The sequence below is a fragment of the Parabacteroides sp. merdae-related_45_40 genome (assembly GCF_001915675.1).
Map to the genome: position 1 here is coordinate 1 of NZ_MNQY01000047.1, position 115,343 is coordinate 115,343.

Annotated in this window: 100 protein-coding genes, 7 tRNA genes and 2 pseudogenes; 61 read left to right on the forward strand and 48 right to left on the reverse strand. The window is 45.5% G+C overall.

Annotation, left to right across the window (positions count from 1 at the left end):
• From BHV83_RS06575 to BHV83_RS06610, 8 genes and pseudogenes are all read left to right on the forward strand, one after another.
• The coding region (locus BHV83_RS06575) for a DUF3871 family protein (RefSeq protein ID WP_286756967.1) at positions 1-550 on the forward strand (550 nt) is incomplete at its 5' end.
• Positions 551-666: 116 nt separating this feature from the next.
• The gene (locus BHV83_RS06580) at positions 667-957 is read left to right on the forward strand and encodes a type II toxin-antitoxin system Phd/YefM family antitoxin (RefSeq protein ID WP_048928142.1); all 291 of its coding nucleotides are present in this window, start codon (positions 667-669) and stop codon (positions 955-957) included.
• Positions 945-1,181, forward strand: coding sequence for a Txe/YoeB family addiction module toxin (locus BHV83_RS06585; RefSeq protein WP_286756973.1), 237 nt, complete (start codon positions 945-947; stop codon positions 1,179-1,181). The genes BHV83_RS06580 and BHV83_RS06585 overlap by 13 nt, the downstream gene beginning before the upstream one ends.
• A 68-nt stretch (positions 1,182-1,249) precedes the next feature.
• Positions 1,250-1,525, forward strand: a complete 276-nt coding sequence (locus BHV83_RS06590) for a hypothetical protein (protein ID WP_081024193.1) — start codon at positions 1,250-1,252, stop codon at positions 1,523-1,525.
• An 89-nt stretch (positions 1,526-1,614) separates the two neighbouring features.
• Positions 1,615-2,289 (forward strand): annotated as a pseudogene (locus BHV83_RS06595) (recombinase family protein).
• 1,097 nt (positions 2,290-3,386) lie between these two features.
• A complete protein-coding gene (locus BHV83_RS06600; RefSeq protein WP_122144012.1) occupies positions 3,387-3,830 on the forward strand; it encodes a hypothetical protein in 444 nt (147 codons plus the stop codon).
• A 758-nt stretch (positions 3,831-4,588) separates the two neighbouring features.
• A complete protein-coding gene (locus BHV83_RS06605) occupies positions 4,589-5,002 on the forward strand; it encodes a lipocalin-like domain-containing protein (protein WP_122144009.1) in 414 nt (137 codons plus the stop codon).
• Positions 5,003-6,117: 1,115 nt separating this feature from the next.
• Complete coding sequence (locus BHV83_RS06610) at positions 6,118-6,558, forward strand: DoxX family protein (RefSeq protein WP_005867918.1); 441 nt, start codon at positions 6,118-6,120, stop codon at positions 6,556-6,558.
• Positions 6,559-6,627: 69 nt separating this feature from the next.
• Here BHV83_RS06610 and BHV83_RS06615 read toward each other — a convergent pair.
• From BHV83_RS06615 to BHV83_RS06625, 3 genes are all read right to left on the reverse strand, one after another.
• Positions 6,628-6,702, reverse strand: a tRNA-Val gene (locus BHV83_RS06615).
• Between the two features lie 32 nt (positions 6,703-6,734).
• Positions 6,735-6,809, reverse strand: a tRNA-Val gene (locus BHV83_RS06620).
• 33 nt (positions 6,810-6,842) lie between these two features.
• A tRNA-Val gene (locus tag BHV83_RS06625) sits at positions 6,843-6,917 on the reverse strand.
• Between the two features lie 235 nt (positions 6,918-7,152).
• Here BHV83_RS06625 and purB point away from each other — a divergent pair.
• The 3 genes from purB to asnS are packed head-to-tail and all read left to right on the forward strand — an operon-like array spanning position 7,153 to position 11,465.
• Positions 7,153-8,496: an adenylosuccinate lyase gene (purB, locus tag BHV83_RS06630; RefSeq protein WP_005867921.1), complete on the forward strand. Its 1,344-nt coding sequence runs from the start codon at positions 7,153-7,155 to the stop codon at positions 8,494-8,496.
• A gap of 59 nt (positions 8,497-8,555) precedes the next feature.
• Positions 8,556-10,043, forward strand: coding sequence for a pseudouridine synthase (locus BHV83_RS06635; protein ID WP_048928149.1), 1,488 nt, complete (start codon positions 8,556-8,558; stop codon positions 10,041-10,043).
• A gap of 15 nt (positions 10,044-10,058) precedes the next feature.
• Positions 10,059-11,465, forward strand: coding sequence for an asparagine--tRNA ligase (asnS, locus tag BHV83_RS06640; RefSeq protein ID WP_286756984.1), 1,407 nt, complete (start codon positions 10,059-10,061; stop codon positions 11,463-11,465).
• An 83-nt stretch (positions 11,466-11,548) separates the two neighbouring features.
• Here asnS and BHV83_RS06645 read toward each other — a convergent pair whose 3' ends face one another.
• Positions 11,549-12,019 (reverse strand): Lrp/AsnC family transcriptional regulator, encoded by a 471-nt coding sequence (locus tag BHV83_RS06645; RefSeq protein ID WP_005858930.1) that lies wholly within the window; start codon positions 12,017-12,019, stop codon positions 11,549-11,551.
• Positions 12,020-12,163: 144 nt separating this feature from the next.
• Here BHV83_RS06645 and BHV83_RS06650 point away from each other — a divergent pair, with 144 nt between their 5' ends.
• Positions 12,164-12,712, forward strand: coding sequence for a GNAT family N-acetyltransferase (locus BHV83_RS06650; protein ID WP_122369037.1), 549 nt, complete (start codon positions 12,164-12,166; stop codon positions 12,710-12,712).
• A gap of 56 nt (positions 12,713-12,768) precedes the next feature.
• On the opposite strand, the gene BHV83_RS06655 is transcribed toward BHV83_RS06650, so the two are convergent.
• From BHV83_RS06655 to BHV83_RS06690, 8 genes are all read right to left on the reverse strand, one after another.
• Positions 12,769-13,236 (reverse strand): ExbD/TolR family protein, encoded by a 468-nt coding sequence (locus tag BHV83_RS06655; RefSeq protein ID WP_005867927.1) that lies wholly within the window; start codon positions 13,234-13,236, stop codon positions 12,769-12,771.
• The gene (locus tag BHV83_RS06660; protein ID WP_005858924.1) at positions 13,236-13,826 is read right to left on the reverse strand and encodes an ExbD/TolR family protein; all 591 of its coding nucleotides are present in this window, start codon (positions 13,824-13,826) and stop codon (positions 13,236-13,238) included. The genes BHV83_RS06655 and BHV83_RS06660 overlap by 1 nt, the downstream gene beginning before the upstream one ends.
• 32 nt (positions 13,827-13,858) lie before the next feature.
• Complete coding sequence (locus BHV83_RS06665) at positions 13,859-14,332, reverse strand: hypothetical protein (RefSeq protein ID WP_005867928.1); 474 nt, start codon at positions 14,330-14,332, stop codon at positions 13,859-13,861.
• Positions 14,333-14,341: 9 nt separating this feature from the next.
• On the reverse strand, positions 14,342-15,076 hold the full coding sequence (locus tag BHV83_RS06670) for a MotA/TolQ/ExbB proton channel family protein (RefSeq protein ID WP_005867929.1): 735 nt from the start codon (positions 15,074-15,076) through the stop codon (positions 14,342-14,344).
• An 80-nt stretch (positions 15,077-15,156) separates the two neighbouring features.
• Positions 15,157-15,244, reverse strand: a tRNA-Ser gene (locus BHV83_RS06675).
• Positions 15,245-15,391: 147 nt separating this feature from the next.
• Positions 15,392-16,177, reverse strand: coding sequence for a TatD family hydrolase (locus BHV83_RS06680; protein WP_048928151.1), 786 nt, complete (start codon positions 16,175-16,177; stop codon positions 15,392-15,394).
• A gap of 3 nt (positions 16,178-16,180) precedes the next feature.
• Positions 16,181-17,155, reverse strand: coding sequence for a polyprenyl synthetase family protein (locus BHV83_RS06685; protein WP_122297578.1), 975 nt, complete (start codon positions 17,153-17,155; stop codon positions 16,181-16,183).
• Positions 17,156-17,235: 80 nt separating this feature from the next.
• Positions 17,236-17,928 (reverse strand): energy transducer TonB, encoded by a 693-nt coding sequence (locus BHV83_RS06690; protein WP_048928203.1) that lies wholly within the window; start codon positions 17,926-17,928, stop codon positions 17,236-17,238.
• 207 nt (positions 17,929-18,135) lie between these two features.
• Between BHV83_RS06690 and porQ the strand changes: the two genes are divergently transcribed.
• The 6 genes from porQ to BHV83_RS06720 all read left to right on the forward strand — a co-directional run bounded on the left by porQ (position 18,136) and on the right by BHV83_RS06720 (position 25,300).
• Entirely contained in the window at positions 18,136-19,146 is a 1,011-nt protein-coding gene (gene porQ, locus BHV83_RS06695; protein WP_008772632.1) for a type IX secretion system protein PorQ, read from the forward strand.
• A 20-nt stretch (positions 19,147-19,166) separates the two neighbouring features.
• Positions 19,167-19,856: a (d)CMP kinase gene (gene cmk / locus BHV83_RS06700; RefSeq protein WP_005867936.1), complete on the forward strand. Its 690-nt coding sequence runs from the start codon at positions 19,167-19,169 to the stop codon at positions 19,854-19,856.
• 184 nt (positions 19,857-20,040) lie between these two features.
• The gene (locus tag BHV83_RS06705; RefSeq protein WP_286757012.1) at positions 20,041-20,913 is read left to right on the forward strand and encodes a 4-hydroxy-3-methylbut-2-enyl diphosphate reductase; all 873 of its coding nucleotides are present in this window, start codon (positions 20,041-20,043) and stop codon (positions 20,911-20,913) included.
• 97 nt (positions 20,914-21,010) lie between these two features.
• Complete coding sequence (gene pfkA, locus BHV83_RS06710) at positions 21,011-21,991, forward strand: 6-phosphofructokinase (protein WP_005858904.1); 981 nt, start codon at positions 21,011-21,013, stop codon at positions 21,989-21,991.
• 81 nt (positions 21,992-22,072) lie between these two features.
• Positions 22,073-23,824 (forward strand): DUF6057 family protein, encoded by a 1,752-nt coding sequence (locus tag BHV83_RS06715; protein WP_195320114.1) that lies wholly within the window; start codon positions 22,073-22,075, stop codon positions 23,822-23,824.
• Positions 23,825-23,827: 3 nt separating this feature from the next.
• On the forward strand, positions 23,828-25,300 hold the full coding sequence (locus BHV83_RS06720; protein ID WP_286757017.1) for a TolB family protein: 1,473 nt from the start codon (positions 23,828-23,830) through the stop codon (positions 25,298-25,300).
• Positions 25,301-25,343: 43 nt separating this feature from the next.
• Here BHV83_RS06720 and meaB read toward each other — a convergent pair whose 3' ends face one another.
• The 6 genes from meaB to BHV83_RS06750 form a co-directional block, all read right to left on the reverse strand.
• On the reverse strand, positions 25,344-26,441 hold the full coding sequence (gene meaB / locus BHV83_RS06725; protein ID WP_005867941.1) for a methylmalonyl Co-A mutase-associated GTPase MeaB: 1,098 nt from the start codon (positions 26,439-26,441) through the stop codon (positions 25,344-25,346).
• Between the two features lie 12 nt (positions 26,442-26,453).
• Positions 26,454-27,563 (reverse strand): DUF1573 domain-containing protein, encoded by a 1,110-nt coding sequence (locus BHV83_RS06730; protein ID WP_196009454.1) that lies wholly within the window; start codon positions 27,561-27,563, stop codon positions 26,454-26,456.
• Positions 27,564-27,590: 27 nt separating this feature from the next.
• Positions 27,591-27,968: a DUF1573 domain-containing protein gene (locus BHV83_RS06735; RefSeq protein ID WP_005858893.1), complete on the reverse strand. Its 378-nt coding sequence runs from the start codon at positions 27,966-27,968 to the stop codon at positions 27,591-27,593.
• 192 nt (positions 27,969-28,160) lie between these two features.
• Positions 28,161-33,842, reverse strand: coding sequence for an alpha-2-macroglobulin family protein (locus BHV83_RS06740; protein ID WP_022193214.1), 5,682 nt, complete (start codon positions 33,840-33,842; stop codon positions 28,161-28,163).
• Positions 33,843-33,929: 87 nt separating this feature from the next.
• A complete protein-coding gene (locus BHV83_RS06745; RefSeq protein ID WP_005858889.1) occupies positions 33,930-34,427 on the reverse strand; it encodes a dihydrofolate reductase in 498 nt (165 codons plus the stop codon).
• A 75-nt stretch (positions 34,428-34,502) separates the two neighbouring features.
• Positions 34,503-35,297, reverse strand: a complete 795-nt coding sequence (locus tag BHV83_RS06750; protein WP_022193213.1) for a thymidylate synthase — start codon at positions 35,295-35,297, stop codon at positions 34,503-34,505.
• A gap of 393 nt (positions 35,298-35,690) precedes the next feature.
• Here BHV83_RS06750 and BHV83_RS06755 point away from each other — a divergent pair, with 393 nt between their 5' ends.
• Both BHV83_RS06755 and BHV83_RS06760 read left to right on the forward strand, forming a co-directional pair.
• Positions 35,691-36,839, forward strand: a complete 1,149-nt coding sequence (locus BHV83_RS06755; RefSeq protein WP_022193212.1) for an aldose epimerase family protein — start codon at positions 35,691-35,693, stop codon at positions 36,837-36,839.
• A 538-nt stretch (positions 36,840-37,377) separates the two neighbouring features.
• Positions 37,378-37,746 carry a hypothetical protein gene (locus BHV83_RS06760; protein WP_005858880.1) on the forward strand — a complete coding sequence of 123 codons (369 nt, stop codon included), beginning with the start codon at positions 37,378-37,380 and terminating at the stop codon, positions 37,744-37,746.
• On the opposite strand, the gene porE is transcribed toward BHV83_RS06760, so the two are convergent.
• On the reverse strand, positions 37,738-39,714 hold the full coding sequence (gene porE, locus BHV83_RS06765; protein WP_022193211.1) for a PorE family type IX secretion system protein: 1,977 nt from the start codon (positions 39,712-39,714) through the stop codon (positions 37,738-37,740). The two genes, BHV83_RS06760 and porE, sit on opposite strands and share 9 nt — an antisense overlap.
• Positions 39,715-39,774: 60 nt before the next feature.
• Positions 39,775-40,989 carry an S-adenosylmethionine:tRNA ribosyltransferase-isomerase gene (locus BHV83_RS06770; protein WP_022193210.1) on the reverse strand — a complete coding sequence of 405 codons (1,215 nt, stop codon included), beginning with the start codon at positions 40,987-40,989 and terminating at the stop codon, positions 39,775-39,777.
• Positions 40,990-41,113: 124 nt separating this feature from the next.
• Between BHV83_RS06770 and BHV83_RS06775 the strand changes: the two genes are divergently transcribed.
• Genes BHV83_RS06775 through BHV83_RS06785 form a run of 3 tightly spaced genes read left to right on the forward strand, consistent with a single transcriptional unit; the run spans position 41,114 to position 44,815 of the window.
• Positions 41,114-42,196: a DUF2027 domain-containing protein gene (locus tag BHV83_RS06775; protein ID WP_286757027.1), complete on the forward strand. Its 1,083-nt coding sequence runs from the start codon at positions 41,114-41,116 to the stop codon at positions 42,194-42,196.
• Positions 42,186-42,659: a CYTH domain-containing protein gene (locus BHV83_RS06780; protein ID WP_286757029.1), complete on the forward strand. Its 474-nt coding sequence runs from the start codon at positions 42,186-42,188 to the stop codon at positions 42,657-42,659. The genes BHV83_RS06775 and BHV83_RS06780 overlap by 11 nt, the downstream gene beginning before the upstream one ends.
• Positions 42,656-44,815, forward strand: a complete 2,160-nt coding sequence (locus BHV83_RS06785; RefSeq protein ID WP_286757031.1) for a S46 family peptidase — start codon at positions 42,656-42,658, stop codon at positions 44,813-44,815. The genes BHV83_RS06780 and BHV83_RS06785 overlap by 4 nt, the downstream gene beginning before the upstream one ends.
• A gap of 161 nt (positions 44,816-44,976) precedes the next feature.
• On the opposite strand, the gene BHV83_RS06790 is transcribed toward BHV83_RS06785, so the two are convergent.
• The 3 genes from BHV83_RS06790 to hemW form a co-directional block, all read right to left on the reverse strand.
• A complete protein-coding gene (locus tag BHV83_RS06790) occupies positions 44,977-45,144 on the reverse strand; it encodes a DUF8506 family protein (RefSeq protein WP_005858864.1) in 168 nt (55 codons plus the stop codon).
• Positions 45,137-45,736, reverse strand: a complete 600-nt coding sequence (locus BHV83_RS06795) for an ATPase (protein ID WP_005858862.1) — start codon at positions 45,734-45,736, stop codon at positions 45,137-45,139. The genes BHV83_RS06790 and BHV83_RS06795 overlap by 8 nt, the downstream gene beginning before the upstream one ends.
• A 117-nt stretch (positions 45,737-45,853) precedes the next feature.
• The gene (gene hemW, locus BHV83_RS06800; RefSeq protein WP_122369046.1) at positions 45,854-46,981 is read right to left on the reverse strand and encodes a radical SAM family heme chaperone HemW; all 1,128 of its coding nucleotides are present in this window, start codon (positions 46,979-46,981) and stop codon (positions 45,854-45,856) included.
• 190 nt (positions 46,982-47,171) lie between these two features.
• Between hemW and fusA2 the strand changes: the two genes are divergently transcribed.
• From fusA2 to BHV83_RS06815, 3 genes are all read left to right on the forward strand, one after another.
• Positions 47,172-49,328 carry an elongation factor G2 gene (fusA2, locus tag BHV83_RS06805; protein WP_005868471.1) on the forward strand — a complete coding sequence of 719 codons (2,157 nt, stop codon included), beginning with the start codon at positions 47,172-47,174 and terminating at the stop codon, positions 49,326-49,328.
• A gap of 159 nt (positions 49,329-49,487) precedes the next feature.
• A complete protein-coding gene (locus BHV83_RS06810; RefSeq protein ID WP_005868472.1) occupies positions 49,488-50,258 on the forward strand; it encodes a UDP-2,3-diacylglucosamine diphosphatase in 771 nt (256 codons plus the stop codon).
• The gene (locus tag BHV83_RS06815; protein ID WP_005868473.1) at positions 50,255-51,409 is read left to right on the forward strand and encodes a glycosyltransferase family protein; all 1,155 of its coding nucleotides are present in this window, start codon (positions 50,255-50,257) and stop codon (positions 51,407-51,409) included. Before BHV83_RS06810 ends, BHV83_RS06815 begins: the two co-directional genes overlap by 4 nt.
• Positions 51,410-51,490: 81 nt before the next feature.
• Here BHV83_RS06815 and BHV83_RS06820 read toward each other — a convergent pair whose 3' ends face one another.
• Complete coding sequence (locus tag BHV83_RS06820; protein ID WP_048928161.1) at positions 51,491-52,771, reverse strand: O-acetylhomoserine aminocarboxypropyltransferase/cysteine synthase family protein; 1,281 nt, start codon at positions 52,769-52,771, stop codon at positions 51,491-51,493.
• A gap of 70 nt (positions 52,772-52,841) precedes the next feature.
• The gene (locus BHV83_RS06825; protein WP_286757040.1) at positions 52,842-54,170 is read right to left on the reverse strand and encodes an MATE family efflux transporter; all 1,329 of its coding nucleotides are present in this window, start codon (positions 54,168-54,170) and stop codon (positions 52,842-52,844) included.
• Between the two features lie 74 nt (positions 54,171-54,244).
• On the opposite strand from BHV83_RS06825, the gene BHV83_RS06830 reads away from it, so the two are divergent.
• Positions 54,245-55,132: a TIM barrel protein gene (locus BHV83_RS06830; protein ID WP_008772604.1), complete on the forward strand. Its 888-nt coding sequence runs from the start codon at positions 54,245-54,247 to the stop codon at positions 55,130-55,132.
• 107 nt (positions 55,133-55,239) lie between these two features.
• Here the strand turns inward: BHV83_RS06830 and BHV83_RS06835 are convergent, their stop codons facing one another.
• Together BHV83_RS06835 and BHV83_RS06840 are read right to left on the reverse strand one after the other, a co-directional pair.
• Complete coding sequence (locus tag BHV83_RS06835) at positions 55,240-57,432, reverse strand: glutamine synthetase III family protein (RefSeq protein WP_008779365.1); 2,193 nt, start codon at positions 57,430-57,432, stop codon at positions 55,240-55,242.
• A gap of 145 nt (positions 57,433-57,577) precedes the next feature.
• A complete protein-coding gene (locus tag BHV83_RS06840) occupies positions 57,578-59,782 on the reverse strand; it encodes a sodium-translocating pyrophosphatase (RefSeq protein WP_121773322.1) in 2,205 nt (734 codons plus the stop codon).
• 165 nt (positions 59,783-59,947) lie between these two features.
• On the opposite strand from BHV83_RS06840, the gene BHV83_RS06845 reads away from it, so the two are divergent.
• Entirely contained in the window at positions 59,948-60,784 is an 837-nt protein-coding gene (locus BHV83_RS06845; protein ID WP_005868483.1) for a patatin-like phospholipase family protein, read from the forward strand.
• Positions 60,785-60,843: 59 nt separating this feature from the next.
• Positions 60,844-62,547: an alpha-amylase family glycosyl hydrolase gene (locus tag BHV83_RS06850; protein ID WP_008777935.1), complete on the forward strand. Its 1,704-nt coding sequence runs from the start codon at positions 60,844-60,846 to the stop codon at positions 62,545-62,547.
• 161 nt (positions 62,548-62,708) lie between these two features.
• Here the strand turns inward: BHV83_RS06850 and BHV83_RS06855 are convergent.
• The 3 genes and pseudogenes from BHV83_RS06855 to BHV83_RS21835 all read right to left on the reverse strand — a co-directional run.
• A pseudogene (locus BHV83_RS06855) lies at positions 62,709-62,882 on the reverse strand (inorganic phosphate transporter); the annotation flags it as partial.
• A gap of 53 nt (positions 62,883-62,935) precedes the next feature.
• Positions 62,936-63,583: a DedA family protein gene (locus tag BHV83_RS06860; RefSeq protein ID WP_121961217.1), complete on the reverse strand. Its 648-nt coding sequence runs from the start codon at positions 63,581-63,583 to the stop codon at positions 62,936-62,938.
• A gap of 169 nt (positions 63,584-63,752) precedes the next feature.
• Positions 63,753-64,169 carry a DUF8440 family protein gene (locus BHV83_RS21835; protein ID WP_005868488.1) on the reverse strand — a complete coding sequence of 139 codons (417 nt, stop codon included), beginning with the start codon at positions 64,167-64,169 and terminating at the stop codon, positions 63,753-63,755.
• Positions 64,170-64,281: 112 nt separating this feature from the next.
• Here BHV83_RS21835 and BHV83_RS06865 point away from each other — a divergent pair, with 112 nt between their 5' ends.
• Positions 64,282-65,223, forward strand: coding sequence for a ribose-phosphate pyrophosphokinase (locus tag BHV83_RS06865; protein ID WP_008772599.1), 942 nt, complete (start codon positions 64,282-64,284; stop codon positions 65,221-65,223).
• Between the two features lie 80 nt (positions 65,224-65,303).
• Here the strand turns inward: BHV83_RS06865 and mnmA are convergent, their stop codons facing one another.
• Positions 65,304-66,380 (reverse strand): tRNA 2-thiouridine(34) synthase MnmA, encoded by a 1,077-nt coding sequence (gene mnmA, locus BHV83_RS06870; RefSeq protein WP_005868490.1) that lies wholly within the window; start codon positions 66,378-66,380, stop codon positions 65,304-65,306.
• Between the two features lie 169 nt (positions 66,381-66,549).
• Between mnmA and BHV83_RS06875 the strand changes: the two genes are divergently transcribed.
• The 13 genes from BHV83_RS06875 to BHV83_RS06935 all read left to right on the forward strand — a co-directional run bounded on the left by BHV83_RS06875 (position 66,550) and on the right by BHV83_RS06935 (position 78,925).
• Entirely contained in the window at positions 66,550-68,610 is a 2,061-nt protein-coding gene (locus tag BHV83_RS06875) for a dipeptidyl-peptidase 3 family protein (RefSeq protein WP_195205799.1), read from the forward strand.
• 3 nt (positions 68,611-68,613) lie between these two features.
• Complete coding sequence (locus BHV83_RS06880; RefSeq protein WP_286757049.1) at positions 68,614-69,309, forward strand: DNA alkylation repair protein; 696 nt, start codon at positions 68,614-68,616, stop codon at positions 69,307-69,309.
• 55 nt (positions 69,310-69,364) lie between these two features.
• A complete protein-coding gene (locus BHV83_RS06885) occupies positions 69,365-69,820 on the forward strand; it encodes a Fur family transcriptional regulator (protein WP_286757051.1) in 456 nt (151 codons plus the stop codon).
• 33 nt (positions 69,821-69,853) lie between these two features.
• Entirely contained in the window at positions 69,854-71,125 is a 1,272-nt protein-coding gene (locus BHV83_RS06890) for an adenylosuccinate synthase (RefSeq protein WP_036651340.1), read from the forward strand.
• Between the two features lie 120 nt (positions 71,126-71,245).
• A complete protein-coding gene (locus tag BHV83_RS06895) occupies positions 71,246-71,932 on the forward strand; it encodes a zinc metallopeptidase (protein WP_005868492.1) in 687 nt (228 codons plus the stop codon).
• A 175-nt stretch (positions 71,933-72,107) separates the two neighbouring features.
• Positions 72,108-73,463, forward strand: coding sequence for a histidine--tRNA ligase (hisS, locus tag BHV83_RS06900; protein ID WP_005868495.1), 1,356 nt, complete (start codon positions 72,108-72,110; stop codon positions 73,461-73,463).
• A 134-nt stretch (positions 73,464-73,597) separates the two neighbouring features.
• Complete coding sequence (locus BHV83_RS06905; protein WP_005868497.1) at positions 73,598-75,028, forward strand: glycoside hydrolase family 30 protein; 1,431 nt, start codon at positions 73,598-73,600, stop codon at positions 75,026-75,028.
• A 188-nt stretch (positions 75,029-75,216) separates the two neighbouring features.
• Positions 75,217-75,486, forward strand: coding sequence for a co-chaperone GroES (locus BHV83_RS06910; RefSeq protein ID WP_005858788.1), 270 nt, complete (start codon positions 75,217-75,219; stop codon positions 75,484-75,486).
• Between the two features lie 41 nt (positions 75,487-75,527).
• On the forward strand, positions 75,528-77,168 hold the full coding sequence (gene groL / locus BHV83_RS06915) for a chaperonin GroEL (protein WP_005858786.1): 1,641 nt from the start codon (positions 75,528-75,530) through the stop codon (positions 77,166-77,168).
• Between the two features lie 143 nt (positions 77,169-77,311).
• Positions 77,312-77,395 (forward strand) — tRNA-Leu (locus BHV83_RS06920).
• An 18-nt stretch (positions 77,396-77,413) separates the two neighbouring features.
• Entirely contained in the window at positions 77,414-77,965 is a 552-nt protein-coding gene (locus tag BHV83_RS06925) for an RNA polymerase sigma factor (RefSeq protein WP_008777938.1), read from the forward strand.
• A gap of 47 nt (positions 77,966-78,012) precedes the next feature.
• The gene (locus BHV83_RS06930) at positions 78,013-78,405 is read left to right on the forward strand and encodes a hypothetical protein (RefSeq protein ID WP_286757059.1); all 393 of its coding nucleotides are present in this window, start codon (positions 78,013-78,015) and stop codon (positions 78,403-78,405) included.
• A gap of 46 nt (positions 78,406-78,451) precedes the next feature.
• Positions 78,452-78,925, forward strand: coding sequence for a hypothetical protein (locus BHV83_RS06935; RefSeq protein WP_005858783.1), 474 nt, complete (start codon positions 78,452-78,454; stop codon positions 78,923-78,925).
• A gap of 110 nt (positions 78,926-79,035) precedes the next feature.
• Here BHV83_RS06935 and mazG read toward each other — a convergent pair whose 3' ends face one another.
• The 3 genes from mazG to BHV83_RS06950 all read right to left on the reverse strand — a co-directional run bounded on the left by mazG (position 79,036) and on the right by BHV83_RS06950 (position 82,915).
• Positions 79,036-79,821, reverse strand: a complete 786-nt coding sequence (mazG, locus tag BHV83_RS06940) for a nucleoside triphosphate pyrophosphohydrolase (RefSeq protein ID WP_122143983.1) — start codon at positions 79,819-79,821, stop codon at positions 79,036-79,038.
• Between the two features lie 70 nt (positions 79,822-79,891).
• Positions 79,892-81,979: a protein-disulfide reductase DsbD family protein gene (locus BHV83_RS06945; protein WP_122143982.1), complete on the reverse strand. Its 2,088-nt coding sequence runs from the start codon at positions 81,977-81,979 to the stop codon at positions 79,892-79,894.
• Positions 81,980-82,000: 21 nt separating this feature from the next.
• Entirely contained in the window at positions 82,001-82,915 is a 915-nt protein-coding gene (locus BHV83_RS06950; protein ID WP_122143981.1) for an RluA family pseudouridine synthase, read from the reverse strand.
• Positions 82,916-83,282: 367 nt separating this feature from the next.
• Here BHV83_RS06950 and BHV83_RS06955 point away from each other — a divergent pair, with 367 nt between their 5' ends.
• The 8 genes from BHV83_RS06955 to BHV83_RS06990 all read left to right on the forward strand — a co-directional run bounded on the left by BHV83_RS06955 (position 83,283) and on the right by BHV83_RS06990 (position 92,256).
• Entirely contained in the window at positions 83,283-85,904 is a 2,622-nt protein-coding gene (locus BHV83_RS06955) for a valine--tRNA ligase (protein ID WP_286757064.1), read from the forward strand.
• 185 nt (positions 85,905-86,089) lie between these two features.
• Positions 86,090-88,060 carry a sensor histidine kinase gene (locus BHV83_RS06960; protein WP_005858773.1) on the forward strand — a complete coding sequence of 657 codons (1,971 nt, stop codon included), beginning with the start codon at positions 86,090-86,092 and terminating at the stop codon, positions 88,058-88,060.
• Positions 88,061-88,094: 34 nt separating this feature from the next.
• Entirely contained in the window at positions 88,095-88,946 is an 852-nt protein-coding gene (locus tag BHV83_RS06965; RefSeq protein WP_005858771.1) for a sugar phosphate isomerase/epimerase family protein, read from the forward strand.
• Positions 88,947-88,984: 38 nt separating this feature from the next.
• Positions 88,985-90,019: a DUF6340 family protein gene (locus BHV83_RS06970; RefSeq protein WP_036618298.1), complete on the forward strand. Its 1,035-nt coding sequence runs from the start codon at positions 88,985-88,987 to the stop codon at positions 90,017-90,019.
• A gap of 62 nt (positions 90,020-90,081) precedes the next feature.
• Complete coding sequence (locus tag BHV83_RS06975; RefSeq protein WP_008772585.1) at positions 90,082-90,543, forward strand: hypothetical protein; 462 nt, start codon at positions 90,082-90,084, stop codon at positions 90,541-90,543.
• Positions 90,544-90,582: 39 nt separating this feature from the next.
• Positions 90,583-90,655, forward strand: a tRNA-Thr gene (locus BHV83_RS06980).
• Positions 90,656-91,616: 961 nt separating this feature from the next.
• On the forward strand, positions 91,617-91,784 hold the full coding sequence (locus tag BHV83_RS06985) for a hypothetical protein (RefSeq protein ID WP_008772584.1): 168 nt from the start codon (positions 91,617-91,619) through the stop codon (positions 91,782-91,784).
• A gap of 46 nt (positions 91,785-91,830) precedes the next feature.
• Positions 91,831-92,256, forward strand: a complete 426-nt coding sequence (locus BHV83_RS06990; RefSeq protein ID WP_036618286.1) for a DUF5053 domain-containing protein — start codon at positions 91,831-91,833, stop codon at positions 92,254-92,256.
• A 449-nt stretch (positions 92,257-92,705) separates the two neighbouring features.
• Here BHV83_RS06990 and BHV83_RS06995 read toward each other — a convergent pair.
• Positions 92,706-92,779, reverse strand: a tRNA-Ala gene (locus BHV83_RS06995).
• An 86-nt stretch (positions 92,780-92,865) separates the two neighbouring features.
• On the opposite strand from BHV83_RS06995, the gene BHV83_RS07000 reads away from it, so the two are divergent.
• Positions 92,866-93,180 carry a DUF4286 family protein gene (locus BHV83_RS07000; protein ID WP_005868538.1) on the forward strand — a complete coding sequence of 105 codons (315 nt, stop codon included), beginning with the start codon at positions 92,866-92,868 and terminating at the stop codon, positions 93,178-93,180.
• Positions 93,177-93,734 carry a crossover junction endodeoxyribonuclease RuvC gene (ruvC, locus tag BHV83_RS07005; RefSeq protein WP_286757074.1) on the forward strand — a complete coding sequence of 186 codons (558 nt, stop codon included), beginning with the start codon at positions 93,177-93,179 and terminating at the stop codon, positions 93,732-93,734. The genes BHV83_RS07000 and ruvC overlap by 4 nt, the downstream gene beginning before the upstream one ends.
• A 98-nt stretch (positions 93,735-93,832) precedes the next feature.
• Here the strand turns inward: ruvC and gdhA are convergent, their stop codons facing one another.
• Positions 93,833-95,167: an NADP-specific glutamate dehydrogenase gene (gene gdhA, locus BHV83_RS07010; RefSeq protein ID WP_005868539.1), complete on the reverse strand. Its 1,335-nt coding sequence runs from the start codon at positions 95,165-95,167 to the stop codon at positions 93,833-93,835.
• A gap of 195 nt (positions 95,168-95,362) precedes the next feature.
• Here gdhA and BHV83_RS07015 point away from each other — a divergent pair, with 195 nt between their 5' ends.
• Positions 95,363-98,317 (forward strand): PEP/pyruvate-binding domain-containing protein, encoded by a 2,955-nt coding sequence (locus BHV83_RS07015; RefSeq protein WP_286757077.1) that lies wholly within the window; start codon positions 95,363-95,365, stop codon positions 98,315-98,317.
• Between the two features lie 80 nt (positions 98,318-98,397).
• On the opposite strand, the gene BHV83_RS07020 is transcribed toward BHV83_RS07015, so the two are convergent.
• The 6 genes from BHV83_RS07020 to BHV83_RS07045 all read right to left on the reverse strand — a co-directional run bounded on the left by BHV83_RS07020 (position 98,398) and on the right by BHV83_RS07045 (position 103,883).
• Positions 98,398-99,429, reverse strand: a complete 1,032-nt coding sequence (locus BHV83_RS07020; RefSeq protein WP_012056179.1) for an endonuclease/exonuclease/phosphatase family protein — start codon at positions 99,427-99,429, stop codon at positions 98,398-98,400.
• A gap of 15 nt (positions 99,430-99,444) precedes the next feature.
• Positions 99,445-100,182, reverse strand: a complete 738-nt coding sequence (locus BHV83_RS07025) for a nucleotidyltransferase family protein (RefSeq protein WP_005858756.1) — start codon at positions 100,180-100,182, stop codon at positions 99,445-99,447.
• Positions 100,179-101,609 carry a RapZ C-terminal domain-containing protein gene (locus BHV83_RS07030; RefSeq protein ID WP_258990502.1) on the reverse strand — a complete coding sequence of 477 codons (1,431 nt, stop codon included), beginning with the start codon at positions 101,607-101,609 and terminating at the stop codon, positions 100,179-100,181. The genes BHV83_RS07025 and BHV83_RS07030 overlap by 4 nt, the downstream gene beginning before the upstream one ends.
• A 188-nt stretch (positions 101,610-101,797) precedes the next feature.
• Positions 101,798-103,132, reverse strand: coding sequence for an NADP-specific glutamate dehydrogenase (locus tag BHV83_RS07035; RefSeq protein ID WP_005858752.1), 1,335 nt, complete (start codon positions 103,130-103,132; stop codon positions 101,798-101,800).
• 165 nt (positions 103,133-103,297) lie between these two features.
• Positions 103,298-103,480: a hypothetical protein gene (locus BHV83_RS07040; RefSeq protein ID WP_005868546.1), complete on the reverse strand. Its 183-nt coding sequence runs from the start codon at positions 103,478-103,480 to the stop codon at positions 103,298-103,300.
• Between the two features lie 13 nt (positions 103,481-103,493).
• Positions 103,494-103,883, reverse strand: coding sequence for a putative signal transducing protein (locus BHV83_RS07045; protein WP_227713739.1), 390 nt, complete (start codon positions 103,881-103,883; stop codon positions 103,494-103,496).
• 86 nt (positions 103,884-103,969) lie between these two features.
• Between BHV83_RS07045 and BHV83_RS07050 the strand changes: the two genes are divergently transcribed.
• From BHV83_RS07050 to BHV83_RS07065, 4 genes are all read left to right on the forward strand, one after another.
• Positions 103,970-104,902, forward strand: coding sequence for a tyrosine-type recombinase/integrase (locus BHV83_RS07050; protein ID WP_005858747.1), 933 nt, complete (start codon positions 103,970-103,972; stop codon positions 104,900-104,902).
• 507 nt (positions 104,903-105,409) lie between these two features.
• A complete protein-coding gene (gene nusG / locus BHV83_RS07055) occupies positions 105,410-106,474 on the forward strand; it encodes a transcription termination/antitermination protein NusG (RefSeq protein ID WP_286757085.1) in 1,065 nt (354 codons plus the stop codon).
• An 11-nt stretch (positions 106,475-106,485) separates the two neighbouring features.
• Positions 106,486-106,866, forward strand: a complete 381-nt coding sequence (locus tag BHV83_RS07060; protein WP_005868553.1) for a hypothetical protein — start codon at positions 106,486-106,488, stop codon at positions 106,864-106,866.
• A 16-nt stretch (positions 106,867-106,882) separates the two neighbouring features.
• A complete protein-coding gene (locus tag BHV83_RS07065; protein ID WP_012056183.1) occupies positions 106,883-108,823 on the forward strand; it encodes a polysaccharide biosynthesis protein in 1,941 nt (646 codons plus the stop codon).
• On the opposite strand, the gene BHV83_RS07070 is transcribed toward BHV83_RS07065, so the two are convergent.
• The 6 genes from BHV83_RS07070 to BHV83_RS07095 form a co-directional block, all read right to left on the reverse strand.
• Positions 108,797-108,904, reverse strand: a complete 108-nt coding sequence (locus BHV83_RS07070) for a smalltalk protein (RefSeq protein WP_022193190.1) — start codon at positions 108,902-108,904, stop codon at positions 108,797-108,799. The genes BHV83_RS07065 and BHV83_RS07070 overlap by 27 nt on opposite strands.
• Before the next feature lie 66 nt (positions 108,905-108,970).
• Positions 108,971-109,462: an HU family DNA-binding protein gene (locus tag BHV83_RS07075; protein WP_005868556.1), complete on the reverse strand. Its 492-nt coding sequence runs from the start codon at positions 109,460-109,462 to the stop codon at positions 108,971-108,973.
• Between the two features lie 120 nt (positions 109,463-109,582).
• The gene (locus BHV83_RS07080) at positions 109,583-110,008 is read right to left on the reverse strand and encodes a D-Ala-D-Ala carboxypeptidase family metallohydrolase (protein WP_008779379.1); all 426 of its coding nucleotides are present in this window, start codon (positions 110,006-110,008) and stop codon (positions 109,583-109,585) included.
• A 101-nt stretch (positions 110,009-110,109) separates the two neighbouring features.
• Positions 110,110-110,304 (reverse strand): DUF4248 domain-containing protein, encoded by a 195-nt coding sequence (locus tag BHV83_RS07085; RefSeq protein WP_005868558.1) that lies wholly within the window; start codon positions 110,302-110,304, stop codon positions 110,110-110,112.
• Positions 110,305-110,389: 85 nt separating this feature from the next.
• On the reverse strand, positions 110,390-112,180 hold the full coding sequence (locus BHV83_RS07090; RefSeq protein WP_122246334.1) for a DUF3987 domain-containing protein: 1,791 nt from the start codon (positions 112,178-112,180) through the stop codon (positions 110,390-110,392).
• A complete protein-coding gene (locus BHV83_RS07095) occupies positions 112,177-112,719 on the reverse strand; it encodes a BT4734/BF3469 family protein (protein ID WP_195392977.1) in 543 nt (180 codons plus the stop codon). Before BHV83_RS07095 ends, BHV83_RS07090 begins: the two co-directional genes overlap by 4 nt.
• Positions 112,720-112,828: 109 nt before the next feature.
• Between BHV83_RS07095 and BHV83_RS07100 the strand changes: the two genes are divergently transcribed.
• From BHV83_RS07100 to BHV83_RS21715, 3 genes are all read left to right on the forward strand, one after another.
• Positions 112,829-113,029 (forward strand): hypothetical protein, encoded by a 201-nt coding sequence (locus BHV83_RS07100; RefSeq protein ID WP_005868570.1) that lies wholly within the window; start codon positions 112,829-112,831, stop codon positions 113,027-113,029.
• Between the two features lie 147 nt (positions 113,030-113,176).
• Positions 113,177-114,748: a PD-(D/E)XK nuclease domain-containing ATP-binding protein gene (locus BHV83_RS07105; protein ID WP_217772970.1), complete on the forward strand. Its 1,572-nt coding sequence runs from the start codon at positions 113,177-113,179 to the stop codon at positions 114,746-114,748.
• A 238-nt stretch (positions 114,749-114,986) separates the two neighbouring features.
• Complete coding sequence (locus tag BHV83_RS21715) at positions 114,987-115,148, forward strand: ribonuclease HepT family protein (RefSeq protein WP_334257881.1); 162 nt, start codon at positions 114,987-114,989, stop codon at positions 115,146-115,148.
• Positions 115,149-115,343: the final 195 nt, after the last annotated feature.

Here is a 115,343-nt window from a genome sequence, read left to right on the forward strand (position 1 = left end):
CTTCAACAGAGAGAACCTATATTCACGTAAGACAGTGGAAAGGTTCAGCATTGGAATTGGATTCAAGAACCTTGTTTGCTGTAACCTCTGTCTGTTCACAGACGGATTGAAGAACGATATTAGGGTTAGTGATACGACCCAGCTATTCAATGAAGCGTTAGAGTTGTTCCAGCAGTACAACCCAAGTCGCCACCTTCAACTCATGCGTGAATTTGGTAATCATTCACTTACACAGCACCAATTCGCACAGATATTGGGTAAAATGCGATTATATCAAAGTCTACCTTCTATCAACCAGCGTAAACTTCCACCCATGTTAATGACGGATAGTCAGATTAACCAAGTGGCAAGGGCTTATGTGAATGATGAAAATTTCTACGGATATGGCAGGGAATTATCGATGTGGCGGTTCTACAACTTACTTACAGGAAGTAACAAATCAAGCTATATTGATACTTATTTGGACAGAGCGTTAAACGCTACTGATATTGCACAAGGCATAACATCAGCACTGCAAGGTGATGATGCTTATAGATGGTTTATTGATTGAGAGAGGAAGGGGCATCTATTTACTTAGGTGTCCTTCCTTTTGTCTAATAATTAACTAATTAAACTTGCAAGTACGTAAATAAGTACATATATTTGCAGTAAATAAAAGGAGGACTTATGAGAACAGCTAATTATACTGATTTAAGAGCAAATCTTAAAGGTTATATTGACTCTGTAATTGATGATTGTGAAACTGTAATCGTCAACCGTGGTAAGGGAAGCGGAGTAGTGATGATTTCCCTTGATGAATACAATTCATTAAAGGAGACAGAATATATCATGTCGTCACCTGACACAATGGGCGCTATTCGTAAAGGAGAGGAAGATATTAAGAATGGTAATGCCATCGCCCAGAATGAAGGAGAAAGCATTGATGATTTCTTAAATCGGGTAGCATGTACAGAATAATATTGTCAGACCAAGCACGTAAGGATTATCAATACTTCTTACGAAGTGGCAATACAGCTATCATAGATAAAATTAAAGCTTTATTGAATGATATAGCTGAACACCCTTATGCTGGGATTGGAAAACCTGAACCTCTTAAATATGAGTTGGCAGGTAAATGGTCAAGACGGATTAATTCAGAGCACCGTCTCATTTACTCTGTACCACTACATACAATTTACTAATTGAAAGGGCATCTATTAAGTTAGGTGTCCTTTCTTTATATCTACTAACTATTTAAAGATTACATCTTATGAATACCAAAGACATTGATAATGCGATTAATCACATTATATCATTACAGGAAAAGCTATCCACCTGTGAGAACAATCTCCAATACATCAAGCGGTTGCAAGCATTGAAATACTGGCTGCATAAGTTTGACAGTTTATTGGATAGAACCAGCAGACTAAATGGTGAATATGCAGCGATACATGAAAGTTACTTCCATGCCTGTGCTGGATTTTCATTCTATGACAGGGTTTATCATTCCATCTTATCATACCAATATGGAGATAGACCGTTCTAATTCAGTTGGGCATCCTCATTTGGGTGTCCAACTTACATAAGCTGAACGAACATTCAGCGTTTGTAACCCACTATTAATAAATGTAAATTATGAAGACATACATAGCATATTTAAGGCAATCCACCATGAAGCAACAGCTATCAGGTTTAGGTGTGGAAGCCCAAAGAGAAATCATACATAACCATGTAAAGAATAAACCCATACTTGCTGAATACATTGAAACGGAGAGCGGCAAGAAGTCTAACAGACCTCAACTTCTCGCAGCTTTGGCAATGTGCAGGAAGACTAACTCTGTTCTGATTGTCGCTAAACTGGATAGGTTGTCAAGGAACGTAGCATTTACATCTAAACTTCTGGAATCAGATGTTGAGATTGTCTTCTGTGACTTTCCACAAGCTAATAGGCTAATTCTACATATTATATCATCCATCGCAGAATACGAAGCGGGGTTAATTAGTCAGAGAACCAAGTAATCATTACAGGCTAAGAAAGCAAGAGGAATCAAGTTAGGAAAGTCTGATAACTTGATGAACAAGTTTGAGCAAGCTATCTACAATAGCTCCCGTACCAATAAGGCTAAAGCTGAAAACAATCCCAATAATATGAGGGCAATCGCATTGCTACGGTCACTGTCAATGCAGGGTAAGTCACTCTCTGAAATGACTGACTTGTTGAATGAGCAAGGCTTCGTAACATCTAAGGGCTGCCAATTCCAGATAACCCAAGTTAAGAGGTTACTTGTCAGAGTAGGGTTAATATCGTGAAATCACTTTGAAAGGTAGGACAAATCCAGAGCAAGGTTAGCTTTATATACCCCAATCTAAGTTTGTCCTACCCTAAATTTCAAACGGAGAAGTAAGCATCTACACCTTATATATATGGTACATCTAAAATATTAAGTTGAGAAGCATCTAAAATCAATTCTTCACAGTTTGGCATTTCAGCCCTATACTATATAGTCAACACCAACAATATGTTGACATGATGATGAAAATTCAAGGCGGGTATGGAAGTTGAGAATTTGACTCTTATATGGGGAGAGTAAGATTTCATACCTGTCCCAGATATATGACTTTAGGCTTATCTCTGATTTTTAATGAACAATAGTTCTTGCCAATTCAAACGATTTAGTAACTTTGCATTGTAATCCTTCACTCCTAAAGCGTTAGGTCACTGAACGGAGGACATTATAAGTTAACAGAGCGTACTGAAATTAACCCATTGTGAAACTGGACATTTCTATGATTGGAGTTAATGAGCAAGAGCGCTCACGTCAATGTTATATACCTATCTCATAAGGTAGTCTATATATCGTTTGGCGTGGGCTATTGTTTATTATCCAATCAGGGCAGTCCAGAACTCTTAGAAATAAGAGTGCCTCACAATGGTAATATTCAATAGTTTCCACGCCTTCTTTGTGTTTAATAGCTTACTGAAGGGAACAGGTAAGTAACTTTAAATTTAACCTTATGGGGTTGTTCACACTAGTAGACAGGATTTCCTTACTCCGTGATTGTAGAGCCATTATGAAGCTGATGGTGAAATTGCAAAGGTGTCCTAAGCCAGACAAGGCGGAACTGTGTCTTGAAGTAGAAAGAAGGTTACAGACCTTATCAAGTAAAGGGGCTAAGATGCCAGATGCGGCATTTACTATTATCATACCTATTCAAGGCAGGGATAATAACCTATTTTCTTTCATGCAAGTGGTGAAGGAAGAACTATATTCATTCAAGAATTAACAATTAGTCAAAGTTAAACAGACGTGGCAACAATTAAATGTTGTAGTTCCTCACGTTCTTACATTTAATAGCTTACCAGAGGGAATAGGTGAGCATGATTTTAATATCTAAAAAGAAATATTATGTTTGAATACTACTACATTACAATCGTAAAAGAGAACGCGAAGCTAGCTATTAAGATGAAGATTTTGACATATCAAGGAGAAAGATATGTAGAGACCTCACGTTTAAGACCTAATTTACCCAACATCAACCAAGAGGCAGCTACTACAATAAGTGAATTTTATAATGACATTGATTTCCAAGTTGCAAGAATTAACTCCCAAGATTGGGCATTGGATGCTACTAGCTTTGATGATGCATTATATCATGCGATAGATAATCACATTAGAATACATAATCGTTTATTTGTTAACGACTTATTAGCATATATAGATGTTAATTTTCATATCTTAGAAGCTTGCAACGCCTTTAATGAAGAGCAATTAAGAAACATATACTCTATTAGAAAAAATAAAGCTACAAATAAATACTTAAAATACATAATACATACGATTGATAAATAATAAATGTTCAAAACACCTTATACATATCAACAATGTTTATCCACATATCTTATATGGATAGCATCCTGCATAGATAAAGAACAGAAGGATTACTATCAAGAGTGTACAAGTTTTGAAATTTGGTACGATAGGCATAGGGGAAATAGAATTCAGATAATCTTCTTTAAGAACCATGAAGATTATCTTTATATACTGGAACATTCAACATTTGCATGGAGAGTTGACGTACACTATCAATTCTGTAGAATATATCGTTATCCTTTAGGATGTACGAGAGAACAAATTATTGATATAATAATTAAAGCGATTATCAATATTTACAAGAACGGAGATATCCCTAAAACAATATAAATTAATTAATAATATACAATGAATAATTTAGATTTATTCTGGAATTGGTTCAATGCAGACTGTGAAGACATGGGCATTCAATATACCCAGACGGAGCAACAGACCAATAATAATATCTTGATAAAGATAGTACCTACAACAATGTCAAGTGGTTTATATCAGCTCAATCTATTTCTTAAAAGTGATAGAGTTCCATTTGCAGTTAAATGCTATGGGCATCACGAGTACATTGAATCTTTACTAAATACAACATCTACATTTAGACGATATTATGGAATTCCTATACTTTCTATCACGGTAGATTCCGATGAATATCCAAGAGAACTAACTATTACTTTTTAGACTGGTGAATTAACGACAGTTGAAATTAAGTAAATTATAGATACATATAATTAAAATTTAAAAGAATGAGAACATTTAGAATTTTAGCAGCCCTTATGATGGCTGTTGTGTGTGTGGGTCTATCATCTTGTAGCAAGGATGATGATGAGAAAATTGGTTCAACGGATAATATAGTTGGAGTTTGGACTATCACTTCTGATGAAGGATGGGAACTTCATGAGGGTGAAAAAGATGAATGGAAAGATGAAGATTCAGACCACTTTCTTAAGTTTTATAAAGATGGTACTGGAACTCATGCGGATGACCAAGAGTTTAATCCGTTCACATGGTACATAGACAATAATATTTTGACTCTCAATCCTACAACATCATATTATGATGAAGAGGTTTGGACTATAAAATCATTAAATGCTAATACATTAGTACTTGAAATGTCTGGTACAGACTTCTACAACAAACTGACTTGTAAAAAGAAATAAAGTTTAGACATTACAAAGAAGGCTGCATTGATTACTCTTTGCAGCCTTTCTTAATTAATCTCACACAAACATCTTAGGTTGAGAGCTAATCAGATATACTAATTGACTAACTGATTAATTACTACAAATTTAGTCAATTCAAAGTAGTCCACCAAACTAAATATCATACGATATTAAGCTAAATCAGACTGTCTGACAGAGGATTAGATTGAAGACATAGAATTGAACCAACCGGTGTGAAGTGGGCTGTTAATGGCTAAATGGCATGAGGTGCAGAATTACTAAATATTAGTTCATATATGGGATGAATGGATTTCATACCTCTTTAAAGAATTGTGTTTGAGAGAACTCTTATGCAGTTTCTTATACTCTCTCTTCACTATTACAGTAATACAGACCAAAGATTAATACACTATGCAAGATTTCACAACCAGACTTGAAGATACTTCTTACGAATTAATGCTATTTACATATGACACGATCTGAATTACCTAACAATTCACTCAAGACAGATTCTCTAACCCCTAATGCTCCGTTTCATTATGTCGTAGCTGGAAGCCAAGGTATTATGTTAGCAGCAGCTACAATGCTACTCCTATATATCATTATAGTTGTGGTAGGATTGATATGTGGTTTGGGATGGGGAAGTTTACTCTTGCCAATTCTTGTTTACCATCTACTATTAGGTATCGCTGTGGCTGCGTTATGGACTTATAATAAGCTCATTTCATAGTGTGTGAATTAGAGTATCCTACATATTAATCTCTACTTGTACAGTCTAATTTACATTGGTTGATTTCGTTATGAGTGGAATATTTAGTAAATTTGCATCATAGTTCAATGTTGACCTATAGTTGACCTCTGAACTTATATAGAGATAATTAAAGTGTTGATAACAAGGTAGCTTAGTGAATGGAGCGTCAGATTCCGGTTCTGAAGGTCGTGGGTTTGAGTCCCACCCGGGTCACGAAGGAAAGGAAGTCTCTTTGATTGAAAAATCAAGGGGGCTTTTTTAGTTTAGCCCCGATTATAAACGGATATTTACTGAACTAACCCTAACTTGATTTTGTTTTATAATCAAAAAGACAGAATGATAAGATTAAAAACAGAAGAGTATGTCAGTAATTTACAAATTTCTTTTTCCAATGAAGCCGGATGGAACGGCTATTTCATTACTATTGTTGGCGCTTCGTTTGCTTTTCGGTGGATTACTATTATCTCATGGGATGCAAAAGTGGACAAATTTCGATAGTATGTCGGCCTCATTTCCTGATCCGTTAGGTGTAGGGCATTCAATATCTTTGGGCCTTGCGATATTTGGGGAGCTTGCTTGTTCCATCGGTTTTATATTCGGGGCCCTTTATCGGCTTGCGATGATCCCCATGATTTTTACCATGGGAATGGCTTTTTTCGTCATCCATGGGAATGACCCATTTTCTTTGAAAGAGTTAGCATTCATTTATTTGGTGGTTTTTATCCTGATGTATATAACGGGACCCGGAAAATTCTCGTTAGATCGTCTGATAGCTGTTCCTCTGTCTCGAAAGCAGAAGTAAGCGTGAATGTGCGGTTGAGGATAAATAAAAAATTCTGTTAATCATTAGATTAACAGACTCTATTTTCTGTGGGCGTTGACGGATTCGAACCGCCGACCCTCTGCTTGTAAGGCAGATGCTCTGAACCAGCTGAGCTAAACGCCCGAAGTTCTTTCGGTATAATAATAAATTAAAAGTGGGCGTTGACGGATTCGAACCGCCGACCCTCTGCTTGTAAGGCAGATGCTCTGAACCAGCTGAGCTAAACGCCCGAAAATCTTTCGGTGAAATAATAAATTTAAAGGTGGGCGTTGACGGATTCGAACCGCCGACCCTCTGCTTGTAAGGCAGATGCTCTGAACCAGCTGAGCTAAACGCCCTTTAAACTTATTTTTCGTTCGCTTTATCTCTCTAAAGCGCTGCAAAGATACGGCTTTTTTTATTACCACCAAACTTTTTGACGAAAAAATGTGGATGAATATGAATTTTGTTTGGATGTGGCTACGTAAGTGTCTGATGGTCCTAAAAACGGGGCATTTAGTTAAAAATAACGATTGCTTACCTTATTATTCAATGGAAAAGACTTAACTTTGCGACTCTATATTAATAATGTATATGGTATTATCGACACTGACTGCTATTTCGCCCGTGGATGGGCGATACAGGAATAAGGCTGAGAATCTGGCGGCTTATTTTTCAGAATACGCACTTATCAAGTATAGGGTGCGAGTTGAGATCGAGTATTTTATTACTCTATCTGAGTTTCTTCCGCAATTAAGCGAGTTAAATGCGGCGGAAGTAAAAAAGGGGCTCCGGAAGATTTATCAGGAGTTTACGGAGGAGGACGCTTTACGAGTGAAGGAGATCGAGAGCGTGACAAACCACGATGTGAAAGCGGTGGAGTACTTTATTAAGGAAAAAACAAATCATTTCCTTGCGGAGAAATACCACGAGTTTATTCATTTTGGATTGACTTCTCAGGATATTAATAACACATCTGTGCCTTTATCGATCAAGGATGCTTTGCAAGAGGTGTATTATCCGGGTTTGGAAGAGGTGATTGGCGCCTTGAAAAAATACGCCGAGGAATGGATGGATATCCCGATGTTGGCTAAGACACATGGGCAACCGGCATCTCCGACTCGTTTGGGTAAGGAGGTGATGGTCTTTGTTTACCGTTTAGAGCAACAGTTGGCATTGTTAAAGGCCGTTCCTATCTCCGCTAAATTCGGTGGCGCTACAGGAAACTTCAATGCGCATCATGTAGCGTATCCGGAATATGATTGGAGGGCATTCGGTAATAAGTTCGTTAGTGAGGTGTTAGGCTTGAAACGTGAGGAGTGGACTACCCAGATCTCTAATTATGATAATCTGGCAGCGATCTTCGATGGCTTGAAGCGTATCAATACGATCTTGATCGACTTGAATCGTGACTTCTGGCAATATATCTCCATGGAGTATTTCAAGCAAAAGATCAAGGCGGGTGAGATCGGTTCGTCTGCTATGCCACATAAGGTGAACCCGATTGATTTCGAGAACGCTGAGGGTAATCTAGGGATCGCTAACGCTATTTTAGAGCATTTGGCTACGAAATTGCCGGTATCTCGTTTACAAAGAGACTTGACGGATTCTACCGTGTTGAGAAACGTAGGCGTGCCTTTGGCACATATAGAAATTGCCTTCAAGAGCTTAACAAAAGGCTTGGGTAAATTGTTATTGAACGAGAGCGCCCTAAGTAGGGATTTGAATAATTGCTGGGCAGTGGTAGCCGAGGGTATCCAGACGGTCTTACGCCGTGAGGGTTATCCGAAGCCTTACGAGGCATTAAAAGCTTTGACACGTACGAACCAGACTGTTACGGAGCAATCTATCAAGGAGTTTATCGAAACCTTGAATGTTAGCGACCGGATTAAAGATGAATTAAGGGCTATAACGCCTCATAATTATACAGGAATTTAGTGATAATACAGGTAGCCGTGAGGCTACCAAGTTTTTAACCATTGTTTAATTTATAACAAATGAGTACAGAAGAAAGAGATGAATCTCAACCGCGTCCAAAAAAAGTGATACCAAGTATCAGACGGGAAAACACAGACCAAGAAGGTGAAAGAAGACCTTACAATCAGGGTTATAATAAACCTGAGGGTAGCTATGAACGTAGACCGTATCGGTCTTATGGAGAAAATAACCGTCCTTCATACGGGGATCGTCCGAGCCGTCCGCGTTCTTACGATAATAACCGTGAAGGCGGGTATGGCAACAACCGTGAGGGGGGCTATGGTAATAGTCGTCCATCTTATGGCAACAATCGCGAAGGTGGGTATGGAAATAATCGCCCGTCTTATGGCAACAACCGTGAAGGTGGCTACAACAGCGGCCGCTCGTCTTATGGAAATAACCGCCCGTCATATGGGAATGGAGGAGGGCAATACAATCGTCCGTCTCGTCCTAATTATGATGGACCGGCAAAGGCTTATTCCGCTAGTCCTTCCGGAGAGGGAATGTCTGCGGATGGTATGAAGAAAAGAAGACCTAGAGTAGGTGATACCCGGGTTGATTACAATGATTCACGTTCAAGCGGCGGGGACGGTTACGCACCCAGACGTTCGTATGGTAACGATAACTCTTATGGCGGTAATCGTCAAGGGGGTGGTGGATATGGAAATAATCGCCGTCCTTCTTACAATAATAATCGCCGTCCCGGTGGAGGAGGTGGCTTCCAAAGATCGCAGGGATACAACGTTCGTCCGAAACAGATCAAGTATAAGGAAGTCTTGGCGGATCCAAACGAACCGATTCGTTTGAACAAATTCTTATCTAACGCTGGTGTTTGTTCTCGTCGTGAGGCTGATGAGTTTATCCAGAAAGGAGCTGTTAAGGTAAACGATGTCGTGGTAACGGAATTGGGTACTAAGATTACTCGTCAAGATGTTGTTACATTTAACGAGAAGCCGGTTCAGATCGAGAGCAAAGTATATATTGTATTAAACAAGCCGAAGAATTGCGTAACGACTTCTGATGATCCTCAAGAACGCCTGACGGTAATGGATTTGGTGAAGAACGCCTGCCAAGAACGTATTTATCCGGTAGGCCGTTTGGACCGAAATACGACAGGAGTCTTGTTGTTGACGAACGATGGTGATTTAGCTTCTAAATTGACTCACCCATCTTTCAAGAAGAAGAAGATCTACCATGTGTGGTTGGATAAGAACGTGGCTATCGAGGATATGGAGAAAATCGCCAACGGCCTTGAGCTTGAGGATGGAGAGATCCATGCGGACGCTATCAGCTATGCTAGCGAGGACGATAAGAGCCAAGTGGGTATAGAGATCCATTCCGGCCGTAACCGTATCGTGCGCCGTATTTTCGAATCGTTGGGATATCATGTGACGAAATTGGATCGTGTTTATTTCGCCGGTTTGACTAAGAAGAACTTAGGCCGCGGTAAATGGCGTTACTTAAATGAAAGGGAAGTGAACGCTCTTAGGATGGGAGCTTTCGAATAACAAAAAACGATACAGATGGAAACAATTAAACGAACAAAAATTGTAGACGTGCTGAAAAGCGACGCTTTCGGTACTACCGTGAATGTGAAAGGATGGGTACGTACCCGCCGTGGTAGCAAACAGGTGAATTTTATCGCCTTGAATGACGGTTCTACAATTAATAATGTTCAGATCGTTGTGGATGTAGATAAATTGGGTGATGAGTTCTTGAAACCGATTACCACGGGAGCTAGTATCAGCGTAAATGGTATCTTGACACAATCTCAAGGTAAGGGGCAAAATGTGGAGATACAGGCTACCGAGATTGAGATCTTCGGTACGGCTGATCCAGCTACTTATCCATTGCAGAAAAAAGGACACTCCATGGAGTTTTTGCGTGAGATCGCTCATTTGCGTCCTCGTACGAATACATTTGGAGCGGTATTCCGTATTCGTCATAATATGGCTTACGCTATCCATAAGTTTTTCCATGATAGAGGCTTTTTCTATTTCCATACGCCGATCATCACGGCTTCCGACTGTGAGGGTGCCGGACAGATGTTCCAAGTTACTACCAAGAATTTGTACGACTTGAAAAAGGATGAGAACGGCTCTATCATTTATGAGGACGACTTCTTCGGCAAGCAGGCTAGCTTGACGGTTTCCGGACAGTTGGAGGGAGAGTTGGCTGCTACAGCCTTGGGACAGATTTATACGTTTGGCCCTACGTTCCGTGCGGAGAACTCAAATACGCCTCGTCATTTGGCGGAATTCTGGATGATTGAGCCGGAAGTCGCTTTTAATGATATCACGGACAATATGGAGTTGGCCGAGGAGTTCATTAAATATTGCGTACAATGGGCGTTGGATAACTGTATGGAGGATATCAAGTTCTTGAACGATATGTTCGATAAGGAATTGATCGCTCGTCTGGAAGGGGTCTTGAAAGACTCATTCGTTCGCTTGCCGTACACTGAAGGAATCAAGATATTGGAAGAGGCTGTCGCTAAAGGACATAAATTTGAGTTCCCTGTTTATTGGGGTGTAGATTTGGCTTCCGAGCACGAACGTTTCTTAGTGGAGGATCACTTCAAACGTCCTGTAATTTTAACGGATTACCCGAAAGAGATCAAGGCTTTTTATATGAAGCAAAACGAGGATGGAAAGACGGTACGTGCGATGGACGTATTATTCCCGAAGATCGGAGAGATCATCGGCGGTTCCGAGCGTGAGGCTGCCTATGATAAGCTAATGAGTCGTATTGACGAATTGGGCATCCCGATGAAGGATATGTGGTGGTACTTAGATACTCGCCGTTTTGGTACGGTGCCTCACTCTGGTTTCGGTTTGGGCTTTGAGCGTCTTTTGTTGTTCGTTACGGGTATGGGAAATATCCGTGACGTGATACCTTTCCCGCGTACACCGAATAACGCTGAGTTCTAATAGCGCTTAGTGATCATGATAAAAAGGGTTCGTAACCGGTTTCAACCGGATTACGGACCCTTTTCTTATATAGCTTCCTTTGTTTAATCGTCGTCCAGATCAATAGGAATTTGCCTTTTGAATGCCTCCTTAAAGGATATAAGCGATTCGGTGCGAGCCAAGCCCAATGGTTGAAGCTTGTTGTGGATGATGCTTAGCAAATGCTGGTTGTTCTTTGCGTATATTTTTATAAACAGGTCGTATTGCCCCGTTGTATAATGGCATTCCACGACTTCCGGTATCTGCAACAGCGCTTCGGTAACGCTTGGAAATTGTCCGGGAGACTTTAGGAATAACCCCATATATGCGCAAGTTTCATACCCAACTTTTGTGTTATCCACGATGAATTCTGAACCTTTGATAACCCCTAAATTAGTCAGCTTTTGTATGCGTTGATGAATAGCCGCTCCGGATACGTTACATTCCCTCGCTACTTCCAAAAATGGCATACGCGCATTGCCGATGATTAGTTTAAGTATCTTCTCGTCCAGTTCATCTAGTTGATGATGTGCCATATATTCAGTATATTTGTATTACTGTTAGATTATATCTTTCATATTTAATACAAATATAATGATAATCTTATAATCATCTAAAGATTATGGTAGATTATTTTGATTTTGTAAGCATTCTTTATTCAATTATTAAGTATTTTTTTTATGAGCGAAGATCATGTAATAATTAGTAAGCCTGTCCGGGAGATAGCCGATCCTTTATTGGATCTAGTAGAGAAAACATATACTAGTTCTTTCCCTGAGGAAGAACGTCGTGATTTCTCTTTGGTACGTAAGCTTTTGGAGGAAGATAGCCGCTTCGAGATGTATGCCTTGCTACGGGATGGTATTTATGTCGGTTTCATTACCGGATGGCAATTTGAGGGTTTTGTTTATGCGGAGCATTTCGCGATCGACGAGTCCGCTCGTAACGGAGGAATCGGAGCGAAAGCAATGACAAGTTTTTTAGCTCTCCACGAAGATCCGGTTGTCTTAGAGGTAGAGATGCCGACAGAGGAGATGAGTAAACGTAGAATCGGTTTTTATGAACGTCTGGGGTTTGTCTTGGATCACCATGTATATTTCCAACCTCCCTATCGTAAGGGAGAGGCATTTTTAGAAATGCGTTTGATGACTCATGGGGAACTTGATCTTGAGCAATCTTTTGAGCGAGTTAAGACCATTATTCACCAAAACGTTTATGGAGTGGAATAAAAAAGGGGCGGGAAATAAATCCCGCCCCTTTTTATAATGCTATATCTGAATAATTATTACTCTACACGTTGTGCTGCGGAATAACTAATCTTCAATGCGTATGCCTCACGAAGAGCCTGCTTGATATCGGTGATCGTTCCCATCTTGGTCTCTTTATCAGCCTTGATAGAAACTGTCATAAACGGCTGGTCCTCTTCTTTCATACTGGACTTTTCTTGTGCGATATAATCCTGAATTTCCGAAGTCTCTGCAAAAGCGTCATTCAACTGGATACGAGTCTCAGAACCCATCTTCGCTCTCAAATCTCTAGTCGGCTTACCTACATAGATAAATGTAACCAAAGATTTCTTCTCCAATTTTTGAAGCTCTGTAGCTTGTGGAGCATGGAACTCTACTTTCAATGTTACCTCACGCATAGATGTTACCATCATGATGAAGAACAAGAAAGCGAACACCAAGTCAGGTAATGATGATGTATTCAATTCGGGCATTTCACGACCGCCCGCTTTACTAAACTTTCCCATTACTTTTTACCTCCATAATTTTTAGGTTCAGCTTCTGATATCTTTTGCGGATAAATCTGCTGTACAGCTTTTTGTTGTTCTTCGTCCAAATCAGCGAAATTCTTCCCGAATTTTTCCTTAGAAACCTTATTTCTCAATTCGTTATAAGCAGCCGCGATTTCATTCTGCACATCGATATAAGCTTGGTATTCGGTACCACGGTCATTCTGTAAAGAAATTACGTGGTTCTTCGTTACCATCATCTTTCCGAAGAATGGAACATCAGCCTCAACACGTTCAGGCTTATGTTCGTCATTGTAAGGATTATCAATGAACTCTTTGATTCTTTCTTTCAATTGCTTGATATCGACAAATTGATCACCACAGAGAATCTGGTTATTACTGTTGATCAATACAACCAACAAGTTTCTCTTTTTGATGTCAACATCGGTATCGTTCTTCTGATCTTTAGGTACAGGGGGCGGCAAACGTCTTGCCAAACCTTTATCTGTATCCATTGATGTAGTAATAAGGAAGAAGATAAGCAACATGAAAGCGATATCGGCCGAAGAAGAACCATTGATACCCGGTGTCTTTCTTTTCTTACCCATTTCTTTCTTGTTTTATCAGTTCGTTATTACTATTATTTACCCATGATTCTCTTTACAGAACCCCAAACTACACATGCTACGATCAGAACCAAAAGTACGATTGTAGACATGATCCACATGTCTGTGATCTTTAACCAACCCGGAGTATTGTAAACTTGAGAGTCTGCGTTCAAGCCTGCTAAAGGAGTCGCGTCACCCATTGTATAGGTGATGAACAATACGGCTACGAAACAAACTAATACTACCAAAGACATGATAGCTGATTTAGCGTTAGTCTTCAGCAAAGTCAAGAATTGCCAAACCGCAAACAATACTGTACTGATGATTGTCACGAAGAACAATACAGAAGTCCAGTTAATCAATAACCCTGTATAGATGGGTTCTTTCATTTCTGCGGCAGGGTCAACGACTCCACCCGCATAAAACATACCCAGCACAATGATACTGATAATAGAACTTATCAGTAAAGTCCAACTGGATATTTTTCTTATTTTAGTAACTGCCATAATTCGTTATTATTTTTTGAATTTGACGTTGTATTTGATAACCAAGTCAAGCAAAGAGATAGAAGCATCTTCCATCTGGTTCAAAATAGCCTCCAATTTGCTTAACAAATAGTTATAGAATACCTGAAGAATCAAGGCTACGATCAAACCACCTACAGTAGTAATCAAGGCCACTTTCATACCACCTGCTACAACCGTCGGGCTGATATCACCAACTTGCTCGATTTTATCGAACGCCATGATCATACCTACTACAGTACCCAAGAATCCCAAAGACGGAGCCATTGCGATAAACAATGTGATCCAAGACATATTCTTTTCCAAAAGACCGCCTTGAACACCACCGTAAGAAACGATAGATTTCTCTACAACGTCAATACCTTGGTCAATTCTCATCAATCCTTGGTAAGCGATAGAAGCGATAGGGCCTCTTGTGTCGCGAGCGATAGCTTTAGCGCCTTCAACATCACCTTTGTCTAAAGCATCCTCAATACCTTTCAACAGTTTGCTGGAGTTTGTCTCAGCCAAGTTTAAGTAGATAATTCTCTCTAAGCAGAATGCCAAACCGAAAATCAAAGCGATAGCGACCAAACTCATGAAGTCGGCACCACCTTCGATAAACTTTGTCTTTAATGCTTGATACATACCTCCTTCAATTGCTGGAGCCGCATCCTGTGCGAATGCTACGGTAGAAGTTCCAAGGGCACATAAACCCAAGAATGCTTTTGCAAATAACTTTTTCATTGTGTGTTTAATTTTTAAGATTAATAATTCTCTTATTTGTTTTTATTTTATTGTTAATTAATTCATGGTATTCTCCACTGCGGAGAGAGCGGGATTCGAACCCGCGAAACCCTTTAGGGGTTTACACGCTTTCCAGGCGTGCCTCTTCAACCACTCGAGCATCTCTCCAATTATTCGCCTAGCTTCTTCTAAAACGACCGCAAAATACGAAAAAATTCCCATATGCAATCTTTTCAGTGCACAAATCTATAGTTTTTGCTTGACATATACACAATATCCGCAAAATAAATTTTGACTTCATTCGAAAAAAAGTGTCTATATGGGTTTATTTAGGCTTTTAAACAATTCTAATGTGTTTTTTCGAGTAGCGTTTACGGTTTCCTCTAGCGTGAGGCCGAATGTTTCCGCCACTTTCTCGGCCGTCTTCCATATGTAAGTAGGCTCATTCCGTCTACCTCTGTAGGGGACTGGTGAAAGATAGGGGGCATCTGTTTCCAAGAGTATCTTTTCAAGATCCGTTTGCCGGATGACTTCGGACAGTTTTGAATTTTTAAAGGTGACAACCCCGTTTATCCCGATCTTGAAGGTGGGCAGTTTCTTTATTTCTTCCAGCTCTTCCGTTGTGCCGGTAAAACTATGAAATACGCCCTTAAGTCTTTCCGCTCCGACTTTATGTATGCATTCCAGAACTTCCGGATATGCGTCACGGGTATGGATGGCTACGGGCAGGTTCAGATCGATGCTCCAACGCAGTTGTTCCTCGAAAACGATTTGTTGCTCCTTCAAATAAGTCTTATCCCAATATAGATCGATCCCGATTTCACCGATACCGCAATAAGTACGTTTAGATAGATAGGATTCCGTTTGTTTTAGGATATCGATATAATTGCTATCCACACTGGTCGGATGCAATCCCATCATAGGGAAAGCGAACTCTGGGTATCGATCGCATAAATCGTGCATTCTGTCAATCGTCGTCAGGTCTACGTTTGGCAGAAGCAGGGTGTCGATACCTGAGTCTTTTGCTTTTTGAGCCAGTTCGTCTTGCTCCGGATCGAAATCCTCCAGATATAAATGGCAATGTGTGTCTATTAAGCTCATGGATTAGGATTGTCTATGCATTAAATGATCACAAACCTCTTTTAGGATCGTTAATTTTTCGGGGGCGACTTGTAAAGCGTTTAAGTTCTCTACGGATGCGTCGTAATAGGCTTGGATTTTATTTTCTGTTAATTGTTTTAGCTGCAATTCGTTGTAGATAGAGGTGAATGCCTGTATCTTTTGAGCCGGGTCGAATTCTTTTTTATCCATCCAGCTACGGAGAGTTTCCACTTGTTCTTTATTGGCCAGTCTGAGAGCGTTGATCAATAAGAATGTTTTCTTGTTGCAAAGGATATCGCCGCCAATGTTTTTCCCGAAAGTGGCGGTGTCACCATATACATCTAGTAAATCATCTTGCAGTTGAAACGCTAGACCTATATTGATACCAAACGCATATAAGTTGCTTGCGTCTTCCTGTGAGGCACCTCCGAGTAGGGCACCCGTCTTAAGGGAGCAGGCCAGTAGTACGGCTGTCTTTAGCCGGATCATCTCGATGTATTCTTCCTCGCTTACATCCATGCGAGACTCGAATTCCATGTCGAATTGTTGGCCGCCACATATTTCCGCCGCGGTTTGCGTAAATAAATCCAACACTTGTTTGAGGTGGCCGTGTTCCGTTGATCCGATTAATTGATAAGCCGCTATTAGCATCGCGTCTCCGGAAAGAATCGCCGTATTGGCATTCCATACCTTGTGTACGGTAGGTTTGTTCCTTCTTTTATCAGCTTCATCCATCAGGTCGTCGTGCAGCAAGGTGAAGTTATGGAAAACTTCCAGACCTAAAGCGGGCTTGATCGCATTCTCTATACTATTATTATATATATTACATGCCATCAACGTTAACGCTGGACGTATTCTTTTTCCTCCGAGGGACAAGATGTACTCTATCGGCTCGTATAAGCTCTTGGGAGGATTGGTGAATTGTAGTTGAGAGATCTCGCTCTCTATTCTTTGAAGTATATTCTCGAATGCTAACATAGCTGTATCAATTAATGGAGTTATGAAATAAAAAAAGGCTGCGAAAATAAAGCAGCCTTTTTGATATGTTTAATGTTATACTATTGCAATCTGAACGTGATAGGCACAGTATACTTAACACGTACTGGTTTACCTCTCTGCTTACCCGGAGTCCATTTAGGCATGGTACCGATCACACGAAGAGCCTCTTTATCCAATGATGGGTCTACACCACGTAATACCTCAGCGTCTACTACTGATCCGTCTCGGTTAACCACGAATGCGCAGATTACACGACCTTGGATACCGTTTTCCTGTGCGATTACCGGATACTTGATTGATTTAGCGATAAACTTCAGCAATTCTGCGTCTCCACCGGGGAACTTCGGCATTTCTTCTACAACTGTAAAGATCTGTTGTGCGGACTCTTCTTCCTCTTCTACAACTGCGGGGGGAGTATAAACAGCCTCCTGCGCTGAGGTTTGGTCATCCTCTGATGATAAGATATCCTGCTGTTCCAATTCAACGTCATCTTCAACAACGTTCAAAACCTCGGTTACAACTGGTGCTGGAGGTGGTGGAGGTGGAGGAGGCGTATTCTCCGGTCTCGTGATTTCCACTTCTTCCTCAGCGATGATGTCTGCTACACCCTCGCTAGCCTGAACGACCATTACATCGCGGGTGCTCCATTCGAAGCCCACGAACAAGACAGCTAAGCCCACTACAAATCCCATAAGGATGCTTAGGGTCTTACCTTTCTCAAGGTCCGCTTTCGGTGATTTTTTAATTTCCATACGTTTATAATAATTTATAAGTGTTTTTCACTTCTGCAAAAATACAAATTATTTCATATATCAAACAAAAATGAGAGCGATTATATACCTTTTTGGCATTTTTCCCGTTTCTGTTAATGTGAAATCCGTATTTCTGAGATTTGCGGGTGTAAAGTAAAAACATTTTTCCGAATTAATGTATCTTTGAACGATTTTTTGCATGAAAATATGAGAAATAAACTATTTATACTGATTTTATTCGTTGTTACACTGTCTGTCTCAGCGCAAAACGGGAGCGAGGCGTATACTTTCTTACGTTTTCCGACCTCGACCCGGGCTAACGCCTTGGGTGGGCATACCGTGGCGTTGGTAGAAAGAGATCCTTCACTTATTTTCCATAATCCGGCGTTGCTAGGCGCGGAGATGGATGGGATGATCAACTTGAATTATATGAATTACATCTCGGATATCAACGTAGGGAGTGCCTTGTTCACGAAAGCGCATGGCGAGAAAGGGGCTTGGGGCGTAGGCGCTACGTTTATAAGCTATGGCGATATCCAGGAGGTGTTGCCGGATAATGTCGTGACCGGGGCGAGCCTGTCGGCGAAAGATATCAGCGTGAATGGTTTCTACTCCCGCGACTTGAGCGAGCGTTGGCGGGGTGGATTGTCGTTGAAGTTTTTGTATTCGGGGCTGGCTGATTATACCTCTATCGGTTTATGCGTGGATGCGGGATTGAGTTATTATAATTCGGATAAGGGCTTTTCCTTTGGTTTCGCCTTGAAGAATATCGGCGCGCAACTGAAAGCTTACGAGGATGAGCGACAAAAGATGCCTTGGGATATCCAGATGGGTATCACGCAGAAAATGGCGCATGCCCCGATTCGTTTTTCTTTGACGGCCCAATACTTGAACCGTTGGAAGTTCGATTATATCGATAATACGGATAAAGAGTATGACGGGGATTCTTTCGTTAAGACGTTGGCGAAGCATTTTATCATCGGCGTGGATTTTATCCCGTCCGAGAACTTTTGGGTAGGCGTAGGATTCAATCCGAAGGTCAATATGGATATGAAGTTGAAAGGCGGGGGAAGTTTCTCCGGCTTCTCGGCTGGCGCAGGCGTAAGGATCAAGATGTTTGACGTGGGCTTCTCGCTGGCGAAATATCATCCGTCCGCCATGTCGATGATGATTAGCGTATCTACGACCTTGGCCGATTTTAAGAAGGTGACAGAATAAACCTATACATTAGTATATATATGAAGAAAATAGTTATCGCTATAGACGGCCACTCTTCCAGTGGCAAAAGTACCATGGCAAAAGATCTTGCCAAGGAGATCGGATATACGTATATCGATACGGGTGCCATGTATCGGGCCGTGACTTTGTATTGCATCCAGCATGGATTTTTTGAGGGAGAGAAGATTAAGGAGGAAGAGCTGAAGGCTTCTATCCATGATATCGATATTTCATTTCGTTTGAATGCGGAGACCGGCCGGCCAGATACCTATTTGAACGGTGTGAATGTAGAGAAAGAGATTCGTGGTATGGAAGTGGCGGATAAAGTGAGTCCGGTAGCCACTCTAGGCTTTGTGCGCCGTGCGTTGGTCGCTAAGCAACAAGAGATGGGGAAGGCGAAAGGCATCGTGATGGATGGCCGTGATATCGGTACGGTCGTATTCCCGGACGCGGAGTTGAAGCTTTTCGTGACGGCCTCGCCGGAGGTACGTGCCAAGCGCCGGGTGGATGAGCTGGAGGCGAAGGGGATCCCCGCTTCTTACGAGGAAGTGCTGGAGAATGTGAAGAAGCGGGATTATATAGATTCAACTCGGGAAGAAAGTCCTTTGAGACAGGCGGATGATGCCTTGGTGCTGGATAATTCCCATATGACCTTGGACGAGCAAAAGGCTTGGTTGCTGGAACAATATCATAAAGCGATCGGTTCATAAACGAGTGCTTGGAGTTTCCTATAAAGAAAACTTTTGTCTCTGGGAATGAAAACTGTAGTTTCGTTACTAGGAAACAAAAGTTTCACACCGAGAAAACTCTAGTTTTGTTGTGAAGAAACTTTAGTTTCTTGTGATTGAAAATTAAGAAAACTGTAAGTGCTTGTTTGTTAATGATATTATAGATATGATAGAAGTCGAGATAGATAAAGATTCCGGATTCTGTTTTGGGGTTGTCACCGCCATAGAGAGCGCTGAGCGGGAGCTGGGAAATACGGATACGCTGTATTGCCTAGGCGATATCGTTCATAACAGTTTGGAGGTGGAGCGGTTGGAGCATATGGGGCTGCATACGATCGACCATGAGGGACTTTCAAGGTTGAGAGACCGGAAGGTGTTGCTCCGGGCGCATGGCGAGCCACCTTCTACCTATTCTTTGGCGAAGCGAAACAATATCACGATTATAGACGCTACTTGCCCGGTTGTCTTGCGTTTGCAGCGCAAGATCCATAAATGTTATCAAGAGACCCGGGCGAATAACACCCAGTTGGTTATCTATGGAAAGAAAGGCCATGCGGAGGTGAATGGCTTGGTGGGCCAGACGGAAGGTACGGCGATTGTTATCGAGAAAATAGAAGACCTCGATCGTCTGGACTTTACCCGTGCGATCAGTCTGTTTTCCCAAACCACGAAGTCCTTGGATGGATTCAAGGCGGTAGTGGCGGAGATCAAGCAGCGGATGGCGGAAGGGGTGGAGTTTAATTATTACGATACGATTTGCCGTCAGGTGGCGAATCGTCTTCCGAATATAAAAGCGTTCGCCTCCAGCCACGATTGGGTCTATTTTGTGGCCGGTCGTAAAAGTTCCAATGGAAAGATGCTGTTCGAGGAGTGCCGGAAAGCGAACCCGAATACGCTTTTTATTTCCGAGGTATCAGAGATTACCGAGCCTTTGCCCGAGGGCGTGCGCCGGGTCGGGGTTTGCGGCGCTACATCCACTCCCAAGTGGTTGATGGAGGAAGTGGCGGTCCGGATCAAGGAACTGAATGCTTCGGAATGATATTTTGATTAAGATTACGTGAACTTTCCGGGAGAAAGACAGAAGGATAACTAAATATTTACTACTTTTGCCGGAGAACATTAAAATCAATGACGCTATGTCTACAGTAAAGTGTGTTGGTATTTTAACGTCCGGAGGTGATGCCCCGGGAATGAATGCCGCTATTCGTGCGGTAACACGTTCCGCTATTTATAACGGAATGAGAGTGAAAGGTATTTACCGTGGTTACAAAGGGTTGATCCTAGATGAGATTGAAGAGTTTAAGACACAAAATGTCAGTAATATAATTCAACGCGGTGGAACAATTCTTAAGACCGCCCGTTGCGTGGAGTTCAAGACTCCCGAGGGACGAAAACAGGCCTATGATAAGTTGCAAGAGCATGGGATCGATGCCTTGATCGCTATCGGTGGTGACGGAACGTTGACGGGAGCGCGTATTTTCGCTCAGGAGTTTAATTTCCCGATCGTAGGATTGCCGGGTACGATTGATAATGACTTGTATGGCACGGATACGACGATCGGTTATGATACGGCCTTGAACACGATCATGGAATGCGTGGATAAGATCCGTGATACGGCTACCTCGCATGATCGTCTGTTCTTTGTGGAGGTTATGGGGCGCGACGCGGGTTTCTTGGCGTTGAACGGAGCGATCGCTTCTGGCGCCGAAGCCGCTATTATCCCGGAAATCTCCTTGGAGAAAGACCAATTGGCCGAGATGATCGAGAATGGATTCCGTAAGTCCAAGAACAGTAGTATCGTATTGGTTGCCGAAAGTGAGGTAACCGGTGGCGCTATGGGTGTCGCTGAGCGTGTGAAGAAGGAATATCCGCAGTTCGACGTGCGTGTCTCTATTTTAGGTCACTTGCAGCGTGGTGGTTCTCCTACGGCACAAGACCGGATCTTGGCGACTCGTATGGGTGTGGCCGCGATCGATGCCTTGTTGGATGATCAACGTAACGTGATGATGGGTATCCAGAACGACCAGATCGTTTATGTACCGTTCTCTAAAGCGATCAAGAATGATAAGCCTATTAACCGGGATTTGTTGAACACGCTCCGTGTTTCTTCAATCTAAATGAGGCATATATTTATACGAATAGGAACCCGGATGTAGCGATTGCGTACATCCGGGTTTTTATTTGAAGAACCTGATATCATGAAGAAGTATAGCGGCGTGGCCTTGAATGTAATCGTATTTGTCTTTCTGTTTATCTTCTTGAGGATATTCAGTGAGTACCACTTTTACTGTGTCGAGCAGAACCAGTTATTCCAGTTGACTCCCATTTTTATTATCGATAAGTTAATGCAACCGGGAGGTTTAGCGATGGTTCTTTCTGGTTGTTTGGTGCAGTTCTTCATTCTCCCGAATGTGGGAGCTATGATAACGGCGGCCCTGCTGACAGGCCTAGGGGCCTTGTTCTGGGCGATCTTGAGGCGGATCGATCCGCGAAGCCATGGTATTTTATGGGCTTGGCTTCCCGTCCTATCCTTGTTGTTTGTGCAATGGGATTTTAATTACAGGTTTCAAGGAACGGTAGCCTTCGGTATGATGCTGCTTGCTTTATATCTCGTTTTAGGGATAAGGAATTTCATACCTCGTTTGATAGCAAGTCTGTTTGCCTCCCTGTTACTCTTTGGGTTGGCCGGGCCGGTCTCTTTGTTGTTTGCCTTGTCCATGATGGGATACGAGGCCATGAGCCGGACGCCCCGTTGGTATTATTCCGCGATTTTACCGATGATCGTGTTGATCTTGGGTGAATTATGTGTGCGTTACTCGGTGATCGGAGAATACCGCTTTGTCTTTTTACCGGATAGTTATTATTATTTCCGTTTGGTGCCGGATAAGGTAATTTATTTCTCATGGATCGCTTTCTATGCGGCGCTGGTTGTAACCTGCCTCTGTAAAAACAAGGAATCATGGGCTGGTAAAAAGCGTCTAGCGCTGGGAATCTCCCAATTCATTATCTTAGGGCTTATCTTCTGGAAAGGCTTCGATCTATATGGCGAACAGAAATCATACCGCTTGAAGATGATGGACTATTTTACCCGGACAGAGCAATGGGACCGGATCTTGGTATCATGCAAGGAGCCGACCACTAATCAACTCTATTTATGTTACCAAAATATGGCTTTGGCTCGGAAAGGTATTCTGGCGGATGAGGCGTTTAAGTACACGCAGCACGGGCCTCGTGGATTAATGGTGGCATGGAATAAATCGACTACCATATCCGCCTTGCTGAGTGATGTTTATTTTACGATGGGAAATGTCGCCGCGGCTCAAGAGATGGCTTTCGAAAGTAATATTGGTGCCTTATGTGATGGAAATCCCCGCATGACGCAACGTTTGGTACAAACGAACTTGATTTATGGAGCCTATCCGGTCGCGGAGAAATATATCGCTGTCTTAGAGAATACTTTCTATTATAAGGATTGGGCCAAAGCGCAGCGGAAATTCCTGTATAATGATGAGGCGGTCGAGACAGATCCTCTATTGGGGAATATGCGCAGGAACCTGCTAGCTGAGAATCATCTGATCCAGATGGATGGATTCGACACGGACTTGATTCGCTTGGCGGAGCAGAATCCTTCCAATAAAGCCGCTTTCCACTATGCCGGCGTATTCTATCTTTTAGCAAAAGATGTGACGCGCTTTAAGACGTTGGTGGAAACCTATTACGGAACGGATTTACTCCCTTCTTTACCGGTCTCTTTTCAAGAGGCGGTCATCATCCTATCGGAGAAAGATCCGGATTACTGGAAACGTTTCGGTGTCTCGGAATCTATCGTAGGGCGATTCACCGATTATAAGAGGCAAGTGCTCGCTGGGCGGAATAATAGTAATGCGCTGCCCGGTTTGATGTATCGCTCTTATGGCGATACGTATTGGTATTATTATATGTTTAAATAGGAGATGAGAAAAATGTATATAATAAGATGTATATGTCTGTGGATGATTCTGGGCTTGATGGCTTGTTCCGGTCCGGTACGTATACAGAAGAATCTGGAAGTCAAGCCGGAGATCTTTCCGGATTATGCGGATGTGACAATCCCGCCGAATATAGCTCCCTTGAATTTTAAGCTGAAAGACGCTTGCGCTGAGGCCCGTGCCATTCTCGAATGTGGCCCGGAGAAATTAGAGATCAAGACCGGGAAAGACGCTTGTTTCGTGATCCCGGCCTCCGGTTGGAAAAGGCTGTTGCGTGCCGCTTCCGGGAATCATCTGAATGTAACCGTACAAGCCTTCGTGAATGATGAATGGATTGCGTATGCCCCCTTCATCATCAAGGTGGCGAAGGAGCCGGTCGATGGTTGGTTGGCTTATCGTTTAATCGAACCGGGCTATGAGTTGTGGAACCGTATGGGTATCTATCAACGTAACTTGGAAAATTATACGGAGAACGCGATCATCGAAAATAAGATGAGCGGCAATAACTGTATGAACTGCCATTCTTTCTGTATGCAGAATCCGGAGAAAATGCTTTTCCATATGCGTGAGACCTACTCTTGTACCTTATTGATCGATGGAGATAGGGTGGAGAAGCTGAATACGAAGACCGATCAGACCCTTTCTCCACTGGTCTATCCTTCTTGGCATCCTTCCGGAAAATATGTCGCTTTCTCTGTGAATAAAACCAAGCAAGCGTTTCATATGAACGATAGGAATCGGGTGGAGGTATTCGACTCGGCTTCGGATGTGGTCGTCTATGATACGCAAAAGCATGAGATCGTGACTTCTCCGCTGTTGTCTTCAGAGGGAGCGTTCGAGACTTTCCCTACATTTTCCCCGGATGGAAATACGCTCTATTTCTGTTCGGCTAAAGCCCGTACGATGCCCAAGGAATACGATCAAGTGAGATACGATCTATGCTCAGTCTCGTTCGATCCCGCTACACGCCGTTTCGGGACGGTAGTCGATACTTTATATAAGGCATCGGAGATCGATAAAAGCGTTTCTTTTCCCCGGGTTTCCCCGGATGGAAAGTATTTGCTCTATACCTTGTCCGGTTATGGGAATTTCTCTATTTGGCATAAGGATGCCGATTTGTACATGATTGATTTATCGACTCTGCGAAGTTATCCATTGGAGGCGGCGAATAGCGACGATGTGGAAAGCTATCATTCATGGAGTAGCGATAGCCGTTGGATCGTGTTTAGCAGCCGTCGGATGGATGGTTTGTATACAAGACTGTTTATCGCTTATATCGATGAGAAAGGACAGGCTTGCAAACCTTTCCTGTTACCCCAGAAGGATACGGATTTTTATTTTCGCTTTATGAAATCCTACAATATACCTGAATTCATCACAGGAGAGGTAAAGAGACAAGGACGCACGTTGGCCGTGAAAGCGAAAGAAGATAAAGGATTTGATGTAAGGTTCAAGTGAAAAAGAGTGTCGCATGATCCGATCGTGCGACATTCTTATTCTTTTATTTCGTAGCGATATGATCCAAGAATAAATCAATCATTCGTTTGGCTGCCACGAACGAGCTGATCTCGTTGTTCAAGACTTGCTTCTCTGTTTGTTCCAGCATGCCTTCTACCGCCGGGTTATGGTAGAACTTATCTCGCAGCGTGTCGTTGATGCTTTCGTACATCCAGTATTTAGCTTGCTCGTTACGTTTATAGTTGAAGTAGCCATTCTTTTTGGTGAACTCCATATACTCTCCGACCATATCCCATATTTCCTTGATACCTATGTTGTAATAACCGGAATAAGTCAATACTTTCGGGAACCAACCTGATTCCGAAGGTGGGAAAAGATGCAAAGCGTTCCGGAACTGAGCGGCGGCGAGATTCGCCTTATCGATATTGTCTCCATCCGCTTTATTGATAATAATACCGTCCGCCATTTCCATGATACCTCGCTTGATACCCTGCAATTCATCGCCGGTACCGGCAAGTTGGATCAATAGAAAGAAGTCCACCATAGAATGTACGGCCGTCTCGCTTTGTCCAACACCCACGGTCTCTACGAATACGGTGTCGAAACCGGCGGCCTCGCATAATACGATCGTCTCACGGGTCTTACGGGCGACCCCCCCTAAGGAGCCTGCGGATGGTGAAGGACGGATAAAGGCGTTTTTCTCTCTCGACAAGGCCTCCATACGAGTCTTATCTCCTAGGATACTACCTTTCGAGCGTTCGCTACTCGGGTCGATCGCTAGTACGGCAAGCTTACGCCCTTGGTTGATCAAGTGCATGCCGAAAGAGTCGATAGAGGTACTCTTTCCCGCTCCGGGAACACCCGTAATACCGATACGGACCGATTTTCCGGCGAAAGGCAAACATTTCTCGATAATCTCCTGCGCCACCTGCTGGTGCTCATGCTTAGAGCTTTCCACCAAGGTAACCGCTTGACTGAGTATCGTGATATTCCCTTTTAAGATACCTTCCACGAATTCGGAAGGCGTATATACCTTGCGTTGGGCACGCTTTTTTATATAAGGATTTACGGTAGGGACATCCGCAATGCCCTTATTCACTTTCAATCCCTTGTACTGATCATCGTTTTCTGGATGTTCCATATTAATAATTCATTATTTATATGCGGTGACCTTGATCAAGCGAATAGGCCCGTTCGGGTCGTTGCATACGACATTAATAAGTGCTTCAAGTTTTGTCTTTATCTCTTTCGGTCGCAAGGTTACTTTGAAAGTAGCGGTCGCTCCCGGTTTAAGTTCTTTCTTGCCGCCGGACAAATCGACACGCTCATCATCACAAGTGACGCTGTAGATCGTGAGCGGAGTCTTTCCGGCATTCGTAATCTCAAATGTACCCGATACCTTACCTCCGATCAACGGAACGATGCTTTTCTTGTTCGGTAGCTTGCCGAATTCCAGTAAAGTGCCGGATAATTCCGCTATCGGGGCTTGGGCTTTATCCGCAGCGGATAGTTTGCTGAAATTATCGATCACGTTGGCGGAGATCTGGATCTCTCCGGATACTTCCTTCTTTCCGGCGTTCTGTACCATGACCGGCAAAAGCGTAGAGACTCGTCCTTTTCGCTTCAAGACCTTGGCATCCATAAGGATCGTAATGGCACCGACCTCGTCCGGTTGAAGGGTAGCCGGGTTCACCTGTACGTTGAGATAGTGAGGTACTTTACCCAGATGAATCGTAGCCGAGGTCTTTCCCTCGTTCTTAATGTTGATCTTCTCGCCCAACGTTTCCTCCGGACGGATACTGCTGAATAGAACAGTCTTCGTATGCAGCTTCAGATCACCGATAGAATAAGGATACGTAAAGACCGGCTGCGAAGGTTTCGGGGTGACATTTCCTTTAATGGCTAGGCTGTAACTCCCTTTCTTTCCATTGCTGAATATCGATACGGTTTTATAAAACGGGCCGGGGCGTCCTTTCGGATTATACGTTATCTTAACTTCACCGGTCTTACCGGGAGCGATCGGCGACTTGGTCCATTCCGGCCGTGTACAACCGCATGACGCGGTAACACGGGTGATGACCAAAGGGGCGTCTCCCGTATTCTTTATCGTGAAAGTATGACTGGCGAATCCATCGGCCTCGGCTATTGTCCCGAAATTATAAGTCAACTCGTCCGACAAGATTTGGGCGCCTTGTTGTGCCCAAGCTGTCGTTATAGATATAATTGCTGTAAGAGCAAGGATCAACCTTTTTATATTCAGCATTCCAATTGGGGGTTTTTTACGTATTTCTTATTCAACCTCTCCCCGGATGTTCATGATGAAGCTTCCGGTTTTCCCGTTACTGTATACGGAAATGGTCTTCGTGAAAGGACCCGGACGTCCTGCCGGATCGAAAGTAACCTTGATCTGGGCTTTCTTACCCGGAGCTACCGGTTCTTTCGGCCATTCCGGGGTCGTACATCCGCAAGACGCGATTACACGTGTAATGACTAGAGGCATATCGCCCGTATTGGATACTTCAAACGTATGGGATACTTTTCCGTCTGCTTCCTTGATGGTACCAAAATCGAAACTGGTTGTTTCCGCGGAAATAACTGCTTTCTTCTGAGCTGAAGCCATTCCTGTCGCTAACAGGATCGCCATGAAAATAAAAACTATTTGTTTCATCTTATCGTTTAGTTTTAATTCGAATTACAAAGATAGTCATTTCAATTGAAAGTTGAGAATTGAAAATTGAAAATTAGAGGAAGATAACGCTTCTTGCGATGCCTATTCTTACCTTCTTACGGTGCCCATTCTAACCTCCTTATACTGGGCATTGTAAGGAGGTTAGAACGGGCATTGTAAGAAAAGGCTTGTTTAGGGCATGATCCGCAAGCTTTCTCCGGCGGTGTGCGACACGAATTCCGGGGCGTACATACATTGAATCGTACTGATACCTCCGGCGTATTCGCCGCTACGGGATACGTAGACCGGATATTCCAAGACAAACGTACCTTCCGGCAGACGATTGATGAAGAAATTCTCGGATACGTCTTTCGGGGATCTGTAATACCAGATACCGTCTCTTGATTCCGGGCCGGAAAGTTGATCGGCCGGTTCGAAGCAGCCCGCACGTAGATCTTTCAAGAATACGTAATTCATTTCACGGTCTGTCCGGATCGTTAGCCGAACGATTACCTTGTCTCCGATGCGGAGCGGCTGCTCCGGCGTTACGGGACGGATTTGGCAGTTGGTACCGTTATTGGTCTCGACGAATAATTTCTTCTCGACACTCAACACCCCTTTTTGTCCTTTTACCTTGTCGATCTCTTGGAAGTATTGCTCGTAAACAGCTCCCCATGCCGGAGTGTTTCCTTCCTTGCGGATCGAGAGCACGGGGTTGGCGGAACTATTTGCCGGCTCGTTCGGAAGTATCGTTTTGAGGTAACCGGTAGCGATTTCCCCTTCCGCTGTACTATAGGTCTTGCCGTCCCATGTCGCTACACAGGTGTTTTGCGTGTTCAGCCAATCGCTACCTGTGAGTAGCAAGGCGTAAATGGCGTTTACCGTGGCGGGTACGGATTCCCAGTTTTGTGTACGTTTCTGGTTTAGCAACCATTGTTTCATCCGGTTTGTATGCTGGGTATCCGGCGCGATTTCGTTAAAGACGGACATTAATAAGCAATGCGTGTCGATCGGTGAGGTGAAATAATCACTCCCCCTGCGGTTGTTTGCCCAATACATACCTTTCTCCTCGGAGATCGTAGCGGTCTTCTTTAGCCATGTCAGGATTGCTGTCGCCACCTCCTTTTTACCGTTTCGATGCATTAACAAGGCGATTTCGCCCTTGCTGATTAAGGAATATTGATTCCAGTGCTTCTCCGCTTGGTTCGTATAGAAACGGATCGCTTCCCGGGCGTCTCCCAGTTCCGGGATATCCCGGTAGGAGCTGCGGACGAATAAGAACTCTACCTGCTCCGGCGAGGGCCATGCGTTTTGCCATTTCTTATCGTATTTCAGCAAGTTCTCATAATCCGTTTGCATACTTTTGTCCAAGAACTTGAGGGCCTTCATTTGCATCTCTTTCTCCGCTTGCCCATATTGGATTGCGTTTAGCTGTACAAGCTGTGACATACCTTTCAGGATAGAAAGCGTGATCGCACGGCTTGCGGGGAAACCTTTGAACCAGCTCCATCCACCCTCTTCGTTCTGTTGTTGGATCAGTTGTTGCAAGGCCGCTTCCCGTAATCCGTCCGCACGGTTTAGGTCGAACAATAAAGACAAGCGTTGTTTTTGCTCTGTCTCGTTATCGGCGGCCAGTACCCAAGGCGTCTCTTCCAAGAGTATGTTCTTCAGCTCTTGGTTCTTTTCCAAGTTTGAATAGAGGGTAGAGGCATTCCCTCCTTGGGCGGTCCATTGGCTGATCACTTTCCGGATGCGGGGATGGGCTTGGGCGATATAGGAAGCCAACGTATTGCTGTAATAAGCGGCAAACCAAGATAAGATATTATCATTGTTCGGCTGTGTGATCGTCGGTAATGCCTGTACCGCGTACCAAATCGGATTCCCGGTCATCTCCAGCGTGAGACGGAATGGTGTCGCTCCCTCCGAGTTCCCGGAGATACGGATTTGTTTCTCTCCTTCCTTGAGCAAATAGAACGGGGTACTTTCCGTGATAAGCAATTGATTGGAAAGAACCGGTACGATCTGCTGCTCCCCGTCGCTTCCCTTTTCAGAGTCGGCTAGGATACGTACGCCCAGCAGGCTGATCTGTTTGGGGACCGGGATTATCCAGCTTACAGTAGCGATGCTATCCGGTTGCAACTCAAACGGACGTTGTGACTTGCTCAAGCAGATAATCGGTTGGTCTGTAGCGGGATCGAATAGTTCGATGCGTACACGGCCGGATACCGCTTCCTTGGAATTGTTGATGACTTGCGTGCTGATGCTGACCTCATCCCCTTGGCGGACGAAACGAGGCAGATTCGGTAAAACCATCAAAGGCTTGCTGCTGATGACCTCTTTCGTTAACAGACCGTATTTCAGGTCTTGGGTGTTGGCCAATAGCTGTAGTTTCCAAGTCGTATTACTTTCCGGCAGGGTGAAATTTACGAATATGTCTCCTTCCTCGTTCGTTTGTAAGGTCGGGTAGAAGAAGGCGGTTTCCGCGAAGTTCTGCCGGATTTGCTCCGGACTTATCGGCTGGCTGCTCTCTTTGGCGAAAGGATCGGATAGGCTGAACACGGGTTCCCCTTCCGTAGATTCCACACTAGGCTCTTCTAACACGGCGCTGTCTTCCATGATGTTCATGGATTCCGCCACTACTGGGGCTGCCGCGGATTTCAACATGATACCTCCCGTGGCGAAAGCCCGGTTGCTGGAGCCGTATCCTCGTATGACAATCTCATTGAATAGACCGAACCAATTTAAACGGTCATACTGATATTGAGGTACTTTTATATACTTGGCCTCTGTCTGGTCATATTGATAACTACGCTGGAATCCGGCTCCGGTTGAGAAACGGGGAGCTTGTAGCAGGATCGTTCGCTGCGGGGAGAAATACCAATTGAACGGTATGATTTTATCTAGTGAGGCATCGTACATGCTGGCCAGTACCTCGGCGGATACGATCGTGGAGTCCGCGTCGGTGATACGGAATTTCCAGCTCTCTTTACTTCCCGGAAGTAAACGATCCCGGAAGGTTATCGGCTTGATGGTTAATTGCCGGTTGGGTAGCTGAAGCTCTACGGGTACTTGGGTAATATATAGCTCACCCTCTTTTACGAACGTAAAGGATACGATGATTCCCTCTCCATATTCCGGCTTGAACGGGATCTTAAACCGATGGTTCGCGTCGCTTAGCTTTATCAACTCGTGATGGATGCGGTTATTTCCGGCAAACCATTCATAGAGTACGTAGGCGTCCTTGTCGGAGGTGCCGAATACGATCTCCGCCTCCTCCCCGGGTAAACAAGTTGTCTTCTCTTTCAGCAGCCAAGTATGGGTAAATACGGGAGGACGCTTGTCGTTCTTTCCGTATAGGATGAAATCGGACTGGTTCTTACTCTGCCGTCCTTGGCTATCTTTGGCTTCTACTAAAATACGGTAACGCCCGGAGGGCAATTGGCTGAAAATAGCCGGACTGATCTCTTTGCCACTGGTAAAGCTACCGGAAGCTACTTGCTTGCCTTCTTTATAGCTCTCTCCGCTGTTCTTATCGGATCGGTTCGCGATCAGTTCTACGATCTTGAAAGTACCGGAGGTGGAAACCATCTCCCCATTGATTGTCCGGGCTTCGACTACGGCTTTTACCGAGTCTTTCTCGATTTGTGGCGGTAGGTTCGTGAATAAGACGATACTGGATTCTCCTACCGAGAAGGTGTAATTCGCCTCTTGGGTCTCTCCCTTGCTATCGGTTACGGTAGCCGATACCTCGTAGGTCTGGTATGCGGAAGCGTATGGATTCGTATCCTCCTCTTTTTGGGGACGGAAAGATACGTTGAATGTCCCATCGCCGGAAAGGGTGGTACTCCCTTCCGCAACTTGTGTCGGAGCGCTCGGACGGAAATACCTCCACGACAGGAAGGGCCTGCGTGTAATACGCCAAGTGACATCTCCGCTGGGCAGTGACACGCCGGAGAATGTAGCCGCCTTGCCTTGTATGGTAACGGAATCGCCGAAAGCGATATCGCCCTTGATCGGGAGGAAGTACGCTTGGAAAGTCGGACGTTTGTATTCCTCTACATGAATATATACGCTCATCTGTCCGGTACTTAACCGGAAGACACCACTTAGGGTCTGTTTGGGGAGGGAGAACTCTCCGTTAAAGGAACCGAACTCATTGGTCGTGAATTTCTTCTGGGCTAGCTCTTTCCCGTTAGCGTCATACAAAGTCACCGTAAAAGTCTGTCCGGCCACGGCATGCGGGTCGTTCGAGTCTTTTACGTAGGCGAGACCTTTGAAGAAAATGGTTTGTCCCGGACGGTAAAGTCCACGGTCCGTAAAGATCGAGACTTCTACCGGGTTCTTTTCCGGTCTGCGGCCGGAACCCATCGGATAGATATTTGTCAACATAGCGTTGGTATCTCCTGGTCTGCTGGCTTGGAACGCCAATACTTGACTGTTCGCCGGAAGCGTGGCCAAGCCTTCCCGGTCTGTCTTGACGGTACCCAGTTCTTGCAAGCTACGACGCTGACCTCCGTAATAAGTAACGATAGCCCCATCAACAGGCTTCCCGCTAAGATAGTCGGTAACCATGACCTCTTGTTTATTACCGGAAAGATTACGATAGATCGCGGCCAATCGGGTTACGCTAACCGTATTGATCGTCTTTAGCTGTTGTCCGGGTACGGTTACGACACATTCATACAATCCCGGTTGATCCATAGATATATGTAAGGTCGTATCTTGCTGCGAATAGCTGTTGGGCAGTAGCAAAGAGAATGTCTTCTCATTTACGAGTTGTCCCAAGGTGCTGCTACTTGATTTTTTTGCGGATGTATGGGCTGCCGCTTGTAAAGGTGTTTTCGAGCTTCGATAGATTTGTACGATGACTTTCTGTACATTCTTATATTCCAGCTTGATCCCCAGTTGCTGTCCCGGATAAACCGTATTGTTTGTAGATGCGGATAAAGTAGGTTGTTCCAATTGTGCCAAGCGATTCTTTAAGATAGCCGTGCGAGGGTAACCGGAATATCGTTTGATACCCTCCTCGCATAGTTTCACCTCTTCCGCTTTGATAGAATCCCATTGGGTAGAGACGTAACGAAACATACTGCCGCTAACCAAATCCAATTTGGCGATTAAGATCTCGGCTGCATAGTTTTGAGAAGCTAAGTTCCTGTAAAGCTCATCCAATGCGTTCATGTAAGCCTCGAAAGACTCTTTATCCCTTTTATCCCCGTAAAGGAATCGTAGGTAATCCAATTCCGTAAGGAGGACCGATTTCATATTCGGCTCCTTATTTTGAAAGGCGATCAAGTCTTTATAGATCTGTACGGTCGGTTGGATGTCCAGTGCCCGGAAGGCAAGGAACTCATAGAGGGTCGGACGCAGGGTTTGCGAGTCCTTTCCGATCTCCAGAATATCCTTGAACTTGCTGACAGGCGTATTTTGCAATAAAGCCGTAGGTCGCAATGATAAATCGATCTCTTCCTTGATCTTATCCGTGAATAAGTTGGAAGTCCATTCCCGGATATCCTCCGGGATATAACCGCTTAATTGGGTGCGTTGGTTGATGGTCCACTGGTTCCGCTGGTAGTAGTTCTGATACATCTCCGCCAACATGGAATGTAATACCGCCACGGAAGCCGAGTCGGCTAGGCTGTTGGTGTAATTCTCCACCTCCTTGATCAGTTCCGGGAACTGATCATCGTTTACCTCCATCTGTTCTTTCATTTTAAGGATAAGATTCTTGATCACCATAGGGGTATTCTTATCGTTTATAGCTTGCGTGATAACAGAACTTTTTTGTTGAGGCTGGGCGGCCCGGCTATACATAATAACCGCCGAGATGCCGCAAAGTATCAGGGCAGATAAAATAATTGCTCTTATCTTCATATCTTTTGGGTTTTATAAGTTTAACAATAAACCTTTCCTATATAGATACAAAGAAAGAGCAAAAAGTTGTAAAACGTACGTTAATGTTTATTTTTTGCGCACGTAGGTGATGTAGGTGTAGGGGTAAGGGTTCTTCTCGTCTGCGGGATACTCCTCACGTTCAGTCTCTTCCCAAAGGTCCCAGTTTACGACGGGAAAGAACGAGGTAGCGTCGGGAAACTCATGATGGATGCGGGTAATATACATTTTGTCGGCTATTCTCAAAGCCTGTCTGTAGACCAACGCGCCGCCAATGATGAATATCTCGTCCTCTTTCTCACATAAATCCAGAGCGGCCCCCATAGACTCGCAAGCGAAACAATTCACGAAACCAGCTTCGGGCATAGTCGTCAATACGACATTCTTCCGATTGGGCAGTGGCGCTACAGGGAGAGACTCGAATGTCTTACGTCCCATGATTACCGCATGTCCCGTGGTTAATTCCTTGAAACGCTTCATGTCTGAAGGCATGTGACATAATAATTGCTGATTCTTTCCGATCGCGCTTTTATCTGCGATTGCTGCGATGATAGAAATTGTACTCATAGACTTATTGATTTATGATTTGTAATTTATGATTTATGAATTAACTGTCAACTGTCCATCGTCAACTGCCAATTCTCAGACAGCCACTTCTCCCTTGATGTGGGGATGCGGGTCGTATCCGGTCAAATTGAAATCCTCGAACTTAAAATCGAAGATGCTCTTTACGTCCGGGTTGATCTCCATACGGGGTAACACACGTGGCTCACGTGTCAATTGTAACTTAACTTGCTCCAAATGGTTGCTGTAGATATGGGCGTCTCCCAACGTATGAACAAAATCTCCGGCTTTAAGGCCGGTAGCTTGTGCCATCATTTGTAATAACAAGGCATAGGAGGCAATGTTGAACGGAACGCCAAGGAAAATATCCGCGCTGCGTTGATACAATTGTAGGCTCAACCGTCCGTTCGCCACGTAAAACTGGAAGAAAGCGTGGCAAGGAGGCAGGTTCATGTTGTCTAAGTCCGCCACGTTCCATGCGCTTACAATGATTCGTCGTGAATCCGGGTTATGCTTGATCGTCTCCACGGCCTCGGTGATCTGGTCGATAGATCCTCCTTTATAATCCGGCCATGACCGCCATTGGTAACCGTATATATGCCCAAGGCTACCATCCGCGTCGGCCCACTCGTTCCAGATGCGTACGCCATGATCTTGCAGATATTTTACGTTGGTATCTCCATTCAGGAACCATAACAATTCGTAGATGATAGACTTCAGATGCAGCTTCTTGGTAGTGAGTAGCGGGAATCCCTCTTCCAGATTAAACCGCATCTGATGACCGAATACGCTGATCGTTCCCGTACCCGTCCGGTCTTCTTTTCTAACTCCCTCGGTAAGCACTCTATTGAGCAGCTCTAAATATTGTTTCATTACTCACTTATTACAATAGTGTGCAAATGTACAAAAGTGAATCGTATTATACTAGAATAACGGGTCAAAATATGAAATCAGTTGAGGATTCAAACGGTTTCTTCATGTATCCTTGGCTGTTTCTTCGGGAGGTATTAGGGGATTTGTATGAAGGTCTAGCTTATTTATCAGCTGTTGGATGATCATCTAACAGCTGTTGCATGATCTTCCAACGGCTGTTGCATGATCATCTACCAATTGGTGGATGATTAAGATGTCAAGAGGAAGGGTGTAGTACTTCGAGTAGAAATCGGTAAGGATTCCCGAGAAAATGCGTAAGGATATTGGACCTCATGTGGATAGAATGCGTATCTTTGCCCGAAGAATAACATTTATTAATTTTAAAGGAAAGAGATGAAAAAACTTTGTTTTGCGGTCATGGCAATGTGTATGTTATTGTCATGCGGAGGTAAGAATGAGAAGGGGGCGGCTACGGAAGAGGCCACTCTTTCTGGTTTGATGAAGTCGGATTTTGTATCTGAGGTAGATGGTAAGCCGACTGCTTTGTATGTGTTGAAGAATAAGAAAGGGGCTGAGGCTTGCGTAACGAATTGGGGCGGACGCTTGGTTTCCGTGATGGTGCCTGATAAGAACGGTAAGATGACGGATGTTGTGCTTGGGTATGATAATATCGCTCAGTATGTAGCTTTTCCGGATAATAACTATGGTGGTTTGATCGGACGTTATGGCAACCGTATCGCGAATGGTAAGTTTACGTTGGACGGAACGGAGTATCAACTTCCACAGAATAATAACGGGCATTGTTTGCATGGAGGTCCGAAAGGATATCACGCGGTAGTTTGGGACGCGAAACAGATCGATGACCAAACCTTGGAGTTGACTTATCTATCGAAAGACGGTGAGGCAGGTTTCCCCGGTAATCTGGATATCAAGGTGATCTATAAGCTGACGGATGATAACGCCGTTGATATTAAATACGAGGCGACGACGGATAAACCTACTGTCGTGAATTTGACGAACCATAGTTATTTTAATCTTTCCGGTGTTCCCGGCTCGCAAATCATGGATCATACGATCATGATCGACGCGGATACATATAATCCGGTGGACGAGACTTTGATCCCGACCGGTATCGAACCCGTGGAAGGCACGCCGATGGATCTTCGCAAACCGGTAGTGGTAGGCGCTGATATCGACAATCCGTTTACGCAATTGGTTTACGGTGGTGGTTACGATCATAACTGGATATTGAACGCCGCCGGCGATATCAATAAGGTAGCCGCTAAAGTTGTATCTCCGACAAGCGGTATCGTTATGGAAGTTTACACCAACGAGCCGGGTCTTCAATTCTATGCCGGTAACTCAATGACGAAAGCGGGTGATAAAGGCAAGTTAGGTGTGGTTTACCCGCATCGTGGCGCTCTATGTCTGGAGACTCAACATTACCCGGATAGCCCGAACCAGCCGGCATTCCCGAGCGTAGTGCTTCGTCCGGGCGAGAAATATACGAGTGAGTGTATTTATAAGTTCTCGGTAGAGTAAATAAGGAAGAAAGTTCCGGATTTGGAAATATCCACATAATGGTGAGGCGTATATACATAAATAGGATGTATATGCGCCTCTCTTTTTTACTCACGGAAGCATCTTGTTTATAGTGGAAGAATTTATCGCTAGAGAGTATACGCTATCTTTTCCCAATAGATTTTAAAAGAGAAAAATAAATCCATATGATGTATGAGAAAAAGCGTTATATTTGTATCGATAAAGTAAACTCTTGTGGAAATTCAAGGGTTTATGAATCAAAGTGTGATTACGATAAGCGTTTAAGATATTATCTTTGGAACTGAAAATCGCCAAGTTTCAAGTCGGACAGAGATAATAGGCAACTAAACGCTCACGCTTGTTATATATACTGCCTAATAGTATACGTAATAAGGCGTGGGCTGTTGTTTATTATTTGTCCGATGGGTGTTTGGCGATGCCTCAGTTTCGAATAGTAGATTAACAGTTCCCACGCTTCTTTTTTGTAGCATATAGAAATACCGAACAAGGTGAACGGTCCGGTTTGAGGGAAACGTATATGGAGGTAATTAAAAAGCAACGTTTGGCTGTCTGTCGTATATTATTGGATGTAGTGGAAGGTGCGTGTGAGGTCCGTGATCCGGATCTGATCATGCGGACTCGTCATTATCCGGCACTTCAAAGGGAGATGTGTTTTGCGGATCGGGATTGGGAAGAAGCGAGAGATTTGAGTGTACTTGCCTGCTTGGTACTATCCAAGGAATTGCATTATAAGGTTAAGATGATGATCGGTTTGGTAGCTCATGACTTGTATTCAAGGGAGTCCTCGGTCTCTTATCAGCAACGCCTGTCCTTCGATGTGCTGATGAGTGCGATCGATTGGCCGGTCTCTTTTAAGGAGATCACGCTCTTTGCTCCCTCAAAATAAGTTATAGTTTGTACGTAAGACCTTGAATTCCGTTCTGCGGTTGATCTGGTCGGCGATTTCTTGCTGTTCCGGCGGCAGGGCAAGGATGAATTCCTCGGTAAGCACATCGCCTTCTTTCAAGAAATCGAATTGTTTAGCCATCTTCTTATTGATCGTCTTGGGAACGCTTTCTCCATATCCTTTCGCTTCCAGACGAGCCGCCTCGATACCTCCCGCTATTAGGTAATCCACGACCGATTGCGCACGGCGTTGAGCCAAACGCTCGTTATACTGGTCCGTACCTTTCCGGTCCGTGTGGGCACCCAGTTCGATCGTTACGTTCGGGTTATCGTTCAGCATCTTGATCATCTCGTCCAAAGCTTTCTTGGATTCCGGACGAAGGGTCGCTTTATCGAAATCGTAGAAAATGTTATCGATAACAACCGGCTTGCTGATCGGAGAGAGAAAGAAATCCACGATATACGTCTCGTTTTTCTCCTCGGGGCCGGTATGCAACTCGTAATTCTGGTTGAGGTAACCACGGGCGCTGGCCATCATGACATAACGGATGTCCCGTTCCAACTCGACACGATAGGTACCGTCTTTCTTGACCGGGACTTTCACGTTCAGTCCGTCTTTTCCGACGATGCGTACGGTAGCGTCCTCGATCGGATATTCATCGACATCGTTTACGATTCCTTCGATGAAGATGGTGATCGTAGGCCGTTCAAAGGAATATATATGGTCATAGCCCCGTGCGTCGTTGCGGTTGGAGCAGAAGAAGCCCCGTTCCTCTTTTCCGGCGAAGGTGATACCGAAATCGTCTGCCATAGAGTTGATGGGAGCGCCTAGGTTCTCGACCTTCCACTTCCCTGTACTGTCTTGCGTGGCCTTGAACAGATCGAGACCACCCATTCCCGGATGTCCGTTGGACGCGAAATAAAGGGTGACGGAATCCCGGACATACGGGAACATCTCGTCTCCCGGGGTGTTGATCTCTTCTCCTAGGTTCTCCATCGGGCCGAAATCGTTTCCCGCTACCCGGGCACGGAAAATATCCTTGCCACCGAAACCGCCCACGGCGTCGGATACGAAATACAAGTATTTGCCGTCCGGCGAGATGGAAGGATGACCGAGGGCGGTAACCGAGTCTTTTACGATCGTCGCACGGGTTCCTTTTCCCCATTTAGCGCTGCTTCGGGTAGATATGTAAATCTCGGCGGTACGAGGGCCTTCCGGATCTTGGGCGCAATAGGTATAATACATCGTGTTTCCATCGGGGGAGAAAGAGGGGGTTCCTTCGTCGTATTCCGTATTCACCTCGTCTTCGAGCTCTACGGGAGCTAGCCAAGCCCCTTTCTCGTCTTGCTTGACAAGGAAGAGGTTATTGTTATTTTGCCCGGTGATGGCGCTAACTTTCGCGTCTTTGTCTTTCGAGCGGGAAGAAGCGAAGTATAGTTGGTCGTATTTATCTCCGGCCAGCATCGGACTGAATTCTCCCCGGCGGGAATTGAATTTATCCATGCGTCTTACCTCGTAGCGGGTAGGGTTCTTTTTCCATCCGGGAGCTAACTCGCATCCTTGTATGCCGTTGATGGCTAATAAATTGCTAGGATCGTTCTCCATATAGATATCGTAGTTCTTGATCGCTTCCGGATAACGTCCGGTCTTCTGTAACATCTGTCCCATGCGTAGGTAGACGGTGCTATCGGGGTAATCATAGCGGATGGCGTTCATATAGGCGCTAGTCGCTTTCGCCGTATTATTGATCAACCGGTTACATTCGGCCATACGGTAAGCGATATAGCCGCGCAAATCCCTTTTCTTCGGGGATGTTTTCGTGTAAACCTTACGATAAATGGCAGCTGCCTCATAGTATTCCCCGATACGCTGCTTCTCCTCGGCATCGCTCAACTTCGCCGATTTGCAGGAATACAAGGAAGATACGATAAGCAAAAATAAAACATATATAGTAAAATGCGCTTTCATTCAATCTGGAATATATTCGTGCAAATATAACGAATTGTATGGGATCTTATTGTATGTCTGTTACAATAACAAGGAACTATCCCCATAACTCAGGAACCTGAAATCGTGCTCTAAGGCATACTCATAGATGGATTTCCAGTTTCCTTTTACGAAAGCGGAGATCAGCAAGAGCAAGGTGCTTTTGGGCTGGTGGAAGTTGGTGACGATTCCTTTTACGATCTTGAACTCATAGCCCGGGGCGATGATGATTTGCGTAGCCGTTACCAGCGTATCCGCATCATGCTTATCCAGATAATCGAGGATGTTTTGAAGGGAACGCTCCGCTGTCAGCCGGTTGTTATTCATGTCGTAAGGCATCCATTGTTTTACGACGAGATCTTCGGAAGTCGCTTCCGGGTTATTATCTAGGATCACGCCCATGTAATAGAGACTTTCCAAGGTCCGTACGGAAGTCGTTCCTACGGCGATGATATTTCCAAGGTTGCTTTTGATACGTTCGATGGAACTGCGGCGGACGGAGATAAATTCCGTGTGCATCTCGTGCCCTTCGATCGTGTCGCTTTTTACCGGTTTAAAGGTACCCGCTCCGACATGCAAGGTGACTTCTTCCCGCCCGATGCCCCGAGCATCTATATCGGCAAGTACTTCCGGAGTGAAATGAAGTCCGGCGGTCGGTGCGGCGACGGAGCCTTTTATCTTAGAATAAACTGTTTGATAGGTCTGTAGGTCGCTCTTCTCTGTTTCCCTGTGCAAATAAGGAGGAATCGGCAAGACCCCGGCGGCATCCAAGATATCGGCGAACGTATAAGCCTCATTATCCCAAGTGAATTCGATCAAATGTGTGTCACCATGAGACTTTTTCTTATCCGCTGTCAGCACGACCGGTTCATCCTTAATGAAGATCGTTTTGGATAAAGTGCCTTCTTTCCATTTCTTAAGGTTGCCAACCAAGCAAGTCCAGCTACAGCGTCGGGTCTCTTGAAAAATCAAGGCGTAATCATGAGGCTCGATGGGCTCCAAACAGAAAATCTCGATGCGTGCGCCGGTCTCTTTCTGGAAAAGTAGGCGGGCTTGTATGACCCGGGTATTATTGAATACCATCAAGGTGTTTTGGGGAAGATAATCCGTGATATGCTTAAAGATACTTTCGCTTATTTCCCCGTTACGGTAGAGTAAAAGTTTGGACTCATCCCTTTTAGGCAATGGGAACTTCGCGATTCGTTCGTCCGGTAACGAATAGTTATAATCTTCAATACGTATTTCTTGCGTCTTCATTACTTCTTCTGTCCTGTTAAAAAACATCCGTTTGTACGGATTCCGGGTGCAAAAGTAGTAAATAGGTTTCGGATTCGCGGATTATTCCCTAATTTTGTGCGCATAATATAATAAGGTATAGAATATGAGTATTCAAATAGGTGATAAAGTTCGCTTCCTGAATAGTGTGGGAGGTGGAGTCGTACGTGGATTCCGTGGAAAGGACCAAGTGTTGGTTGAGGATGAGGATGGGTTTGAGGTTCCTGCCTTGATCAAGGAATGTGTCGTGGTTGGGGGCAATGATATGCAAGTGCATAGCTCGAATCGCCCGAAAGTACAGGCTCCGGTAGAGACTCCTTCCCCAAAGAAGCCTGAACCCAAAGAGGAAAAGGTCGAGGAGACACCGGAGGGAGAGCGTCTGAATGTGTATCTGGCTTATCTCCCGGTCGATCCGAAGGCGTTTCAGCAATGCGGCTATGAGACGTATTTCGTGAATGATAGCAATTACTATTTGTTCTTCAATTATATGAACCGGACGAATAATAGCTGGACAAGCCGTTATAACGGGATTATCGAGCCGAATACGAAAATATTCCTAGAGGAGTTCGGTAAGCCGGAGTTGAATGATCTGGAAAGGATCTGCGTGCAACTGATCGCTTTCAAGAAGGATAAACCCTATTCGTTGAAAAACGCCGTATCTGTAGAGTTGCGCTTGGATACGGTTAAGTTCTACAAGCTTCACTGCTTTATGGAGAATGATTTCTTTGAGGAGGATGCCTTGATTTATCCGATTATCCGCAATGACTTGCCCGAGAGAGAACTATTGGTCTCTGCGGCGGAGTTGAAGGAAGCTATGCAGCAAAAGGTTCGTGAGGAACGTAGGATTCCCCGGCAAATCGTGAAAAAGAAGCCGACGAATAGCGCTATCCTTGAGGTAGACTTGCATATAACCGAGTTGTTGGATAATACGAATGGATTGAGCAATGCGGATATGCTGACGTACCAGTTGGGAAAATTCCGTGAGGTGATGGATCAGTATGCTCTTAATAACGGACAGAAGATTGTCTTTATCCATGGAAAAGGCGATGGCGTGCTGCGTAAGGCGATCGAGAAGGATTTGAAGACCCGTTATAAGCAACATTATTTTCAAGACGCTTCTTTCCGCGAATATGGTTTTGGTGCGACGATGGTAACGATTAAGGCTGATACCTCGCAACATGGCCATTGAGATAGAACGGAAATTCTTGGTCTCCGGTGATTTCTTACCGGAGGCTGTTAGCTCCACCCGTATCGTGCAGGGATATATTTGCTCACAGCCCGGACGTACGGTTCGTATTCGTATCCGGGGAGAGGAGGGATTCCTAACGATCAAAGGCGCTTCGGATGAGAAAGGCTTGAGCCGTTATGAGTTTGAGCAAAAGATTCCTCTGGTGGATGCCGAGCGGTTGTTGGAGCTTTGCGAGCCGGGTGCGATCGACAAGGTTCGTTATCTGATTCCCAGAGGCAGCCATACGTGGGAAGTCGATGTTTTCCACGGAGCGAATGAAGGGTTGATCCTTGCGGAGATCGAGTTATCGTCTGAGGACGAGCCTTTTGAGAAACCGGCTTGGCTGGGTAAGGAGGTAAGTGGAGATCGCCGTTATTATAATTCAATGTTGACAAAACATCCTTTTAATAGTTCAAATACATGAAGAAACTCTTTTTATCTGTAGCGGCCGCTATGTTGGCGTTTCCGGTCTTGGCCGATGAGGGCATGTGGCTGCTCCCTTTATTGAAGCAACAAAAGTTTGCGGAGATGCAGGCCCTTGGTCTGCGATTAAGCGATCAGGAAGTGTATAGCGCCGAGGCTCCTTCCTTGAAAGACGCCGTGGTTCGTTTTGGCGGTGGTTGTACGGGCGAGATGATCTCTCCGGACGGGTTGGTGCTGACGAATCATCATTGTGGTTATAGTAGCATCCAACGGCATAGTACCTTGGAACATGATTATCTGACGGACGGCTTTTGGGCGATGTCTCGTGATAAGGAGCTTCCGAATCCGGGATTGACGGTTACTTTTATCGATAAGATCGACGACGTGACGGATTATGTGAGGACGGAACTGAAAAAGATCACGGATCCGAACAGCATGGAATTCTTGTCCGCTAAGTACTTGAATGGCCTCGCTAAAGCGAAAGTAGGTGAGAAGTTCTTACAGGATAACCCCGGTACGGAAGTCGAGATCAAGGCTTTTTATGGAGGTAATAAGTACTATATGTTTACCAAGAAGATCTATTCGGATGTCCGTTTAGTCGGTGCTCCCCCTTCCTCTATCGGTAAGTTCGGGGCGGATACGGATAACTGGATGTGGCCTCGCCATACCGGAGACTTCTCTCTTTTCCGTGTGTATGCCGACGCGAACGGAAATCCGGCACCTTATTCGGAAACCAATGTCCCGCTTCGTCCGAAACGTTGGCTAAAGCTTTCTTTAAAAGGTGTGGAGGAGAACGATTATGCCATGATCATGGGGTTCCCCGGCCGTACCAATAAATACTATACCTCATGGGAGGTAGCTGAACGTCGGGATATAGATAATGCGGTACGTATTAATATCCGTAATCTCCGTCAAGAGGCGATGCTGGAAGAAATGCTGAAAGATCCGCAAGTCCGGATTCAATACGCTAGTAAGTATGCAGGTTCTACGAACGCTTATAAGAATGCGATCGGTAGTAACTGGGCGATCAACAAACGTAATTTTGAGCAGGTGAAAAACGATGAGCAGGATCGTTTGATCGCTTGGTCGAAGAAGATGTGTGAGCCTGCTTATCCGGAAGCGCTTCTGACATTGGAGCAGATCGTTAATGATCGTAAGGATTTGCGTTTCCGTAGTTGGATGTTGGATGAGGCATTGAGCCGTGGCATCGAGTTCTCCAAAGTTCCGACCGATATCGAGACTGTTTGTGAGGCTTTGGAGGGGAAAGATCGTTCCGAGCAGCAAAAACAGGTCACTCAATTGGAGAGGGCTTTCCACCGTTTCGCTGATAAGGATTATGCGCCGATGGTTGATAAGAAGATAGCAAAAGTCATGTTAAAGGAATATAGGCGTTTGGTCGCTCCGAAGTCGCAGCCGGCTTATTTTTCCGTAATCGATAGCAAGTTTAAGGGGGATGTGGATAAATTCGTTGATTATCTGTTTGATAAATCGATCTATGGTAGTGAGAAGAACTTCAATGCGTTCAAGGAGCATCCGTCTGTCAAAACTTTGAGAGAAGATCCGATGATTCTGTTCGCACAATCCGTAAAGGATGAGAAAAAGGCGTTAGATAAGGCCTTGGCTGATTTTGATGCCGGATATGCGATCGCCCATCGTGCGTATGTGAAAGGACTTTTAGCGATGTATGGAGACTTGGCTAGTTTTCCGGACGCAAACTCTACGCTTCGTCTGACTTATGGGCAGGTGAAAGGTTACAGTCCTCGTGATTGCGATTATTATGGTCATCAAACCACTTTAGACGGCGTCATGGAGAAGGAGGATTCTACGAATTGGGAATTTGTGGTTTCTACTCGTTTGAAGGAATTATATCAAGCAGGAGACTTTGGCCCTTATAAGATGCCTAACGGTAAAATGCCGGTTGCCTTCTGTGCTACGACCCATACAACGGGAGGGAACTCCGGTAGTCCGGTATTGAATGGACAAGGAGAGTTAATCGGTATCAATTTCGACCGTAACTGGGAAGGAGTAGGAGGGGATATCCAATATCTGCCCGATTATCAACGCAGTATTATCGTAGATATCCGTTATGTCCTATTCGTAATCGATAAATATGCCGGAGCCGGTTATTTATTGAACGAGATGGAATTCTCAAGATAGAGAAGTAAGTTAACTTCGTGGGCGAAGTATGTTAACTGAAATGCCGAAGTATGTTAACATACTTCGCCCATGAACCTAAGTTCCTTTTTCTATAAAGCCAAAAAGAGGAGACATATCCTTGAAAGATACGTCTCCTCTTTTTGTATATGTATATCTATAACTTAATAAATCTTGTCAAGATCAACAGCTTTGACTCTGAAGATATGACCGTTACGAGAGAATACCAACTCTCCGTCTTCCTTCTTCTTCTGATTCACCAAACGCTGAAAAGCTATATTTGCACCTTTTACTATATTCTCTTCGAATTCTCTAACTTCTTGCTCATTCATGATGTTCAAGTTTTGTAAAAATATCTAGATTATACACTTCCCTTTTATCATTCTTGAATCCCTTGGCGATCACTTCCATGGGAGACATCGAATTATCAGTTATCATCCAATAGTCACTAATAGGAAGGTATAGCTCGAATAAATTGTGGATACCGGCCTCATACCGACGCCGTATCGTTGCTTCCGGAATATTGTGACCTCCGGCGGCTACCCTCATTTTCACACGTTCCACAGCTAGATCCGGCGTATTCAGCCAGAAGTAAAGCAATGTAACATAATAACCTTCCCTTTGTGCTTCCCGTATCAGGTTTGCGACTGAACGGGTGGCCAGCGTAGTTTCCATTGCGAAAGTCTCACCAGCACCGATGAGTTCCTTTATCCGCTTATACATAATACGACTAGCTTCAACGGCGACGGCTATACTGTCTGCATTAAAAGGGGAAAGTCCCTTGGCTATCTCGTCTGAGTTAACAAACTCCCTACATTTTAGCATTTCTGGTAAAATCGTGAAGGAAGCTGTTGTTTTTCCTGCTCCGTTGCAACCTGATATTATATACAAATATGGCACTGTTTGCTGTTTTTGATGCTGCAAATATATGTAATAGTTTTTTAATATGCGTCGTTTTATTTCTCAAAAATCGTGAAAATGTGCAGGAAATGTACTTTTAACTAACAGGTTTGTTGGAGAAAGTGGTGGTTTTGTTAATTTTTATACCCAAAGTAGATCACTCATGATTCCGTCGGAAACGAAGATTCCTGACTTGGATAAAATCAATTTGTCACCGGTTTGTAATAAGAGACCTTGGTTGATATGGGGTTGAGCTTGCTTTTGACAATAAGAAAGGAGCTTCCTGCCAAATTTTGTCTGGATATCAGCGAAAGAGACTCCCCACATGGTTCGAAGGCCGGTGATGATGAAGTCGTTGTACCGGGTGCATAGGTCTAAATCCTCGGATTCTATTGTCGGATGCCCATTTTCTATACCGTCTATATATATAGGTAGAGAAGATGGATTCCATTCCCGGTCTATCCCGTTATAAGAATGGGCGGAAGGACCGAGGCCTAGATATTTCTTTCCGGTCCAGTAGGAGCTATTGTGCTTGGAGAAGAACCCGGGACGGGCGAAATTAGATATCTCGTAATGCAAATAGCCTGCTTCTGCCAACCGATCTATTAATGTGGAAAAGAACGAGACGCTTAACTCCTCGTTTATGGGGGTCACTTTTCCCGCTTCCAGCAATTTGTAAAGTGCGGTACCTTCCTCGTAAATGAGGTGGTAGGCGGAAAGATGGGGAACATCCAACCGGATCGCTTGTCGCAAATTCTCTTCCCATGCTTGCTGCGTTTGGTTGGGGAGTCCGTAGATCAAATCGATACTGATATTTGTAATCCCATATTCCTTGCATAGTTCTACTGCTTTAATCGCTTGTTCCCGGTCATGGCGACGATTCAGAAAACGCAAATCTTCCGGATGAAAACTCTGTACACCCATACTGACCCGGTTAAAAGGATAATTACGGAGAAGCGATACATATTCTCGTTTCATGTCATCCGGATTCGCCTCTAAGGTAATCTCCATTTGCTTGGCTACATCAAAATGACGATAGATGGCCTCGAATATCTTGCCAAAATCCTTCTCGTCTAATTGAGAGGGGGTGCCTCCCCCGAAGTAAATGGTTTCTAATGCTTCGTTTCCTATATATCCCTTCCGCAATTCCATCTCTTTTATAAGTGCGTTTATATACGGCTCTTTATACTTCATCTCCGTATTGGAAAAAAAGTCACAGTATAAACACCGCTTGGCGCAAAAAGGAACGTGGATGTATAAACCTGCCATCTGTATGGACACAATTATATCTTTACACAAAGATATAATTTAAATTTCAAAAAACCTTGCTGCTGCACAACATAGTTCTCAAACACCGGGCGATAATTGCTTTTTTCCTTTACAATCTCTAATTTGCGCCCTCGTGAAAGTGATTCACGCCAAATAAACGTATTGTTAAACTCAAATAAATCCTGATATCATGAAAGTATACCAAACAAATGAAATTAAGAACATCTCTATCTTGGGAAGTTCGGGCTCTGGGAAAACCACTCTCGCTGAAGCTATGCTTTACGAGGGTGGAGTTATAAAACGCCGCGGCTCCGTTGAGGCAGGAAATACGGTGTCCGATTATTTCCCGGTTGAGAAAGAGTATGGATACTCAGTTTTCTCAACCGTTTTCAGTGTTGAGTGGCAGGATCGGAAGCTGAATTTCATCGATTGTCCGGGTTCGGATGATTTCGTTGGAGGAGCTGTTTCCGCTCTGAATGTCACGGATACGGCACTGATGGTATTGAATGCCCAGTACGGTGTTGAGGTTGGAACCATTAACCAGTTCCGGTATACTGAACAATTTCATAAACCGGTGATTTTCGTTGTCAATCAGCTTGATAATGATAAAGCCGACTATGAGGGAACTATCGCCCAGTTGAAAGACCGTTGGGGCAGTAAGATCGTTCCGATCCAATATCCGATTAGCTGCGGCTCTTCTTTCAATGCCGTGGTGGATGTATTAAAAATGAAGATGTATCGTTGGAAACCGGAAGGTGGAGTTCCTGATGTATTGGAAATCCCCGCCGAGGAAATGGATAAGGCGATGGAGTTGCATCAAGCCTTGGTGGAAGCTGCCGCTGAGAACGATGATACTTTGATGGAGAAATTCTTTGAGGAAGGTGCCTTGAGCGAGGATGATATGCGTGCCGGTATCCGTGCGGGCTTGGTTACTCGCGGTATGTTCCCGGTATTCTGCGTATGCGCCGGTCGTGATATGTGCGTTCGTCGTACGTTGGAGTTCTTGGGTAACGTGGTTCCTTGTACCGACAAGATGCCTCGTCTGATTACTACGGAAGGCGTAGAGGTGACTCCGGACTCGAATGGTCCTACTAGCTTGTTCTTCTTCAAGACTACCGTGGAACCTCATATTGGTCAGGTTTCCTATTTTAAAGTGATATCAGGAAAAGTAAAAGAAGGTGACGATTTGATGAATGCCGATCGTGGTTCCAAGGAGCGTATCGCACAGTTATTTGCGGTAGCCGGACAAACTCGTACCCCGGTTACGGAAATGGTGGCGGGTGATATTGGAGCGACCGTTAAGTTAAAGGATGTTCGCCGTGGTAATACATTGAACGGAAAGGGTTGTGATTATCGTTTCGACTTCATTAAATATCCGGATCCGAAATATCGTCGTGCTATCAAGCCGGTGAATGAGGCTGACGCCGAGAAGATGATGGAAATCTTGATACGTATGCGCGAGGAAGACCCGACATGGGTAATCGAGCAGTCCAAGGAATTGAAGCAGACAATCGTTTCCGGTCAAGGTGAGTTCCATCTTCGTACATTGAAATGGAGAATCGAGAATAATGATAAATTGCCGATCGAATATCTGGAGCCGAAGATCCCGTATCGTGAGACGATTACGAAAGCGGCCCGTGCGGATTACCGCCATAAGAAACAATCTGGTGGCGCAGGCCAGTTCGGTGAAGTTCACTTGATTATCGAGCCTTATTATGAAGGTATGCCTGCTCCGGATACCTACCGTTTCGGCGGACAGGAGTATAAGATGAATGTTCGTGATACTCAGATAATTGATTTGGATTGGGGTGGTAAAGTCGTGTTCGTAAACTGTATCGTTGGTGGTGCTATCGACGCTCGTTTCTTGCCGGCTATCCTAAAAGGTATCATGGCTCGTATGGAGCAAGGGCCGTTGACGGGTTCGTATGCTCGCGATGTGCGTATTTGCGTATACGATGGTAAGATGCACCCGGTAGACAGTAATGAAATCTCTTTCATGCTTGCCGGACGCAATGCGTTCAGTACCGCTTTCAAGGAGGCTGGCCCTAAGATCTTGGAGCCTGTTTACGATGTCGAGGTTTCCGTTCCTGCTGATTATCTGGGAGATGTGATGAGTGACTTGCAAGGACGCCGTGCCTTGATTATGGGTATGAATAGCGAGAAGGGATTTGAGAAACTATTGGCGAAAGTTCCTTTGAAAGAGATGTCTAACTATTCTACTTCACTAAGCTCCATTACGGGCGGACGTGCTTCCTTTACGATGAAGTTCGCTAGTTACGAGTTAGTTCCTGCCGATGTACAAGAGAAGTTGTTAAAGGCTTACGAGGCTACTCAATCAGAAGAATAGGTAAAGTAAAATGTCATCATAATTTTTTAATATTTAAAGTTAAACGAGAAAAGGCCGGCTTTGTGAAGAGCTGGCCTTTTTGTTATGTCTTTTTCATTAGGTTGTCGTGAACTTGTAATACCGAAAGTGTTCTTTTGTATCATCTTAAACAAGGAAAAGATGATATTAAGAAAGTACTATCCGACTATTGTCCTCTCTGACATCCATTTGGGATCGGAACATTCCCGGACGGAGGAGGTCACCCGTTTTCTCAAGCACGTAGATTGCGATCGATTGATTTTGAATGGTGATATCATCGATGGCTGGCAATTGAAGAAATCCGGTAAACGCTGGAAACAAAAGCATACCGATTTCTTTAAGGTATTGATGAAGATGATGGAGAAAAGGGGTACGGAGATTATCTATGTAGTGGGGAACCATGATGATTTTCTCGATAGCTTGGCTCCTTTTAAGTTCTCCAATATATCGATCGTAAAGGATTATTTACTGAAGACGAGACAAGGAAAACGCTATTTCGTGACACATGGCGATATTTTCGATACGGTTACGACCCATATGCGTTGGCTTGCCATGCTCGGGGATGTGGGATATACTTTTTTATTGTGGTTGAATAAGGTTTACAATCATCGTAGAGAGCGGCAAGGAAAACCTTATTTCTCTTTATCCCAAGAGGTGAAACACCGGGTGAAAAGTGCGGTCTCTTATATCTCGGAGTTTGAGAAAGAGCTGGTACGCTTAGCGGAGGCCAAGCATTTGGATGGGATTATTTGCGGCCATATTCATCAAGCGGCGAGCGTATGGTATGGTAATGTGCATTATCTAAATTCCGGCGATTGGGTGGAAAGCATGACCGCTCTCGTGGAGGATGAACAAGGAGAGTGGGATATTGTTACATATAATAATGTACAACTATATGCGGATGCCGTATGAAAATTCTGTTTATCATACAAGGTGAGGGACGTGGGCACTTGACCCAAGCGTTATCCTTACGCCAGAAATTGATGGCCGAAGGACATGAGATCGTTGGTGTGTTGGTAGGAAAAAGCCCGGCCCGCCGTTTGCCGGATTTCTTCTTGAATAAGATACAATCGCCGGTATATCCGTTTGAGAGTCCGAATTTTTTACCGACGGCTAAGAATAAACAAGTGAGTTTGATGCGTAGCGTATTATATAATGTATTGCGTCTGCATAAATACATGGGAAGTATCCGTTATATCGACCGGATGATTCGGCAGACGGATGCGGATGTTGTCGTGAATTTCTACGAGCTATTGACGGGGCTGACTTACTTGATTCTCCGTCCGAAAGCGACGATGGTATGTATCGCCCATCAATATCTATTCTTGCATCCGGACTTCGTTTTCCCGAAGCAGAGCACATTGTCGTTGGCATCGCTACGATTTTTTACGAGATTAACGGCGATAGGCTCCGTCAAAAAATTAGCCTTGTCTTTCCGGAAGATGCGCGAGGCGCCGTTGGGAGGAATAGTCGTGGTTCCTCCTTTATTAAGGCAAGAAGTCTTGGATGCGGTTCCCTCGAACGGCAGTTATTTGCATGGTTATTTGTTGAATAGCGGGTTTAGTGAGGAGATCCGTTCTTGGCATTCCCGTCATCCTTCGGTTCCGATGCATTTCTTTTGGGATAAGAAAGATCAGCGAGCCGAGGTGAAAATAGACGATTGCCTTTCTTTCCATCAGCTGGATGATACGTTGTTTCTACGTTATATGTCGGGGGCGAAGGCTTATGCTACGACCGCCGGGTTCGAATCCGTATGTGAGGCGATGTATCTGAATAAACCTGTATTGATGGTTCCTACACATATTGAGCAAGCTTGCAATGCTTACGATGCCTCTTTGTCTGGCGCAGGCGTTGTCGCTGATTGTTTTGATCTGGACGTGTTATTATCCATTTCGGAAAGTCATGTGGAGAATCCGGTCTTCCGGCATTGGGTGAAACAGGCGGATTGGCTTATTCTTCGTGAGTTCCGTGAGGATTTGTTGCGTGAGGAACATCCGGTAACGAGCCTAGGGAGGATTACGACAAATTGGGTGGCGCGTCTGGGGAGATTCCTGCCTATCTAGGAACTTATAGCAGTACCGTGCTGTAGATGCAGGTGTGCCATGCTGATGGCACAAGCGTTTCATCAGCATGGCACAGATGTCTTATTTATTCAGCGCTTGCTCAATATCGGCGATGATATCATCGGCGCTCTCAATACCTACAGAGAAGCGGATTAAGTCCGGAGCTACGCCAGCCTCTATCAATTGCTCGTCGCTCAACTGGCGGTGCGTATGACTGGCCGGGTGAAGCACGCAAGTACGGGCATCCGCTACGTGAGTTACGATAGCGGCGAGTTTCAAGCTATCCATAAACTTGATCGCCACCTCACGTCCACCTTTCAATCCGAAGGATAATACACCGCAAGAGCCATTCGGTAGATACTTCTTGGCGAGTTCATGGTACGGATTGCCTTCCAATTCCGGATAATGAACCCAAGCTACCTTATCACATTTCTGTAGCCACTGCGCTACCGCCAAGGCGTTTTTGCAATGCTGCGGTACACGAAGATGTAAGGTCTCCAATCCCAGATTCAATAGGAATGCGTTTTGCGGGGATTGGATTGCTCCAAGATCACGCATCAGTTGGCTAGTCGCTTTCGTGATGAACGCTAATTTCCCGAATGCCTTGGTATAGGTCAATCCGTGGTAAGAAGGGTCCGGTTGGCAAAGTCCCGGGAACTTCTCGGCATGCGCTTCCCAATCGAAATTACCGCTGTCCACGATACAACCACCCACGCTCGTGGCATGGCCATCCATATATTTAGTCGTGGAGTGCGTAACGATATCCGCCCCCCATTCGAACGGACGGCAATTGATCGGCGTGGCGAACGTATTATCGACGATCAAGGGTACGCCATGATTATGGGCGATGCGGGCAAACTTCTCCACATCCAATACCATAACGCCCGGATTGGAGATCATCTCGCCGAACATCGCCTTCGTATTTGTGCGGAAAGCCTTGGAGATCTCTTCCTCGCTCGCGTCTTGATCTACGAACGTGCATTCGATTCCCAGCTTCTTCAAGGTAACGGCCAGTAGATTATAAGTACCTCCATAAATGCTGGTAGCGCTTACGATATGATCGCCAGCCTCGCAAATATTGAAGAAAGCGAAAAAGCTAGCGGCCTGTCCGGATGAGGTCAGCATGGCGGCCACGCCACCTTCCAACGCCGCGATCTTGGCGGCTACAGCCTCGTTTGTCGGGTTTTGAAGGCGGGTATAGAAATAGCCGCTTTCCTCCAAATCGAACAATTTAGCCATCTGCTCGCTCGTCTCATACTTGAATGTCGTGCTTTGATAGATCGGGAGGACACGGGGTTCTCCTTTCTTGGGTTGCCAACCGGCCTGTACGCACAGGGTTTCCGGTTTGAATTTGTTATCCATATAGGTTGTTTTTTTAATTGAATGTCATTTTAATCGCGAATGTACGGAAAATCGGTAAGAATTGTTCCGCTTACAATATCTTCTTCTGTAAGATACTGAACCAAATGAAAGCGACGACACCTTTTAGCATGCTGGAAAGGCTGATCGCCCACCAAACACCCGTAATACCCAGTCCCGCTGCCGCTAGCCCGATGGCCAAAGGTATGCGTAAGGTGTTACACGAGATGCTGATGATCGCCGGCGGAACCGTTCGGCCGGTACCGTAGAACATGCCTTGCGTGGTAATCTCCAGCATCATGAAGATCATCGAATATCCGTCGATCCGGAGAAATATACCACCGGCCTCATAAGCGGCTTGCTCCGGCACGATCAGCGAGAAGACCTCGCTACCGTAAAAGACGAATAACAACGTGCAGAGTACACCGATGATAGAAGTCATTTTAAGCGTCGTATGATAAGCGGTCAAGATACGTTCTTTCTTGCGTGCGGCGTAGTTCTGGGCGGTGAAAGCGGAGAGGGCCGTACTGAAGCCTTGTGAGGTGTTCCATGCGATCGCCTCCATTTGTCCGCCTGCCGTAAGCGTCATCAAACCGATATGCCCTCCGTAGGTGGAAGCTGTACGAGCCATAAAAAGATTGATGATCGCGAAGAATGTATTTAATAACGCTACCGGCAGGCCCAATTGGAAGATCCGCTTGGTGTAGCGTTCCTTTAAACGGACAAAGAAAGGGAATCCCCCGAACAATTTATTGCGGCATTTTAGCTGATAGACGAATAGTCCGCAAACCACCGCTTGGGAGATCCACGTAGCCCAAGCCGCGCCCGCCGTGCCCAAATGGAAGCCGAGTATAAATAAAGGATCTAGCACCATATTCAGTAAAAGACCTGTTCCGCTGATATAAAATGGAATCTTACTCAATCCCGCCGCATTATGAATCCCGGTAAACGCCGCCGAGAGGAAGATAAATGGGAATGCGGAAGCGACGATTCTCAAATATTCCACGGCGTTCAGCGCGATCGGTTCCTCCAGTTTGTAGAAACCGATAATCGGATGAGCGAGAACGAATAGCAAGAGTCCCCAGCCAAGCGAGAGGATCAAGGCGATCGTCAGGTTATGAGAGGCGAATCCTCGGGCATCTTCCACGTTTTGCGCCCCGATACTTTGCCCGACACTCACCTCCGAGCCTACTTTATTCAAGTAAGAGATCGAGTTCGTCATCCAAGTAAGGATACCAACGGCGCCGATAGCGGCTACGGCCTCGCTTCCCAACCGGCCTACCCAAGCCATGTCGGTGATGCTATAGGCCATTTGGATAAATGAGGTACCCATGATCGGCATCGCCAGATTGAATAGTTGCCGGGAGATGACCCCTTCGGTCAGATTTTTTGTTCCTTGCATGATCGTTTGTTTAAATGTGCGCGAAAGTAGAAATAATTTTGCTACCTTTAGCGACGTTAATCTTAAAGAATAGTATGATGATAACGAGACGGAATTTTTTGAAAGCGGGTGCCGCTGTGGCTGCACTGAGTGTAGTACCGAATGGCTTTGCCTCTATCTTGGCTAAGAAAGAGAAAGCGATAGGTGTACAGTTGTATAGTGTCCGGGACGACTTGAAGACGGATTTTGACGGTACGATGAAGGCTTTGGTGGATATCGGTTATAAACGGATGGAAGCCGCCGGTTACCGGGATGGCAAATTCTACGGGAAATCCCCGGCCGAGATGAAGAAATATCTGGCGGATCTGGGTGCCCGTATGGTAGGTTCCCATACCGGAAGCGGTTTGCTGGCGGAGGGTGATACCAAGGGATGGGACTTCTGGAAAAAGAATGCCGCCGATACGGCAGAGGTAGGCTGTAAATGGATTGTTCAGGCGGGTTATCCCTCCAAAGATATCAAGAGCCTTTCGGACGTGAAGCGTTTAGCGGATCAATTTAATAAATGTGGTGAGATCGCAAAGGCGAACGGGTTGCGTTTCGCTTTCCATAACCATGTGGATGAATTCCATGAGTTGGAAGGAAAGATCCCGTTCGACGTGATGATCGAGAATACGGACAAAGGGCTGGTTACTTTCCAGATCGATACGGCTCAATTAGTGTATGGCGGTTTTAAATGTCATGATTACGTGAACCGTTATCCCGGTCGTTTCGCCAACTGGCACTTGAAAGACGCGAATGCGGATGGAAAGGGCAGCACGGAGATGGGCGCCGGAATCGTAGACTTCAAATCCTTATTCGCTGTGGCGGAGAAAGCCGGATTAGAGGATTACTTCATTGAGCAAGAGCGTTATAATATGACACCGCTGCAAGCGATGAAACATGATTATGACTTCTTGATGAATGCCTCTTATGTGAAGTGGTAAACGGGAGTATAGGCGTAGCCTTATGCCAGTATCGGTGTAAGGCTACGCCTATATCAGCGTGAGGCTATGCCGATACTGGCGCAAGGCAACGCCAGTACTGGTATTTTTTATCGGATAAACAGGAGTTCCCTATACTTCGGCAACGGCCACATCTGGTTGTCCACCATCAGCTCCAGATCATCGATATGGTCACGGATCTCATCCAAATAAGGGGCCACCGAGTCGTGGTAAGCGATCGCCTTTTCCCGCATATCGGTCAAGCGGTTCGCTTTCTTGCGGGCCTCTACCATCTCATCCACTTTCTTGGTCACGGCACAGATATGTCCGGCTATCTTACGAACCAAGCGACGGGGCTCTTCCGACATATCGCGGAATTCCGGGTCGTCGCCGAATGTCTCTTTCAACTTCGCTATATTATCCAGCAATACGCTCTGGTAACGAACGGCTACCGGGATGATATGATTCAAGGATAAATCCCCTAATACCCGGGCCTCGATCTGTACCTTTTTGATATAGACTTCCCATTTTACTTCATTACGCGCTTCCAATTCTTTCTGGGTAAGTACGCCGGTAGACGTGAACATCTCGATCGACTCCGGTTTAAGATAAGCGTCATATTGCAAGGGAACACTATTTTGGCAATCCAGACCTCGCTTGGCGGCTTCCTCTTTCCATTCATCCGAATAACCGTTCCCATCGAAGCGGATCGGCTTAGATTCCTTGATATAGGCTTTCAGCACCTTGAAGATCGCTACTTCCTTGCTTTTTCCTTCCGCTTGCAAAGCCTCTACGTCCTTCTTGAATTGTTGCAATTGATAGGCTACGGCGGAGTTCAACGCTAACATGGCCGATCCGCAGTTCACGGAAGAGCCCGGGGCGCGGAACTCAAAACGGTTTCCGGTGAAGGCGAAAGGAGAGGTACGGTTACGATCCGTATTGTCCAACAGCAGTTCGGGGATCTGCCCGAAGCCAAGATGCAAACCCTTTTTATCGTCTACCTCGATAGCGTCCTCGATAGAGCTATTCTCAAACTTATCCAAGATCTCGCTGATTTGCGTTCCGAGGAAAGTGGAGATGATAGCGGGAGGTGCCTCGTTCGCACCTAGGCGGTGTGCGTTCGTGGCGGAAGCGATACTCGCTTTTAATAAAGCGTTGTATTTATAAACGGCCATGATAGTGTTCACCACGAAGGTGATGAAGCGTAGGTTGTCCTCACGGTCTTTACCCGGAGAGAATAAGTTTACCCCCTTGTCTGTTCCCATAGACCAGTTACAGTGTTTACCGGAACCGTTTACCCCGTTAAATGGCTTCTCGTGCAATAATACACGGAAATTATGACGGCGGGAGACACGTTTCATGACCGACATCAATAATTGGTTATGGTCGTTGGCTAGGTTACATTCCTCGTAAATAGGAGCTAGCTCGAACTGGTTGGGGGCTACCTCGTTATGGCGGGTCTTTACCGGGATACCTAGTTTATAGCATTCGGTTTCCAAGTCTTTCATGAATTCTTGTACACGAGAGGGGATAGCGCCAAAATAATGGTCGTCTAATTGTTGGTTCTTTGCGCTCTCATGTCCGAGCAAGGTACGCTCGGTGAGTGAGAGGTCCGGACGGGCGGAATACAAGTCCTCGTCAACAAGGAAATATTCCTGTTCCCAACCTAGGTAAGTAATTATCTTATTGACATCCTCATCGAAATATCTATATACGTCCTTGGCGGCTTCTCCCAATACTTCGATAGAGCGGATCAGCGGGGTCTTATAATCCAGTGCTTCACCGGTATAAGCGATAAATACGGTTGGGATACAAAGTGTGTCATCTACGATAAAAGCGGGAGAGGAGGGGTCCCAAGCGGAGTAGCCGCGGGCCTCGAAGGTATTACGAAGTCCACCGTTCGGGAAACTGGAAGCGTCCGGTTCTTGCTGGACAAGCAATTTGCCGCTGAACTCCTCGATCATGCCACCGTTACCATCGTGTTCCACGAAAGCGTCGTGCTTCTCGGCGGTGCCATCGGTAAGCGGTTGAAACCAGTGGGTGTAATGAGTGACTCCTTTTTCCAGTGCCCACATACGCATGCCGGCTGCCACATGATTGGCGATTTCCCGGTCGATAGGTGTGCCATTGTCAATGGCGTGGGTCAAGGCTTTGTACGTTTCCTTGGAGAGATATTTCTGCATTGCCTTCCGGTTGAAGACATTCTCGCCATAGTACTCAGATACTTTGTGTTCGGGAGTAACGGCTTCCACGGCCTTTCGGTTGGATGCCTTCTCCACAGCATTAAAGCGTGAGATTGACATTGTTGAATTGTTTTATGTTTTTACGACGCAAAAATACAAAACAGTTGACAATTGACAGTCAATGATTGACAATTATTTAGTTTTCTCTATTAAATTGTCGATTTACTTCTCTAACTGTCAATTGCCAACTACTAACGGTCAACTATTAAAACAAACTCCAAGCCACCGTCAATCCCGCCATCACGATCGCTACCATGCTCATCAACTTGATAAGGATATTCAAACTCGGGCCGGAAGTGTCTTTGAACGGATCGCCAACCGTATCGCCGACAACGGTTGCCTTATGCGCCTCGCTACCCTTGCCACCGTGGTTTCCTTCCTCGATGAATTTCTTTGCGTTATCCCATGCTCCTCCGGCGTTCGCCATGAATACGGCTAATACGAAGCCCGTGCTTAATCCACCGATCAATAGTCCGACAACGCCTGTCACACCAAATATGAGTCCCGTTAAGATGGGGGCGATAATAGCTAAAACGGAGGGAAGTACCATTTCGTGTTGCGCTCCCTTCGTCGAGATCTCAACGCAACGGGCATAATCCGGTTGTGCCTCTCCAGTCAGAATACCCTTGATTTCCTTGAACTGACGGCGAACTTCCTCCACCATGTGCCCGGCCGCACGTCCTACAGCGTTCATCGTAAGGCCACAGAACATGAATGCCATCATGGAACCTAGGAACATTCCGGCTAAAACCTTAGGATTCATTAAGGTAACATCATAATATACCATAAAGTCCGAGAATGAGGCTTTAGATATTTCGATACTCCTGCCATCGGTAAAGTTCAGGACGGTCTCTCCTAAACGGAGCAAACCGATCTTGATCTCTTCTACATAAGAGGCCAACAGAGCCAAGCCGGTTAACGCGGCGGAACCGATAGCGAAACCTTTACCTGTAGCGGCAGTCGTATTTCCTAATGAATCCAATGCGTCTGTACGCTTGCGGACTTCTTTCCCTAGGTTACACATCTCGGCGTTGCCTCCGGCATTATCCGCTATGGGACCGTAAGCGTCTGTAGCCAACGTAATACCTAAGGTCGATAGCATACCTACGGCCGCTATACCGATTCCGTATAATCCCATGCCCACGTTCGTGAAGTCGAATCCGGAGGCGAACAAGAAGGAACAAATAATACCGACCACGACGGCAAGTACCGGGATGGCCGTAGAGAGCATACCTAGTCCGAGACCGGAGATAATAACCGTTGCCGGCCCAGTCAGTCCCGCTTCGGAGACGAGCCGGGTCGGTTTATAGGATTGGGAGGTATAATATTCCGTCGCCTGCCCGATCACGATTCCGACTAGCAGACCTACGATCACGGAACAACCGATCCAGAACCAATTCTCCATGCCTAATACATAAAGAATCCCGAACGTGGAGATAGCGATCAATACGGAACTCAAGTTCGTTCCTATGGCTAAGGCTTTCAATAGTTGCTTGATCGTCGCGTTCTCATTCGTACGGACGGCGAAAATACCAATAATAGATAAAATGATACCGACAGCGGCGATAAGCATTGGGGCGACAACCGCCTTATATTGTAATTCTACGCTTCCGGAAGAAACGAACGCGGCGGCTCCCAATGCGGCGGTCGCTAGGATAGAACCGCAATAAGATTCATATAGGTCGGCTCCCATACCGGCGACGTCACCTACATTGTCGCCTACGTTATCGGCGATTGTCGCCGGGTTACGAGGATCATCCTCCGGGATCCCAGCCTCAACTTTACCTACTAAATCCGCTCCGACATCGGCGGCTTTCGTATAGATTCCTCCTCCTACACGTGCGAACAAGGCTTGCGTGGAGGCACCCATTCCGAATGTAAGCATGGTTGTCGTGATAATGGTGAGTTTATGGGTCGGGTCCAAAGCCTCGTCTGGGATGAAAGCATTTAACAGGATATACCAGAATGAGATATCCAGCAATCCAAGTCCTACAACGACTAAGCCCATGACCGCCCCGCTTCGAAAAGCGACTTGTAAGCCTTTGTTCAAGGAAGTGCGGGCCGCGTTCGCCGTACGGGCCGAGGCATAAGTCGCTGTCTTCATGCCTAAGAAACCCGCTAATCCGGAAAAGAAACCTCCTGTCAGGAAGGCGATCGGAACCCATTCGTTTTGAACATGGAAGCCATAGGCCATAATAGAGAATAAGATTACTAGGACAACGAAAACCGAGGCGACTACTTTGTATTGCTGTTTCAGATACGACATCGCCCCTTCACGCACAAAGGAGGCGATCTTTTTCATCAACTCAGTTCCTTCACTCTCTTTCATCATCTGCCTGAAGAAGTACCAGGCAAATGCTAGCGCTAGGACAGACGCTAACGGGATAATCCAGAAAATACTCGTAATCATAACATGGTAGATTTAATGTTATACTTAGAAAGCAATGTGACAACACCTTTACTTTCCGTGTAAATGTAGCAAAAATAAAAGAGGATGGAAACTTTTTCCCTAATAATAATGTTTGTAATTAAAAAAAACAGCATATTTGTCACTTGATTAAGAGATAAGAAATAAATGGCAGAAGAGACAAACCATAAACCCTATAGGTTGGGCTTGGCGCTTAGCGGAGGCGGAGCGAAAGGTTTTGCGCATATCGGAGTATTCCGGATGATGGAGGAATGCGGGCTGAAGCCGGATATCATAGCCGGTACCAGTGTCGGATCCTTAATGGGCACCTTGTTTGCCGATGGCTATTCGGCGGCGGAGATCCAAGAACTTTTTACCGGACGTGAGTTCTCGGAATTCGCCCAGTTGCAGATTCCGAAGGCGGGTTTGTTCGATAGTAAGCGCTTTCGTTATTTCTTGAGGCGACACTTGCGGACCAAGAACATCGAGGACTTGCAGATTCCGATGGTGATTGTCGCGACTGATTTGGATAATGGCGAAAGCCATGAATTTAGGAGTGGTCCTATTGTTGAGGCGGTGACAGCTTCTTGTAGTATCCCGATTATTTTCAGTCCTGTAGTCATCAATGGCGTTCATTATGTGGATGGAGGATTATTTCACAACTTTCCGGTCTCCATCATCCGTGAGGAATGTGAGCGTATTATCGGGGTGAACGTAAGCCCGTTGATCCCGCAAAAATATAAGCAGACCATATTCCATATCGCCGAGCGCTCTTATCATTATATGTTCCGGGCAAATACGCTGGAGGATCGAGAGATGTGTGATGTCTTAATAGAGGCGGAGGAGTTTGGCTTATATAAGACATTCGATCTTGAGAATGTAGACGTGATTTGTAATATTGGCTATTCCGCCGCTGCCCGTTGCTTTGAGAAAGTGTTGGATGAGAATAAATATGAAACCTTGGTGAAAGCGATCGCGGCAAGAAAGAAAGGCCTGATGCCGTGACAAATCGTCTGTCTGGACAAAGCGCTTTCCCACAAAAACTTTATATATAGATGAACGCAATGGAACAAAAAAACAAGATGGTAATTTATCAGGTATTCCCGCGTTGGTTTGGGAATCTGCGACCATCTCCTGTAATGAATGGTAGTTTAGCCGAGAATGGAGTGGGTAAGTTTTCGGCTTTTACTCCTTTGGCTTTATCCAAAATCAAAGAACTAGGTGTTACTCATGTATGGTATACAGGGGTGATAGAGCACGCTACAAAAACCGATTACACCATGTTTGGCATCCGGAAAGACCATTCTGCCGTAGTAAAAGGTAAGGCCGGATCTCCATATGCTATAAAAGATTACTATGATATAGATCCGGATTTGGCGGATAATATCCAGAACCGTATGAGTGAGTTCGAGGATTTGGTGAAACGTACGCATGAGGCTGGGATGAAGGTTATTATCGATTTTGTACCCAACCATGTGGCACGTCAATATTTCTCGGACGCACGGGAACCTTTCGTGGAGGACTTAGGCCAAACGGATAATGTGTCTAAGGCTTTTGATGTGAATAATAACTTTTATTATCTTCCGGGGCAGACCTTGACGCTTCGTTTTGATCCGCAGCGTGAGGAGGATTTTGCCTATAGTGAGTTCCCGGCGAAGGTGACCGGTAACAATCATTTCGATGCCTATCCAAGCCAGAACGATTGGTATGAGACGGTGAAGCTGAACTACGGCGTGGATTATATGCACGGTGGTGCTTGCCATTTCAATACCATTCCCAATACGTGGGAGAAAATGTTGGAGATCTTGTTGTTCTGGGCTGATAAGGGAGTGGATGGTTTTCGTTGTGATATGGCTGAGATGGTCCCGGTAGAGTTTTGGAACTGGGTGATTCCTCAGGTGAAGAAGGTGCGTGATGTGATCTTTATAGCGGAGGTGTATAATCCGGATGAGTATAGGAATTATATTTATACGGGACACTTTGATTATTTGTATGACAAGGTTGGTCTTTATGATACGGTTCGTGCGGTGATGTGCGGACAGGCTCCGGCTAGTAATATATCGCATTGTTGGCAATCGTTGGAGGGAATCCAGAAAAATATGTTGAATTTCTTGGAGAATCACGATGAACAGCGTGTCGCTTCTGATTTCTTTGCGGGGGATGCTCGTCCGGGTATTCCGGGCATGATTGTCTCCGCTGCCATGAATACGAATCCGGTTATGATCTATAGTGGTCAGGAACTTGGCGAAAGAGGAATGGACGCGGAAGGTTTCAGTGGACGTGATGGCCGTACGACCATCTTCGATTATTGGAGCGTCGAGAGTTTGCGAAACTGGAATAATAATGGACTCTTTGATGGGGCTAAATTAACGCCGGCAGAACGCTCGTTGCGTGAGATGTACGCTAAGTTATTGAATGTGGTACGATCCGAGCCGGTTATTGTCGAGGGAGCGTTTTATGATTTGATGTACGCGAACTCCGGTAATCCTTATTTCAATCCGAACCGTCAGTATGCGTTCTTGCGCAAATGGAAGAACGAGGTACTTCTGGTTGTCGTGAATTTCGACCGTGCCGACCAATGTGTATGGGTAAATATCCCGGTCGAGGCATTCAAGGCTCTTGATTTTGAGGATAACAAACCGGCTGAATTGACCGACTTGTTAACCGGGGAAACGACTATCAGTACGCTAACAGACGCTTATCCTTATCAAGTGAAACTCCCTGCTTATTCCGGTAAGATGCTAAAGTTCTCTTTTCTCCATAAATAAGAGCTTTCTTGAAAAGTTTAGGTGTGCTGTATAGATAATTCGTTGGTGGAGTTAGGTGGTTGATACGGGACATCTAGCTTCATCGGGCAAGTAACTTAAGTGAAATGGCAAAGTAACTTAACATACTTGCCCGATGAAGCTAGATGACTTTTTTCTTTGATTTAAATGAAAAGAAGGGAAGCCATATAATAAATGCCAGCTGCTAAAAGCCCACTTACCGGGATCGTAAGAACCCATGCGGTCATCAAGCTTTGAGTTACTCCCCAACGAACGGCTGAAAGACGTTTGGTCGCACCAACTCCGATAATAGCCCCTGTAATCGTATGCGTGGTACTCCACTATCAGAGATGGGGCGTGGGTTATAGATGGTAATACGTTTGGCGGAACTTTATCTCTGTTTCCGTGCTTTTAGTTTAGCCCGTACTACCTCTATTACGGCAGGAAGTATGGATATGAATATAATTGCTATGATCAATATCTTGAGGTTCTGCTGTACGAAAGGAAGATCTCCGAAAAAGTATCCCGTATAGCAGAAAAGCAGTACCCAGAAAGCGCCGCCTATCAGGTTGTAGATCATGAAATAGTAATAGTGCATTTTACCCATTCCGGCTACAAAGGGAGCGAAAGTACGGACAATCGGTACGAATCGGGCGATGATTATGGTTTTGCCTCCATATTTTTTGTAGAACTCATGCGTTTTGTCCAAATGGCTTTTCTTGAATATCTTGGAGTTGGGATTGTTAAATAGTTTACGACCGAAAAAATGACCTATCATATAATTACAGGAGTCTCCCAATACTGCCGCCGCGAATAATATCAAGGCTAAGAGATTTATCTCTAGAGGCATACCGGGTAACGCTGTTATCGCTCCGGCGACGAACAAGAGGGAATCCCCGGGCAAGAATGGGGTGACTACCAATCCCGTTTCACAAAAAATGATTAGGAATAATATCGCGTAGGCCCAAGTATGATATTCTTGTACGATCTCGATCATATGCTGATCGATATGTAAGATGAAGTCTAATAAAAATTCCATTTTATATTGATTATTAATTGATAATAACTATCCTATATGACCCAATAAGAAAACAAAATAGATGTTTATTCTGTTCCCTTTGAGAAATCTAGAAAATAAGAATAGTGAGAAAGCGGACATTAAAGTGCTATCTTCTACTTTTTTGATGGAAATAAGGGGGAAAGAGAGTTTAAATGAGAATACGTCTTAGAGTATAGATATAGTACCCATAGGAGAACTTAAGGGGATTTATACAAAATGAAATGAATGTTTGTCTTTCTTTAGGATATTGAGTTTTTATAAACCGTACGATCCTTTCCGCGGATGAGGATAGGTTTGTCCTTGAGTTTTTTGATGTGGAGATGTTGCGGAATAGTGAAGCCCTGATATAGCCATCTTCCATCTTATAGCTTTGTTTTCCGTTGTATAGCTCTTTTTCGTATCGTTCGATATCTGCTTGGGGGATATTGTATTCCGTCTTGTCTTCATTCGGAGAGTACATGGTGTAAATATCGTTGTATTTCTGTTGGTTCTCGGGAGTTGATGAAGAACCCGAAGTCAGAAATACACTTACCAATACGAAGAAATAGAGTAAATACTTCATCATTGCGGTTGCAAATATAGAAAGTTTTCCAAATATAAAGAGGTTATTGTAAATAAGTTTTGTACTTTTGCGGCACAATTCAAATCTATTCACTTTAAGATAAATATTCGGAATAATGAGTGCACAAACTCCTTTCTTGGTGTTTTCGGGAACGAACTCCCGGTATCTTGCAGAGAAAATTTGCAACAGTTTAGGTTGTCCTCTGGGACAGATGAATATCCAGCACTTTGCCGATGGTGAGTTCTCTGTTTCTTATGAAGAGTCTATCCGCGGTAGAGATGTATTCTTAGTACAATCTACATTCCCTAATTCAGACAATCTGATGGAGTTGCTTCTGATGATTGACGCGGCTAAACGTGCTTCCGCACATTCAATCATCGCTGTAGTCCCTTACTTCGGTTGGGCTCGTCAGGATAGAAAGGATAAGCCTCGTGTTTCTATTGGCGCAAAGTTGATCGCTGATATGTTGAGCACGGCAGGTATCAATCGTTTGATTACGATGGACCTTCATGCGGATCAGATCCAAGGATTTTTCAATGTTCCGGTGGATCACTTATATGCTTCTTCCGTATTCTTGGACTATATCAAGACGTCTTTACCTTTGGATAACTTGTGTATCGCGACTCCGGATGTTGGTGGTACGAAACGTGCCAGCAGCTATTCTAAGTATTTAGGCTTGCCGATGGTCATTTGCCACAAATCTCGTTTGCGTGCCAATGAGGTGGCCGAGATGCGTATTATCGGTGATGTGACGGGCTTGGATGTCCTTTTGGTTGATGACATGGTGGATACGGCCGGAACAATTACGAAAGCCGCGAACTTGATGTTGGAGAATGGCGCGAAGTCTGTTCGTGCTATCGCCAGCCACGCTGTGATGTCTGATCCGGCTTCTACTCGTGTAGATCAGTCCGCTTTAACGGAAATGATCTTTACGGATTCTATTCCTTACGCTAAGAAATGCGAGAAAGTAAAGGTGTTATCTGTTGCTGACATGTTTGCAGAGGCGATCCGTCGTGTATGTAGTGGTGAGTCTATCAGCTCTTTATATGCTATTTAATAGAATAAGATAGAAAAATAAAAACGGTCGCTTCCTTTTGGAGGCGACCGTTTTTTATTTAGAATAAATCTGAATATGTGTTACTTGGTCTCATCAATAATCATGCCGCTGCCCAGACATAAGTGATGGTCTTTGTCGTAGATTACACTGTATTGGCCAGGAGCGATACCTTGAATCTTTTCGTCGGATTCTACACGATATAGATCTCCGATACGACGGATGTAGCCATGCGTAAATTCCGGGGTATGACGGATCTTGAAAGTGATTTCTTTCTCACCCTCAAATTCTCCCCATGGATCTTCCGTGATGAAATCGAAGCCTTGCATATTGATCACCTTACCATATTGCGTTTCCGGGTCGTAGCCGTTGGAGACATAAATGATATTTCGCTTAATGTCTTTTTGGATAACGAACCAAGGGCCGCCACTTAATCCCAATCCCTTACGTTGGCCGATCGTATGGAACCAATATCCATTGTGTTTACCCAAGACCTTACCCGTCTCTAGTTCCACGATTTTTCCCGGGCGTTTTCCTAAATAACGCTCTATAAAGTCGTTGTAGTTAATCTTGCCTAAGAAGCAAATGCCTTGGCTATCCTTACGCTTGGCGCTCGGCAATTTCTGGGCCTCGGCGATGGCACGTACCTCACTTTTCATTAAATGCCCGATCGGAAACATGAGTTTCTGTATCTGTAGGCGGGTGATTTGCCCTAAGAAATCAGTCTGATCTTTTACCGGGTCCTTGGCGGTAGAAAGCCATATCTTGCCGTCTATCTCCGTGGTCGTGGCATAATGACCGGTAGCGATCTTATCGAAATCCTTGCCCCATTTTTCCTCGAAACAACCGAACTTGATATATTTATTACACATCATATCCGGGTTAGGGGTAAGACCGCGTTTGACAGATTCGATCGTATAGCTTACCACCCGATCCCAATACTCGTCGTGTAAGGAGACGATCTCGAACCGGCATCCATACTTGCGGGCGATATATGAGGTGATCTCGATATCCTCTTCCGCCGGGCAATCGATATAGCCATCCTTGTCTTCCATACCGATACGGATATAGAAGATGGTCGGATCGTATCCTGCCTCTTTGAGTTGATGCACTACGACAGAGCTGTCTACTCCTCCTGAAACTAATGCCGCTATTTCCATTCTCTTTTTTGTCTTTGCTTTTGAACTTACAAAAGTAGAGAAAAAATCTCAAACCTTTGATATTGACTGTATATTCTCTATCTTTGCGGTTGGCCCTTATTGGAATGCGGGCCTTCAAACTATGTACTTTAGATGTAATATATTATAGGAAAAGCAAATCGTAGTAAGTATGAAAAAAATAATGTTATCGCTTATGACAGCTATGGTTATGACGGCTTGTACAGGCCAACAGTCGGATACGGCATCTCAAAATTCCGATAAGGAGTTCAATTATGTAGTGGATCAGTTCGCTGATCTGGAGATTCTTCGCTATAAAGTTCCGGGTTTCGAATCCCTGTCCTTGCGACAAAAGCAACTATTATATCATCTTTCCGAAGCGGCCTTGATGGGACGTGATATATTCTTCGATCAGAATGGACGCTATAATCTGGCGATCCGCAGGACACTGGAGGCTATTTATACGAATTATAAGGGAGATCGGGAGGACCCTCAATTCAAGGCTTTGGAAACCTATTTGAAACGGGTGTGGTTCTCCAGTGGTATCCATCATCATTATGCGTTGGACAAGTTTGCCCCGGGGTTTTCTCCTGAGTTCTTGATGGATTGTATTCACCAAATCGACGCTAAGAAGTTACCTCTTCGTGAGAATCAAAACGTGGATCAGTTCATGATCGAGATCGCTCCGGTAATCTTTGATCCGGGCGTTATGCCAAAGCGTAGCGTACAAAGCGGTGACGGTGATCTGATCAAAGCTTCTTCTAATAATTATTACGGGGGAGGCATCAGTCAAAAAGAGGTAGAGGACTTCTATGCGCAAATGAAGATGGGAAAAGATACGATCTCGCCGATCTCTTACGGGTTGAATAGCCGTTTGGTAAAAGAGAACGGTACGGTCGTTGAAAAGGTTTGGAAAGTAGGAGGGCTTTATTCCGCCGCGATAGAAAAAATCGTAGATCAATTGCGACAAGCCTTGCCTTTCGCCGAGAATGATACGCAGAAAGCGATCATCGGGAAATTGATCGAATATTATCAAACGGGCGATTTGAAGACTTTCGATGCTTATTCGATCCTTTGGGTAGAGGATACAGCTTCGGAAGTGGATTTCGTGAATGGCTTTATCGAGACTTATGGGGATCCGTTAGGAATGAAAGCAAGCTGGGAGTCTACCGTAAATTTTACGAATAAGGAGGCGACTAAGCGTACGAAAATCATCAGTGATAATGCGCAATGGTTTGAGGATCATTCTCCGGTAGATAAGCGTTTCAAGAAGGAGAAGGTGAAAGGAGTCAGCGCTAAGGTAATCACGGTATCTATGTTGGGAGGTGATTGCTATCCGGCTACCCCGATCGGTATCAATTTGCCAAATGCGGATTGGATTCGTCGAGATCATGGCTCGAAGTCTGTTACGATAGAGAATATCACGGAGGCTTATGATAAGGCATCTCAGGGAAATGGCTTTAGCGAAGAGTTTGTTTGGAGTGACGTGGAGCGGAACGGTATGAGGCAGTACGGTTTCTTAACGGATAATCTACATACGGATTTACATGAGTGTCTGGGACATGGTTCCGGTAAATTGCTGGAAAATACGGACCCGGATGCGCTGAAAGCCTATAGCTCTACACTGGAGGAAACCCGTGCGGATTTGTTTGGCCTGTATTATTTGGCAGATCCGAAGCTGGTGGAACTGGGATTACTTCCGGACGGCGAGGCTTATAAATCGGAATACTATAAATATATAATGAATGGCTTGATGACCCAGTTGGTTCGCATCGAGCTAGGCAAGAATGTAGAAGAGGCGCATATGCGTAACCGTCAGTTGATCGCTAAGTGGGCTTACGAGAAAGGGAAGGAAGCGAATGTGATCGAACTGAAAAAACGGGATGGAAAGACCTATGTGGTTGTGAATGACTATCCGAGGTTACGTGAGTTGTTTGGAACATTGCTCGCTGAGATTCAACGTATCAAGAGTGAGGGTGACTATGCGGCCGGAAAGAATCTTGTTGAAGGATACGGCGTGAAAGTAGATCCGGAGCTGCATGCGGAGGTCTTGGAGCGCTATGCTAAGTTGAACTTGGCTCCCTATAAAGGTTTTGTCAACCCTGTGATGAAAGAGGTAAAGAACTCTAACGGTGAGGTTACTGATATTGTCTTGGACTACACGGAAGGTTATACAGATCAGATGCTTCGTTATGGCTGTGATTATTCTTTCTTGCCGACTTATAATAATTAATAGATGGAAAGTTTACAAGACGAGATAAGGGAGATCCGCAAGCAACTTCGTTTGGCGATGAACGGGGTGATTTCTACGAGTATGCGTGAGAAAGGTATCGTATATAAGTTAAATTTCGGGGTTCCATACCCCGAAATAAAAGAAATCGCCCGCAAGCATAAACCGAATGGAGAACTGGCGGCGGCTCTATGGAAAGAAGATATTCGTGAGTTTAAGATCTTGGCGACATTTCTCCAACCTGCCGAGACGTTGCCTTTGGATGAGGCGAAACGTTGGGTCAAGGAGATTCCTTATTTAGAGATCGCGGAGCATTGTTGCCGGAACTTGTTCGTTCATCTGCCTTATATGGAGGACTTCACGTCTGATCTGGTTGCTGATAAGAAAAATGAGTTCGCTCGCACGGTCGCCTTTCTTACTTGGGCCGAGAATTTTAAGCGAGGTGGCAGCTTATCTTCTGTGGTTTTAGGATCTTTCTTGGCAGAAACCTTAAGTAGTCTAGCGGAGACTAAGGATTTTAAATCTACGCTGAAAGAGAAACAAGCGTCTATTCAAGCCATGAAGTTTTATGGGCGTCAATCCGAGGGGAATGCGGAAAGGATCCTAGACGGTTTCAAGGAATTTCAGGAGGCTGCGGGAAACACGCCGGAATTACAAGAAATCTATAATGAATTAAAATTCGAGTTTGAATATTATCGGTAAGGCTTTGCGTTTAAAATAAATGCGCTAACTTTGTCGTTTGTGCGGTCTTTAGGAGATGGAAGCGAAAGTTTATACGGAAATACGTGCGTTGTTTACCGAATATCTAACGGAGAAGAAACTGCGGAAAACCGAGGAGAGATATGCTATATTCAAGGAGATATGTGCTTTTCCCGGGCATTTTGATATGTGTATGCTTTCGGATCGGTTGGAGCAAGACAACTTCCATGTCAGTAAGGCTACACTCTATAATACGTTGGATGTACTGGTTGATGCCGGTTTGGTGGTGCGTCATCAAATAACCGTCCAGTCGGTGCAATATGAGTTGAGGATTTATGCCGATACGCATTTGGTTTGCACGAGATGCGGGGCCATCCGGGAGCTGCGAAACAGTACGTTGAAAGCGGATATGAGAAACTTGAAAGTCTCTCGTTTTACGCCGGAGTATTATTGTTTGTACATTTATGGCCTGTGCAGTAAATGCAAGTTTAAGCAGCAAAGGTCAGTTAAATAAGAATATTAATAGCCTATAATAAATATAGAAAAGATGAAAGTAGACGTTTTGTTAGGATTGCAATGGGGCGACGAGGGCAAAGGCAAGGTTGTCGATGTGCTGACTCCGAATTACGATGTGGTAACTCGTTTTCAAGGAGGCCCTAATGCCGGACATACATTGGAGTTTAACGGGGAAAAGTATGTGTTACGTTCGATTCCTTCCGGTATTTTCCAAGGTGGAAAAATAAACGTAATCGGTAACGGTGTCGTTCTGGACCCGTTATTGTTCAAGCAGGAAGCGGAATCATTGGCAGCGAGTGGTCACGATATCACCAAGCAGCTTTATATCTCTAAGAAAGCTCACCTAATTTTACCTACTCACCGGATCTTGGATGCCGCTTACGAGGCCGCAAAAGGTTCCGGAAAGATCGGTACGACAGGAAAGGGTATCGGCCCGACTTATACGGATAAGATTAGCCGTAACGGTGTTCGTGTGGGCGATTTGTTGCATAACTTCGAAGAGAAATATGCGGCCGCTAAAGCAAAACATGAAGCGATCTTGCGTTCATTGAACTATGAATATGATATAACCGAGATGGAGGCTCAATGGCTGGAGGCCTTGAACTACCTCAAACAATTCAAATTGATTGATAGCGAGCATGTCATCAATAACTATTTGAAGGAAGGCAAGTCGGTCTTGGCGGAAGGCGCTCAAGGTACGATGCTGGATATAGACTTCGGTTCTTATCCATTCGTGACTTCCTCTAACACGATCTGTGCCGGATGTTGTACGGGACTGGGGGTTTCTCCCCGGAATATCGGTGAGGTATATGGAATCTTCAAGGCTTATTGTACACGTGTAGGTAGCGGTCCGTTCCCGACCGAGTTGTTTGATGAGGTGGGAGATAAGATCGGTCAATTAGGCCATGAGTTCGGTGCGGTTACGGGACGTAAACGTCGTTGTGGCTGGATTGATTTGGTAGCCTTGAAATATGCCGTGATGATCAACGGTGTAAGCCAATTGATCATGATGAAAAGTGATGTGTTGGATACCTTCGATACGATCAAGGCTTGCGTGGCTTATAAGATGAATGGTGTCGAGACTAATGAGTTCCCGTATGAGATCGATGATACGATCGAACCTGTATACGTGGAGTTACCGGGTTGGAAGACGGACATGACGAAGATGCAGAGCGAGGACGAGTTCCCGGAGGAGTTCAACGCTTACCTTTCTTTCTTGGAGGAAGAACTGGGTGTGCCTGTGAAGATCGTTTCCGTAGGACCGGATCGTGAACAGACGATTGTCAGATATACAGAAGAATAAACTCGTTATAAATCGTACAAAATGGCAGAAGACCACATTCCTCAAGGGGTGTCTCCTGCCATTTTTGTCTTTGGCAAACTTTTTGTCGTTGTTTTATAAAACTAAATAAGATAGAAATTTATGAGTATGTATTGGATTATATTTATTGGATTTGCGCTATTGAGTTGGCTGGTGTCATCCCGCCTTCAGGGCAAGTTTGAGAAGTATTCGAAAATCCCTATGCCGAATGGCATGACAGGAAAAGATGTCGCTGAGAAGATGTTGCATGACAATGGTATCTATGATGTAAAGGTGATTTCTACACCCGGACATCTGACGGACCATTACAATCCCGCTAACCAGACGGTGAACTTGAGTGAGTCGGTTTATTATAGCAATAGTATCGCCGCCGCTGCGGTTGCCGCCCATGAGTGCGGTCACGCCGTGCAGCATGCTACCGCTTACGCTCCGTTACGGATGCGTTCGGCTTTGGTTCCGGTTGTTAGTTTCGCCTCTAATATCATGACATGGGTGTTGCTGGGTGGTATGTTATTATTGCATACGTTTCCTCAGCTATTGTTATTCGGTATAATCTTGTTCGCTACGACTACGCTATTTAGCTTTATCACGCTTCCGGTCGAGATCAATGCCAGCCAACGTGCTTTAGCGTGGTTGAGCAATGCCGGTATAACAAATGCTTATACGCATGATAAGGCAGAGGACGCTTTACGTTCCGCCGCTTATACGTACGTGGTCGCAGCGTTAGGTTCGCTTGCTACATTATTATATTATATAATGATATTCTTGGGGGGAAGAAGCAGGGATTGATAAGTCTCGGAGGAGGCTTTCCTCGAATGCCCATTATAAAGATGTTAGAATGCCCATTGTAAGATGCTTATAACTGCGATTGTAAGCTCCTTACAGTGGGCATTGTTATTTTCTTATTTATTTCGAGCAAAAACATTACCTTTGCGGACAGAATAATCATTTAAAACATAAGATCATGCAAAAACCTTCCATACCCAAAGGTACCCGGGATTTTTCGCCGGAGGAAATGGCGAAACGTAATTATATATTCAACACGATCCGTGAAGTATTTCACTTGTATGGCTTCCAGCAAATAGAGACTCCTGCCATGGAAAACCTTTCTACATTGATGGGGAAATATGGTGAGGAAGGGGATAAGCTCCTTTTCAAGATATTGAATTCCGGAGATTGTTTCGCGGGCATCTCAGATGAGGAGTTAATGGAAAAGAACCCGTTGAGATTTGCTGCTAAGGCTTGTGAGAAAGGCTTGCGTTATGATTTGACCGTTCCGTTCGCTCGTTACGTGGTACAACATCGTAATGAGATCAGTTTTCCGTTCAAACGTTACCAGATCCAACCGGTTTGGCGTGCAGATCGTCCGCAAAAGGGACGTTACCGGGAGTTCTACCAATGTGATGGCGACGTTGTGGGGTCTGATTCCTTGATCAATGAGGTGGAGCTGATCCAGATTATGGACGAGGTGTTCCATCGCTTTGGCATTCGTGTGTGTATCAAGATGAACAATCGTAAGATCCTTTCCGGTATTGCCGAAATCATAGGCGAGGCGGATAAGATCGTAGACATTACGGTAGCTATCGACAAGCTGGATAAGATTGGCTTGGACAACGTGAATGAAGAGCTTCGTTCCAAGGGTTTACCCGAGGAGGCGATCGAGCGTTTGCAGCCGATCATTATGCTGCAGGGTTCAAATCAAGAAAAGATCGCTACCTTGAAAGAGGTATTATCTGCGTCTGAGACTGGTTTGAAAGGTGTAGCCGAATTGGATTTTATCTTGGAGCGCATCTCTCATACGCCAATCCGTGCGGAATTAGAGCTTGATCTGACATTGGCTCGTGGCTTAAACTATTATACAGGTGCGATTTTCGAGGTGAAAGCCTTGGACGTACAGATCGGTAGTATCACAGGTGGTGGTCGCTATGACAACCTGACAGGGGTATTTGGCATGGAAGGCGTATCTGGTGTCGGTTTCTCTTTCGGCGCTGATCGTATCTTTGATGTATTGAACCAATTGGATTTATATCCGGAAGGGTCTTTGAAGACTACACAGCTTCTATTCGTGAACTTCGGACAGAAAGAGGAGATTCATTTATTGCCGCTGATCGCTAAGGTTCGCAAGGCCGGTATTCGTACGGAGCTATATCCGGAGCCTGCTAAGATGAAAAAGCAAATGGGATATGCGGACGCTAAGAAAATCCCGTTCGTCGCGATAGTCGGAGAGAATGAGATGGCCGAGAATAAAATCAACTTAAAGAATATGCTCACGGGTGAGCAAACCCTTGTGACTATCGAGGAGTTGATAGAACGCTTTTAGAGAATAGTGGATTATGGAACACGGACTACACGGATGACACGGAACACACGGATAAATACTAATACCGTGTGTTCCGTGTCATCCGTGTAGTCCGTGTTCAAATGGTTCTAAACTTATAAATTAATGAAACGACCATGAAAATACCTGTTTTTATACTCTCAATATCTTTATACTTTTCTTCCTGCTCTTTCACCCCCCGTGCCGAGTGGGTAACGACAACCGAGAATACCCCTTGGGCTGAGCAACCCGATCTGATCTCCGCCCTTGCGGATACGATACCTAATATTGATATAACAATTCTAACAGAAAAGCATCAACAACAAATTGATGGTTTCGGAGCCTGTTTTAATGAATTAGGTTGGCTTTCCTTGAGTAAGCTGGAGCCAAGTGTACGTGAGGAAATCATGGAAGAGCTTTTCTTCCCCGGAGTCGGAGCCAACTTCACGATTTGCCGGATGCCTGTAGGAGCAAATGATTTCTCCCGTGATTGGTATTCGTATGACGAGGTAGATGGTGATTTCACGATGGAACATTTTACCATCGCCAATGACCAACAAACCTTGATCCCTTTTATCAAGAACGCCCAAAAGTATCAACCAGATTTACGCTTGTGGGCTTCTCCGTGGTGCCCTCCCGCTTGGATGAAATATAACAAACACTATGCCTCTGCCTATACGGGTGAGAATTATGACGAGAAGTATCGAAATGGTTTGCCGGCCGATAAGGTCGGCCATGAAGGTACGGATATGTTTATCCAAGACCCTCTTTACCTGAAAGCCTATGCCCTCTATTTCTCTAAATTTATCGAGGCCTATAAGAAACAAGGAATTCCAATCTTTGCCGTAATGCCCCAAAACGAGTTCAACTCTGCGCAAATATTCCCGAGTTGTTGTTGGACATCGGCTTCTTTGGCTAATTTTATCGGTAATTATCTCGGGCCGGCCATGCAGGTTCAAGGAGTGGAAATTATGTTCGGCACGATGGAACGTGCGAATGAGTCGCTTGTTGATACGGTATTGACAGATCCTGTTAGTGGTAAATATGTAAAAGGTGTCGGTTTCCAATGGGCGGGGAAGGGAGCTATCACCGGAATCCACAAACGTTATCCCGGGTTGAAGCTTTACCAAACCGAGCAAGAATGTGGAGATGGCAAGAACGATTGGAAGGGTGCCATGTATTCTTGGGGGTTGATGCGACATTTTCTGGATAATGGCGTTTCTGCCTATATGTATTGGAATATATCTTTGGAAAATGGAGGGATCAGTCGTTGGGGATGGGAGCAAAACTCATTGGTTGTCGTAGATCCGCAAACCAAGAGCTATCGATATACTCCGGAATACTACGTGATGAAACATGTCAGCCATTATGTCCAGCCCGGTGCGTATAAATTAGAAACGGAAGGAGCTTATACGAATCTGCTGGCATTCCGTAACCCGGATAACAGTATCGCCTTGATTATCGCCAATGAGACCAGTGATGATCATTCTCTTTCCATTCGCATCGGCGATCGAGTCTATACTCCGATCGTAAAAGCATATTCCATGAATACGCTGCTGGTCGATTGATTATCCTTTTGAGAGATGCAAAAAGACAAGTTGTCAGTTATCTCTTCGGATATTTGTCCATTTCGTCCGAAATATTGTCAGTCGAACCCGGGTGAATTCGTTTGGCACACTATTCGCATAGGCTTAGGCGTGAACATAAAGTTCATAACTAAAAAAGTAATATTATTAACATTTAAAATACCAAGAAAATGAACATTAGACCATTAGCAGACCGCGTGCTGATTAAGCCGGCCGCTGCGGAAGAGAAAACATTAGGTGGAATTATTATTCCTGACTCAGCAAAGGAAAAACCTTTAAAGGGTGAGATTGTAGCCGTAGGTAACGGAACGAAAGACGAGGAGATGGTTGTAAAGGTTGGTGATAACGTATTGTATGGTAAGTATGCGGGTACGGAAATCGAACTAGACGGTGAGAAATACTTGATCATGCGCCAAGCAGACGTTTTAGCTATTATCTAATTCATTTTTATAAACAACAATATTAAAAAAGAAATACAATCATGGCAAAAGAGATTAAATACGATATGGATGCCCGCGACCTTTTGAAGAAAGGTGTGGATGAGTTGGCTAATGCCGTTAAGGTAACATTAGGCCCGAAAGGTCGTAACGTAATTATCGAGAAGAAATTCGGAGCTCCTCACATCACGAAAGATGGTGTAACGGTTGCTAAAGAAGTGGAATTGACTTGCCCGTTCGAGAACATGGGTGCTCAATTGGTTAAGGAAGTGGCTTCCAAGACAAACGATAACGCCGGTGACGGTACGACTACAGCTACGGTTTTGGCTCAGTCTATCATTGGTGTCGGTTTAAAGAACGTTACTGCCGGAGCGAACCCGATGGATTTGAAACGTGGTATCGACAAGGCTGTCGCTAAGGTTGTAGAGAGCATCGCTAACCAAGCTGAGGCTGTAGGTGATAAGTTCGAGAAGATCGAGCATGTAGCGAAGATCTCCGCAAATGGTGACGAGGCTATCGGTAAGTTGATCGCGGAGGCTATGCAACGTGTGAAGACTGAAGGTGTTATCACGGTTGAGGAAGCTAAAGGTACTGAAACTACAGTTGACGTAGTTGAGGGTATGCAGTTCGACCGCGGTTATATCTCTCCGTACTTCGTAACGGATACAGAGAAGATGGAGTGCCAGATGGAGAATCCGTATATCTTGATTTATGACAAGAAGATCTCCGTATTAAAAGACCTTCTTCCTATCCTTGAGCCGACCGTACAGAGCGGACGTCCTCTTTTGATCATCGCTGAGGATATCGACAGCGAGGCTTTGGCTACATTGGTAGTGAATCGTCTGCGTGGTTCCTTGAAGATCTGCGCTGTTAAGGCTCCGGGCTTCGGCGACCGTCGTAAGGCTATGTTGGAAGATATCGCTGTATTGACAGGCGGTACGGTTATCTCTGAGGAGAAAGGTTTGAAATTGGAAGGTGCTACAATGGATATGCTAGGTACCGCTGAGAAGATCACGGTAGACAAAGATACCACTACCATTGTAAATGGTGCTGGTGACAAGGAGGCTATCCAAGCTCGTATCGGCCAGATCAAGATCCAGATGGAGAATACGACATCTGATTATGATAAAGAGAAATTGCAAGAGCGTTTGGCTAAGATGGCCGGCGGTGTAGCTGTTCTTTACGTAGGTGCTCCTTCTGAGGTTGAGATGAAAGAGAAGAAAGACCGTGTGGATGACGCATTACACGCAACTCGTGCCGCTATCGAAGAAGGTACGGTGCCCGGTGGTGGTGTTGCCTATATCCGTGCTATCGATGCATTGGAAGGTATGAAGGGCGACAACGAGGACGAGACTACAGGTATCGAGATCGTTAAGCGCGCTATCGAGGAGCCGCTTCGCCAGATCGTAGCTAACGCTGGTAAGGAAGGTGCCGTTATCGTTCAGAAAGTGAAGGAAGGCAAGGGCGACTTCGGTTACAACGCTCGTAAGGACTGTTTCGAGAATTTGTGCGAGGCTGGTGTAATCGACCCGGCTAAGGTAACTCGCGTAGCATTGGAGAACGCTGCTTCTATCGCTGGTATGTTCTTGACTACAGAGTGTGTGATCGCAGAGAAGAAAGAAGAGACTCCGGCTATGCCTCCGATGAACCCGGGTATGGGTGGCGGAATGGGCGGTATGATGTAATCGACTCCCGTGATTAATGATATGGGCGGCCGTTCCGGAAGGGACGGTCGCTTTTTTTATTTTCATTTGCTTGCTAATTGGAAAAAACGATTACCTTTGTATGCGCAATACCGATAGGTTGCGCTTCAGAATGATTAAAAAAAGCCCAGGTGGCGGAATTGGTAGACGCGCTCGTTTCAGGTGCGAGTGGTTTTGCGATCGTGCAGGTTCGAGTCCTGTTCTGGGCACTTCCCAAAATAGAAAAAATGCAATCCTATACAGAAGACGAAATTGTAGTACAGCTCCGGGACCCGGCCCGACAACGTGAGGCCTTCGCCAAGGTCGTAAGCTTGTATGGCGAGAAGTTGTATTGGCATATACGAAAGATGGTACTGGATCATGAGGATGCGAACGACTTACTCCAAAATACATTTTTGAAAGCTTGGACGAACATCGAGCTTTTTCGTGGTGAGGCCAAATTATCTACATGGCTTTATAAGATCGCGATCAACGAGTGCATTACTTTCCTGAATAAACAGCGAAATATGAATAACGTATCTATCGACGATGCGGATACCTTTTTGCTGGATCGTTTGAAAGGTGATGAATACTTCGATGGTGACGAGATACAGGTAAGATTGCAAAACGCTATTCTTACCTTGCCGGAGAAACAACGCTTGGTTTTCAATATGAAGTATAACGAGGAGATGAAGTACGAGGAGATGTCCGAGATACTAGGTACCTCTGTCGGGGCTTTGAAGGCCTCGTATCATCATGCGGTGAAAAAAATCGAGGAGTTTTTAACAAAAGAGGTTTAAACCTTTTGCCCGAATCGCTGTCAAAGCAATATAAAAAGAGAAAAAGTATGAAAAAAGAAGAAAACAACCTAGATCGCTTGAAAGGAACTAATCCTTTCACTGTACCGGAAGGGTATATGGAAGGGCTTACGGAGCGGATCATGAGTCAGCTCCCCGAGAAGCCGGAGGAGAGGGCGAAACGGATTTCCTTGATGGATCGTGTTCGTCCGTGGTTGTACATGGCTGCGGTATTCGCTGGTCTTGGTTTGTTTTTCAAGGCTATCGTGGGAATAAACGGTTCCGATGGTAGTACTGCGTCTGATTCTTTACTGGTCCGGACGGAAGTCCCGACAACGGCTTTAGACGCTATTGAAGCGGAAGAAGATGAGGAGTATTTGGAGTATTTGGAAGCTCAATACGCTAATTATCTTTTAGAAGAGGAACTTTCCTATTCTGAATAAAGTTTAAAATAGTAATTTTATCGAAGATTTTTGTAATAATACTTGTATGAATAAAATATTTTTCATTACATTTGTAGCGATTTCGGTTCTACTCTCTTTCAATGCTACGGCACAAGAGAAGAAAGAGCAAAGACATTTTGATAGAGAAGCATTCGAAGCAAGGCGGAATGCTTTTATTACGGCTGAAGTTGGCCTTACACCTGAGGAAGCTGCACAATTTATTCCTTTATGCAATGAGTTGCGACAGAAAAAATTTGAGGTAGGTCGTGAATGTCGTAAGTTATCAAAAGAAATTCGACATAAGGAGAATCCGACAGATGCTGATTATAACAAAGTGATAGACGAATGTCTGGATGTTGAGATAAAAGAGGCACAGTTGGAAAAAGAGTATTTTGAGAGATTCAAGAAGATACTTTCTCCCGAAAAGGTCTATAAATACCGAAATGCGGAATATAAGTTTGTCCGGAATTTTATGAAGAGTGGTCGGGACAACAAGAAGGAAGAGAAACAGAAAAAGTAAAATATTATCATTATTTGTGTTTTTTGTTTAGATTTAGTTTTGGCGTTTAAGTTAAGGGAGGGGTGGCGACGTGATGTCGGTTCCCCTTTTGTTTTGCCCTTATCCTTGCTTTATAAGCCTTTGGCCTTGGCCTCATTCCACAGTTGATCCATTTCCTCCAATGTCATATCTTTCAAGGAACGACCTTCTTGGATCGTATGTTCCTCCAGATAATTAAAACGGCGGATAAACTTCTGGTTCGTGCGTTCCAATGCGTTGTCCGGGTTTATTTTGTATAGGCGGGCAGCGTTGATCAAGCTAAAGAAGAGATCTCCGAACTCAGCTTCCATCTTATCTGCGTCCATCCTGTCTATCTCGGTTTTCAACTCATTAAATTCCTCCTGTACCTTATCCCATACTTGATCCCGTTGTTCCCAGTCGAAACCTACGTTACGGGCCTTATCTTGGATACGATGCGCTTTTACTACGGATGGGAGGGAAGCGGGAACACCTTCCAGCACGGTTTTGTTACCCCCCCTTTCTTTCAATTTAAGCTGCTCCCAGCTTTGCTCTACCTTTTGGGCGGTATCGGCGGAGGTATCTCCGAATACGTGTGGATGGCGGTAAATCAGTTTCTGGCAAAGGCTGTCGCAGACATCCTTGATATCGAAAGCTTCTTTTTCCTCGCCGATCTTGGAGTAAAAGACGATGTGCAATAACAGGTCTCCTAATTCCTTTTTTATGTTTGTGTTATCCTCACGCATCAGGGCCTCGCATAATTCATAGGTTTCCTCGATCGTATTCGTGCGGAGGCTCTCGTTTGTCTGTTTACGATCCCATGGGCATTTTACTCGTAATTCATCCAGAATGTCGAGTAATTGCCCGAAGGCTTCCATCTTCTCTTCTCTAGTTGCCATATTATTTACTTATTCGATAATGATTGTAAAAGAAAGAGGGCCGGGTTCTACCCTGCCCTCTGTATGTGTTTTATTGTTGTTCTTTCTTGAATTCTTTCAATCCGTTTTGAAGGAACTGGATGTATTTGGAAACATCCTCATTGAATGCGTATGAAGGTCCGAGCGGCTGTCCCTCGTCATTCAATAAGATGTAGAATGGCTGGGCGTTAGAACCGAACTTGCTTCGTTGCAAATAACTCCATTTATCACCGATCGTCTTCAGCTTACGAGTCTTTCCGTTCTCTTGGATCTCGATGGGTTGCGGGAGTTTCGTCTTATCGTCTACCATGAGAGTGATTAGCACGTAATCATTTTCTAGCATTTGCTTCACCTTAGGATCCGTCCAAACGGAAGCCTCCATCTTACGGCAGTTTACGCAACCGAAACCGGAGAAGTCGATCATGACGGGTTTATTTACCTTCTTGGCATAAGCCATACCGGATTCATAATCGTCGAATGCGGCGTGTACCTCGTTTTTGTATAGATTGAAATCTTGTGTATACAACGGAGGAGCGAATGCGCTGATCGCCTTTAACGGAGCGCCCCAAAGTCCCGGAACCATGTAAATGGCGAAAGCGAAAGAGATAATCGCCATAAACAGACGAGGAACAGATACATATTTTACTTCGCTATCATGGCTAAACTTGATCTTTCCTAATAAATAAACACCCAATAAGCTGAAGATCACGATCCAAAGCACGATAAAAGCCTCACGGTCTAGTAAACGCCAACCATACGCTAAGTCCGCTACGGAAAGGAACTTCAAAGCCAATGCCAACTCCAAGAAGCCCAATACGACCTTCACTGAATTCAACCATCCGCCGGATTTCGGCATACTTTGCAGCATATTCGGGAAGATGGCGAAGACACTGAACGGGATGGATAACGCCAAGGCGAAACCAAACATACCGATAGCCGGTCCTACCGCCGTACCCATAGAAGCTGCCTGTACCAACAAGGTTCCGATAATCGGACCCGTACAAGAGAAAGATACCAATACCAACGTAAACGACATAAAGAAAATACTCAATATACCGGTCGTTGAATCGGCCTTGCTATCCAATTTACTGGTCCATGACGCAGGTAATACCAGCTCGAAGGCTCCGAAGAAGGAGACTGCGAATACTACCAGCAACAAGAAGAACAGGATATTAAAGATCGCGTTCGTTGATAAATCATTCAATGCGCTCGCTCCGAAGATACCGGTAATTAACAAGCCCATAACCAAATAGATTACGATAATAGATAATCCATAGGTGATAGCGTCGCGAATCGCTTTCTTACGATCTTTCGTACGTTTCAGGAAGAAGCTAACCGTCATAGGGATCATCGGCCAAACGCAAGGAGTCAATAAGGCGATCAAACCACCTAAGAAACCTGCGAAGAAGATGAATAACCAAGAGGTATCTGCCGCCGATACCGTAGAATCACCGAACGCTTTCAATTGGTCGATCACCGGAGACCAAAGATTCGGGCTATCGGTTAAGCTGTCGGACGCTTTGGGAGATGTCATAGCCGGTGTCTCTTTAGCGGCAGGGTCCGGAGTGTTCAACTCGCTAGCATCTTCCGCTACGACTTGCGTATCCGGCTGTATGGCCGTGGCGTCCTCTTTATCCACCTCTGTAGTCGAGCTGTTAGCTGCCAGAGCTGGATCTAGATGGATACTTTTCTTATCGAAAGAGAAAGGTATTTGATCTGGGGGAAGGCAAGTCTCGTCATTACAAGCCATAAATTCCACCTCGCCCTCTACCTTGAATTTAGCGGGATCGGTAATTTTTAGTTTTTGGATGAACGATACCGTACCCGGATACCAACGAAGGTTCATGGCGAATTGCTCGTCGTAAACCGTGGTCGGCTTTACAGAAGGAACCGGTTGGCCAATCAGTTCAGCTCCATTCAATGTCTCGAATGTGAAAGATGTAGATACAGGACCTCCTTCCGGCAGGTTCATGTCATACAGGTGCCAACCTTTGTCCGCCGTGGCGGTAAAGACGATCTCTTTCTCGGGTGCGCCACCCTTGTCGTCTAGTTTAATTTTCCATTTGACAGGCGTAAGTATTTGTGCCTGCGCTACCAGCGCTAATAGCGCTAGCATGATCGAACTGATGAGTTTCTTCATTTTTATTATTTATTGCTAAAGTTACTTTGCTGTTGATGAAAAGATCTCCGGAATCCGGGTCTCAAAACGCATTTCCTCTCCCGTTACCGGGTGGATAAAACAGAGTTTACGGGCATGAAGCATCAAACGTCCCGCAGGATTCGTCTCCGCTCCATATTTGGTGTCGCCGGCTACCGGGTGACCGATAGATTGCATCTGGGCGCGGATTTGGTTCTTACGTCCCGTTTCCAGTTCCAGTTCCAGAAGCGAATAGCTATTGTTCGTTTGTAACAGTCGGTAGCGTGTGATCGCTTCCTTCCCGTCACCATCTTGTGTCACGTACACTTGCATATGCTTGTTCTCCACGAGGTTGGATACGATCAAATCCGTGTCTTTCTCCGGCCGTCCCTCTATCACGGCCACGTAGGTCCGTTGCGTGATAGCCTCGCTCCAGTTGGACTGTAGTTGCTCTTTTACCTTCTGGTTCTTGGCGAACATCATGATACCCGATGTGTCTCGGTCCAGACGGTGCAAGACGAATATCTTGTTGCGAGGGTCGCATTCTTTCAAGTAATCGCTCAGGATACGGTAGGCCGTACGCTCTTTGATACGATCGGTAGATACGGATAGCAAACCTTCCCGCTTGTTGATCACGATGAGGTCATCATCTTCCCAAACAATTCTAAGTAACGGATTGTTGAATTCCACCTTCCCTCTTCCATAGTTGATCCCGACCGTATCGTTAGGGTTCAGCGGGGCATCGAACTGCCGGGTGACTTTCCCGTTTACCGAGATCTGTCCCCTGCTCAATAATCCTTTCACGGATGAACGGCTTTGTTCTTTTAATAACTCGAACAGGAAAGGTAGCAAAGTGTTACTTTCACCCACCGTTACCTGTCGTTCTTTAGAGGGTTTACGTCGATTATCCCCTCCTTTATACTCAGATCGCTTTCTCATATCTATTTTTTATAGTACGCGAAGATACAGGCATTTACGCGAAACTGCAATAGCGTGGAATAGAAAAACCGTTATAAATAGTTTGCTTGTTATAGGAATAAACCTTCAAATCCCCGGATGTAAAAGTAATTGCCATTCACTCTATTTTCAAAATAGCGGCGTGGTCTTTATAAATCACGTCGTGATCTGTATAAACCACGACTTGGTCTGTACAAACCATGTCGTGGTTTATAGAATAGTGGCGTATCCGAGAGAGAATGCCTATTGTCTCGGCCGACTATATTTCCCGATGCTCAGCGTTTTTTGTCTATATTTTTTGTACTTTCGCGGATCGAGAAATGTGTAAAGACTAATTAGTTATAAAAATATGGAAATCGCTAGTAAGTACAATCCCGCTGAAGTAGAGGGGAAGTGGTATCAGTATTGGTTGGATAACGGCTTCTTTAAGTCAAAGCCAGACGGCCGTGAGCCGTATACGATTGTAATCCCGCCCCCTAACGTCACCGGCGTATTGCACATGGGACATATGCTTAACAATACGATCCAAGATATCTTGGTTCGCCGTGCCCGTATGATGGGTAAGAACGCTTGTTGGGTACCGGGTACGGACCATGCCTCGATCGCTACGGAGGCGAAGGTAGTGAATCGTTTGGCCGGGCAAGGAATCAAGAAAACCGATCTGACGCGCGACGAGTTCTTGCGGCACGCTTGGGAATGGAAAGAGGAGCATGGCGGTATCATCTTGAAGCAGCTTCGTAAATTGGGGGCTTCCTGCGATTGGGATCGTACGGCGTTCACGATGGACGAGAAACGTTCGGAAAGCGTCATCAAGGTTTTTGTCGATCTATATAAGAAGGGCTTGATCTACCGGGGCGTGCGTATGGTGAATTGGGACCCTAAGGCGCTGACGGCCCTGTCCGATGAGGAGGTTATCTATAAGGAAGAGCATAGCAAGTTGTACTATCTTCGCTATAAGATCGTAGGCGAGGAGGGATATGCCATAGTTGCTACTACCCGTCCGGAGACGATTATGGGAGATACAGCGATGTGTATCAACCCGAACGACCCGAAGAACCAACATCTGAGAGGAAAGAAAGTGATCGTTCCGCTGGTAGGCCGTGAGATTCCGGTGATCGAGGATGATTACGTGGATATAGAGTTCGGTACGGGCTGTTTGAAAGTGACCCCCGCGCACGATGTAAACGACTATATGCTGGGCGAGAAATATAATTTGCCTTCTATTGATATATTCAACGATAACGGTACGCTTAGCGAGGCCGCCGGCCTGTACGTGGGCATGGATCGTTTCGATGTCCGCAAGCAGATCGAGGAAGACTTGCGTAACGCCGGTCTTTTGGAGAAGGTAGAGGCTTACGAGAACAAGGTGGGTTTCTCGGAGCGTACGAACGTGCCTATCGAACCGAAATTGTCTATGCAATGGTTCTTGAAGATGGAACATCTAGCCCAGATCGCCTTGGAGCCGGTCATGAAGGACGATATCAAGTTCTATCCGCCGAAGTTCAAGAACACCTACCGCCATTGGATGGAGAATATCAAGGACTGGTGTATCAGCCGTCAGCTTTGGTGGGGACACCGTATCCCGGCTTACTTCTTGCCGGAAGGTGGTTACGTGGTAGCCGAGACGGAAGAGAAAGCTTTGGAACTGGCGAAAGAGAAATGTGGTAACCCGAATCTGACCATGTCTGATTTGCGTCAGGACGAGGACGTATTGGATACTTGGTTCTCCTCTTGGTTGTGGCCGATCTCCCTGTTCGACGGTATCAATAACCCGGATAACGAGGAAATCAATTATTACTATCCGACCAGTGATTTGGTAACCGGACCGGATATCATCTTCTTCTGGGTAGCCCGTATGATTATGGCCGGCTATGAGTACAGAGGGAAAATGCCGTTCAAGAGCGTCTACTTTACGGGTATCGTTCGCGATAAGCTGGGACGTAAGATGTCCAAATCTTTAGGAAACTCTCCCGATCCGTTGCAATTGATCGAGCAATACGGTGCGGACGGCGTGCGTATGGGCTTGATGCTTGCGGCTCCTGCCGGAAATGATATTCCTTTCGATGATGCTTTGTGTGAGCAAGGACGTAACTTCAATAATAAGATATGGAATGCTTTCCGCTTGGTGAAGGGCTGGACGGTAGACGATACGATCGCTCAGCCGGAGGCTTCCGCTATCGCCGTGAAATGGTTCAAGACGCAGTTGGATAAGACGATTGCCGAGGTAGACGACTCTTTCAGTAAATATCGTCTGAGCGAAGCGATGATGGCTGTCTATAAATTGTTCTGGGATGAGTTCTCCTCATGGTATCTGGAGATGGTAAAACCGGGGTATCAGCAGCCGATCGACAAGGCTACTTATGAGGCTACGTTAGGTTTCTTCGATGCCTTGCTTCGTTTGCTTCATCCTTTCATGCCGTTTATTACCGAGGAATTATGGCAAGCCCTTGAGCCTCGCAAGGAAGGTGAGAGCTTGATGGTTGCCCAAATGCCGGAAGTAGCTGTTGCGGATAGCGCTTATTTGGATGCTTTCGAGATCGTGAAAGAGATCGTTGGTGGTGTCCGTACCATTCGTTTGCAAAAGAATATACCGAATAAGGATGCGCTGGAATTGCAGATCGTGGGTGAGCACAATGAGGCGTTCAACGCCGTAATCGCTAAGATGTGCAATCTCTCTTCCATCTCCAAGGTAGAGGAGAAAGCGGCCGGTGCTGTATCGTTCTTGGTCCGTACGACTGAATATGCCGTACCTTTAGGCAATCTGATCAATGTGGAGGAAGAGTTGGCTAAGCTTCAAGAAGAATTGAAATACCAAAAAGGTTTCTTGGCTTCTGTCATGAAGAAATTAGGCAATGAGAACTTCGTGAGCAAAGCCCCGGCGAAAGTAATCGAGATGGAGAAGAAAAAGCAAGCCGATGCCGAATCGAAGATTAAGTCTATCGAGGAAAGTATCGCTGCCTTGACAAAATAAATAGAACGGCCGTTTCTTTGAAATAAGAGCCTATATCAATCTTTTTTTGGTTGATATAGGCTTTTTGTTGTATAAGTTGAAAATGTGATATTAAACTTGTTTATGTTGATGTCTTGGCATTTAAATTTTTATTAACTTGCCGGGCATTGAATAATGGATAGTCGTGCTAACTTTTCAAGGTATATATGAAGAGATTGTTTTTTATTGGTTGTTGGACGTTGATTCTAACTTTGCTTATTCCGGATAGGGCGAAAGGTGACACGTTTGTCGATAGCTTACGAAGAGAAATCAAGGTTTTGCCGGATAGTAGTAAACTAATACGCTTGAACGAATTACTTTATGCCAATACGCATAACAAAGTATATAAAGTATATGCGGATTTGCTACTAGAAGAGGCACAGAGGCAACGTAACGATTATTACAAAGGAAATGCCTTACTATTCTTGATGCGTTATTACTATATGCAAGATCCGGATAGCTTGCGAATATATTTGAAAATAGCGGAACCCCTTTTCATCGCGACAAACCGGATCGAGGAATTATGTAGGGCGAAAGGATGGAATATCTATTCTTTAGCGAATGAGGGGATGCAGGGATTGGTAATCCGGGAGGTGGATAGCTTGAGGAATCTTGCGACCTATTTTAATTATCCGGATGGGGTGGATATGGCAAACCAAGCTTTAGCGAATTTCTATTTTAATATAGGATTGGATGAGGAGGGTATTCAATTAAGCCGGGAGATCTTATCTCGCATGGAAGAACGTAATGCCTCTAGGATGCGTTGGTATTACGTGTTACGGCTGTTGCTTACGAAGGATTTGCGATTGGAGTATTTGAATAAATTGGATTCTTGCATACAAGAGTGCGAGAAAGAGGACATTACTCAATTGGATGCGGAACATACTGTCGCTTTTTTAAAAGATCGCTATCATTATTACTCGGCCCAGTATTACGTGGCGGAAAAAGAGCCTTCCTTGGTTTATCAGCACTTGAGGATGATGGAGGATATCGAAAAGAAGAATAATATGAATGCCGAGCAAATCCTGCCTCAATTCCTTTGGATGAATTATTACGCTTTAGCGGGGAAATATGAGAAGGCCATTGATTTGGCGAACAAATTGGAACTAATGCTCTTGGATAAGAAACGCTTTAGTGATTGGGTCTCAGTGGAGGATTTTAAGGCGGATCTCTATTATAAGCTTGGAAGAGGGATGGAAGCGGCTAGGGCTTACAGAGATTCTAAAGAAGTGCACGACTCGATTATGCGGGTAAAATATTACGAGGATTTAGCGAAGTTGAAAACCCAACGAGAGGTGGAAAAACTAGAGATACAAAGTAAGAAACTGGAGCTAGAGGCGGAAAAGTCGCGTGTCCGTATCTTGATGCTTCGAGGAGGATTTGTCTTGGTGTTGTTACTATGTGCGGGCTTGGGTATAGTCGCCTATGCCCGTCATCGTGCGGGGATACGATTAAAGATCGCAAAAGAGAAAGCGGAGGAGGCGGATCACCTGAAATCTGCGTTCTTGGCAAACATGAATCATGAGATCAGGACGCCATTGAACGCCATCGTCGGATTCTCGCAGGTGATCGCCGATGAGGAAGATGCGGAAACTCGTCATGAACTCTCCAATATTATACAAAGTAATAATGAATTGTTGCAACGCTTGATAGAAGACGTATTGGATATATCGAAAATCGAGTCGAATACGTTGACTTTCGTTTTGGCGAATCATGAAATGAAGGCTTTAATGAAAGATATCTATAGTATCATTTTATTACGTATGCCCGAAAATGTAGAACTTCGATTGGATGATTGCCAACCTTTTACGCTTTATACCGATCGGAGTAGATTAACGCAAGTCCTCACTAATTTATTGACGAATGCTATCAAGCACACGAAAAAAGGTTATATTTGCTTCGGGTATGACGTGACGGAGCAGGAAATCCGCTTTTATGTGACGGATACAGGCGAGGGAATCCCGGACGACCAATTGGAACGGGTTTTCGATCGTTTTGTCAAGTTGACGCAATGGACCAATGGAGTCGGCTTGGGATTGGCTATCTCCAAGGCTTTGGTCACAAAGCTCGGCGGTCGTATAGAAGTGACTTCCCAGCAAGGGGTAGGCTCTACCTTTAGCGTTATTTTCCCAAGATAAACAGTATACATTATATATAATATTGTAATAGACCATGAAACACTCAAGACGTACATTTTTTAAACAAGGATTGGCGGGTGCCCTTTTATTAGGTACCTCCACGATCGCCCGGGCCGCTTTGCCGGACCCTGTAAAGCCAAAAGCCCCGAAGGCCGTAAATCCATTCCATCTGGGAATGGCGGGATATACTTTCGTTAATTTTGATTTAGATACGACGTTGAAGACGTTGGAACGATTAGATATCCATTATCTTTGCATCAAGGATTTCCATTTGCCGTTGAATAGTACGGATGAGCAGATTCGGGCTTTTCATGATAAATGCGCTGCCCATAAAGTGACGGGATATGCCGTAGGTCCTATTTATATGAAGAGCGAGGAAGAGATAGACCGTGCGTTTGATTATGCGAAGCGGGTAGGAGTGAAGTTGATCGTCGGTGTCCCGAATTACGAGCTTTTACCCTATGTGGATAAAAAAGTGAAGGAGTATGATTTCCATTACGCCATCCACTTGCACGGTCCTGATATTAAGACGTATCCCGACGCTACGGACGTTTGGGAGCATACGAAGGATTTAGACCCCCGTATCGGTATGTGTCTGGATGTCGGACATGACTTGCGAAACGGCTGTGATCCTGTGGCCGACTTGAAGAAATACCATACCCGGGTGTTTGATATGCATATCAAGGACGTGACGGATTCTTCGAAGGCGGGAGTCGGGATCGAGATCGGTCGTGGAAAGATCGACTTCCCTGCGCTGATCCGTATGATGCGGGAAGTTAATTACACGGGAATGTGTAGCTTGGAATACGAGAAAGACATGAAAGACCCATTCTTGGGGATCGCGGAGTCTATCGGCTATTTCAAGGCTGTGAGTGATTTGACATAATGTGGGGGCGTAAATCGCCCCCTTTTAAATAGATGAAGATGAGAAGCATTCTTTTTATAGGCATAGCGGGTTTGTTGTCCGCTTGTAGCACGATTAATTATGTAGGTATCGAGACGTATAATCCTGCGGAGGTGACGTTTCCTGAGAATGTCGCTAAGGTACTTATCGTAAACAATGCCGTTCCCCAACCGGAGGATGCGGGTTACGAATACACCTTGCAGGGAGAAAAGCAGGATACTTGCAAAGCGAAAGCGGATAGTGCGCTGTTTGACGCTTGCCGTACTTTAGGGGAGGCTATCGTGGAGGCTTCTTATTTTAACGACGTATTGCTTTACCATGATGCGGTTCGAAAAGATAATCAGGCGTTTCTGGATACGAAACTTACCCAAGGGCAAGTAGCGTCGCTATGCGATGAGACCGGTGCCGATGCGGTTATCTCCATCGACCGCTTGCTGTTCGATATGAAGAAAAGCGTAGGTACCTTGGGCGAAGGGTATGTAATGGGAATGATCGACGTGCAGATGGCTGGCGTGATACGCAGTTACGTTCCCGATCGTGAGGCTCCACTGGCGACGGTACATATGAAAGATAGTATTTATTGGGCGGAAAGTGCGGATTATATGCCGATCTTGGATAAGGTATTGCCCTCTCCGGAGAATGCTTTGCGTGGGGCCGGTAAATATTTCGGGGCGAAGGTCTACGCTAATTTTGTTCCTCATTGGGAGAAGGAGACTCGTTGGTACTTTACCGGAATGGGTTCACGTTGGAAAGAGGCTTCCGCTTATGCGGCTAATGAGAAATGGGATATGGCGGAAGATCGTTGGTCCGGGCTTTACCGGGGTACGGAAAACTGGAAAAGCCGGGCGAAGGCGGCCTCTAATCTGGCCCTATGCCATGAGATGAGAGGAGATTTAAAAGAAGCCTATGAGTGGGCTCATAAATCATACGATTTATTCAAGCGTAATAGTGGTGATAATGATAAGAGTACCAAATTATTGGAACTCTATGTGCAGGCGTTGGCCGAACGAATTCGTTCCGATAAGAAACTAAATGTGCAATTTGGTGAGGATTAACGGCGTTATTCGGTGAATTATTATTACTTTTGACGCATATTCGAATAAAGGAGAATTAATATATGAACGCAAATATAGCAAAGGTTCAATCCCTCATCGAGAATGCTTTTACGTCGGCTATTGAAAAGCTGGCCAAGGATGAGTCCGGTAATTTTATAAGCGACTTATATGTGCAGGCCGATGCGGAAAGCGGGGAACTGCAAATTTATGATGATGAGGAGCATTTGATCGAAAAGATCGTTATCTTCGATTGGGTGAACTCGAACGAGGAGGAGAACGCATTCAATAAGCGGGTTGCCGCTTCGGTGAAGGCGGTCCTTACGATCTTATCCACCAAGAATATTTTTGACGCTCCCCGGTTCATGAAACCTCTTTCTGTTAGCTTGACTGATGAAGATTTTGTTGTGATAGAGGAACTTCTCTTCATAGACGATGATGTGCTTCGTCTGGACGATCCTCTATTAAAAGATTTAGATGCGGATTTAGATGATTTTTTAGCGAATCTTCTTGCAGATGTCAAATAAACCCTGTATCTTTGCGCCCGAAATAAAGAAACAAATGTTGCCGAAATAGCTCAGCTGGTAGAGCAACGCATTCGTAATGCGTAGGTCGCCGGTTCAAGTCCGGCTTTCGGCTCTTTATGATAAGGTAGCTATCGTAATGGTAGCTGCCTTTTTTTGTGTTGATAATACATACCATTTACATACAATTAACTCCTCGATAGGGCTCCAAGTTTAGATGTCCTACCTTTAATTCCGGACAGAAGAACGACCTCATGTCTACCCCCCCCCTAGATATATTCATTAAGTTTACCTTGCATTTAATAAGCCATAAGTTCTTTCCAATTCAAACGATTTAGTAACTTTGCATTATAGTCCGTCACACCTAAGGCGTTAGGTCACTGATGGAGGACATATTTAGTTAACGAAGTGCGTTTGACATATTATCCTATCGTGAAATCTCGACAATTTCAATCTCTAAGGATAATAGGCAAGAACGTCCTCGCTCGCTATGTTGTTATATACCTTTCCACATTGTGAAAGGACAATATACTCCATAGGGGCGTAGGGCTATTGTTTATTACTTAGAGATGGGCAGTCGAGAGCCTCACGATGGTAGTATTCAGTAGTTCCTGCGCCTTTTTTGTGTTTAATAGCTTACCAGAGGGAACTGGTAAGCAACTTTAAATTTTGTCTTATGGGATTATTCACTTTTGTAGAACGAATTTCCTTATTGTACGATTGTAGAGCCATTATGAAATTGATGGTGAAACTTCAAAGGTGTTCTGACAGACAAGGTGGAATTATGCCTTGAGGTGGAGAAAAGGGTACAAGCCTTATCCTGTAAAGGCGATAAGATGCTAGATGCGGCTCTGAGCGTTATCATACCAATTCAAGGCAGGGATAACGACCTATATTCCTTCTTGCTAATAGTGAGGGAAGAGCTGGATTCATTCAGCAAATGTTGGTGTGCAGGTATGATCTGTTAGTACTATAAAACTGCAGAAAATAATCCGAAGATTATTTGTATAATAATCTTTGGATTATTAGATTTGTGCTGTCAACCCAAACGAGTATTAACGATAAATTTTAAGTCGATGACAAAAGAAGAGCGAGAGAAGCTCGTTCAACAAATGGAAAACCTAAAGTTGCTTTTTGAATTCCATACAGGGAATCGAGTAATAAAAGGAGATCCAGAGTTCGAGCAATATATCAATGATATTTTGGATATGATTGCGGAGATCGAAGAAAAACTAAAAAACTGAGTAATAAACAAGACCCCTCTTTTGGGGGGATAAAAATAATATATTTATGAGAGACTTATCAAAATTTTTACCAACTGCGGACATGCAGGCTGATTTTGAAAAGTTCCAAAGTCTGTCTCCCGAGGAGCGTGCGATGTTTCAAGAAGAGCGTGCCCGTAAGATGGAATCAATGCCCGGGGAAGAACGTGAGGCTTTTGTCGATTCTACTCGTGAAGGATTACGTGCGATTAAGAATGAATTGCAGGATGTTAAACTTGCTTTGGAATTAGGAGATATCGCGAATGCAATCTCTTTGAGTTATATAGCGAAGGCTTATTTTGGAAAAAGTAAGAACTGGCTTTACCAGCGTTTAAATGGAAATAAGGTTAATGGTAAACCCGCTCAATTTACGGAAGAGGAACGTAAACGTTTTGCGGAAGCTCTGCTGGATTTGAGTAAGAGGATAAATGAAACTGCGCTTAAGTTTGCTTAAGCTCGAAGTGTTTGACAATAATTTTGGCCCTGCTTTATTTTAAAGTGGGGCTTTCTTGTTTTTCTCGTAAGGTTTCCTCATTTTTACATTGCACAATATTATTTTCTAGGTGTTGTAAACCAATTACAATTGGCCTTGATTTTATTGGGCTAGGATTAATAATATATTGTAGTTTCCCTTAAAAATAACCTTTATGCAAAACTATACACAACAGCCTTCTGTTTCAAGAGTTATTCCTCCTTCACAAAAAATAAATAAATGTGTGGGTATAGAAGAGTTTTAAACTAAATGCCGCATGTCTTAACTGATTACCCAGAATATGTGACTATGACAAGAGGTTGGCTGATACCTAATACACCAATACCTGCTAAGCCTCATAGAGAGTATCAATGACAAAAGGGAATACCCGTTGCTGGATATTCCCTAAATGTTTGATATATGCTAAATTGTGGAGCATATCGGACTCGAACCGATCACCTACAGACTGCCAGTCTGTCGCTCTAGCCAGATGAGCTAATGCCCCGTCTTGTTAATTCATGTGCAAATATAAGGCTTTTCTTGATATATGCGCTATCTTTGTATAAGAAATTTCAAGAGAAAGGAAAGAAGATGATAGTTTATAATACGACTTTTCATATCCATAAGGATATCGTGGATGAGTGTCTGGAATATTTGAAGAATAGTTATATACCGAAAGCCTCCGAGAGCGGTATCCTTTATAGTCCTTATTTGAGACGGATCTTGGATTCGCGGAATGAGGAAGGTGAAAGTTTTTCCGTACAGTTTCATACGAGGGATATCGATTCGTTGAATGAGTGGGTGCGTAAGGAAGGCGGAGCCTTGCAGCAAGATTTGATAGGACGTTATAAAGAGAAGATCGCTGGATTCTCTACCCTGTTGGAAGATATAGAGCTACCTAAATGATCAAGGACCGTATTATATTAGGCATAGACCCCGGTACGATCGTGATGGGATACGGAATCTTGAAGATCGAGGGGAATAAACCGAAGCTGGAAGCTATGGGAATCCTGCAATTGAATAAATATGAGGATCATTATCTCCGTCTGCGTAAGATATTCGAACGGGTCTTGGCCTTGATCGATCAATACCATCCGGATGAGTTGGCTATCGAGGCGCCTTTCTTCGGGAAGAACGTACAGAGTATGTTGAAACTCGGAAGGGCACAAGGAGTAGCGATGGCGGCGGCTTTAGAGCGGGATGTCCCGATCTTCGAGTACGCCCCTCTAAAAATCAAGCTCTCGATCACGGGGAATGGAAATGCGGCGAAAGAACAAGTGGCCGGCATGCTACAACGCTATCTGAAGATACCGGATGAGTCTATGCTTCCGCAATTGGACGCTACGGATGGGTTGGCGGCGGCTGTTTGTCATTATTTCCAAACCAATAATCCGATCTCGGAAAAGAAGTATAAGGGATGGAAGGATTTTATCGCTAAGAACCCCGGGAAAGTCCGCTGATATGAGCTTAAAAAACATAGTTATGAAATTCTCAAACCATAACTAAGGTTCAAAGAATTCATAACTATGTTTTTATTTAGCCTAAACTGACCTTATTCTTATACGATACCTTGAGCCATCATAGCTTTCGCTACTTTCATGAAGCCTGCGATATTCGCGCCTTTTACATAATTGATATATTCGCCATCTTTACCGTGAGCTACGCATTGTTCGTGGATTGCGCTCATGATCTGATGTAATTTAGCGTCTACCTCGGCGGCGGTCCATGAGATATGCATAGCGTTCTGAGTCATCTCTAATCCGGAAGTAGCTACACCACCGGCGTTGACAGCCTTACCCGGAGCGAATAACTGCTTATGCTCGATGAACAAGTCTACAGCCTCAGCCGTACAACCCATGTTAGAAACCTCAGCTACGCACAAAGTCTTGTTCTCGATCAACTTACGAGCGTCAGCCTCGTTCAACTCATTCTGGGTAGCGCATGGCAAGGCTATATCTACTTTTTGTTCCCAAGGTTTCTTGCCGGGATAGAAGGTAGAGCCCGGGAATTCGTCTGCGTAAGGAGCTACGATATCATTTCCGGAATTACGCAATTCCAACATATAGTCGATCTTCTCGCCGGAGATACCCGCCGGATCATAGATATATCCGTCAGGACCAGAGATAGTAACCACTTTAGCGCCCAACTCGGTTGCCTTTGTAGCGGCACCCCAAGCCACGTTGCCGAAACCGGAGATGGCGACCGTCTTGTCCTTGATATCGATTCCGTGAGTCTCCAACATTTGATGTACGAAATAAAGAGCGCCGAAGCCGGTAGCTTCCGGACGAAGGATAGAACCTCCGAACTCCATGCCCTTACCCGTGAACGTGCCTGTGTTCTCGCGAGCCAATTTCTTGTACATACCGTACATATAACCTACCTCACGGCCACCTACGCCTATATCGCCAGCCGGAACATCCCTGTCCGGACCAAGATTACGCCATAATTCAAGAATAAACGCTTGGCAGAAACGCATGATCTCGGCATCGCTCTTTCCTCTCGGAGCGAAATCGGAACCACCTTTGCCACCACCCATCGGAAGGGTTGTCAAAGCGTTTTTAAATGTTTGCTCGAATCCTAAGAATTTCAAGATAGACAAGTTAACGGACGGGTGGAAACGGATACCTCCCTTGTACGGGCCGATTGCGTTGTTGAACTGAACACGGTATCCCAAGTTAACTTGTATCTCACCTTTATCATCTACCCAAGGCACACGGAAAGTGAAAATACGTTCCGGCTCAACTAGGCGTTCAATGATTTTCGCTTTCTCAAATTCCGGATGTTGGTTGTACACTTCCTCAATTGATAAAAGCACTTCTTTTACTGCTTGCAAATACTCCTTTTCTCCCGGATGTTTTGCCTCTAGCGCTGATAAAATAACTTCAGTCTTCATAGCATTTATATTCTTTAAAAGGATAACATTCTGTTGGCAAATGTAGGTAATTCTTTGGAATGACCAAGAGTTTCGCTTACTTTTTATCAGTGAAAACCTAAAAATCTTCAGTTAGAGTCAGAATGCGTACTTTCATGTTTCAATAGTTATTATTTTTCCTTACATTTGACTCGAATAATTCTATCAGAATCTATTATGAGCAGTATACCGAACTTAAAAGACTTGGTGTTCAGAGACACCCCGTTTGCAAATCTAATGAATAAGCGTATATATAATGTATTGCTTATCGCTACGAAATATGATTCCTTCATGCTGGAAGATGACGGGCGTGTAGATGAGCAGATATTTAACGAATATACTTCCTTAAGCCTCCGTTACCCACCCCGGTTTACGCAGGTGACTACCGAGGAGGAGGCTTTGAATGAGTTGAAGAACCGGAACTTCGAATTGATCATTTGCATGCCGAATATGGATAACCGGGATATATTCGCTGCGGCGAGCGAGATAAAGGTGCATTATCCGAATATCCCGATCGTTGTATTGACTCCTTTCTCGAAAGAGGTGTCTAAGCGGATCGCCAACGAGGATCTGAGTGCTATCGATTATGTGTTCAGCTGGTTGGGTAACTCGGAGTTGTTACTGGCGATTATCAAGTTGATCGAGGATAAGATGAACGCTCCGGACGATACGGCCAGCGTGGGCGTACAGATCATCTTGTTGGTGGAGGATTCCATTCGTTTCTATTCGTCCGCTTTGCCTCATTTATATAAGTTCGTGCTGGAGCAAAGCCAGATGTTCGCGAAGGAGGCGTTGAACGATCACCAGCGTACGTTGCGTATGCGTGGCCGTCCGAAGATCAAATTGGCCCGGAATTACGAGGAGGCAGTACGTATTTTTGATCAGTATCGGGATAATATGTTGGGTATTATCTCGGATATGAGTTTTATGCACAATGGCGTGAAAGATCCGTATGCCGGTTATAAGTTCGGACAGTATGTACGGAAAACGGGTTTGATCATTCCTTTCGTGTTGGAGTCTTCGGAGGCCAGCAACCATATATATGCGAAGGAACTGAACGCCTCGTTTATCGATAAGAATTCCAAGAGTTATCCGCAGGATTTGAAAAAGAAGATCATGCAGCGTTTCGGCTTCGGCGATTTCGTGATCCTGAATCCGCATACGAAAGAGGAGATCATGCGCATCAAGGATTTGAAAGACCTTCAAAAGAAAGTCTTCCAGATTCCCGACGACTCGCTGGTTTACCATCTCTCCCGGAATCATTTCTCCCGTTTCTTTTATTCTCGTGCCATGTTTCCACCCGCCGAGGTTTTGAAGCATGTGGACGTGAGTGACTATAAGGATATGGATGAGGCCCGGAAATTGATTTTCGACTTGATCGTGCAATATCGCCGGATGAAGAACACGGGTGTCGTGGCGGTTTATCAGAAGGATCGTTTTGATGAGTATAGTAATTTTGCCCGTATCGGCGACGGTTCGCTGGGAGGTAAGGGTAGAGGTCTTGCCTTTATCGGTGCGATGGTGAAGCGATACCCTAAGCTGGAGAGTGATAATTTTGCCGTGAATATCCCGAAGACGGTCGTGATCTGTACCGATATCTTCGACGAGTTCATGGAGACGAACGAGTTGTATCCGGTAGCGCTGGGCGATGCGGACGACGAGACGATCCTCCGGTATTTCTTGCGGGCCAGCTTGCCCTCCCGTTTAATCGAGGACTTGATGGCTTTCTTCGATGTGGTGAAAAGCCCGATCGCCGTGCGTTCCTCCAGCCTGCTGGAAGATTCGCATTATCAACCTTTCGCCGGGATCTATTCTACGTATATGGTACCTAAGATCGAGGAGAAATACGATATGCTCCGTACGGTGAGCGACGCTATCAAGGCGGTGTATGCCTCTGTCTTTTATAAGGATAGTAAGGCGTATATGACGGCTACCTCGAACTTGATCGATCAGGAGAAGATGGCTATCGTCTTGCAAGAAGTGGTGGGCTCCCGTTATAATGATCATTTCTATCCGACGATGTCGGGCGTGGCCCGTTCCTTGAATTTCTATCCGATCGGTAACGAGAAGGCGGAGGATGGGATTGCGAATATCGCCTTGGGATTGGGTAAATATATCGTCGATGGCGGGCAAACCTTGCGTTTCTCTCCCCGACATCCCCATAGTATCTTGCAGATGAGTACGATGGATTTCGCTCTTAGGGAAACGCAGACTCGTTTCTATGCCTTGGATTTGAAGAATATGGCGGAGGCTTTCTCGGTAGATGATGCCTTTAACTTGGTGAAGCTGGGCTTGAAGGAGGCGGACGCTGAGGGTTCCTTGAAATATATTGTCTCTACATACGATCCGTACGATCAGATTATCCGTGACGGTTATTATCCGGGCGGTCGTAAGATCCTTTCTTTCGTGAATATCCTACAGCATGACGTGTTCCCGCTGGCGGATACGTTGGATCAGATCTTACGGATCGGGCAGCAGGAAATGGGCCGTCCGGTAGAGATTGAGTTCGCTGTCAACATGGACCCGTCGGATCATACGAGGGCGACTTTCTATCTGTTGCAAATCCGTCCGATCGTAGATAATAAAGAGATTATGGACGAGGATCTGAGCTTGGTGAAGAACGAGGAAACCATCCTTTCTTCTACCAGTGTTTTGGGGCATGGCATCGTTGGCGATGTACAGGATATTATCTATGTAAAGACGGGCGCTTTTAATTCATCCAATAATCAGTTGATCGCTTATGAGATCGAGAAGATGAACCGTTCGTTTACCGATCAGGAGAAAGGATACGTATTAGTCGGCCCCGGTCGATGGGGGAGCAGCGACTCTTGGTTGGGTATCCCGGTGAAATGGCCGCATATCAGTAACGCACGGGTGATCGTGGAGTGCGGATTGGAGAATTATCGGGTAGACCCGAGTCAAGGTACCCATTTCTTCCAGAACCTGACTTCGTTCGGAGTGGGCTATTTTACGGTTAATCCATTTAAGGGAGATGGTTGGTTCGATGAGGCGTTCTTGAATGCGCAACCTGCCGTAGAGGAGACGGAATATCTTCGTCATGTACGTTTTGATGCTCCGATTACGATTAAGATGGATGGGAAGAAAAGTCTTGGCGTGGTATTGAAACCATAAAAAGATAGCGTTTCAAGAGAAGATAGTTGTTTGTGGATTTGCGAGACGAGCCGGTAAGACGGGTCTCGCGAATCCATTTTTTATTTCAAGTGGAAAGTGGCAAGAACCGCTTTGTGGTCGGTAGGCCAGATTCCAAGGGGAGTCATGATCGGGTCGGAGGTCTCTTCCGTCTCTCTTTGCCCACGGAGGATGTCACCTTTCGGACCGATGATACATACATCTGTAAGCGTTAATCCCTCGAATGGAGCATAATGGATGAAATCGATGCGATCTCTATCGTCCGCTTTCGGCGACCAAACCAATTTCTCTAAAGCGATATCCTTACAGTCTGCCGGGCAGGTAAGTCCCGGATGAGTTACAGGGTTCGGGAAGATCTCACGGTACGTATCTTTGAAGCCGTCTTTCTCCAGCATGACGGATACGTGCCAAGGAACAACCAATCCTTGGTGGTCTCTCATATCTTTGGTCGCCTCGGTCCAGTCCAGATGGGAAGGCTCGTTAAAGTCCCCTCCGAGGATAACGATCCGTCCGGCTTCCCGATCCTTTTTCGCCTCTTTCAGGAAGCAAGCGATAGCGTCGTCACGGACAGATTGCTCGTTCAACCATAGGAGTGTGTCCAGATTGGTGACAGGAGGTTCCTCGTCCCATGTATTTCCGTCGTATCCACGGGCATCGTAATAAGCGCAATTGCGATAATCCAGATGGGCGGTGTAAAGAGCTACCTCGGTATCGCCGATGTGGGTAATGGCCTTGTACATACTACCCCTGTCATCGTTCAAGGGATAGACGGTCGTGCTATCCGTGATCGGGTAGCGGCTTAACAGACCGGAATCCTCGGTGTAGAAAGAATAGTACGTTTGTCCTCTTTGCTGCAACGCTTCCACGATCCGGTCGCAAAAACGGGTCTGATGATAATTACGTACCTCGCTTAACGTAACGAAATCGGCGTTACTTCTTACGATCTCGTCAGCGATAGCGTCAAAGCCTCCTTTTACGACAGCGCCTTCCTGCCAGATGTTGAATTGAAGAACCTTGAAAGTCTTCTCTTGCTGGCAAGAGCTGAGGCCCAGCGCGATCAACAAGAGTAAGTAGATAAAACTAGTTTTTTTCATGTGTGAAATATTTTGTTAGATGTTTTGTCGTAGCCATTCCTCGGCGGCGGCCAAGGTTTCCGGCTTGCCGATATCCAATAGTTTTAGGTTATCCGCCATATAAGCCCTGATATCGGTTTTGGCGCAAATAGCCAGATAGAAGTTAATGATAGAGAACTTTCCGGTCCATTCTTCCATCAGCTCCAATATCTTGGGCGAGAGTACGTGGATTCCGCTAAAGGCGTACTCGTTGTGTTGATCCGGGTCAAAATAGGGATAGTAAGATTTTACCTCGCCGGTCTCATGATTACGCCAACCACACAGTCTATTCTCCTTATTAAATAATAGATAACGTGAGGTATTGCGCTGGCTGACGAGTAAGGTAGCCAACGGGTTCGTTTGTACATGGGTATCGTATAGTTTCTTGAGATCCACGTTCGATAAGATATCGACATTATGTATCAAGAAAGGCTCGTTCCCGCATAAAAGAGAAGTGGCCTTCTTGATTCCTCCTCCCGTGTCCAGCAGATAATCGCTCTCGTCCGAGATTTCGATCCGGACACCGAAGTTGTTGTTCGCCTCCAGAAAATCCACGATCTGGTTGCCTAAATGGTGGATATTGATCACGATCTGGTCGAAACCGGAGGATTTCAGTTTCAGTATGACGTGTTCTAGCATCGGTTTACCCCCGATAGGTATAAGCGCTTTTGGCGTGTGATCGGTTAACGGCTTCAGTCTGGAACCAGTACCGGCCGCGAAAATCATAGCTTTCATAATGTAGGGTTAAAGAGTTGTTCTATATTTTGTTCTCTATGTACTAAATGTACTTTTACTCCGAACTTGGTGTTAAGATGTTCCGCCAGATGTTGTGCGGAATAGACCGAACGGTGCTGTCCTCCCGTACATCCGAAACAAATCATTAAATTGGTGAATCCACGATCCATATATCGTTTTACCGAGGCGTCTACGATATGGTAGACATGCTCGAGGAAGTTCGTGATCTCCCCGTCATCCTCCAAGAACTGGATCACTGGCTCATCCAAACCGGTGAAATGGTTGTAACGCTCGTATTTACCGGGGTTATTTATCGCACGGCAATCGAATACGAATCCACCTCCGTTCCCGCTAGGGTCGTTCGGGATTCCTTTTTTATAGGCGAAGCTCATGACCTTTACTTCCAGCATATGTTTCTGGATATCATCCGTGAATTGTTTCAACCCGGTAAGCTCACGAAGGACGGAGCATAAATAGGGATATTCCGGATAGTCATTCTTCAATAACTGCCGCAGGTTCTCGATCGCGAACGGGACGCTTTGGATGAAATGAGGCTTTTTCTCGAAATACCCCCGGAAACCATAAGCCCCCAATACCTGCAAGGTCCTAAACAGGACGAAATGGCGCAGCTGGCTATGGAAGTAAGCCTCGTCTACCGGGATATATTTACGTAGGGCCGTGATATAATCCGATAGTAATTCATTCCTCAGATCCTCCGGATATTTCGCTTTCGCCTGCCAAAGGAAGGAAGCCACGTCGTAATAAACCGGGCCTTTTCGTCCACCTTGAAAATCAATAAACCAAGGCTCTCCGTCCTTTACCATAACATTGCGTGACTGGAAATCACGGTATAGGAACGTGGCGGATGAACTGCGTAACAATACGTCGCTCATCTTCAAGAAATCATCTTCCAGACGGTTTTCTTGAAACTCCATCCCGGTAGCCTTTAAGAAACAGTACTTGAAATAATTCAAGTCCCAAAGGATAGACCGTTGGTTGAACTCGGCTTGCGAATGGCAATACGAGAAATCGAAACCGTCGGACCCCAAGAACTGGATGTCGGGGAGTTTGGTGATCGTCTTGTGTAATAAACGGCGTTCCTCCTCGTCGAATACACTGCTTTTACGGCCTTTCTCAATGGCGTTGAAAAGAAGCGTATCTCCTAAATCTTCTTGGATATAAAATGAATGGTCGTCCGAGCTGGCATATACTTGCGGTACGGGTAAGCCCTTCCCCCGGAAATGTTTTGCCATATAGATAAAAGCCTCGTTCTCCTCAATAGAAGTGCCACTAACTCCAATCAACGTCTCAGGACCTTTTATCCTGAAATACCGGCGGTTAGAGCCGGATGACGGTAACTCCGTTATTTCCTCTGCCGGTGATCCGGTATATGATTGGTATAGCTTCCTAAGTTCTTCTGTTATCATACTTATCGATTTACGGCACTAAGATACCGCTTTTTAATTGAAAATTAAGAATTGAAAATTGAAAATTGGGACTTCGTCGGAAATAAGAAAGGGGAATAGCCTCTCAAAGCCTATCCCCCTCGCTTATATGATCATCAATCGCTTCTCTCTAACTAATTTTCAATTCTCAATTCTCAATTTTCAATTACCTAGAGTATTCCTTGTGCCATCATAGCCTTAGCGACCTTCATGAAACCGGCTACGTTGGCGCCTTTCACGTAGTTTACGTAACCATCCTCTTGCTTTCCGTATTTTACGCATTGCTCGTGGATGTTTTCCATGATGCTCTGAAGTTTCTGGTCTACTTCCTCGCTGCTCCAACTTAACTTCTGTGCGTTCTGAGTCATCTCAAGACCGGAAACGGATACACCACCTGCGTTAGCGGCCTTACCCGGAGCGTAAAGGATCTTGGCCTCAAGGAATGCGTCGATAGCTTCCGGCGTAGAAGGCATGTTAGCGCCTTCGGATACGGCGAAGCAACCGTTGGCCAATAAAGTCTTGGCATCGTCGCCGTTCAACTCATTCTGGGTTGCGCTCGGCATAGCGATGTCGCATTTCTCTCCCCAAGGACGAGCGCCTTGTACATATTTGCATCCGTATTGCTCTGCGTATTCACGGATACGGCCACGATACAAGTTCTTCAACTCCATGATATAATCCAGTTTCTCACGGTCGATACCATCCGGATCATAGATATAACCGTCGGAATCAGACATCGTGACAACTTTCGCTCCAAGACTGATTAATTTCTCTACCGTATATTGAGCCACGTTTCCGGAACCTGATACACAAACTACCTTGTCTTTGATATCAATGTTGCGGGTTTTCAGCATCTGCAACAAGAAATATACGTTTCCGTAACCTGTAGCTTCCGGACGGATCAAGGAACCTCCGAACTCGATACCCTTACCCGTGAATGTGCCCGTATTCTCACGAGCCAATTTCTTGTACATTCCATACATATAAGCCACCTCACGTCCGCCTACACCGATATCGCCGGCGGGAACATCCGTGTCCGGACCGATATGGTGCCATAACTCAAGGATGAAGGCTTGGCAGAAACGCATGATCTCAGCGTTTGACTTTCCTCTCGGGCTAAAGTCGGAACCTCCTTTACCACCACCCATCGGCAATGTAGTCAGTGAATTTTTAAACGTTTGCTCAAAAGCCAAGAACTTAAGGATCGATTGGTTTACGGAAGCGTGGAAACGGATACCGCCTTTGTACGGGCCGATAGCGTTGTTGTGCTGGATACGGTAACCCATGTTCGTCTGGATTTGTCCCTTATCGTCCATCCAAGTTACACGGAAAGAGAAAATGCGATCGGGGATACAAAGGCGCTCGATCAAGTTGCTTTTCTCAAATTCCGGATGCTCGTTGTAAGCTTCCTCGATAGTCCCTAAAACCTCTGATACTGCTTGATGATATTCCGGTTCGTTCGGAAATCTTCTTTTCAAGTTGTCTAAAACTTCACTTGCCTTCATGACTGAATTTTATATTTAGAATGTTATACCATTTTGTTATCCGTACGCCGTTTGTTTAACGACGTGGCAAAGGTAAGCTAATTTTTGACACTAGCAAATAATTGAAAGAGAAAATGCGTAAAAAATATCATTTAGATATATTAAGTTTGAAAAAACGACGAAATGTTATTCATCTCTATGCTTGAAACTCTTATAGATCGGAACGAACACAATGATAGCGGAGGCTACAAGGGCAAATATGACGTCGAAATTGATTGTTTCGCTGTATACAAGCAGCATGTAGCATAAGACACCCCATAGTAAGGTGATACATACGGCTTGACTATTTGTTATCTTTCTGCGTGCCATTGATTACATTTGTTTAGTTTGAGGAAATAAGCGATCCGAAGTAAATCACCAAAGCCAAAAAGACAGCTATGATGACGAATAGGATCATGATTTGTTTCTCTAAGGGATATTTTCGTAGAAAAGGGATATGACGTGCGAATCCGGCGACTTGTTCTACCGGTTCCGCTTGCTCGTCTTCCCGGGGCAGGTCGTAACCGCCTTCCTCCATGATCTTCATGGCTCGGGGAACGTCGCATTCCAGAATCTCCACCCGTGCGCCGCCTACGTCTACGTAACCGGCCATGATCTGGCTGCTTAACTCATTGCGGAGATAACATTCTATCCCTTCCGACCTCAACAGGGTCATCAGCGGTTGGGCATCCGCCGGATAGGTGAACCGGGCTATTTCTACGATCTTGTCCATGGTATTTGTTTTTCTGCAAATGTAAGTAGACAATCACGAATTAACCGTGTTTTTTATTGTAATTTACTTTTTTTATACGTGAAAATATGAAACAGTATGATTTAGCGGAGGGTATGCGGATGTATATAGCCCGATTGAGAGAGCAAGGACGTTATTCGTCCGCCAAGAGTTATCAAGATGCCTTGAATTCATTCCTGCGTTTTTGTGGGCAGGAGGTGATTCCTTATACCCGTATCGACCGGGAAATGCTTTTGAGGTATCAAGACTATTTGCGGGACCGGGAATGCTCGTGGAATACGGTGTCTACCTATATGCGTAGGATTCGCCGTGTGTATGGGTTGGCGATGGAGAATGGGGAGGCTCCTTTTTCCCGTTATTTGTTCAAGGGGATTTTCATGGGAGTGAAAAGCAAACAGAAGAAGGCGTTGCCTACGGAATCCTTGCGTTTGTTGATGACCGCTCCGTTGGATGATTCGGGGCTGCGGAAAACACAGCGGGCATTGTGTTTGATGTTCTTGTTTTGCGGTATGGCGTTTGTCGATTTCGCTCATTTGAAAAAGAGTGATATCCGGAGTGGTGTCTTGAGGTATAACCGCCAGAAGACGGGTACGCCGATGTTGGTCGAGATACAGCCTGTGGCCAAGGAGTTGTTGGCTGCGTTAATGACCGACACGCTTAGGGATTCTCCTTATCTATTCACTTTCTTGAGTGGGACGAAAACGGGTGAAGAGGCCTTCCGGGAATATACCTCTGCCTTGGCTGATTTCAACAGTTCCTTGAAGGAACTGGCAAATGCCTGTGGTGTGACGGAAATGGTTACCTCGTACTCAATCCGTCACTCTTTCGCTACGACCTTGAAGGAACAGGGTGTACCGATCGAGATGATCAGCGAATTGCTGGGACACCAATCAATCAAGACGACGCAAATCTATTTGAAGAGCTTCTCTTTGGATAAGATGTCTGCGGTGAACAAGGCTTGCTTCGAGAGCATATATAATAATGTATCAAAGGTGGGGTAGGCGATCGGCTACTTGGGAAGTAGCGTAATCTTCCACGCCGCAAATTTAGTAAAAAACACCGAATAACAAACAATTTTTAGGCTTTGTGTAGGCTTTGTTTGTTTTCTGAATTTATCTTTCTTCGATTTTTCGTTTCTATTCGTGGTGTATGGGCACGACAATGGAGACGAAACGACCTCATATTTCCTGCATCATCACGTCTCCCAAAAAAATCGTACGAACATCGTGTAGAGACGGGGCGTGCCCCGTCTCATCCCCTCAAATGGGTATTTTAAATTACTGCCAGACGGTGGGAGACGGAGCACGCTCCGTCTCTACAACTGGGTAATAATCATTTCCTATCTTTTACGCTACTTCCCAAGTAGCCGATCTTCCACGTCCCGATAGAAGAGATATTGACATGGTTTCTATTGCTTTAAAATTTTCGGGAATAGAAAAGAATGTTTGATTTAAGTATTAGATTATCAGCGTATTAATAGAATGTGCTGATATGGCATTGAAGTATCTATGGGTCATGATCTTCCCCCTTTACCATTGCGTGATGTCCACACCGTAAGATGGTATGTATTATCTCTTCCCGCTTGTCACAAAGGTCCAGCCAAGGGTTTGGAGAAGGAGTTAGATCGCAGGGTGCGTTTGGGCGAGCCTACGTTCGATTTTTTCGCCCCCTCTTTCGTGGAGATGCATCGCCGTGAGGGGCGTTTGGTGGAGACTCACCGTCCGTTGCTCTACAATTATGTGTTTATCCGCTCTTCTGTGTATGAGATCTTTCGTTTGAAACGAGATTTTCCCTTGTATAATTTCCTGCCTAGCGTGGATGGCCGTGGCTCATATCCTTTTGTCTCCGATCGTGAGATGGAAAACTTGCGTTGGGTGGCTCGTTCTTATTCGGATGAGCTTCCGGTGTATGTGCCGGAAGCGGGTTATTTGCGTAAAGGTGACCGGATACGCATCACGGATGGTCGTTTCAAAGGTGTTGAGGCAAGTGTAGTAATACAGCCCGGTGTTGGCGAGCGGGAGGTAATGGTATGCGTGGACAACTGGATGTGGGTTCCTTTATTGCGTGTTCAGCCGGGCGAGTATGAGGTGATCAGCTTGGCCGAGGAAGGCAAGCATGTATATACCCGTTTGGACAATTTCCGGATACAAAATGGTCTTCATGAGGCGTTGGGCCGTCATTGGGGGGATGGTGGCGTTACGGCTATAGATCGTGAGCTGGCGACCGAGACCTTGCGTGCCTATGGAGAGTTACAGCTGGATTCTGCCGTGATGCGGTGCAAGCTCTATTCTCTCTTGTTGCCCGCCTATACGATACTAGGGGACGAGGAGCGGCAAAAGTCGTTGATCGGAACGATCGTCTCGTTCTTACCCTTGATTCGTGCGGAACAGTCGTTGGCATTATTACTACTTACGCTTTATGGTTGTACGGATAGCAGTATCTATTATTATCGTGCGCACGAGTTGATCGATCCGTGGAGCCGGGAATCCTCCCCGAAGAAGAGTAAATTATCCTTGATCCGTCGGTTAGCCGACTACGACCGCTGGCTAAAACACGTGGGAATTGAAAATTAAAAATTCAAAACATGCCTTCTCTTCCTTCTGGCATACGCTTGGTTACGTTACTAAACGAGCATCTGAGCGAGATCATGGATCGTGAGCGCACGAACCGTACCTCGATCCATTTATATTGTACGGGTCCTTATTGGGTGGCTTTCGAGCGTTCTGCCTATCAGTTGTGTCTCACCTTCCCGGATAGCGAGATCACGCCGCTGCGCCTGTTCGCCTACCCGTTCCCGATCGTGATGGTGTCCGTGACGGATCGCTCGTTGCGTTCGTACGCCCGTAAACATATTTTGAGGCAGGACGAGACGGATTACGTGGTGCTGACCGTCCCCGAATCCTCCTTGACTGACTACCGAAGATGGCATGCCGGTGAGGTGGAGGGCTTGCCCCAGCTGACATGAACCAAAAATTTTATTCATGATGAACCTTTTTTCTAAACTCTCAACGTGGTATTTCTCAAGGAAAGCGTTGCCGTATTGGAGCATTATCCTGTTGGATTGCTTGGTGATCCTGTTTTCAGGCTTGCTGGTATATGCCTTGAATAACGGGATCTTCGCCACGATGGGCATCTTTTGGCACCTGTCGCTCACGTGGGGTGTTTGCCTAGTGCCTTATCTGGTGGGCTTTAGGCTGTTCCGTACGTATTCGGGCATCATTCGTTACTCTTCCTTCGTGGATTTGCAACGGGTGGGCTTCGCCGTGCTGTTCGGTGTGGTTTGCGTGGTGACCTTCCAAGAGTTTACGGATTTTTCGCCTTACTTGGTGTATATCCGTAAACGAGACCTTGTGCTATCCTCCCTGCTGGCGATGAGCTTGATGTGGGCGATGCGTGTGTTCGTGAAGTATTTCTACGTGACGACCTTTCGCCAGTCGAAGGCTGAGCGTGCCTTTATCTTCGGCGTGAAGCAGGGCGGTATCAGTTTGGCGAAGAGCATCCAGAACCAAGATCCCGCACAGTACGTGCTGGCAGGCTTCGTCTCGGAGGCCGGGAACATGCAGAATCGTATATTGATGGGAGTGCGTGTGTACCCTTTCGATGAGGAGCTGATCGATGCGATGCGCCGGGAGCGGGCGACGATCCTTTTCGTCTCCCCCTTGAAGAGCGACTCCATCCGGGAACAGCCGGATATGGTGGCCCGTTTGGCGGAGGCGGGGATCAAGATCTACGTGACCCCGGCGGCACAAGAATGGGATGGCAGGAGCGATTTGACACATACACAACTCCGGAAGGTTGAGATCGAGGATCTGCTTCCCCGGGAAAAGATAGAGATAGACATGGAGGCGGTGGGCCGCTTGCTTCGTGGTCAACGCATCCTGATAACGGGAGCCGCCGGCAGCATCGGTGGCGAGATGGTGCGCCAGATCGCCTCGTTCACTCCGGATCGCTTGATCTTGGTAGATCAGGCGGAGACCCCCTTGCACGACATCCGCTTGATGATGGCGAGGGATTGGCGGGATATCAACGCCTATACCTTGGTGGCGGACATCGCTAACAAGTCTCGCATGGAGGAGATCTTCTCGGAGCATCGCCCCGCCTACGTGTTCCATGCGGCGGCTTATAAGCACGTTCCGATGATGGAGGATAATCCTTGCGAGAGTGTGGGTAACAACGTGGACGGTACCCGTGTGATCGCCGACTTGGCCGTGAAGTATGGCACGAGGAAGTTCGTGATGATCTCCACGGACAAGGCGGTGAATCCTACGAACGTGATGGGTTGCTCGAAACGTATCTGCGAGATTTACGTGCAGAGCCTCGACAAAGCGATCAAGGAGGGCCATGTGGAAGGCGTGACGCAGTTCGTTACGACCCGCTTCGGCAACGTGCTGGGTTCTAACGGCTCCGTGATCCCATTGTTCCGTGAACAGATTGCCAAGGGCGGTCCCGTGACAGTGACGCATCCGGATATCATCCGTTTCTTCATGCTGATCCCGGAGGCCTGCCGGTTGGTATTGGAGGCGGGTACGATGGGTAACGGTGGGGAGATCTTCGTCTTCGACATGGGCAAACCCGTGCGTATCATCGATTTGGCGAAACGTATGATTCAGCTTTCGGGCGCCAAGAACGTAGAGGTCCGGTTTACGGGTCTTCGTGCCGGCGAGAAGCTGTACGAGGAGGTACTGAACGACGAGGAGATCACGCTGCCTACCTTCCATCCGAAGATCAAGATCGCCAAGGTACGGGAGTACGATTATGATACGGTTTGCCAAGATATAGATGAACTCGTCGGCCTAGGCCGCTCGAGGGACGATATGGCCATCGTGGGCAAGATGAAGGCGATCGTCCCCGAGTTCAAAAGCCGGCACTCCAAGTACGAGGTCTTGGATAAGGCGTTAGAAAGCGCAAGCACTGATGCCTAAGGCCCCGGCGATGGTGGTGGCTATGGCGATGACTACTTTGATGATTACGCTCCAAACGTTGGTTTTCTTCTTTTCACTCATTTAAATTTGTTTTATAAGGTTGATAATACGAAGTCTGTATCAATGAGCACGCCGAAGCGTGCCCCGTTATATCTCATCCGGGCTCTCGCTGTCCGAGGAGCCGTTCTTACCGGAGATATCCACCGTTGTCTTACCGGCCTTCTGGGCCTTGATGACGGCGGCTTGGGCGGCCCGGGTGGGGACGAGGTTGAACTTGAGGCCTTGGAAGATGACTTGAAGTTCCTCGCCGGGGACGAACTGGATGTTCACCCCCTTGATATAGTCGGAGGTGAACAGGTCGGCACTTGGCGCTCCCCCGGAATTGATCTGGAGGCGGAAGGCACCCAGATCGCCGAAATTCACCTGCTTACCGGCTTTCAGACCTTCCAGCATGCACTCGGTGGTGGCGATGAGCACGGCCGAAACGTCGGCTTGGTGCACCGTACATTTACTCGCTATCAGGGTAGATAGCTCTTTTAGACTGAGCTCGCCGTTGGTTTGCGCCTTGGCGTAGGCTTTCTTGGGTTCCTCTTTTTTCAACGGGTTGCCCATCATGGCAATGGAATAGTTTAATGACATAATCGTAAGATATTTTAAGTGATACATAAGGAACTTGGGGGATGATGAGTTGAGTCCTCACGCTTGATGACTTGGCTCTTCGTGCTCCTTGATTTAAGTCTTCGGTTTGAAAGACTTAGGTCAATTAGGCGACTTTTCTTTATCGATAACCTGACAGCGAAGGTTGCCGGGTACGTAAGAGATATGGATCCATCGGGCGCCGGGCTCTAGAATGAGCTGAGTGAACTCGAGTCCGCACAGCTCGTGCGTCTCTTGTATCAGTCGGAACAAGAGGCGATGATCATCTGGAGAGCCGGCTATCAGGTCGGCGGCGCAACCGAGGAGGTGGTGACTGTGCTTGGCTCCCCCGATAAGGATGTTCAATTCGGGGCAGCGATAGCCGCTACTGATGACGATGGGGCTGCCCCAGACCCGCCGTAGCGGGTCTAGTAGCATTTCCACTAGGATCGTGACCATCCTCCGGGCCACCGGGGTGAGGCTGTTGTCGATCCCGTCTCGCCGGGCCGTGGCGGAGTCTTCAAACTCTTGATAATTAAAGTAGCGCATAGGGGACAAGGTTGATGTTTTTGTTTCTGTAGCAAAGATACGATAGGCGGAAAGCCCGGATATACCATTTGTTTCCACCTATTCGCTCTAGGAGAAGAATTTTAGGGTTCCCCTAAAAAATCATAGAATATCTGTACTTGCTTCGGCGTGATGGAGCGATCTTTCGAGTGATAACCATGACGGATAAGGGCCTCTTTCAGTCCTTTCACGTCACGGATATATCGGTTCAACTTATGCAAAGCGTTCGAAGGGGTGCCTGTCAGGCAATATTGACGGGCGAGATCTATTTTTTTCATCTGTATTGAATTTTAAAATGACTATAGGAGAGTTTCAAGTTTCAAGGTTTCATGAACCCTCTTTCCTCACACACACGTACGTACATTATAAGGGTTTCAAGTAAATCCCTTTATGCTCGCCATGCAGGAGGGCTCCGGAGTCGCATAGTCGGCGTAGCCATGTCTTGGCGGTGTTCTTGGGGATGTTGGCATGCTCGGCGGCCTCCATCCATTGGACGGTGGTGAACTCGTCCGGCATGGAGCTGAGCAGACTGTCCTTTTCCGAGAGGCCTCGGCTGGTGATCTCGCCGGTAGGCAGGAATGAGAGGATATGGGTGGCGTGGAGGTAGAGCGGCTCCGCCATTGTCAGAAGGGCGGCGAAGTCATCGTCGGTGATATGGAGTTCCCAGCCTCCGATGATCTTGTCCTTTAGGTTGTCGCTGTTGATGCCTTGGGCCGGCAGCAGTAATTCCGGTTGTTCCAAGGCACGAAGCATGGCTACCACCTCCATGAAACGTACGAGGTTGATGGCGAGGCGTACCACGGAACTGTTCATCTCCTGCCCGTTGGATTGCCGGGCACGCAGGAAAAGACGTACGAAGCTGTCGTTGAAAGCGGCTTGTTGCCGCTCGTCGAGGCGCAAGGTGATGGTACCCCGGCACTTGAGCTGATCGATCGTGGCCTTCCACTCGTAGCCCATCCGGTGGAATTCCTTCTCGGCGTCTACCTCGTCGACGGAGAATTGGTCGATCCATTCCCGGATCTGCGATTTGTAGTAGAAGACCTCACGGCTGAAGAGCCCGTTCTCGCCCGAGGGGATAAGCGGCGCTACCTGTCCGGGCGTACCCGAGAGCACCATTGAGAGGAAGGTGGAGTCGCATTCCCGGTATTCGTTATCGGTCCGTCGGTTGAACGAGAGCCCGGCATGGTCGAAAGCGTTACGGAGCGTATCGCTCCAATGCCCGTAATCACCCCCGATAGCGGTGGTGATGGTATCCGCCTCGGTCTCGAAAATGATACCGGTGCCGTCCGAATCGATGATATTTTGCAAGATACCCGTCCCGGTATTGTTGCCGGAGATGATAAACATACTGTTTTTAGGCATCTGGGGCATCTCCATCTTGGCTTTCTCCTTGCCTAAGGCATGATAGGCCGCCAAATCTTGGCGGTACTGTTTCATCGCTAGGTCCACTTGTTGGCGGATCTCCCGGTGGATAGGCTCGATAAACTTACGCAGCCACGCCATGATACCCTTACCCGATGCGGGCGGAGCGATCACGAAGAGCTGGATACAGGGATAGATCCAATGCATCCCATAGAGGCAACGCACCGTCTTGCCCAAGGTGGCGCCTAGGGCGGTGAGAGCCGTGAGCAAAAGGATATCCCGCTGCTCGGCATTATCGGCGAAACCGAGGATGTCCCGTAGCAACGAGGGCCATGGATAGCCGGGTACCAGCCGTGGCAGGGAGGTGTAAGGCTCGCTGCCGATGTGGAGTGGGGCGTCGTTTGCCTCGGTTTCCCGATCGCTGGTCTCGTGGGCTTGATCTACCGTATCGGCTGTATTATATGTACTCACACGTGTGTGTGAGGAAAAGGGTTTCGTGAAACCTTGAAACTTGAAACCTATTTCCACGCCCGCCAGCTTGGCCAAGTGGAAAGCGGTGCCCAGATGGACATTCTGGTTTCCGGTGCGCAAGGCACTGGAGAAAAGCTTGTTGGCGTGTAGGGCGTTGAACTTGGGCGATGGCTCGCAGAGACTGATGAAGTCGCTACGTCCTGCCTCCCCGCAATCGGTGGCGATGGCGAAAGCCAATTGTACATACTCGGCGTAAGTGGGGGCGATGTCGGCATGGGCCGCCCGTACGGCTTCTACTAGTTTGGAAAGATCGTTGTTCATGGTATGAATATTTTAGCGTTAGAATCGTGAGACAAGAAACAGCAGCGGGCGATATCCTTGCCACAGGTATCCACCTCACCCTTGAAGGTGTCGGCATACAGGAGCTGTATGTAACTCATGGCCCATCGAACGGTCTCGTTTCCGGGTATGAAAAGTTTCACTCCCAGTCCTCCGGGGCTGACAAAGGCGAGGCGGGTCCCGAGATAGGGGTCCTCGAAGAGGTGGTCCCGGAGTTGTTCCGCCTCCTCGAGAGAGGCGAGATGGTCGATATCGACCACTACCAACCCCGAGGCGGAGATGAGAGCGTCGCTCTTACGACGGGAAAAAACGCCGTGGGGCGTTACGAACGGCAGTTGTCGCTGTTTGAGTTGGCGGTATTCCGCTACCCTGCCTTCCCGGATGAAGGTGCGTAATTCGTTGGTAACCGTTTCGAGAGATTTATCCTCGGTGATCCATCGGTACACTTCCCGTAGTGTACAGTTCCCGGTCGGAAGCGTGTTGGTGATGGGAGGAAGGAAGTAAGACATTTGTTGGTCCATATCAATAGGATTTCAGATTAATTTTCTAAAGCTATTGCTAATAATTGATTCTGCGTTTCAGCCTATAGGCTGAAATATTGGATGATTGTTTAATGAAAATTAGCATAGTATGAAGGAAAATTTAGATTTGAACCAGATTTTATTTGATGAGTTAGTGGAATTTCCACGTAAGCGGTTAGGAATCTCCATCCGTGAGTTTTGTGCGGAGGCCCACGTAGGCACCGCCACCTACAGCAAAGCGAAAAAAAAAGAGTATCAATCCCCAGAGTCTGACCCGCTTGGTACAAGAACTATGCGTAGAGATGGATGAACCGGAGTTCATGGGGTATGGGGCCGGGGCGCTCAAGGAGGTGTATAGGGCGATGAGGCGTGGAATAGAAAAATAGAGGGTTGAAAATTGATCGTTTAGGGAAATAACGTTATATTTGTCTTGACGAACCAATAAACAGAGACGAAGATGGAAGGGCGGCGATTATATCCGATAGGGATACAGACATTCTCCAAATTGAGAGAGGGGAATTATGTGTATGTAGATAAGACGGAATTGGTCTACCGAATGACACACGGCGCATCTGGTTATATATTCTTGAGCCGTCCCCGCCGTTTCGGGAAGTCGTTGCTTACTTCTACGCTCCATAGTTATTTTGAGGGGCGAAAGGAATTGTTCGAGGACTTGGCCATCGAGCGCCTGGAGAAGGAGTGGACAAGGTATCCGGTGCTTCATTTCGACATGAGCACGGCGAAGCATATGGACAAGGATCGGCTTCTGAGTGAGCTGGAGAGGAAATTGTATGGTTACGAGCAGATATACGGACGTGATGAGAGCGCTATTTATACGAACCAACGTCTGGAAAGTCTCATCCAACGTGCCTACGCCCAGACCGGTCAAAAGGTGGTTGTCTTGATCGACGAGTACGACGCTCCCTTGCTGGACGTGGTGCATGAGGAGAAGGAGCTGCCGAGGCTTCGCGACGTGATGCGTAACTTCTATAGTCCGCTGAAAGCCTGCGATCCTTATTTGCGTTTCGTATTCTTGACAGGTATCACGAAGTTCTCTCAATTGAGCATCTTCAGCGAGTTGAACAATATCAAGAATATCAGCATGCTCCCGGAGTACGCCGCCCTCTGTGGCATCACGGAGGAGGAGATGCGTGAGCATATGGGTGAGGGTATCGGTCGTTTGGCCGACAACCTCGGCGTTTCTCCGGAGGGTGCCTTGGGTGCCTTGAAATCGAATTATGACGGTTACCATTTCACGTGGCCGTCGCCCGATATATACAACCCGTTCAGCCTGTTGAACGCCTTGGCCGACAGTAAACTAAATTCCTATTGGTTCGGTAGCGGTACGCCCACCTATTTGATCGAGATGCTGAACAAGTATCACGTGAAACCCCAGCAAATAGGCGCACGCAAGGTTTTGGCAGAGTCGTTTGACGCACCCACGGAACGGATGGTCGATATTACGCCATTGCTCTATCAGAGCGGTTACATCACGATAAAGGACTATTCCTCGCTCACGAATTTGTACACGCTTGACATCCCCAATAAAGAGGTTCGTATGGGATTGATGAAAAGCTTATTGCCCAATTATTTGCATCAATACACAGCGGATGGACTTACTACGGTAGCCCTTCTTTTCGAGGCGATCTCTGGAGAGCGGATGGACGATGCCCTGCGTTTATTGCAGACCTTCCTGTCCACCATCCCCCAATGTGACAATACGGATTACGAGGGCCATTACCAGTCCTTGCTTTACACGATCTTCAGCCTGCTAGGAATGTATGTGGACGTGGAAGTCCGTACCCCGAAAGGCCGTGTGGATATGGTGATGCGCACATCGACAACACTCTATGTCGTGGAATTGAAGTTAAACAGGACCGCAGATATAGCCCTTGAGCAAATCAATTTGCGCAATTACCCGGAGCGCTTCGCCCTTTGTGGGTTGCCGATCGTAAAGGTTGGGATTAATTTTGATAGTGAGCGGCATACGTTGGGGGATTGGGTTATCGATAGTAATTTGTCTAAGTAATTATAAAAAACAAACGTTTTAGGTTCGTAACGGGTTTGAGGTGATAACTTCTTTTACCGGAAAAAGCTTGTGTTATAAGAAAAAATAAGTTATGCTCGTGATCGAATCGTAAGAGGAAAGATATGAATTCAGTTGTAGCATTCGGAAATATCTCTATGATATCCAATAATCCGTTTTATCCATTGAGGAATATTTTGGGGAGGAAAGGGATTTTATTGCTTACGAGTAAAATAAGTTGTTGCGTTGGGTAGTAGAACGTGAACTGGAGATTATAGGGGAAGCTACCAATCATTTTTTGGATATAGATCCGGATATACAAATTGATAATGGGAGGAGGGTCGTTGGTCTGAGGGACTTTGTTATACATGGTTATGATAAGGAAGATAATGTGATTATCTGAGGTGTTATCAGTAAGGACTTACCAAAACTTAAACAGCAAGTAGACTATCTTCATACGTTCATTTGAACCTGCAAGTCTTATGACCTACAACTAAAGAGTTGGATGAGTAGTGTCATCCGTGAAATGATATATGGCAATAATTACTATGAAGGTCTCCTAAATGGAGTTTATTGCAAGTAATACAAACAGAAATCA

Excerpts from the sequence above, each read along its gene's own strand:
- BHV83_RS06580 (WP_048928142.1), top strand. The coding sequence starts at position 667 with ATGAGAACAGCTAATTATACTGATTTAAGAGCAAATCTTAAAGGTTAT.
- BHV83_RS06585 (WP_286756973.1), top strand. The coding sequence starts at position 945 with ATGTACAGAATAATATTGTCAGACCAAGCACGTAAGGATTATCAATAC.
- BHV83_RS06590 (WP_081024193.1), top strand. The coding sequence starts at position 1,250 with ATGAATACCAAAGACATTGATAATGCGATTAATCACATTATATCATTA.
- BHV83_RS06600 (WP_122144012.1), top strand. The coding sequence starts at position 3,387 with ATGTTTGAATACTACTACATTACAATCGTAAAAGAGAACGCGAAGCTA.
- BHV83_RS06605 (WP_122144009.1), top strand. The coding sequence starts at position 4,589 with ATGAGAACATTTAGAATTTTAGCAGCCCTTATGATGGCTGTTGTGTGT.
- BHV83_RS06610 (WP_005867918.1), top strand. The coding sequence starts at position 6,118 with ATGTCAGTAATTTACAAATTTCTTTTTCCAATGAAGCCGGATGGAACG.
- purB (WP_005867921.1), top strand. The coding sequence starts at position 7,153 with ATGGTATTATCGACACTGACTGCTATTTCGCCCGTGGATGGGCGATAC.
- BHV83_RS06635 (WP_048928149.1), top strand. The coding sequence starts at position 8,556 with ATGAGTACAGAAGAAAGAGATGAATCTCAACCGCGTCCAAAAAAAGTG.
- asnS (WP_286756984.1), top strand. The coding sequence starts at position 10,059 with ATGGAAACAATTAAACGAACAAAAATTGTAGACGTGCTGAAAAGCGAC.
- BHV83_RS06645 (WP_005858930.1), bottom strand. The coding sequence starts at position 12,019 with ATGGCACATCATCAACTAGATGAACTGGACGAGAAGATACTTAAACTA.
- BHV83_RS06650 (WP_122369037.1), top strand. The coding sequence starts at position 12,164 with ATGAGCGAAGATCATGTAATAATTAGTAAGCCTGTCCGGGAGATAGCC.
- BHV83_RS06655 (WP_005867927.1), bottom strand. The coding sequence starts at position 13,236 with ATGGGAAAGTTTAGTAAAGCGGGCGGTCGTGAAATGCCCGAATTGAAT.
- BHV83_RS06660 (WP_005858924.1), bottom strand. The coding sequence starts at position 13,826 with ATGGGTAAGAAAAGAAAGACACCGGGTATCAATGGTTCTTCTTCGGCC.
- BHV83_RS06665 (WP_005867928.1), bottom strand. The coding sequence starts at position 14,332 with ATGGCAGTTACTAAAATAAGAAAAATATCCAGTTGGACTTTACTGATA.
- BHV83_RS06670 (WP_005867929.1), bottom strand. The coding sequence starts at position 15,076 with ATGAAAAAGTTATTTGCAAAAGCATTCTTGGGTTTATGTGCCCTTGGA.
- BHV83_RS06680 (WP_048928151.1), bottom strand. The coding sequence starts at position 16,177 with ATGAGCTTAATAGACACACATTGCCATTTATATCTGGAGGATTTCGAT.
- BHV83_RS06685 (WP_122297578.1), bottom strand. The coding sequence starts at position 17,155 with ATGTTAGCATTCGAGAATATACTTCAAAGAATAGAGAGCGAGATCTCT.
- BHV83_RS06690 (WP_048928203.1), bottom strand. The coding sequence starts at position 17,928 with ATGGAAATTAAAAAATCACCGAAAGCGGACCTTGAGAAAGGTAAGACC.
- porQ (WP_008772632.1), top strand. The coding sequence starts at position 18,136 with ATGAGAAATAAACTATTTATACTGATTTTATTCGTTGTTACACTGTCT.
- cmk (WP_005867936.1), top strand. The coding sequence starts at position 19,167 with ATGAAGAAAATAGTTATCGCTATAGACGGCCACTCTTCCAGTGGCAAA.
- BHV83_RS06705 (WP_286757012.1), top strand. The coding sequence starts at position 20,041 with ATGATAGAAGTCGAGATAGATAAAGATTCCGGATTCTGTTTTGGGGTT.
- pfkA (WP_005858904.1), top strand. The coding sequence starts at position 21,011 with ATGTCTACAGTAAAGTGTGTTGGTATTTTAACGTCCGGAGGTGATGCC.
- BHV83_RS06715 (WP_195320114.1), top strand. The coding sequence starts at position 22,073 with ATGAAGAAGTATAGCGGCGTGGCCTTGAATGTAATCGTATTTGTCTTT.
- BHV83_RS06720 (WP_286757017.1), top strand. The coding sequence starts at position 23,828 with ATGAGAAAAATGTATATAATAAGATGTATATGTCTGTGGATGATTCTG.
- meaB (WP_005867941.1), bottom strand. The coding sequence starts at position 26,441 with ATGGAACATCCAGAAAACGATGATCAGTACAAGGGATTGAAAGTGAAT.
- BHV83_RS06730 (WP_196009454.1), bottom strand. The coding sequence starts at position 27,563 with ATGCTGAATATAAAAAGGTTGATCCTTGCTCTTACAGCAATTATATCT.
- BHV83_RS06735 (WP_005858893.1), bottom strand. The coding sequence starts at position 27,968 with ATGAAACAAATAGTTTTTATTTTCATGGCGATCCTGTTAGCGACAGGA.
- BHV83_RS06740 (WP_022193214.1), bottom strand. The coding sequence starts at position 33,842 with ATGAAGATAAGAGCAATTATTTTATCTGCCCTGATACTTTGCGGCATC.
- BHV83_RS06745 (WP_005858889.1), bottom strand. The coding sequence starts at position 34,427 with ATGAGTACAATTTCTATCATCGCAGCAATCGCAGATAAAAGCGCGATC.
- BHV83_RS06750 (WP_022193213.1), bottom strand. The coding sequence starts at position 35,297 with ATGAAACAATATTTAGAGCTGCTCAATAGAGTGCTTACCGAGGGAGTT.
- BHV83_RS06755 (WP_022193212.1), top strand. The coding sequence starts at position 35,691 with ATGAAAAAACTTTGTTTTGCGGTCATGGCAATGTGTATGTTATTGTCA.
- BHV83_RS06760 (WP_005858880.1), top strand. The coding sequence starts at position 37,378 with ATGGAGGTAATTAAAAAGCAACGTTTGGCTGTCTGTCGTATATTATTG.
- porE (WP_022193211.1), bottom strand. The coding sequence starts at position 39,714 with ATGAAAGCGCATTTTACTATATATGTTTTATTTTTGCTTATCGTATCT.
- BHV83_RS06770 (WP_022193210.1), bottom strand. The coding sequence starts at position 40,989 with ATGAAGACGCAAGAAATACGTATTGAAGATTATAACTATTCGTTACCG.
- BHV83_RS06775 (WP_286757027.1), top strand. The coding sequence starts at position 41,114 with ATGAGTATTCAAATAGGTGATAAAGTTCGCTTCCTGAATAGTGTGGGA.
- BHV83_RS06780 (WP_286757029.1), top strand. The coding sequence starts at position 42,186 with ATGGCCATTGAGATAGAACGGAAATTCTTGGTCTCCGGTGATTTCTTA.
- BHV83_RS06785 (WP_286757031.1), top strand. The coding sequence starts at position 42,656 with ATGAAGAAACTCTTTTTATCTGTAGCGGCCGCTATGTTGGCGTTTCCG.
- BHV83_RS06790 (WP_005858864.1), bottom strand. The coding sequence starts at position 45,144 with ATGAATGAGCAAGAAGTTAGAGAATTCGAAGAGAATATAGTAAAAGGT.
- hemW (WP_122369046.1), bottom strand. The coding sequence starts at position 46,981 with ATGGCAGGTTTATACATCCACGTTCCTTTTTGCGCCAAGCGGTGTTTA.
- fusA2 (WP_005868471.1), top strand. The coding sequence starts at position 47,172 with ATGAAAGTATACCAAACAAATGAAATTAAGAACATCTCTATCTTGGGA.
- BHV83_RS06810 (WP_005868472.1), top strand. The coding sequence starts at position 49,488 with ATGATATTAAGAAAGTACTATCCGACTATTGTCCTCTCTGACATCCAT.
- BHV83_RS06815 (WP_005868473.1), top strand. The coding sequence starts at position 50,255 with ATGAAAATTCTGTTTATCATACAAGGTGAGGGACGTGGGCACTTGACC.
- BHV83_RS06820 (WP_048928161.1), bottom strand. The coding sequence starts at position 52,771 with ATGGATAACAAATTCAAACCGGAAACCCTGTGCGTACAGGCCGGTTGG.
- BHV83_RS06825 (WP_286757040.1), bottom strand. The coding sequence starts at position 54,170 with ATGCAAGGAACAAAAAATCTGACCGAAGGGGTCATCTCCCGGCAACTA.
- BHV83_RS06830 (WP_008772604.1), top strand. The coding sequence starts at position 54,245 with ATGATGATAACGAGACGGAATTTTTTGAAAGCGGGTGCCGCTGTGGCT.
- BHV83_RS06835 (WP_008779365.1), bottom strand. The coding sequence starts at position 57,432 with ATGTCAATCTCACGCTTTAATGCTGTGGAGAAGGCATCCAACCGAAAG.
- BHV83_RS06840 (WP_121773322.1), bottom strand. The coding sequence starts at position 59,782 with ATGATTACGAGTATTTTCTGGATTATCCCGTTAGCGTCTGTCCTAGCG.
- BHV83_RS06845 (WP_005868483.1), top strand. The coding sequence starts at position 59,948 with ATGGCAGAAGAGACAAACCATAAACCCTATAGGTTGGGCTTGGCGCTT.
- BHV83_RS06850 (WP_008777935.1), top strand. The coding sequence starts at position 60,844 with ATGGAACAAAAAAACAAGATGGTAATTTATCAGGTATTCCCGCGTTGG.
- BHV83_RS06860 (WP_121961217.1), bottom strand. The coding sequence starts at position 63,583 with ATGGAATTTTTATTAGACTTCATCTTACATATCGATCAGCATATGATC.
- BHV83_RS21835 (WP_005868488.1), bottom strand. The coding sequence starts at position 64,169 with ATGATGAAGTATTTACTCTATTTCTTCGTATTGGTAAGTGTATTTCTG.
- BHV83_RS06865 (WP_008772599.1), top strand. The coding sequence starts at position 64,282 with ATGAGTGCACAAACTCCTTTCTTGGTGTTTTCGGGAACGAACTCCCGG.
- mnmA (WP_005868490.1), bottom strand. The coding sequence starts at position 66,380 with ATGGAAATAGCGGCATTAGTTTCAGGAGGAGTAGACAGCTCTGTCGTA.
- BHV83_RS06875 (WP_195205799.1), top strand. The coding sequence starts at position 66,550 with ATGAAAAAAATAATGTTATCGCTTATGACAGCTATGGTTATGACGGCT.
- BHV83_RS06880 (WP_286757049.1), top strand. The coding sequence starts at position 68,614 with ATGGAAAGTTTACAAGACGAGATAAGGGAGATCCGCAAGCAACTTCGT.
- BHV83_RS06885 (WP_286757051.1), top strand. The coding sequence starts at position 69,365 with ATGGAAGCGAAAGTTTATACGGAAATACGTGCGTTGTTTACCGAATAT.
- BHV83_RS06890 (WP_036651340.1), top strand. The coding sequence starts at position 69,854 with ATGAAAGTAGACGTTTTGTTAGGATTGCAATGGGGCGACGAGGGCAAA.
- BHV83_RS06895 (WP_005868492.1), top strand. The coding sequence starts at position 71,246 with ATGAGTATGTATTGGATTATATTTATTGGATTTGCGCTATTGAGTTGG.
- hisS (WP_005868495.1), top strand. The coding sequence starts at position 72,108 with ATGCAAAAACCTTCCATACCCAAAGGTACCCGGGATTTTTCGCCGGAG.
- BHV83_RS06905 (WP_005868497.1), top strand. The coding sequence starts at position 73,598 with ATGAAAATACCTGTTTTTATACTCTCAATATCTTTATACTTTTCTTCC.
- BHV83_RS06910 (WP_005858788.1), top strand. The coding sequence starts at position 75,217 with ATGAACATTAGACCATTAGCAGACCGCGTGCTGATTAAGCCGGCCGCT.
- groL (WP_005858786.1), top strand. The coding sequence starts at position 75,528 with ATGGCAAAAGAGATTAAATACGATATGGATGCCCGCGACCTTTTGAAG.
- BHV83_RS06925 (WP_008777938.1), top strand. The coding sequence starts at position 77,414 with ATGCAATCCTATACAGAAGACGAAATTGTAGTACAGCTCCGGGACCCG.
- BHV83_RS06930 (WP_286757059.1), top strand. The coding sequence starts at position 78,013 with ATGAAAAAAGAAGAAAACAACCTAGATCGCTTGAAAGGAACTAATCCT.
- BHV83_RS06935 (WP_005858783.1), top strand. The coding sequence starts at position 78,452 with ATGAATAAAATATTTTTCATTACATTTGTAGCGATTTCGGTTCTACTC.
- mazG (WP_122143983.1), bottom strand. The coding sequence starts at position 79,821 with ATGGCAACTAGAGAAGAGAAGATGGAAGCCTTCGGGCAATTACTCGAC.
- BHV83_RS06945 (WP_122143982.1), bottom strand. The coding sequence starts at position 81,979 with ATGAAGAAACTCATCAGTTCGATCATGCTAGCGCTATTAGCGCTGGTA.
- BHV83_RS06950 (WP_122143981.1), bottom strand. The coding sequence starts at position 82,915 with ATGAGAAAGCGATCTGAGTATAAAGGAGGGGATAATCGACGTAAACCC.
- BHV83_RS06955 (WP_286757064.1), top strand. The coding sequence starts at position 83,283 with ATGGAAATCGCTAGTAAGTACAATCCCGCTGAAGTAGAGGGGAAGTGG.
- BHV83_RS06960 (WP_005858773.1), top strand. The coding sequence starts at position 86,090 with ATGAAGAGATTGTTTTTTATTGGTTGTTGGACGTTGATTCTAACTTTG.
- BHV83_RS06965 (WP_005858771.1), top strand. The coding sequence starts at position 88,095 with ATGAAACACTCAAGACGTACATTTTTTAAACAAGGATTGGCGGGTGCC.
- BHV83_RS06970 (WP_036618298.1), top strand. The coding sequence starts at position 88,985 with ATGAGAAGCATTCTTTTTATAGGCATAGCGGGTTTGTTGTCCGCTTGT.
- BHV83_RS06975 (WP_008772585.1), top strand. The coding sequence starts at position 90,082 with ATGAACGCAAATATAGCAAAGGTTCAATCCCTCATCGAGAATGCTTTT.
- BHV83_RS06985 (WP_008772584.1), top strand. The coding sequence starts at position 91,617 with ATGACAAAAGAAGAGCGAGAGAAGCTCGTTCAACAAATGGAAAACCTA.
- BHV83_RS06990 (WP_036618286.1), top strand. The coding sequence starts at position 91,831 with ATGAGAGACTTATCAAAATTTTTACCAACTGCGGACATGCAGGCTGAT.
- BHV83_RS07000 (WP_005868538.1), top strand. The coding sequence starts at position 92,866 with ATGATAGTTTATAATACGACTTTTCATATCCATAAGGATATCGTGGAT.
- ruvC (WP_286757074.1), top strand. The coding sequence starts at position 93,177 with ATGATCAAGGACCGTATTATATTAGGCATAGACCCCGGTACGATCGTG.
- gdhA (WP_005868539.1), bottom strand. The coding sequence starts at position 95,167 with ATGAAGACTGAAGTTATTTTATCAGCGCTAGAGGCAAAACATCCGGGA.
- BHV83_RS07015 (WP_286757077.1), top strand. The coding sequence starts at position 95,363 with ATGAGCAGTATACCGAACTTAAAAGACTTGGTGTTCAGAGACACCCCG.
- BHV83_RS07020 (WP_012056179.1), bottom strand. The coding sequence starts at position 99,429 with ATGAAAAAAACTAGTTTTATCTACTTACTCTTGTTGATCGCGCTGGGC.
- BHV83_RS07025 (WP_005858756.1), bottom strand. The coding sequence starts at position 100,182 with ATGAAAGCTATGATTTTCGCGGCCGGTACTGGTTCCAGACTGAAGCCG.
- BHV83_RS07030 (WP_258990502.1), bottom strand. The coding sequence starts at position 101,609 with ATGATAACAGAAGAACTTAGGAAGCTATACCAATCATATACCGGATCA.
- BHV83_RS07035 (WP_005858752.1), bottom strand. The coding sequence starts at position 103,132 with ATGAAGGCAAGTGAAGTTTTAGACAACTTGAAAAGAAGATTTCCGAAC.
- BHV83_RS07040 (WP_005868546.1), bottom strand. The coding sequence starts at position 103,480 with ATGGCACGCAGAAAGATAACAAATAGTCAAGCCGTATGTATCACCTTA.
- BHV83_RS07045 (WP_227713739.1), bottom strand. The coding sequence starts at position 103,883 with ATGGACAAGATCGTAGAAATAGCCCGGTTCACCTATCCGGCGGATGCC.
- BHV83_RS07050 (WP_005858747.1), top strand. The coding sequence starts at position 103,970 with ATGAAACAGTATGATTTAGCGGAGGGTATGCGGATGTATATAGCCCGA.
- nusG (WP_286757085.1), top strand. The coding sequence starts at position 105,410 with ATGGGTCATGATCTTCCCCCTTTACCATTGCGTGATGTCCACACCGTA.
- BHV83_RS07060 (WP_005868553.1), top strand. The coding sequence starts at position 106,486 with ATGCCTTCTCTTCCTTCTGGCATACGCTTGGTTACGTTACTAAACGAG.
- BHV83_RS07065 (WP_012056183.1), top strand. The coding sequence starts at position 106,883 with ATGATGAACCTTTTTTCTAAACTCTCAACGTGGTATTTCTCAAGGAAA.
- BHV83_RS07070 (WP_022193190.1), bottom strand. The coding sequence starts at position 108,904 with ATGAGTGAAAAGAAGAAAACCAACGTTTGGAGCGTAATCATCAAAGTA.
- BHV83_RS07075 (WP_005868556.1), bottom strand. The coding sequence starts at position 109,462 with ATGTCATTAAACTATTCCATTGCCATGATGGGCAACCCGTTGAAAAAA.
- BHV83_RS07080 (WP_008779379.1), bottom strand. The coding sequence starts at position 110,008 with ATGCGCTACTTTAATTATCAAGAGTTTGAAGACTCCGCCACGGCCCGG.
- BHV83_RS07085 (WP_005868558.1), bottom strand. The coding sequence starts at position 110,304 with ATGAAAAAAATAGATCTCGCCCGTCAATATTGCCTGACAGGCACCCCT.
- BHV83_RS07090 (WP_122246334.1), bottom strand. The coding sequence starts at position 112,180 with ATGAACAACGATCTTTCCAAACTAGTAGAAGCCGTACGGGCGGCCCAT.
- BHV83_RS07095 (WP_195392977.1), bottom strand. The coding sequence starts at position 112,719 with ATGGACCAACAAATGTCTTACTTCCTTCCTCCCATCACCAACACGCTT.
- BHV83_RS07100 (WP_005868570.1), top strand. The coding sequence starts at position 112,829 with ATGAAGGAAAATTTAGATTTGAACCAGATTTTATTTGATGAGTTAGTG.
- BHV83_RS07105 (WP_217772970.1), top strand. The coding sequence starts at position 113,177 with ATGGAAGGGCGGCGATTATATCCGATAGGGATACAGACATTCTCCAAA.